96 protein-coding genes and 2 tRNA genes (1 of these 98 running past the window's edge) are annotated in these 115,343 nt (G+C 32.9%); 34 read left to right on the forward strand and 64 right to left on the reverse strand.

What is annotated here, in order from left to right:
- Nucleotides 1-198: 198 nt before the first annotated feature.
- From BLT46_RS00005 to recO, 4 genes are all read right to left on the reverse strand, one after another.
- On the reverse strand, nt 199-792 hold the full coding sequence (locus tag BLT46_RS00005; RefSeq protein WP_090404267.1) for a lipoprotein signal peptidase: 594 nt from the start codon (nt 790-792) through the stop codon (nt 199-201).
- Between the two features lie 89 nt (nt 793-881).
- A complete protein-coding gene (locus BLT46_RS00010; protein WP_090404270.1) occupies nt 882-1,268 on the reverse strand; it encodes a TraR/DksA family transcriptional regulator in 387 nt (128 codons plus the stop codon).
- Nucleotides 1,269-1,276: 8 nt separating this feature from the next.
- Complete coding sequence (gene ileS / locus BLT46_RS00015) at nt 1,277-4,678, reverse strand: isoleucine--tRNA ligase (RefSeq protein ID WP_090404272.1); 3,402 nt, start codon at nt 4,676-4,678, stop codon at nt 1,277-1,279.
- A 98-nt stretch (nt 4,679-4,776) separates the two neighbouring features.
- The gene (recO, locus tag BLT46_RS00020) at nt 4,777-5,493 is read right to left on the reverse strand and encodes a DNA repair protein RecO (RefSeq protein WP_090404275.1); all 717 of its coding nucleotides are present in this window, start codon (nt 5,491-5,493) and stop codon (nt 4,777-4,779) included.
- Nucleotides 5,494-5,709: 216 nt separating this feature from the next.
- Between recO and BLT46_RS00025 the strand changes: the two genes are divergently transcribed.
- The 3 genes from BLT46_RS00025 (at nt 5,710) to BLT46_RS00035 (ending at nt 8,185) form a co-directional block, all read left to right on the forward strand.
- Nucleotides 5,710-6,489 (forward strand): PdaC/SigV domain-containing protein, encoded by a 780-nt coding sequence (locus tag BLT46_RS00025; RefSeq protein ID WP_176770705.1) that lies wholly within the window; start codon nt 5,710-5,712, stop codon nt 6,487-6,489.
- Between the two features lie 43 nt (nt 6,490-6,532).
- Nucleotides 6,533-7,990, forward strand: coding sequence for an oligosaccharide flippase family protein (locus BLT46_RS00030; RefSeq protein WP_090404278.1), 1,458 nt, complete (start codon nt 6,533-6,535; stop codon nt 7,988-7,990).
- A gap of 121 nt (nt 7,991-8,111) precedes the next feature.
- Nucleotides 8,112-8,185: transfer RNA gene (locus BLT46_RS00035), tRNA-Asn, on the forward strand.
- A gap of 319 nt (nt 8,186-8,504) precedes the next feature.
- Here BLT46_RS00035 and BLT46_RS00040 read toward each other — a convergent pair.
- The 5 genes from BLT46_RS00040 to BLT46_RS00060 form a co-directional block, all read right to left on the reverse strand.
- Nucleotides 8,505-8,786 (reverse strand): F0F1 ATP synthase subunit delta/epsilon, encoded by a 282-nt coding sequence (locus BLT46_RS00040; RefSeq protein ID WP_090404279.1) that lies wholly within the window; start codon nt 8,784-8,786, stop codon nt 8,505-8,507.
- 26 nt (nt 8,787-8,812) lie between these two features.
- Nucleotides 8,813-10,324 carry a F0F1 ATP synthase subunit beta gene (gene atpD, locus BLT46_RS00045; RefSeq protein ID WP_090404280.1) on the reverse strand — a complete coding sequence of 504 codons (1,512 nt, stop codon included), beginning with the start codon at nt 10,322-10,324 and terminating at the stop codon, nt 8,813-8,815.
- 154 nt (nt 10,325-10,478) lie between these two features.
- Nucleotides 10,479-12,323, reverse strand: coding sequence for a glutamine--fructose-6-phosphate transaminase (isomerizing) (gene glmS / locus BLT46_RS00050; RefSeq protein WP_090404281.1), 1,845 nt, complete (start codon nt 12,321-12,323; stop codon nt 10,479-10,481).
- A gap of 6 nt (nt 12,324-12,329) precedes the next feature.
- Nucleotides 12,330-13,967, reverse strand: a complete 1,638-nt coding sequence (locus tag BLT46_RS00055) for a BamH family beta-barrel-assembly machinery protein (protein ID WP_090404294.1) — start codon at nt 13,965-13,967, stop codon at nt 12,330-12,332.
- A gap of 48 nt (nt 13,968-14,015) precedes the next feature.
- Nucleotides 14,016-14,819, reverse strand: coding sequence for a glycogen/starch synthase (locus BLT46_RS00060; RefSeq protein WP_090404297.1), 804 nt, complete (start codon nt 14,817-14,819; stop codon nt 14,016-14,018).
- A gap of 110 nt (nt 14,820-14,929) precedes the next feature.
- Between BLT46_RS00060 and panC the strand changes: the two genes are divergently transcribed.
- From panC to radA, 4 genes are all read left to right on the forward strand, one after another.
- Nucleotides 14,930-15,778 (forward strand): pantoate--beta-alanine ligase, encoded by an 849-nt coding sequence (panC, locus tag BLT46_RS00065; protein WP_090404300.1) that lies wholly within the window; start codon nt 14,930-14,932, stop codon nt 15,776-15,778.
- Between the two features lie 12 nt (nt 15,779-15,790).
- A complete protein-coding gene (gene panD / locus BLT46_RS00070; RefSeq protein ID WP_090404303.1) occupies nt 15,791-16,141 on the forward strand; it encodes an aspartate 1-decarboxylase in 351 nt (116 codons plus the stop codon).
- Nucleotides 16,142-16,145: 4 nt separating this feature from the next.
- Nucleotides 16,146-17,108 (forward strand): lysylphosphatidylglycerol synthase transmembrane domain-containing protein, encoded by a 963-nt coding sequence (locus BLT46_RS00075; protein WP_090404306.1) that lies wholly within the window; start codon nt 16,146-16,148, stop codon nt 17,106-17,108.
- Between the two features lie 132 nt (nt 17,109-17,240).
- Nucleotides 17,241-18,611, forward strand: coding sequence for a DNA repair protein RadA (gene radA / locus BLT46_RS00080; protein ID WP_090404309.1), 1,371 nt, complete (start codon nt 17,241-17,243; stop codon nt 18,609-18,611).
- 596 nt (nt 18,612-19,207) lie between these two features.
- Here radA and BLT46_RS00085 read toward each other — a convergent pair.
- From BLT46_RS00085 to BLT46_RS00095, 3 genes are all read right to left on the reverse strand, one after another.
- Nucleotides 19,208-19,281, reverse strand: a tRNA-Asn gene (locus BLT46_RS00085).
- Between the two features lie 85 nt (nt 19,282-19,366).
- Nucleotides 19,367-20,008, reverse strand: coding sequence for a trimeric intracellular cation channel family protein (locus BLT46_RS00090; protein WP_090404312.1), 642 nt, complete (start codon nt 20,006-20,008; stop codon nt 19,367-19,369).
- Between the two features lie 29 nt (nt 20,009-20,037).
- Nucleotides 20,038-21,324 (reverse strand): aldehyde dehydrogenase family protein, encoded by a 1,287-nt coding sequence (locus tag BLT46_RS00095; protein ID WP_090404315.1) that lies wholly within the window; start codon nt 21,322-21,324, stop codon nt 20,038-20,040.
- 125 nt (nt 21,325-21,449) lie between these two features.
- Between BLT46_RS00095 and BLT46_RS13135 the strand changes: the two genes are divergently transcribed.
- Complete coding sequence (locus tag BLT46_RS13135; RefSeq protein ID WP_176770706.1) at nt 21,450-21,620, forward strand: hypothetical protein; 171 nt, start codon at nt 21,450-21,452, stop codon at nt 21,618-21,620.
- Nucleotides 21,621-21,873: 253 nt separating this feature from the next.
- Here the strand turns inward: BLT46_RS13135 and BLT46_RS00100 are convergent, their stop codons facing one another.
- Nucleotides 21,874-22,827 (reverse strand): L-threonine 3-dehydrogenase, encoded by a 954-nt coding sequence (locus BLT46_RS00100; RefSeq protein WP_090404318.1) that lies wholly within the window; start codon nt 22,825-22,827, stop codon nt 21,874-21,876.
- A 163-nt stretch (nt 22,828-22,990) separates the two neighbouring features.
- On the opposite strand from BLT46_RS00100, the gene BLT46_RS00105 reads away from it, so the two are divergent.
- Both BLT46_RS00105 and mfd read left to right on the forward strand, forming a co-directional pair.
- Complete coding sequence (locus BLT46_RS00105) at nt 22,991-23,587, forward strand: hypothetical protein (RefSeq protein ID WP_090404321.1); 597 nt, start codon at nt 22,991-22,993, stop codon at nt 23,585-23,587.
- Between the two features lie 12 nt (nt 23,588-23,599).
- Nucleotides 23,600-26,959: a transcription-repair coupling factor gene (mfd, locus tag BLT46_RS00110; RefSeq protein WP_090404323.1), complete on the forward strand. Its 3,360-nt coding sequence runs from the start codon at nt 23,600-23,602 to the stop codon at nt 26,957-26,959.
- A gap of 466 nt (nt 26,960-27,425) precedes the next feature.
- Here mfd and BLT46_RS00115 read toward each other — a convergent pair whose 3' ends face one another.
- Both BLT46_RS00115 and pafA read right to left on the reverse strand, forming a co-directional pair.
- Nucleotides 27,426-30,350, reverse strand: coding sequence for a M16 family metallopeptidase (locus BLT46_RS00115; RefSeq protein ID WP_090404326.1), 2,925 nt, complete (start codon nt 30,348-30,350; stop codon nt 27,426-27,428).
- 134 nt (nt 30,351-30,484) lie between these two features.
- Nucleotides 30,485-32,137 carry an alkaline phosphatase PafA gene (gene pafA, locus BLT46_RS00120; RefSeq protein ID WP_090404330.1) on the reverse strand — a complete coding sequence of 551 codons (1,653 nt, stop codon included), beginning with the start codon at nt 32,135-32,137 and terminating at the stop codon, nt 30,485-30,487.
- A gap of 290 nt (nt 32,138-32,427) precedes the next feature.
- Here pafA and BLT46_RS00125 point away from each other — a divergent pair, with 290 nt between their 5' ends.
- A complete protein-coding gene (locus tag BLT46_RS00125; RefSeq protein ID WP_090404333.1) occupies nt 32,428-33,117 on the forward strand; it encodes an HAD family hydrolase in 690 nt (229 codons plus the stop codon).
- A 58-nt stretch (nt 33,118-33,175) separates the two neighbouring features.
- On the opposite strand, the gene BLT46_RS00130 is transcribed toward BLT46_RS00125, so the two are convergent.
- The 9 genes from BLT46_RS00130 to BLT46_RS00170 form a co-directional block, all read right to left on the reverse strand.
- Nucleotides 33,176-33,880 carry an outer membrane beta-barrel protein gene (locus BLT46_RS00130; protein WP_090404336.1) on the reverse strand — a complete coding sequence of 235 codons (705 nt, stop codon included), beginning with the start codon at nt 33,878-33,880 and terminating at the stop codon, nt 33,176-33,178.
- Nucleotides 33,881-33,892: 12 nt separating this feature from the next.
- Nucleotides 33,893-35,188, reverse strand: coding sequence for a TolC family protein (locus tag BLT46_RS00135; RefSeq protein ID WP_090404339.1), 1,296 nt, complete (start codon nt 35,186-35,188; stop codon nt 33,893-33,895).
- A gap of 8 nt (nt 35,189-35,196) precedes the next feature.
- Nucleotides 35,197-38,307, reverse strand: a complete 3,111-nt coding sequence (locus BLT46_RS00140) for an efflux RND transporter permease subunit (protein WP_090404342.1) — start codon at nt 38,305-38,307, stop codon at nt 35,197-35,199.
- Between the two features lie 19 nt (nt 38,308-38,326).
- Nucleotides 38,327-39,445 carry an efflux RND transporter periplasmic adaptor subunit gene (locus BLT46_RS00145; RefSeq protein WP_090404345.1) on the reverse strand — a complete coding sequence of 373 codons (1,119 nt, stop codon included), beginning with the start codon at nt 39,443-39,445 and terminating at the stop codon, nt 38,327-38,329.
- 202 nt (nt 39,446-39,647) lie between these two features.
- Nucleotides 39,648-41,045, reverse strand: coding sequence for a magnesium transporter (gene mgtE, locus BLT46_RS00150; protein WP_090404348.1), 1,398 nt, complete (start codon nt 41,043-41,045; stop codon nt 39,648-39,650).
- A gap of 18 nt (nt 41,046-41,063) precedes the next feature.
- The gene (locus BLT46_RS00155; RefSeq protein WP_090404351.1) at nt 41,064-41,759 is read right to left on the reverse strand and encodes an MgtC/SapB family protein; all 696 of its coding nucleotides are present in this window, start codon (nt 41,757-41,759) and stop codon (nt 41,064-41,066) included.
- Nucleotides 41,760-42,011: 252 nt separating this feature from the next.
- Nucleotides 42,012-43,370: a HAMP domain-containing sensor histidine kinase gene (locus tag BLT46_RS00160; protein WP_090404354.1), complete on the reverse strand. Its 1,359-nt coding sequence runs from the start codon at nt 43,368-43,370 to the stop codon at nt 42,012-42,014.
- Nucleotides 43,360-44,049, reverse strand: a complete 690-nt coding sequence (locus BLT46_RS00165; RefSeq protein ID WP_090404358.1) for a response regulator transcription factor — start codon at nt 44,047-44,049, stop codon at nt 43,360-43,362. Before BLT46_RS00165 ends, BLT46_RS00160 begins: the two co-directional genes overlap by 11 nt.
- Nucleotides 44,050-44,177: 128 nt before the next feature.
- Nucleotides 44,178-44,516: a single-stranded DNA-binding protein gene (locus BLT46_RS00170; RefSeq protein ID WP_090404362.1), complete on the reverse strand. Its 339-nt coding sequence runs from the start codon at nt 44,514-44,516 to the stop codon at nt 44,178-44,180.
- Between the two features lie 157 nt (nt 44,517-44,673).
- On the opposite strand from BLT46_RS00170, the gene BLT46_RS00175 reads away from it, so the two are divergent.
- The 5 genes from BLT46_RS00175 to BLT46_RS00195 all read left to right on the forward strand — a co-directional run bounded on the left by BLT46_RS00175 (nt 44,674) and on the right by BLT46_RS00195 (nt 50,648).
- Nucleotides 44,674-46,200: a bifunctional GNAT family N-acetyltransferase/carbon-nitrogen hydrolase family protein gene (locus tag BLT46_RS00175; RefSeq protein ID WP_090404364.1), complete on the forward strand. Its 1,527-nt coding sequence runs from the start codon at nt 44,674-44,676 to the stop codon at nt 46,198-46,200.
- Nucleotides 46,201-46,432: 232 nt separating this feature from the next.
- Entirely contained in the window at nt 46,433-47,524 is a 1,092-nt protein-coding gene (locus BLT46_RS00180; protein WP_245722914.1) for a PCMD domain-containing protein, read from the forward strand.
- Between the two features lie 6 nt (nt 47,525-47,530).
- The gene (locus BLT46_RS00185; RefSeq protein WP_090404370.1) at nt 47,531-48,328 is read left to right on the forward strand and encodes a porin family protein; all 798 of its coding nucleotides are present in this window, start codon (nt 47,531-47,533) and stop codon (nt 48,326-48,328) included.
- Between the two features lie 315 nt (nt 48,329-48,643).
- On the forward strand, nt 48,644-49,822 hold the full coding sequence (locus BLT46_RS00190) for a PCMD domain-containing protein (RefSeq protein ID WP_090404373.1): 1,179 nt from the start codon (nt 48,644-48,646) through the stop codon (nt 49,820-49,822).
- A 25-nt stretch (nt 49,823-49,847) separates the two neighbouring features.
- Nucleotides 49,848-50,648: a porin family protein gene (locus BLT46_RS00195; RefSeq protein WP_090404376.1), complete on the forward strand. Its 801-nt coding sequence runs from the start codon at nt 49,848-49,850 to the stop codon at nt 50,646-50,648.
- Between the two features lie 63 nt (nt 50,649-50,711).
- On the opposite strand, the gene BLT46_RS00200 is transcribed toward BLT46_RS00195, so the two are convergent.
- Nucleotides 50,712-51,983: an alkaline phosphatase family protein gene (locus BLT46_RS00200; RefSeq protein WP_090404379.1), complete on the reverse strand. Its 1,272-nt coding sequence runs from the start codon at nt 51,981-51,983 to the stop codon at nt 50,712-50,714.
- Nucleotides 51,984-52,080: 97 nt separating this feature from the next.
- Between BLT46_RS00200 and BLT46_RS00205 the strand changes: the two genes are divergently transcribed.
- Together BLT46_RS00205 and BLT46_RS00210 are read left to right on the forward strand one after the other, a co-directional pair.
- The gene (locus tag BLT46_RS00205) at nt 52,081-52,872 is read left to right on the forward strand and encodes an NAD(P)H-binding protein (protein WP_090404383.1); all 792 of its coding nucleotides are present in this window, start codon (nt 52,081-52,083) and stop codon (nt 52,870-52,872) included.
- A 111-nt stretch (nt 52,873-52,983) separates the two neighbouring features.
- Complete coding sequence (locus BLT46_RS00210) at nt 52,984-53,826, forward strand: universal stress protein (protein ID WP_090404386.1); 843 nt, start codon at nt 52,984-52,986, stop codon at nt 53,824-53,826.
- 52 nt (nt 53,827-53,878) lie between these two features.
- On the opposite strand, the gene BLT46_RS00215 is transcribed toward BLT46_RS00210, so the two are convergent.
- The 5 genes from BLT46_RS00215 to ricT form a co-directional block, all read right to left on the reverse strand.
- Nucleotides 53,879-54,535 (reverse strand): CoA transferase subunit B, encoded by a 657-nt coding sequence (locus tag BLT46_RS00215; protein ID WP_090404389.1) that lies wholly within the window; start codon nt 54,533-54,535, stop codon nt 53,879-53,881.
- Between the two features lie 20 nt (nt 54,536-54,555).
- Nucleotides 54,556-55,257, reverse strand: coding sequence for a CoA transferase subunit A (locus BLT46_RS00220; RefSeq protein ID WP_090404392.1), 702 nt, complete (start codon nt 55,255-55,257; stop codon nt 54,556-54,558).
- Nucleotides 55,258-55,328: 71 nt separating this feature from the next.
- Nucleotides 55,329-57,647 carry a penicillin-binding protein 1A gene (locus BLT46_RS00225; RefSeq protein WP_090404395.1) on the reverse strand — a complete coding sequence of 773 codons (2,319 nt, stop codon included), beginning with the start codon at nt 57,645-57,647 and terminating at the stop codon, nt 55,329-55,331.
- A gap of 24 nt (nt 57,648-57,671) precedes the next feature.
- Nucleotides 57,672-58,169: a gliding motility lipoprotein GldH gene (locus BLT46_RS00230; protein WP_090404398.1), complete on the reverse strand. Its 498-nt coding sequence runs from the start codon at nt 58,167-58,169 to the stop codon at nt 57,672-57,674.
- Nucleotides 58,156-59,601, reverse strand: a complete 1,446-nt coding sequence (ricT, locus tag BLT46_RS00235) for a PSP1 domain-containing protein (RefSeq protein WP_090404403.1) — start codon at nt 59,599-59,601, stop codon at nt 58,156-58,158. Before ricT ends, BLT46_RS00230 begins: the two co-directional genes overlap by 14 nt.
- Nucleotides 59,602-60,490: 889 nt before the next feature.
- Here ricT and BLT46_RS00240 point away from each other — a divergent pair.
- A complete protein-coding gene (locus BLT46_RS00240; protein ID WP_090404406.1) occupies nt 60,491-61,249 on the forward strand; it encodes a 5'-methylthioadenosine/adenosylhomocysteine nucleosidase in 759 nt (252 codons plus the stop codon).
- A 59-nt stretch (nt 61,250-61,308) separates the two neighbouring features.
- Here the strand turns inward: BLT46_RS00240 and BLT46_RS00245 are convergent, their stop codons facing one another.
- Nucleotides 61,309-62,373, reverse strand: coding sequence for an endonuclease/exonuclease/phosphatase family protein (locus BLT46_RS00245; RefSeq protein WP_090404409.1), 1,065 nt, complete (start codon nt 62,371-62,373; stop codon nt 61,309-61,311).
- Nucleotides 62,374-62,509: 136 nt separating this feature from the next.
- Here BLT46_RS00245 and BLT46_RS00250 point away from each other — a divergent pair, with 136 nt between their 5' ends.
- The 4 genes from BLT46_RS00250 (at nt 62,510) to BLT46_RS00265 (ending at nt 72,752) form a co-directional block, all read left to right on the forward strand.
- Nucleotides 62,510-65,344, forward strand: coding sequence for a carboxypeptidase-like regulatory domain-containing protein (locus BLT46_RS00250; protein ID WP_090404412.1), 2,835 nt, complete (start codon nt 62,510-62,512; stop codon nt 65,342-65,344).
- Between the two features lie 12 nt (nt 65,345-65,356).
- Nucleotides 65,357-67,414, forward strand: coding sequence for a DUF5689 domain-containing protein (locus BLT46_RS00255; protein WP_090404414.1), 2,058 nt, complete (start codon nt 65,357-65,359; stop codon nt 67,412-67,414).
- Nucleotides 67,415-67,793: 379 nt separating this feature from the next.
- Nucleotides 67,794-70,631: a carboxypeptidase-like regulatory domain-containing protein gene (locus BLT46_RS00260; protein ID WP_090404417.1), complete on the forward strand. Its 2,838-nt coding sequence runs from the start codon at nt 67,794-67,796 to the stop codon at nt 70,629-70,631.
- A 12-nt stretch (nt 70,632-70,643) separates the two neighbouring features.
- The gene (locus BLT46_RS00265) at nt 70,644-72,752 is read left to right on the forward strand and encodes a DUF5689 domain-containing protein (RefSeq protein WP_090404420.1); all 2,109 of its coding nucleotides are present in this window, start codon (nt 70,644-70,646) and stop codon (nt 72,750-72,752) included.
- 105 nt (nt 72,753-72,857) lie between these two features.
- Here the strand turns inward: BLT46_RS00265 and atpG are convergent, their stop codons facing one another.
- The 12 genes from atpG to BLT46_RS00325 all read right to left on the reverse strand — a co-directional run bounded on the left by atpG (nt 72,858) and on the right by BLT46_RS00325 (nt 84,150).
- On the reverse strand, nt 72,858-73,718 hold the full coding sequence (gene atpG / locus BLT46_RS00270) for an ATP synthase F1 subunit gamma (protein WP_090404423.1): 861 nt from the start codon (nt 73,716-73,718) through the stop codon (nt 72,858-72,860).
- A gap of 65 nt (nt 73,719-73,783) precedes the next feature.
- A complete protein-coding gene (gene atpA / locus BLT46_RS00275; RefSeq protein ID WP_090404426.1) occupies nt 73,784-75,358 on the reverse strand; it encodes a F0F1 ATP synthase subunit alpha in 1,575 nt (524 codons plus the stop codon).
- Nucleotides 75,359-75,399: 41 nt separating this feature from the next.
- Entirely contained in the window at nt 75,400-75,936 is a 537-nt protein-coding gene (gene atpH / locus BLT46_RS00280) for an ATP synthase F1 subunit delta (RefSeq protein ID WP_090404429.1), read from the reverse strand.
- A gap of 12 nt (nt 75,937-75,948) precedes the next feature.
- On the reverse strand, nt 75,949-76,449 hold the full coding sequence (locus tag BLT46_RS00285; protein WP_090404433.1) for a F0F1 ATP synthase subunit B: 501 nt from the start codon (nt 76,447-76,449) through the stop codon (nt 75,949-75,951).
- 94 nt (nt 76,450-76,543) lie between these two features.
- Nucleotides 76,544-76,738, reverse strand: coding sequence for an ATP synthase F0 subunit C (gene atpE, locus BLT46_RS00290; RefSeq protein WP_006257837.1), 195 nt, complete (start codon nt 76,736-76,738; stop codon nt 76,544-76,546).
- 55 nt (nt 76,739-76,793) lie between these two features.
- Nucleotides 76,794-77,957, reverse strand: coding sequence for a F0F1 ATP synthase subunit A (atpB, locus tag BLT46_RS00295; protein WP_090404436.1), 1,164 nt, complete (start codon nt 77,955-77,957; stop codon nt 76,794-76,796).
- 106 nt (nt 77,958-78,063) lie between these two features.
- Nucleotides 78,064-78,462: a hypothetical protein gene (locus BLT46_RS00300; protein ID WP_090404437.1), complete on the reverse strand. Its 399-nt coding sequence runs from the start codon at nt 78,460-78,462 to the stop codon at nt 78,064-78,066.
- Nucleotides 78,462-78,677: an AtpZ/AtpI family protein gene (locus BLT46_RS00305; RefSeq protein WP_090404439.1), complete on the reverse strand. Its 216-nt coding sequence runs from the start codon at nt 78,675-78,677 to the stop codon at nt 78,462-78,464. The genes BLT46_RS00300 and BLT46_RS00305 overlap by 1 nt, the downstream gene beginning before the upstream one ends.
- The gene (locus BLT46_RS00310; protein ID WP_090404442.1) at nt 78,670-79,089 is read right to left on the reverse strand and encodes a bactofilin family protein; all 420 of its coding nucleotides are present in this window, start codon (nt 79,087-79,089) and stop codon (nt 78,670-78,672) included. Before BLT46_RS00310 ends, BLT46_RS00305 begins: the two co-directional genes overlap by 8 nt.
- 29 nt (nt 79,090-79,118) lie before the next feature.
- The gene (gene porW, locus BLT46_RS00315) at nt 79,119-81,758 is read right to left on the reverse strand and encodes a type IX secretion system periplasmic lipoprotein PorW/SprE (protein WP_245722915.1); all 2,640 of its coding nucleotides are present in this window, start codon (nt 81,756-81,758) and stop codon (nt 79,119-79,121) included.
- 217 nt (nt 81,759-81,975) lie between these two features.
- Complete coding sequence (locus BLT46_RS00320) at nt 81,976-82,674, reverse strand: ABC transporter ATP-binding protein (protein ID WP_090404445.1); 699 nt, start codon at nt 82,672-82,674, stop codon at nt 81,976-81,978.
- Nucleotides 82,675-82,677: 3 nt separating this feature from the next.
- Nucleotides 82,678-84,150 carry a DUF5687 family protein gene (locus BLT46_RS00325; protein WP_090404449.1) on the reverse strand — a complete coding sequence of 491 codons (1,473 nt, stop codon included), beginning with the start codon at nt 84,148-84,150 and terminating at the stop codon, nt 82,678-82,680.
- A gap of 234 nt (nt 84,151-84,384) precedes the next feature.
- Here BLT46_RS00325 and BLT46_RS00330 point away from each other — a divergent pair, with 234 nt between their 5' ends.
- The 3 genes from BLT46_RS00330 (at nt 84,385) to BLT46_RS00340 (ending at nt 87,141) form a co-directional block, all read left to right on the forward strand.
- A complete protein-coding gene (locus BLT46_RS00330) occupies nt 84,385-84,792 on the forward strand; it encodes a hypothetical protein (RefSeq protein WP_090404453.1) in 408 nt (135 codons plus the stop codon).
- 102 nt (nt 84,793-84,894) lie between these two features.
- Nucleotides 84,895-85,317, forward strand: coding sequence for a c-type cytochrome (locus tag BLT46_RS00335; RefSeq protein WP_090404455.1), 423 nt, complete (start codon nt 84,895-84,897; stop codon nt 85,315-85,317).
- A 129-nt stretch (nt 85,318-85,446) separates the two neighbouring features.
- Nucleotides 85,447-87,141, forward strand: a complete 1,695-nt coding sequence (locus BLT46_RS00340; RefSeq protein WP_090404458.1) for a glycoside hydrolase family 32 protein — start codon at nt 85,447-85,449, stop codon at nt 87,139-87,141.
- Nucleotides 87,142-87,188: 47 nt separating this feature from the next.
- On the opposite strand, the gene BLT46_RS00345 is transcribed toward BLT46_RS00340, so the two are convergent.
- From BLT46_RS00345 to def, 14 genes are all read right to left on the reverse strand, one after another.
- Complete coding sequence (locus BLT46_RS00345; protein WP_090404461.1) at nt 87,189-88,172, reverse strand: TerC family protein; 984 nt, start codon at nt 88,170-88,172, stop codon at nt 87,189-87,191.
- Between the two features lie 199 nt (nt 88,173-88,371).
- Nucleotides 88,372-89,367 (reverse strand): NAD(P)H-dependent glycerol-3-phosphate dehydrogenase, encoded by a 996-nt coding sequence (locus BLT46_RS00350; protein ID WP_090404464.1) that lies wholly within the window; start codon nt 89,365-89,367, stop codon nt 88,372-88,374.
- A gap of 326 nt (nt 89,368-89,693) precedes the next feature.
- On the reverse strand, nt 89,694-90,854 hold the full coding sequence (locus tag BLT46_RS00355; protein WP_090404467.1) for an iron-containing alcohol dehydrogenase: 1,161 nt from the start codon (nt 90,852-90,854) through the stop codon (nt 89,694-89,696).
- 83 nt (nt 90,855-90,937) lie between these two features.
- Nucleotides 90,938-91,525, reverse strand: a complete 588-nt coding sequence (nadD, locus tag BLT46_RS00360; RefSeq protein WP_090404470.1) for a nicotinate (nicotinamide) nucleotide adenylyltransferase — start codon at nt 91,523-91,525, stop codon at nt 90,938-90,940.
- A gap of 12 nt (nt 91,526-91,537) precedes the next feature.
- Nucleotides 91,538-92,107, reverse strand: a complete 570-nt coding sequence (gmk, locus tag BLT46_RS00365; protein WP_090404473.1) for a guanylate kinase — start codon at nt 92,105-92,107, stop codon at nt 91,538-91,540.
- A gap of 30 nt (nt 92,108-92,137) precedes the next feature.
- Nucleotides 92,138-92,986 carry a YicC/YloC family endoribonuclease gene (locus BLT46_RS00370; RefSeq protein ID WP_090404475.1) on the reverse strand — a complete coding sequence of 283 codons (849 nt, stop codon included), beginning with the start codon at nt 92,984-92,986 and terminating at the stop codon, nt 92,138-92,140.
- Between the two features lie 261 nt (nt 92,987-93,247).
- Nucleotides 93,248-94,153, reverse strand: a complete 906-nt coding sequence (locus BLT46_RS00375) for a hypothetical protein (RefSeq protein ID WP_090404477.1) — start codon at nt 94,151-94,153, stop codon at nt 93,248-93,250.
- A 41-nt stretch (nt 94,154-94,194) separates the two neighbouring features.
- On the reverse strand, nt 94,195-95,316 hold the full coding sequence (locus tag BLT46_RS00380; protein ID WP_143021844.1) for a hypothetical protein: 1,122 nt from the start codon (nt 95,314-95,316) through the stop codon (nt 94,195-94,197).
- Nucleotides 95,317-95,621: 305 nt separating this feature from the next.
- Nucleotides 95,622-95,732, reverse strand: coding sequence for a transposase (locus BLT46_RS13315; RefSeq protein WP_143021846.1), 111 nt, complete (start codon nt 95,730-95,732; stop codon nt 95,622-95,624).
- Between the two features lie 1,109 nt (nt 95,733-96,841).
- Entirely contained in the window at nt 96,842-97,195 is a 354-nt protein-coding gene (locus BLT46_RS00385; protein ID WP_090404481.1) for an arsenate reductase family protein, read from the reverse strand.
- Complete coding sequence (locus BLT46_RS00390) at nt 97,196-97,426, reverse strand: ferredoxin (RefSeq protein WP_090404483.1); 231 nt, start codon at nt 97,424-97,426, stop codon at nt 97,196-97,198.
- Nucleotides 97,426-98,667: a peptidase U32 family protein gene (locus BLT46_RS00395; protein ID WP_090404486.1), complete on the reverse strand. Its 1,242-nt coding sequence runs from the start codon at nt 98,665-98,667 to the stop codon at nt 97,426-97,428. Before BLT46_RS00395 ends, BLT46_RS00390 begins: the two co-directional genes overlap by 1 nt.
- Before the next feature lie 10 nt (nt 98,668-98,677).
- Nucleotides 98,678-100,036: an oxygen-dependent tRNA uridine(34) hydroxylase TrhO gene (trhO, locus tag BLT46_RS00400; protein ID WP_090404489.1), complete on the reverse strand. Its 1,359-nt coding sequence runs from the start codon at nt 100,034-100,036 to the stop codon at nt 98,678-98,680.
- Nucleotides 100,037-100,423: 387 nt separating this feature from the next.
- Nucleotides 100,424-101,002, reverse strand: coding sequence for a peptide deformylase (def, locus tag BLT46_RS00405; protein WP_090404492.1), 579 nt, complete (start codon nt 101,000-101,002; stop codon nt 100,424-100,426).
- 329 nt (nt 101,003-101,331) lie between these two features.
- On the opposite strand from def, the gene recA reads away from it, so the two are divergent.
- Complete coding sequence (gene recA / locus BLT46_RS00410; protein WP_090404494.1) at nt 101,332-102,336, forward strand: recombinase RecA; 1,005 nt, start codon at nt 101,332-101,334, stop codon at nt 102,334-102,336.
- 163 nt (nt 102,337-102,499) lie between these two features.
- On the forward strand, nt 102,500-103,381 hold the full coding sequence (locus tag BLT46_RS00415) for a hypothetical protein (protein ID WP_090404498.1): 882 nt from the start codon (nt 102,500-102,502) through the stop codon (nt 103,379-103,381).
- Nucleotides 103,382-103,440: 59 nt separating this feature from the next.
- On the opposite strand, the gene BLT46_RS00420 is transcribed toward BLT46_RS00415, so the two are convergent.
- The gene (locus BLT46_RS00420; protein WP_090404501.1) at nt 103,441-104,202 is read right to left on the reverse strand and encodes a lysophospholipid acyltransferase family protein; all 762 of its coding nucleotides are present in this window, start codon (nt 104,200-104,202) and stop codon (nt 103,441-103,443) included.
- Between the two features lie 143 nt (nt 104,203-104,345).
- Here BLT46_RS00420 and trpS point away from each other — a divergent pair, with 143 nt between their 5' ends.
- The gene (trpS, locus tag BLT46_RS00425; RefSeq protein WP_090404504.1) at nt 104,346-105,326 is read left to right on the forward strand and encodes a tryptophan--tRNA ligase; all 981 of its coding nucleotides are present in this window, start codon (nt 104,346-104,348) and stop codon (nt 105,324-105,326) included.
- A 34-nt stretch (nt 105,327-105,360) separates the two neighbouring features.
- Here the strand turns inward: trpS and dprA are convergent, their stop codons facing one another.
- Entirely contained in the window at nt 105,361-106,473 is a 1,113-nt protein-coding gene (gene dprA, locus BLT46_RS00430; RefSeq protein ID WP_090404507.1) for a DNA-processing protein DprA, read from the reverse strand.
- 199 nt (nt 106,474-106,672) lie between these two features.
- Between dprA and BLT46_RS00435 the strand changes: the two genes are divergently transcribed.
- The 3 genes from BLT46_RS00435 (at nt 106,673) to BLT46_RS00445 (ending at nt 108,998) form a co-directional block, all read left to right on the forward strand.
- On the forward strand, nt 106,673-107,611 hold the full coding sequence (locus tag BLT46_RS00435; protein WP_090404515.1) for an HU domain-containing protein: 939 nt from the start codon (nt 106,673-106,675) through the stop codon (nt 107,609-107,611).
- Between the two features lie 80 nt (nt 107,612-107,691).
- Nucleotides 107,692-108,204 (forward strand): acyl-CoA thioesterase, encoded by a 513-nt coding sequence (locus BLT46_RS00440; protein ID WP_090404519.1) that lies wholly within the window; start codon nt 107,692-107,694, stop codon nt 108,202-108,204.
- 5 nt (nt 108,205-108,209) lie between these two features.
- A complete protein-coding gene (locus BLT46_RS00445; RefSeq protein ID WP_090404522.1) occupies nt 108,210-108,998 on the forward strand; it encodes a S1/P1 nuclease in 789 nt (262 codons plus the stop codon).
- Between the two features lie 70 nt (nt 108,999-109,068).
- On the opposite strand, the gene BLT46_RS00450 is transcribed toward BLT46_RS00445, so the two are convergent.
- Nucleotides 109,069-110,538, reverse strand: coding sequence for a hypothetical protein (locus BLT46_RS00450; RefSeq protein ID WP_090404525.1), 1,470 nt, complete (start codon nt 110,536-110,538; stop codon nt 109,069-109,071).
- 237 nt (nt 110,539-110,775) lie between these two features.
- On the opposite strand from BLT46_RS00450, the gene hflX reads away from it, so the two are divergent.
- Both hflX and asnA read left to right on the forward strand, forming a co-directional pair.
- A complete protein-coding gene (hflX, locus tag BLT46_RS00455; protein WP_090404528.1) occupies nt 110,776-112,008 on the forward strand; it encodes a GTPase HflX in 1,233 nt (410 codons plus the stop codon).
- 259 nt (nt 112,009-112,267) lie between these two features.
- Nucleotides 112,268-113,272 (forward strand): aspartate--ammonia ligase, encoded by a 1,005-nt coding sequence (gene asnA / locus BLT46_RS00460; protein WP_090404531.1) that lies wholly within the window; start codon nt 112,268-112,270, stop codon nt 113,270-113,272.
- Nucleotides 113,273-113,331: 59 nt separating this feature from the next.
- Here asnA and BLT46_RS00465 read toward each other — a convergent pair whose 3' ends face one another.
- The 4 genes in view from BLT46_RS00465 to BLT46_RS00480 are tightly spaced (at most 53 nt apart) and all read right to left on the reverse strand, a layout consistent with a single transcriptional unit that may run on beyond the window.
- Nucleotides 113,332-114,177: a DUF3078 domain-containing protein gene (locus BLT46_RS00465; protein ID WP_090404533.1), complete on the reverse strand. Its 846-nt coding sequence runs from the start codon at nt 114,175-114,177 to the stop codon at nt 113,332-113,334.
- Between the two features lie 53 nt (nt 114,178-114,230).
- Nucleotides 114,231-114,749: a DUF2480 family protein gene (locus BLT46_RS00470; protein ID WP_090404536.1), complete on the reverse strand. Its 519-nt coding sequence runs from the start codon at nt 114,747-114,749 to the stop codon at nt 114,231-114,233.
- A 2-nt stretch (nt 114,750-114,751) separates the two neighbouring features.
- On the reverse strand, nt 114,752-115,072 hold the full coding sequence (locus BLT46_RS00475; RefSeq protein ID WP_090404540.1) for an iron-sulfur cluster assembly protein: 321 nt from the start codon (nt 115,070-115,072) through the stop codon (nt 114,752-114,754).
- 18 nt (nt 115,073-115,090) lie between these two features.
- Nucleotides 115,091-115,343: the 3' portion of a SufE family protein gene (locus BLT46_RS00480; RefSeq protein ID WP_090404543.1), read on the reverse strand. The gene runs 167 nt beyond the window's last position; the window shows 253 of its 420 coding nt (coding positions 168-420); its start codon lies off the right edge, out of view; it ends in the stop codon at nt 115,091-115,093.

Below are 115,343 nucleotides of genomic sequence, written 5' to 3' on the forward strand. Positions count from 1 at the left end.
TATAGGTATAATCGCCTTTTTCTACTTCTGATACAACTTGTAATTTAAAGCCTAAAGTATAATCTCGTTGACTACGCTTTTCCCTTGTGTTTTCTGTCTCTTTCATAAATAAGTCTATTTTGTGTAAACCTATTTTAGGACGGGACACTACAACAAAAAAGGGCCTCCAAATTGGAAGCCCTTTTTATACTTTATCGTTTATTTCTTAAATACTTTCTTATTAAAAATAATTAAAATACCTACTCCTACTGAAATAGCAACATCAGCTATATTAAAGATTGCATTGAAAAAAGTAAAATCATTACCCCCTACAAATGGCAACCAACTTGGTAAATTACCTCTCCAAATAGGAAAATAAAACATATCTACTACTTTTCCATGAAACCAAGTGCCATAGGGCTTATCCGTAAACATAGTTGCTAATTGATGTGTACTATCATCAAATATTACTCCATAAAAAACTGAATCTATAATATTACCTACTGCACCTGCTAATATTAAAGCAATGGCAACTATTAAGTAATTAGAAGCTTTCTTATCAATAGAATCACTTAACCACCACGCAATACCTCCTACAGCAACAATTCGAAAAGCTGTTAAAGCTAACTTACCATACATCCCTGGTAATTCAACTCCCCACGCCATTCCATCGTTTTCAATAAAGTGTATACGAAACCAATTAAAAACAACATATTCATCATTTAATACAAAAGTAGTTTTGATATAAATTTTCAATACTTGATCTAAAACTAATACAAGTAGAACAAGCAAGTAAGCTCTCTTTAAAGACATTTTTTATTATTTACGCAAGGAACAAATGTAGATTATTTTATTAGATAAAAAAAGCGCTCTTTTTAGAGCGCTTTTAATTTTATTAAAGATTAACGTTGCATATTTTTTGCTTCAATACTCATTGTAGCATGAGGCACCAACTTCAATCTCTCCTTGTCAATCAATTTACCTGTAACTTTACAGATTCCATACGTTTTGTTTTCGATACGAACTAAAGCATTTCTTAAGTCACGAATAAACTTTTCTTGACGAATTGCCAATTGAGCATTTGCTTCTTTAGACATTGTTTCACTTCCTTCTTCGAATGCCTTGAATGTTGGAGAGGTATCATCTGTACCATTATTCAAATCATTCATATAGGCGCTTTTGATCAATTCTAAATCCGCTTGAGCTTTATCAATCTTAGCTGTAATCAACATTTTAAATTCCGCCAAATCCGCATCAGAATAACGTACTAATTCACCTATGTCTTTCATGATTTTAATTATTTTAAAATTAACACTCGTGTCTTTAGCTCATCGAACTCTACATCAACACCTTCTACTAATTCAGCAGTAAATTCTAATGTATGAGTCAACGTTTCAGATTTTATGTAATCTTCATTCGCTAAAACAGCCTCTTTTATTTCTTTTTCTTCTTTTATTACAACTTTAATTTTATCTGTAACTTCAAACCCAGAATCTTTTCTAATATTCTGAATTCTATTTACTAATTCTCTTGCAATTCCTTCGTTTCTTAATTCTGGACTAATTGTTATATCCAATGCCACTGTTAATCCACTATCATTTGCAACTAACCATCCTTCAATATCTTGAGATGTGATTTCTACATCACTCAATGTCAAGATAATGCTTTTATCGAATAAATTAACATTAATCTCTCCATTTCTTTCAATCTCAGAAATATTCTCTTGTGTAAATTTCTGTATTTCCTTAGCTATCAATCCCATATCTTTACCAAAACGTGGTCCTAATGTTTTAAAGTTAGGTTTGATTTGCTTAACTAAAATACCTGAAGCGTCATCTAAAAGCTCTATTTCTTTTACATTCACCTCTGCTTTAACAAGATCCGCAATTAGTTCAATCTCTCCTCTTTGCTTTTGATCCAAAATAGGAATCATAATTCTTTGAAGAGGTTGACGAACTTTTATCATTTCTTTCTTACGTAAAGACAATACTAAAGATGAGATAACTTGTGCTTTCTGCATTCTGCTTTCTAAATCTTTATCTACAACTTCTTCACTAAAGATTGGAAACTCTGCCAAATGTACAGATTCAAATCCTTCTGAAGATGTCGTTAATGTTAAGTCTCTGTAAAGTTTATCCATAAAAAATGGAGCAATTGGAGATCCTAATTTTGCTACAGTAATTAAACAAGTATACAACGTTTGATATGCAGCAATCTTATCTTGTGCATATTCTCCCTTCCAAAATCTTCTTCTACATAAACGAACATACCAGTTACTTAAGTTTTCTGTTACGAAATCGGTAATAGCTCTCGCTGCTTTTGTAGGCTCATATTCAGCATAAAATTCATCTACGCGTTTAACAAGTGTGTTTAATTCAGATAAAATCCAACGGTCTATCTCTGGTCTATCTTTCAATGGAACATCTTGTTCTTCATACTTAAATCCATCAATATTAGCATATAACGCAAAGAACGAATAAGTATTATATAGTGTTCCAAAGAATTTTCTTCTAACTTCTGTAATACCATCTAAATCAAACTTCAAGTTATCCCATGGATTTGCATTTGATATCATATACCAACGTGTTGCATCTGGTCCGTGTTCAGCTAACGTATCAAATGGATCTACAGTATTACCTAAACTCTTAGACATTTTCAATCCATTCTTATCTAATACTAAACCATTAGATACGACATTCTTATATGCTTTTGTATCAAATACAAGTGTAGCAATTGCGTGTAAAGTATAGAACCATCCTCGTGTTTGATCTACTCCTTCTGCAATAAAATCAGCTGGGTATGATAAGTTATTATCTATCAACTCTTTGTTTTCAAAAGGATAATGCCATTGTGCATAAGGCATAGCTCCTGAATCAAACCACACATCAATAAGATCAGCTTCACGATACATTGGTTTACCTGAAGGTGATACTAAAACAATATTATCTACAACATTCTTATGCAAATCAACTTTGTCATAATTCTCTTCAGTCATATCTCCAACTACAAATCCTTCAAATGGATTTCCTTGTTGATATCCTGCTTGTTGTGATTTTTCAATTTCAGCCATCAATTCTTCTACTGAACCAATGATCATTTCTTCAGTCTTATCTTCAGTTCTCCAAATTGGCAATGGAATACCCCAATAACGAGATCTCGATAAGTTCCAATCATTCGCGTTTTTCAACCAATTTCCAAAACGCCCTTCTCCTGTTGCTTTTGGCTTCCAATTTACCTCTTCGTTTAACTCAAACATACGTTCTTTTACTTCCGTAATTTTAATAAACCAAGAATCTAAAGGATAGTATAATACAGGCTTATTAGTTCTCCAACAATGTGGGTAGCTGTGAACGTATTTTTCTACTTTGAATGCCTTATTTTCTTCTTTTAATCGAATTGCAATCTCTACGTCTACAGAACGCTCTGGAGCTTGTCCTTCATCGTAGTATTCATTTTTCACATATTTCCCTGCAAGGTCTCCCATTTCTTTAACAAAACGACCTTGTAAGTCAACTAATGGAACTGCATTACCATCTGCATCTAAAATTAACATCGCTGGCACCTCTGGTGTAGCTTCTTTTGCAACTTTAGCATCATCTGCTCCAAATGTAGGTGCCGTATGAACAATACCTGTACCATCTTCTGTTGTTACAAAATCACCTGAAATTACTCTAAAAGCATTTTCTGGTGTTTGATATGGTAATGTATATGGCAATAATTGCTCATATTTTGTTCCTACTAAATCAGCTCCTTTAAAATCTTTAACTACTAAGAATGGTATTTTTTTATCTCCTTCTTTGTATGCTTTTAATTCTTCTTCTGTTGAAACTTCAACAAACTTCCCAGCAAATTGCTTTCCTACTAATGGTTTCCCTAAAACAACATTTATAGCCTCCCCTGTATATTGATTAAATGATTTTACCAACACATAATCAATTTTCGGACCTACTGTTAATGCTGTATTTGAAGGTAATGTCCACGGTGTAGTTGTCCAAGCTAAGAAGTGAATTGTTCCAAATCCTTGTAAGAACTCTGGCAATGTTGCATCTATCGCTTTAAACTGAGCTACAATTGTAGTATCTGTAATGTCTTTATAACATCCAGGTTGATTAATCTCGTGAGAAGACAATCCTGTTCCTGCTTTTGGTGAATATGGCTGAATAGTGTATCCTTTATAAATCAAATCTTTTTTATAGATTTCTTTTAAAAGCCACCATACTGTTTCCATATATTTCGGTTTATATGTAACATATGGATCATTCATATCAACCCAATACCCCATTTTCTCAGTAAGATCATTCCACAAGTCAGTATAGCGCATCACTGTGCGTTTACAAGCTTGATTGTATTCCTCTACTGTGATTTTTGTACCAATATCTTCTTTTGTTATTCCTAACTCTTTCTCTGTTCCTAACTCAACTGGTAATCCGTGAGTATCCCATCCGGCCTTACGTTTTACTTGATATCCTTTTTGAGTTTTATATCGACAAAAAATATCTTTAATTGCACGAGCCATTACGTGGTGAATCCCTGGCTTACCATTAGCTGAAGGTGGTCCTTCAAAAAATACAAAAGGCTTATTATCATCTCTTGTACTAATACTTTTTTCGAATATTGATTGTTCTTTCCAAAACTCCAGCATCTCAGATGCTACCCCTGACAAATCAAGACCCTTATATTCTGTAAATTTAGTGCTCATCGTTGTTAACTATAATATTTTTTTATCAATTGCGCGAATTTAAACAAATTACTTCAATTCTATCCTAATTAATTGGCAGAAAAACCATTAAAAAACAATTAGAGAGAAAAAACTTCCTGTAAAACCTCTAAAGATTTTGGTTTTCTAAAATCACTGACATGTTGTTCGTAGTAACTTATCAATAACTTTAGAAGCTTTTTCCTATCTAATCCTGTAAAAACTTTTTGTTCTTTAGTAAACCCAAGATTTATTAACCTTTTTAAAAGTATAGTCTCTTCTTCATCTACACAAACGGGCGTAAAATGATTAGTAAAAACGCCTTCTTCTAAATCAAAATAAAAACTATCTATGTCTTTTACTGCTGGATAAAAACCATAAAACTTACTAACCTCTAATAATAATATTAAATGAAAGTTATAGGTTTCTTCATGGGTGTCAAACCACAATAAGGCTGTTTCTAAAAAAGTGAAAAAGCTAACATCTTTTACTCGATCTTTTATTAAATTGTGTAAGACTTCTCCTACGAAAATAGCAATGCAATTCTTAGCATAATCGTAATAGATTGTTTGGTATACGTGCCCTAACTTCACTTCTTTAAAATATTCTAATCCTCCTTTATTTTTAAAAGTAAAATCAATCTCTAACATTGTTAAAGGTTGGAAATAGGCTATTTTCTGTGCACTTTTCCCTTTTGAAAAAGCATTGCGTACAAAAAAAGACAATACCCCTTCTTCTTCCGTTAGGCATTTCACAATCAAACTTTTATCTTGATATTTTAAAACACTTAATACAATCGCCTTTGTCTTAACCTGCATTTCTTCTTATTTAATTGCAATATACTCAAACTACTTATAAAATAATAGTATAAACGTCTTCCCCAAATATAAGTTTTAAAATATGATTTATTCTAATAATCAAGTCATTGAATAAGATTACTACCTATTTTAATAACCAACTCGAAATCTATCCTTTCCTATCGACTAATCAATATCAAAATTCATAGCTTTGCAATTACTATGAAAAAAATGAAAATGAAAAAATTAATCTACACCTTACTAATTGCTATCGTTTTAGGAAGCTGTACTAAGAACACTAACTTCGCATTTGAAGAAAGAGAGTTTAGCAGAAAATCATCTTTAAATTGTACTACTGAAAATTGCACAGAAATTACAATTAATGCTGCAATTATTGTCTCTCCTGACAATTCTGCTTCCCAATTAATTAATAAAAGTAATATTGCTTTAATTAATGAACTACTGCCTTTTACAGACAGTGGTGCTAATGCTGATCAATACGAAGAAATAACAAATACTTTTATCTATGCTTATGAAGAAATTGCTCAAAAGTTTCCAACAGATGCTTTTCCTTGGAAGGCAACAGTATCAAATAATATAACTTTTTACAATCACGAATTAATAAGCTTTGCTGTTGAATACTATACTTACTCAGGGGGTGCACATGGATTTAAGGGAGAAAAAGCTATACATTACAATCCTAATAATGGTCAGGTATATACTAACGAAGAACTCTTTTCTGACTGGCCAGGTTTTCAACAACTTGTAAAATCACAGCTTCGCTCAAAAATTGGTAGTGATCAATATGAAGTAATAGACCAAGATAGTATACTATTTGATGATGATCAATTTAAAATGCCAGAAGACATCTTTATCTATGAAGATTCAATTATAGCTTATTACAATAGTTTTGATATTTCGGCTTTTTCTGATGAACCTGTTAAAATTGAAATTCCAAAAACTCAAGCTGATACTTTTCTGAAAATAAAATTGGTACCAATAGCTACAAACGAATAATAGTAAACTAAATTTACAAACGAATAAAAAGCCCTTTTAGACTTTGAGTATCTATAAAAAAATATTTAAACAGACTGCCATCTATGGATTAGCTGCAGTGTTTCCTAAGGTTATAGGATTTTTTCTTGTTCCTTTCCACACAGAAGTAATGCAGAATGATGCATATGGACAATATAATGTCGTTTATGCAATCTTAATGTTCTTTAATGTTATCCTTGCATTTGGTATGGAAACTGCTTTCTTTAGATTTTACAATCTAAGAGAAAACAAAAAGGAAGTATTCAATAATGCATTACTTTTCTTATCTGTAACGACATTACTCTTCTTAGGAATTGCTTTGCTAACTGAAGATTTCTGGGCTAACTTTTTAAATATCCCTAAGGAAATTCTACAATATGTAATATGGATATTGGTACTTGATGCATTAGTTATTATTCCTTTTGCTAAACTAAGAGCAAATCAACGACCAATGATTTATAGCGCTATTAGAATTGGAAATGTCTGCATTTATACATTCTTAAATGTATTTTTCCTATATTTCTTACCAAAATTAAGCATTGCTTATCCTGAAACTATTTTTAATAAGATCTATATTGAAAACTATCAAGTATCCTATATTTTTATAGCTAATCTCGTTGCAAGCTTACTTACTTTCATTGTTTTCTATAAAGATTATTTGACAATTAAATGGAAGTTCAATAAAGTATTAGGAAAAGAAATGATGCGTTATGGAGTTCCTATTATGATTGGAGGACTTGCTTTTGCAATCAATGAGAGTTTTGATAAAATTCTTCTTGAACGATTACTTCCGGCAGACATTGCACTATCAGAAGTTGGAAAATATGCTGCTTGTTATAAACTTGGGCTTTTTATGGTCCTTTTTAGACAAGCATATACACTTGGAATTGAACCATTCTTTTTCAACTATGCTAAAAATGATGATGCTCCTACAAAATATGCAACAATAACAAAGTACTTTACTATTTTCGGAAGTGCTATTCTTTTAGGTGTAATTGTCTTCTCAGATGTTTTAAAAGTTTTATTTATAAGAAATGAATCATATTGGGATGCTATGGCTGTAGTGCCTTTAATTTTACTGGCAAACTTCTGCATGGGTATATATACAAATCTATCTGTTTGGTACAAATTAAGAGACAAAACAATGGTAGGTGCTTATATCTCAATATTCGGTGCCATCCTAACGCTTATATTCAACTACCTTCTTATTCCTTTTTGGGGCTATATAGGCTCAGCTATTGCAACATTAATAGCCTATGCTTCAATGATGCTTATTTCATACTTAATGGGACAGAAATACTACCCTATACCTTATGATAAAAAAGCTATAGCAGGATATTTAGGTTTAGCTGTCATACTTTCATTTGGGTACTTTTACTTCTTTAGAGAAAACTATTTTATTGGAATAACAGCATTATTAGTATATGCTTTTATTGTGTTTAAAAGCGAACAAAAAATAATCAAAAGCATCCTCAAAAGATAACAACCTATATTTTAATTGATTATAAAAAAACCTACATAATTTCAACAATAAGCTAAATATTTTTTTTGCAGAAATAAAAAAACATTTTATATTTGCACCGCAATAAAGGTAAAAACAACCTTCCTCCTTAGCTCAGTTGGTTAGAGCATCTGACTGTTAATCAGAGGGTCCTTGGTTCGAGCCCAAGAGGGGGAGCATTTAAAAAGCTAGTCATATGACTAGCTTTTTTTGTTTTTAGCAATACCAAAAACTTCGTTATTAATAAACTAAAAACTACATTTATTACAACTGAGATAATCACTCCTTTTTCATACTTCATCCAACAAAATAAACACTCCCTACTTTTGAGTATTTTGAAGATAAATCACTACAAACACAACAACTATAGTAACTAGTAAAAGTCTCTTAAAAAGCCCTTATTTGCGCGAAAAAGCAGCTTTAATTAGTATAATCAAAAAGCCCCTTACATAAATTATGCAAGGGGCTTTGTATATAATCAATTTAGCAATACATTTTAGTTTGCTAAGATAATAATCTTATTATCGCTCAACTCTAAAGTTCCAAGATTGATAGGTAAATGATAAGTATCTTTACTTACTTGTTGAAATTTCGAGCTAAAAGCTGGTGCAATAGAAATGTTTTGCCCTGTAAACTTTACGTTTCCTTTTGTTAGAATCGAAACAATAGGAGCGTGATTGTTTAACATTTGAAACTCTCCTTTTGCTCCTGGAACAGATACAGAAGTAACTTCTCCAGTAAATAAAGTTGCCTCAGGTGATACAATTTCTAATTTCATAATGATATTTTTAAAATGTGTTTAGACTATAATTCAGCAAGCATTTTCTCTCCAGCCTCAATTGCTTCATCAATTGAACCTTTTAAGTTGAAAGCAGCTTCTGGGAAACGGTCTAATTCACCATTGATAATCATATTAAATCCTCTGATAGTATCTTTAATGTCTACTAAAACTCCAGGGATACCAGTAAATTGCTCTGCTACGTGGAATGGTTGAGACAAGAAACGTTGAACACGACGAGCTCTATGTACAGCTAATTTATCTTCTTCAGATAACTCTTCCATACCTAAGATCGCGATAATATCTTGTAATTGTTTGTATTTTTGAAGGATTTCTTTCACACTTTGCGCACAAGCATAATGCTCTTTTCCTAAGATTTCTGGAGTTAAGATACGAGAAGAAGACTCTAATGGGTCTACTGCAGGGTAAATACCTAACTCAGCAATTTTACGTGACAATACTGTTGTAGCATCCAAGTGAGCGAAAGTTGTCGCTGGTGCCGGGTCAGTTAAGTCATCCGCAGGTACATATACCGCTTGTACTGATGTAATCGATCCTTTTTTAGTTGATGTAATACGCTCTTGCATCGCACCCATTTCTGTTGCTAAAGTTGGTTGGTAACCTACTGCAGAAGGCATACGCCCTAATAATGCAGATACCTCAGAACCAGCTTGAGTAAAACGGAAAATGTTATCTACGAAGAAAAGTACGTCTTTTCCTTGGTCATCTCCAGCTCCATCACGGAAGAATTCAGCGATAGTTAAACCTGACAAAGCAACACGTGCACGTGCTCCTGGTGGCTCATTCATCTGTCCGAATACGAATGTAGCTTTTGAATCTTTCATTCCTGGTCTATCTACTTTAGATAAATCCCATCCTCCATTTTCCATAGAGTGCATGAAATCATCTCCGTATTTAATAATACCAGACTCTAACATCTCACGTAATAAGTCATTCCCTTCACGTGTACGTTCTCCAACACCTGCGAATACAGATAAACCTCCGTGTCCTTTTGCGATGTTGTTAATTAATTCTTGAATCAATACTGTTTTTCCTACTCCAGCACCTCCAAATAATCCAATTTTACCCCCTTTTGAGTAAGGCTCAATTAAATCGATTACTTTAATTCCTGTGAATAATACTTCAGTTGAAGTTGATAATTCTTCAAATTTCGGAGCAGCACGGTGAATAGGTAAACCACTATTTCCTTCTTTAGGAAGGTTTCCAAGACCATCAATAGCGTCTCCTACTACATTAAACAATCTACCGAATACATCTTTTCCAATTGGAACTTGGATTGGTGAACCTGTAGAAACTACTTCATAACCTCTACTTAAACCGTCTGTAGAGTCCATTGAAATTGTTCTTACTGTATCTTCTCCAATGTGTGATTGTACCTCAAGTACTAATTTAGAACCATCTGGTTTTGTGATTTCTAATGAATCATAAATTCTTGGAAGTTCGGCGTTTTCAGAGTTGAATATCACGTCAACTACTGGTCCGATAACTTGCGCAACTTTTCCTGTAACTTTAGACATTGCTTATGTATTTATTTAACAGCTATTTACGTTTAATGAAAAAATCTACTTTTTCAGAGTGCAAAGATAGTTTTTTTCTCTGAATATTAAAAAGTTTGAAATTTTATTTTTATACAAAATAAAAGCGGACTGTTTTTTAGCCCGCTTTTTGTGATTATTCAACCGTAACTGACTTAGCTAAGTTTCTTGGTTGATCGACATTACACTCTCTCAACACAGCAATGTGATACGAAAGTAATTGTAATGGAATTGTCGTCAAAATTGGAGTCAAAGCTTCTGAAATACCTGGAACCTCAATAACGTGGTCAGCTAATTCTCTAACTTGTTTATCTCCTTTTGTTACTACAGCAATAATTTTTCCATTTCTTGCTTTAATCTCTTGAATATTACTCACCACTTTGTCGTAGTGATTTTGATTTGGCGCAATTACAATAACTGGCATATGCTCATCAATTAAGGCAATTGGTCCGTGTTTCATCTCTGCAGCTGGATATCCTTCTGCATGAATATAAGAGATTTCCTTTAGTTTTAAAGCTCCTTCCAAAGCAACTGGGTAGTTATATCCTCTACCTAAATATAAACAGTTTGTAGCATCTTTATAAACTTCAGAAATTTTTAAAATCTCTTCATTTTGTGTTAATGCTTCTTCTACTCTTTCTGGAATGATAGATAACTCGTGTAAATATTTTAAATACTCTGAATTAGCAAGTGTTCCTTTCGCTTTAGCTAATCTTAGAGCAATTAAAGTAAGTACTGTAATTTGAGTTGTAAATGCTTTTGTAGAAGCTACTCCAATCTCTGGCCCTGCATGTGTGTATGCTCCTGCATGTGTCTCTCTTGCAATTGAAGATCCTACCACATTACAAACACCGAATACGAATGCTCCTTTTTCTTTTGCTAATTTAATAGCTGCTAACGTATCTGCAGTTTCTCCTGATTGAGAGATTGCTATTAATACATCTGACGAATCTATAATAGGGTTTCTATATCTAAACTCAGATGCATACTCTACTTCTACTGGTATTCTTGCAAATTCTTCTATTACGTATTCTGCAACTAAGGCAGCGTGCCATGATGTACCACAAGCTGCAATAATAATTCTTTTTGCATTTAAGAACTTATCGATATTGTCTTCAATACCTGCCATTCTAATTAAACCTTGATCTGCTAATAAACGACCTCTAAAAGTATCTTTAATTACTTCTGGCTGCTCGTAAATTTCTTTTAGCATAAAGTGCTCATAACCGTTTTTCTCTATTTGCTCTAAGTTTAATTGTAACTCTTGAACATAATGAGTAACTAATGAATCATCTTTAATTTTACGAATACGCAAAGGTTTATGCAATCTAATAATTGCCATTTCTTCATCTTCTAAATAAATAGCATTATTAGTATACTCTATAAATGGAGAGGCATCTGAAGTAATGAAGTATTCATTTTCACCAATTCCTATTGCTAATGGGCTTCCTAAACGAGCCGCAATAATTTCATTTGGTTTTTTAATATCCATTACTGCAATTGCATATGCACCTACTACTTGGTTTAATGCAATCTGAACAGCTTTTCCTAATTTTACTTTTTGTGTTTTTTGAACGTCCTCAATTAAATTGATTAATACTTCTGTATCTGTTTCTGATTTAAAAGTATAGCCTCTTTTAATTAATTCTTGTTTTAGAGAATCGTAATTCTCTATAATTCCATTGTGGATGATAACTAATTCTCCTGAATTAGAAAAGTGTGGGTGAGAATTCACATCATTTGGAACACCATGTGTAGCCCATCTTGTATGACCTATTCCAACAGTTCCCTTTTTTACTGCATCATCACTCTTTTCCTCTAAGTCAGCAACCTTTCCTTTTGTCTTGCAAAGGTTTATTTTTTCTCCATCAAATGTTGCAAGTCCAGCAGAATCATATCCTCTGTACTCAAGTCTTGTCAACCCTTTAATTATCACAGGGTATGCGTCGCGATGTCCTATGTATCCAACAATTCCACACATAATTGTTTACTTTTTAACTTTAGTATAAAAAATTTCTAATTTCATTTTTTTATCGCTATCAGTTGTTTTTGGTCCGTGCAATACTGTTCCAATTGGACAACTTAATGATAACGAAGGGATAGTTAGTGTTGTTTTAGGTGTATTGTCGATTGGTGTTTCTAATGATTGCATACTATATCCAGCGTTTGCAAAATTATTTGCAACAGTTAATGCTAACTTTGGACTGGCATTAGTTTCATTTCTAATTACGCCTCTTACGTGATCAGTAATTTTAAACTTATAGTAATTACCTTCTTTATTATTCTCCTGATCTTCTTTTACAAATATTCCATTGTACCCAGATTTAATACTCTGAGCAGTAGTCATATTATCACTTGTAAAATCAGATAATGGTATTGCATTATCATAATCATATAAAAATAAACGCTCTGGATTTGGAAGTCCATTCATCTGATTACGATCTACAAATATTGTTAAATACGCTTCATTGATAAGTACTTTCTCTTCTTTCAAACGCTTTAATTCTTCAAAATCATTGCTACGCAACAAATCTATAATAGCAATACTACCTTCTCCTCCTCTTAAATAAAGGAATTCATCTCCTTTTTCTGAATTCGCCGATGCTATTTTAGCTTTATACTCCTCATCATTTGAATTATTGTACAAGTTTACATTAAACTTAGTACTTGTATTTCCATTAGGAGCAAATGTCAAAGTAATTTCTTTACGTTGTTTTTCAACTGCTTCTTTCGTAGTAGTTTCCTTTTTATCATCACGAAGAATTATTACTAATTTCCCTTTAGTAATATCTACTAACCCTGCCATTCCTTTAGAACCATTTCCGTTTGCTTTAAACAAAAGGCCTCTAAATAAATTATTGAAAGAACTTGAATTACCTAATTCAGCTTTATTTTTTTCTATAAAATCCTGAAAATAAGCTTTATCTAAATCTAACCACATACCAGGAGCTAAACGCTCTTTCACAAGTGGTTTTCCACTCGCTTCATCTCTTATAACATCTCCTTTATCATCTGTTTTATAGATAGTTTTTTCTCTCTTACTGAATGTAAATTGTTTATTTTGAGTAGCGTCAGAAGAATTATTCAACGGCTTAGCATTCACTTTTTGAGCATCAAAAAGCCCTGATGTGTTTGAATAAAACTTTAATGATCCCCCAGCTGTAATGTCTTCATTATTCAGATAATACCCATTTTGGTAAACCTCTAAATTGAAACTTCCATCACCATAAGTATTTTTAAGTTTATATTTGTTCTCATCATTCTCAACTTTATCAAATTGAGAAAAATAAGGCAAATAAACATAAACAGAATCGACAATTGGATTGTCATTGACAAATGCAAAAGTATTTCCATTATCAAGTACCTGGACAACAAGATTATTACTTGACTCCCCAAACAAACCATTCTTTAAGTAACCAAATGATGTTTCGTTTAATCGAGATCCATCAACCGCTCCATAAGGTTGGTTGTATGCTTTAATATCTTTTACAGTATAAGAAACGATATCAAATTTTCCATCGCCGACAATATTACTACCTGCTTCTGTAAAATCGCTTTCACAAGCTTGTAATGTTACAATACCTAAAGTAAGGAATAATCCTTTAATGATTTTTTTATGGTTCATATAGCCAATCCTGTATGTTTGGTTATTACTTTCTTCTGAAGATAGTTCTTACAAAAACTTTTGATAAAACTCAGTATATGCCTTTGCAAATTCATCTTTCGGAACGAAAGGTAAAAAAGGTTTTTCAGAAGACTCGATAAAATTTGTTAAATTTGAACTTACTTCCTCTGATGCAATAATCACTCCATCAGAGTTTTTGATAGCATTAATCATAATGTTCTCATAAGTTGGAGTTGAGAAATCTTCCAAAATTTCTTCAGGAAGTTCGTCAAATGCAACTTTTTCTTTCATATTATCACTCAGAACACCACTAAAGCCTTCTTTAAAAATAGACGTAACTACTTTTGTATCAGAAAAGATAGCCTCATCTTTATAATAGTGTTTTAAATACGTTGGCAACAATGAAGCCATCCATCCTTGAACGTGAATTACGTCAGGAACCCAATTTAATTTTTTAATTGTTTCGATAACTCCTTTTGTAAAGAAAATTGCTCTCTCATCATTATCAACGAATAAATTTCCATCTTCGTCTGTGAAAGTTGATTTTCTTTTAAAATATTCATCATTATCTATAAAGTAAACCTGAATTCTTTCTTTCGGAATTGAAGCGACTTTAATTATCAACGGCATGTCCATATCATTAACCACAAGATTCATTCCTGATAATCTAATAACTTCATGCAATTGATGTCTTCTTTCATTTATGCTACCATATCTTGGCATAAAAATTCTTATCTGGCCTCCTTGGTCATTTATCATTTTAGGTGCATCATATGACATAGAAGAAACTTCATTTTCCGCTAAATATGGCACTACCTCTGATGATACATATAATATCCTCTTTTCTTTCATCTTCAATTATAATTTCTGTATTTGAAATAAATAAACAACGCAAATTTACGAAATTTTAGCGAGTTATTTTCTAAATAACTAATTTTGCCATTATTTTAAACTCGAAGCTAATGTTTCTTTTTAGTACTAAAGCTGAATTACAAGCGCATTTAAATACATTTCGCGAAGCTAATAAAGCAATTGGTCTTGTACCAACAATGGGGGCCATTCACAACGGGCACCTTTCATTAATGGAACAATCATTAAATGAAAATGAATGTACGGTTGTTAGTATTTTTGTGAATCCTACTCAATTCAACAATGTTGAGGATTTAGAAAAATATCCACGTACATTAGAAAGAGATGTGGAGAAAGTAAAGTTTCTTTCTAATCAAATTGTAATATTTGCACCGACAGTAGATGAAATGTACGGTGGAAATACTGTAGCCCAATCATTTGACTTTGATGGACTTGAACACGAAATGGAAGGGGCACAAAGACCTGGACATTTTGATGGTGTCGGAACTATCGTAAAGAAATTGTTTGAATTAGTTTTGCCGAATAAAGCTTATTTTGGTGAAAAAGACTTTCAACAATTACAGATTATTCGCAAACTTGTTGAAAAGAACAACATTCCAGTTCAAATCGTTGGCGTGCCTATTTTCAGAGCAACTGACGGATTAGCAATGAGTTCTCGCAACGAAAGAGTTTCTCAAGAAGGATTACAAAAGTCAACTTTTCTCTACAAAGTTTTAAAACAAGCTAATGAACTTTTTAAAACTGAGAGTATAGAAAAAGTTAACCAATTTGTTGATACTGAATTTAAAAATAATTCTAACTTTGAACTCGAATACTTTACAATTGCAGAAGAAGATACTTTAAAAACAGCTGTAAATAAAGAAGCTGGTAAAAATTACAGAGGTTTCTTAGTTGCTCATATTGAAGGTGTTCGATTAATCGACAATTTATCATTTAACTAAAACTCAAGCGAAATGCAAGTTGAAGTAGTAAAATCTAAAATTCACCGTGTAACTGTAACAGGAGCTGATTTACACTATATTGGAAGTATTACAATTGATGAAGCTCTTTTAGAAGCTGCCAATATGATTGAAGGTGAAAAAGTTTCAATTGTAAATATCAACAACGGTGAGCGTTTTGAAACTTATGCAATTCCAGGACCAAGAAACAGTGGAGAAATCTGCTTAAATGGACCTGCGGCACGTAAAGTGCACAAAGGAGATATCGTTATCATTATTTCTTATGGTATTTTAGACTTTGAAGAGGCTAAGAAATTTAAGCCGTCTATTGTTTTCCCTAATGAAGAAACGAACTCTTTAACTTAATTGTTTGAAACAAAAAATAAGTAAAATAATTAATATTCTACTCCCACTTTTGCTGGGAGTTTTTTTGGTTTATTACGCTTATAATAAATTTACACCTGAACAGATTGAAGAGATGATGGTGCACTTTAAAGGTGCTAATTACAATTATATCATTATCGCTTCAGTCTTTTCTTTATTAAGCCTTTGGGCTCGTGCTTATCGTTGGAAATACGCCCTAAACTTTATGGGATACTCTATTTCTACAACCACTAATTTTATGGCTATATCTATTGGCTATTTAATGAATCTAACTGTACCAAGGTCGGGGGAAGTATCGAGAGCTCTTGTTCTTCAGAAATATGAAAAAGTCCCTTTTGACAAAGGTTTTGGAAGTATTGTTTCTGAAAGAGTAATTGACCTTATCTGTCTTCTTATCTGTGTATTTACAGCACTGATCTTACAATATGACGTCTTAAAAGATTTTTTATTGCGTTATGTCCCTATTGAGAAACTGGGAATAATTGGTTTGCTTTTCTTACTTTGTTTTGCCATTAGTATCTATGTTTTTATATATGTTAAATGGAAAGTAATTTTATTTATCAAGAAAAAACTAAAAGGACTCATCGAGGGGGTTAGTAGTATTTTTAAGATGCCTCATCGAACTGGATTTCTTTTCTATACTTTCTTAATTTGGGGAGGGTATATTGCTACTTTTTACTTTGGAATGCACGCTTTAGAAGAAACTACGCCACAATCTTTACCTATGGTAATGTCTGCTTTTGTCGCTGGTAGTTTTGCTGTTTCTTTTACAAATGGAGGCTTTGGGGCTTTCCCGTTAGTCATCTCTGAGCTATTACTTTTATTTAGTGTGTCTGCCGTTGCAGGTACTGCGTTTGGCTGGATACTTTGGACAACACAAACTGCTATTGTTGTTGTTTTTGGGGCACTATCTTTTATTTTACTGCCTATTTATTACAAGAAACAATAATACTAATCGTATCATTTCTCATCAATAATTCTTTCATAGATTACACCTTACTCATTTTTTTTATTCTTGATTGCATAAGTGTCGTCGTTGATATAAAACTTAAATTTGTACTTTAGTTCAAAATCGAAAAGAATGGCAAAGGTAAAAACAGCTTTTTTCTGTCAAAGTTGTGGAGCTCAAACTCCTAAATGGATGGGACAATGTCCTACGTGTAGAGAATGGAATACTCTTGTTGAAGAGGTTATTCAAAAAGAAGAAAAAACAGGATGGAAGGCTGCCACAACATCTGGTTCGACAACAAAAAGAGTGGCAAAACCGTTACGTGTTAAAGAAATTGACAGTACTGAAGAAATTCGAATGAATACTTTAGACTATGAGTTAAATCGCGTTCTAGGAGGTGGTTTAGTTCCTGGCTCAATGGTTTTATTGGGAGGTGAACCTGGTATTGGAAAGAGTACTCTTTTGCTGCAAATATCTCTTCGCTTACCTTTTAAAACACTTTATGTATCCGGAGAAGAAAGTCAAAAACAGATTAAAATGCGTGCAGAACGCATTAATCCTGTGAATGACAATTGTTACATCCTTACAGAAACTAATACGCAAAATATCTTTAGACAAATAGAAGAAATTCAACCTGATGTGTTGATTATAGACTCTATTCAAACGTTGCACACAGATTATATTGAGTCTTCTGCTGGAACCGTTTCACAAATTAAAGAGTGTACGGCTGAATTGACAAAGTTCGCTAAAGAAACGGGAACTCCTGTCTTAATTATTGGTCACATTACAAAAGATGGAAGTATTGCCGGACCTAAAATGCTTGAACATATGGTTGATACAGTATTACAGTTTGAAGGAGATAGAAATCACGTATATCGTATTTTAAGAGCTAACAAAAACCGATTTGGGTCTACTGCTGAATTGGGTATTTATGAAATGCAAGGCAGTGGATTAAGGGAAGTTTCAAATCCTTCTGAAATACTAATCTCTCACAAAGACGAAGAATTGTCTGGAACTGCAATTGCTGCAACATTAGAGGGTATGCGCCCCTTAATGGTGGAAGTACAAGCTTTAGTAAGCACAGCCGTTTATGGAACACCACAACGTAGTGCAACGGGCTACAATCTAAAGCGTTTAAATATGATTTTAGCTGTTTTAGAAAAAAGAGCTGGTTTTAGATTAGGACAAAAAGACGTTTTCTTAAATATAACTGGAGGAATTACTGTTGATGACCCTGCAATTGACTTAGGGGTGGTTGCATCTATTCTTTCTTCTGATCAAGATATTTCTATTGACAAAGGAGTAACTTTTGCTGGTGAAGTTGGTTTATCTGGAGAAATCAGACCTATTAATCGTGTTGATCAGCGTATCCAAGAAGCAGAAAAGCTTGGTTTTACACAGATCTTAGTATCTAAATACAACAAGATAGGTTACAATGGCTCAGGGATAAAAGTTATTTTAGTTACTAAAATAGAAGACGTAGTTGAACATTTATTTGGTTAAGCAATCTATTTAAATAACACTTACATAAAATATTATATAAAAGCTTCAACTGCATAGTTGAGGCTTTTTTTACACACAAAAAATTCGAATCAATAAAAAAATTGGTCTAAAGTGCTTTACTTTTACATTGAAGGGTTTAGTAAAAGCGTTCGTATTTCAATCATTAGAGCAATTATTAACTCAACATAAACCAACTTAAGCCATATACCTTTTTAATATCTTTATGTAAGTTAAATAGTATTATCATTATGGCCTTCTTTGATACTTGTTTCAGACAAGTACCACATAACTACCACACACCTTCGGGAAAAAGGCTTGTTTTCCGAACCTCTGTGGTACTTGAGTGGGAGATGTGTCGAATATGGTACGATTAAAACTACACTTTAATACGTTCTTTATTGCAAGAACAATTCAATGCATTATATTTTAATCTTGGTTTACTTTTTTTCTTATAGAAAAGAAATCTTTATACTAAGTCTCTAAATTTAGCACCTTATCCTAAATTGCGAATTAGATTATAAAAAATAGACTTATAAATAAGAGTACAAAATGGTGTAAAATAAAAAAAGCCAGTCTTACGACTGGCTTTTAGAATGCTCCCCCTCTTGGGCTCGAACCAAGGACCCTCTGATTAACAGTCAGATGCTCTAACCAACTGAGCTAAGGAGGAAGGTTATTTTCTACCTTTATTGCAGTGCAAATATAGTACGATTTTTAGTTTATACAAACAAAAATCACAAAAACCTCTAACTTTTTTACACTTCATTTTTTAGTGTCGGAAGCCCCAGTTTATAACGGGTTGCAAGCAAGCGAATTACAAAAACAGCTACTGCTGTACTCACTTGAACAAAAACTTCATCTAACCCTATAAAAGCTAAAAAATAATATATCATAACACCAAAAATACAAGCTAATGCATACCATTCTTGTCTAAAAATAGCCGGAATTTCATTGATTAAGATATCTCTTACCATCCCTCCGACTATACCTGTTATGGTTGCCATAATAACTACTACCCAAAAAGGATAACCTAAACCGATCGTTTTTTCTGTTCCTACTACGACAAACAAACCTAGTCCAATACTATCAAACCATAAGAATGTATTATTTAAACGCACTAATTGTTTACTAAACAAGATAACCGCACCTAATGCTAAAACTGTACACCAAGCGTACACACTTGATAGCATCCAAAAGGGAGTAACTCCTAATAAAAGATCTCGTAAAGTTCCTCCTCCTGTTGCGGTAACAAAACCAACAACAAAAGCCCCAAACCAATCGACACTTTTAGCTGACGCCATGCGAATTCCTGATATTGCAAATGCACAAGTACCTAAGAATTCAATTATATCTACAAAGCCTATGGAAGACCAAAAATTCAAAAACGTAGTAGTCATATATAACTTATCTTTATGGAATCTATTTTTTATTTTACAATAACTGACTTTTTATTTACAAATGACAATAACCCTTCTGCTGCCATTTCACGACCAATACCAGAGAACTTATTTCCTCCAAATGGCACACGTGGATCTGATATTACCATTTCATTGATAAACACTGCCCCCTCATCAAACTCACTTACTTTCGATTTAAGGAACTCAACATCTTTTCCAAACATCGCAACTCCAAGACCAAAACGAGAATCATTACTTAATTCAACTGCTTCGTCAAATGTATCAAAACCAACAATGGCTGCTAATGGTCCAAAAGTTTCTTCTTTAAACGCAGGCATTTCTTTCGTTACATCTGCTAAAATAGTAGGCTCAAACTTATTTCCTTCCACTTTACCTCCTGCAACTAATGTAGCTCCCATTGCTATAGATTTATTCATTATCTCCGCTAATTCGTCTGCTAAATCAGGACGTGCCATATATCCTAATCCTGTATCATAATCCATTAAATCACCAAAAGACAACTTCTTAACTGCTTCAGCAAATTTTTCTGTAAACTCTTTTCTTTTGCTATTGTGAACTAACATTCGTTTGCCTGCAATACAGCTCTGTCCTGTATTTTGAAAACGCGCATTTACTGCAATTGGAACAATGGTATCTACATCAACGTCTTCACAAACAATAAATGCATTACTTCCTCCTAACTCTAATACCACTGGTTTAATAAACTCCCCTGCTTTCTTACCAACAGCACTACCCGCTGCTTCACTTCCTGTCAACGAAACTCCTTTTACATACGGGCTCTCAATTAACCTTTCAACTTCTCTTCCTGGTATCGTTATATTGAAATAAACTGGGTCTACATCGTCAATTGTAAAGCACTCTTCCAATGCTTTTGCAGACAATGGAACATTACTTGCATGTTTTACAACAACTGTATTTCCTGCTAATAATGTTGGAATTGCAAATCTAAACACTTGCCAAAAAGGAAAATTCCAAGGCATTACACCCAAAATTACTCCTAAGGGATCGTTAACAGTATAGGTTTCTGTCCAATCTGTTTTTATTGTACGCCCTTTTAATATCTCTTTCCCATTGTCAATATAATATTGAATAAGCTTCGAACATTTTTCTACTTCAGCAACAGATTGCTTTATCGGTTTGTACATATCTAAAGTCATACACTTACCGTATTCTTCTTTGTTCTGAAGAAGCTTCTCATTTACCTTCGTTAAATAATCTATTCTTTCATCTATGCTTAACTTTTTCCAAGATAAAAAAGCACTATTCGCTTGTTCTAATACAACATTTTGTTTCATAATTATAGAATATTTTATTTCCAATAAAATTACTAATAGTTTTATAAAATGCGAACTTATGCTTTCTAAAATTTGTGGTAAATATAATATTAACGTAAATTAGACTACACTTTTTGAAATTAGCCATGAAAAAAAACACTTACATTTTATTAGGAGGAATTGCCTTGTTTATACTTGCTTTTACTCTATACTTGTTTGATATTGTAAATGCTCAAACAGCATACTTCATTCTAACAATCTCATTTGTAATGATTATCAGCCCTCTTGTAATCTATTTATTTAATAAATTAAACTAATAGATTACTTTTGTACTTTCAAATAAGAATATAATGAATAAAAATTTACAATTCCTCTTATTAGGAGCTTTTGTTTTTATAGCTGCTTTGTTAATTAGATCACAGCAACTTGTAAGCGATCTAATAACTACTATAATGTTAATTATTGCATTAATTATAGTTATTATACCTCTGTATAGATTAGTATTTAAAAGTCTTAAGAAATAAAAAAGGCTCGTATTTTCATACGAGCCTTTTCATTATATATAGAAAATTACTTCTTTAATACTTTCCCTAAGTTCTCTAACATTACTTCTGTCATAGAAGATAAATCATATTTGTGTTTCCAACCCCAATCTTGTTGTGCTGAAGTATCATCAATGCTTGCAGGCCAGCTATCAGCAATTGCTTGTCTAAAATCTGGATTATATTCAATTGTAAAATCTGGAATGTGTTTCGTGATCTCAGCTGCAATTTGCTCTGGAGTAAACGAAATACCACCTAAGTTATATGAAGAACGAATCTTAACATTCTCTTTCGGTGCTTGCATAATTCCAACCGTTGCATTTAAAGCATCTTCCATATACATCATTGGCAAGGCCGATTGCTCAGATAAGAAGCAGTCATAATGTTTGTTTTCAATTGCTTTGTAAAAAATATCTACTGCATAATCTGTAGTACCACCCCCTGGAGGTGTAGTCCAAGAAATTAATCCTGGGTAACGAATACTTCTAACATCTACTCCATATTTATTGAAGTAATACTCACACCAACGCTCTCCTGTTTGTTTTGAAATACCGTAAACAGTACTTGGTTCCATAACTGTATATTGAGGTGTATTATGACGAGGTGTTGTTGGTCCAAAAACAGCAATAGATGAAGGCCAGAAAATTTTCTTAATCTTTCCGTCTTTTGCAAGATTTAAAACATGGAATAACGAATTCATATTTAATTCCCATGCAAAAGCAGGGTTCTTTTCAGCTGTCGCAGACAACAAAGCTGCCATTAAATAAACTTCGTCAATTTTGTGTTTTTCAACAACGGAGGAAACTGCATCAAAATCCATAGCATTTAATACTTCGAAAGGTCCGGAATTCATAAGTTCACTATTCCCTTCTCTAATATCAGAAGCAATTACATTATTACTTCCATAAACATCTCTTAGTTTGATTGTTAGCTCAGAACCTATCTGTCCACAAGCCCCAATGATAAGAATTTTGGTTCCCATTGTTTCACATATTTTAAAGTCCACAAATATAAACTAACTATAATAACAAATCAATAATTGTTATAAATCTTAAAGTAACTTTATAACTTATATAACAAACTGAGTAGCCCTATGCTACAATTATAATAGAACTTTGTAAATTTGGCATCTAAACTCGTGAAACATGAAAAAATCGCTTCTTGCAATATTCTTAATGCTTTTCTCTATTTCTTTACTAACAACATCTTGTAAAGACGAAGAAAAGTTCGAAAAGGAACAAGAAATAAAAATATCTCAGCACAGAGACAGCGTTTTCGCTTTCTTAAAAAACAATTGGAAATTTTCTCTTCCTAAACCATCTAATGAACTTAAACCTTTATTAGATGATTGGAAGGCTTGGCAAGAATTTAAACAAGAACTTAGTTTAAAACCAGTAACTACAATTGGAGCTTTCCAAAAGAAAGCGGATGTATTGACTCAAAAGCTATCTTCTTTATCTTACCAAAAAATGCCAGAGGAAATTAATCTTCCTGATGTTAAGGCAAGAATTACTCTTTTGCAAACGTCATTAAATAACTTACATCTTTTTATTATTCAAGAACCAATTGAAATTGATCGTTTAGACAACGATTTGAAACAAGTGAATAATAGCATTAAGTTATTATTTGACCAAATGGAAGAAAACCTTATTAAAAATAGAGTTCCTAAAGAAATTGGAGAAGAAGAAATGTTAGAGGCTATTAGCACTGAGCGAAGAGCAAATCCAACAACTACAAATTAATCGACTACAAGAATGGATATTAAACAAAAGTTTCAAGAAGCAACAAATACTAAACAAGTAGTCCAAGAAATACAAAAACTTGGAAGCAAAATACAGCTTAAAGGGTTAGTTGGTTCTGCTATCTCTTTCCAAATTGAAAGTATATTCGCTCAATCAGACTTGCCTTTTTTATTAATTTTTAACGATAAAGAAGAAGCAGCTTACTATTTGAACGACCTTGAAGCTTTAATCAATAAACAAGATGTTTTATTCTACCCTGGTTCATACAAACGTCCGTATCAAATTGAAGAAACGGATAATGCTAATGTATTGCTTAGAGCTGAAGTTCTTAACAGAATAAGCTCTCGTAAGAAACCTGCTATCATAGTTTCTTATGCTGAAGCTATTTTTGAAAAGGTAGTTACTAAAAAAGTCTTGGAGAAAAATACCTTAAAAGTAAACTTAGGAGACAAAATGTCTATCGACTTTGTCAACGAAATACTTTTTGAATATAATTTTAAACGTGTTGACTTTGTTGCTGAACCGGGTGAATTCTCAGTACGTGGAGGAATTATTGATGTTTTCTCGTTCTCAAATGACAATCCTTACCGAATTGAATTCTTTGGGGATGAAATTGACAGTATCCGAACTTTTGATGTGGAAACACAATTGTCTGTAGATAAACAAAAGAAAATTACAATTATTCCGAATGTAGAAAACAAGTTCTCTCAAGAATCAAGAGAGAGTTTCTTAGACTACATACCTGAAAAAACAGTCGTATTTGCTCAAAACACAGCGTTTATAATTGACCAATTAGAACGTTTGTTTGAAAAAGCAACTACTGTTTTTGACAAGTTAAACAAAGATTTAAGCCACCGTGAACCGAAAGATATGTTTATGGATGGGCAAACTTTTGTAAAGAAAATAGAGCTTCTTACTTATCTTGAACTTGACGATACAAAAATCATCAAGCCAACAAAAGTAATTGATTTTCATACTAAACCTCAACCTTCATTCAACAAACAATTTGATTTATTAGCGCAAAATCTAAATGAAAATACAGACAATGGCTATACTAATTTCTTGTATTGTTCGAATGAAAACCAAGCTAAGCGATTTAGAGAAATCTTCGAGTCTTTAAAAAATGACCAAGAAACTGCTGTTGTTAAATCTTTTAAAACTGTGGTTATGCCTCTTTTTGAAGGGTTTATTGACGATGAAAAACAAATTGCTTGCTATACTGACCACCAGATTTTTGAACGATACCACAAGTTTAACCTTAAAAATGGTTATACTAAGAAGCAAACAATTACCATCAAAGAGCTTAATTCTCTTTCTGTAGGTGATTATGTTACTCATATAGACCACGGTATCGGAAAATTCGGAGGATTACAAAAAATACAGGTTGAAGGAAAAACACAAGAAGCAATTAAGTTGGTCTATGCAGATAACGATATTGTTTACGTAAGCATACACTCACTTCACAAAATATCAAAATATAACGGAAAAGATGGCTCTGTACCAAAGATTCATAAATTAGGTTCAAGTGCTTGGAAAACCCTTAAAAACAAAACAAAAGCACGCGTTAAGCACATTGCATTTAATTTAATTCAATTATATGCTAAGCGACGTTTACAAAAAGGATTTCAATGTCTTCCTGATAGTTATTTACAACACGAATTAGAGAGTTCTTTTATCTATGAAGACACTCCTGATCAAGAAAAGGCAACGCAAGAAGTAAAGGCTGATATGGAGCTTGACCGTCCTATGGATAGATTAGTCTGTGGAGATGTTGGTTTCGGAAAAACAGAAGTTGCTATTAGAGCAGCTTTTAAAATGGTGGATAACGGTAAACAAGTTGCCGTATTAGTACCTACGACTATCTTAGCGTTCCAACATTACAAAACTTTTACAGAGCGTTTAAAAGATATGCCTGTACGCGTTTCTTATATCAATAGATTCCGTACAGCAAAACAGAAAACAGAGATTTTACAAGACTTAGCTGATGGGCAAATAGACATCTTAATTGGAACGCATCAATTAGTAAACAAAGGTGTACAATTCAAGGATCTTGGTTTATTAATTATTGATGAGGAACAAAAGTTTGGGGTTGCCGTGAAAGATAAATTGAAAACAATATCTGAGAACGTAGATACACTAACTCTAACAGCTACACCGATACCGAGAACGTTACAGTTCTCTTTAATGGCTGCACGTGACTTATCTATTATCACGACTCCTCCACCTAATAGATATCCGATCGAATCTAATGTAATTGGATTTAATGAAGAGATTATTAGAGATGCTATTGCTTATGAGATTGAAAGAGGGGGACAAGTTTATTTTATCAACAACAGAATTGAAAATATCCGAGAAGTTGCTGGAATGATTCAACGCCTTGTACCAGATGCTAAAGTTGGTATTGGTCACGGACAATTAGAAGGTAAAAAGCTTGAAGAGTTAATGCTTTCATTTATGAATGGGGAATTTGACGTTTTAGTTGCTACAACAATCATTGAAAGTGGTTTAGACGTACCGAATGCCAACACCATTCTAATCAATAATGCCAATAATTTTGGACTTTCTGACTTACACCAGATGAGAGGACGTGTAGGTCGTAGTAATAAAAAGGCGTTCTGTTACTTCATCTGCCCTCCTTATTCTGCAATGACAGAAGAAGCACGTAAGAGAATACAGGCTTTGGAGCAATTTAGTGAGCTTGGCAGTGGATTAAACATTGCGATGAAGGATTTAGAAATTCGTGGTGCAGGAGATATCTTAGGAGGTGAGCAAAGTGGTTTCATCAATGAAATCGGTTTTGAAACCTATCAAAAGATTATGCAAGAGGCAATTGAGGAATTAAAACAAAACGAGTTTAAAGACTTATATGCTGATGAGAATACAGAAGAAAATAAAGTATTTGTAAAAGACACTCAAATTGATACTGATTTCGAAATTCTATTCCCTGATGAATACATTAACAATATTACAGAACGACTAAATCTGTATAATGAGTTAAGTACAATAACTACAGAAAAAGTTCTTCAAGAATACGAACAACGATTGATTGACCGATTCGGACCTCTTCCTAAGCAAGCTATAGCCCTTTTAAACAGCCTTAGAATAAAATGGCATGCTTCTAATATGGGGATTGAAAAAGTAGTCTTAAAACAAGGCAAAATGATTTGTTACTTCTTAGGCGACCAACAATCGGAATACTATCAATCTTCTAAGTTTAGAAAAGCCTTATTATTTGTACAGCAACACGCTAACTTGTGTAAAATGAAAGAAAAACAAACCAAAACAGGTTTGAGGTTATTACTAACTTTTGAGAATATTAAATCTATCAAACAGGCCTTAGAAATGGCTGAATTGTTAGACAAAGATAAGTAGACGTTAATAGTCTATTCATTTATTGCAATTGATTGCTACCTCAATGTTTAAAAAGACATTAATACAATAGGTAACAGTCAGTTGCAATATTTTTTTTGCTATGCTTAATTAAACAGGTTATTCTTACTCTTTCAAATACCAGCTTATACCCTATTAAGACTTCATCAAAGCTATCTTCTCCTCCTTACTACTTCTATTTATAATATACCAGTAATAGAAGTGCCTACATCTATAGAAATTATAAACTTGTCTTGAACAAAATCCTTTAGTACCTATCCAAAGCTTGCTTAAAGCAACAATAACCATAAAAAAAATAATGCTTTGCCGCTTTCTACTTATCTTCAGTCTATTGTACTCATAGTCTTTCTAACTCTTTCTATGTAATATTTGACTTTCACCTATAAACATAAAAAATCCCCTAAAGAGTTTTTAACTCCTTAGGGGATTATATTTATTTAAACGAATCTTAGTATCCGAATAAGTCTTCTAAACTCAACTCTTTTACATTACCCATTTTCTTAACAGCTTCCCAGTCAAGATTTTCTTTCTTACCTAATAAACCAACGTTAAACGATTTACCTTTTACGTATTTATTAAAGAAATCTACTAAATCTGTCATTGACATTTTTTCTACTTGACCAAAGATATCTTTGTTGATATCATAATCAATTCCTTTTTCTTGTAAAGACAACCAATAGTAGAAGATTTGTGCTTTTGTATAACGTTGTGTAGCGATACTTTTCAATACAGAGTTTTTAGCATTTTCAAATTGATTCTCTGCTTGTGGCATATCATTCATCAACTCCATCATTGCATCAACAGCTTGAGGCAATTTGTTTGCTTGTGTACCTACGTAAGCCATTACGTAGTTGTGTTTATCAGCTTTACCTGCATTCATATAATATGCATATGCAGAATAAGCTAATGATTTAGACTCACGAATTTCTTGGAAAACAACAGAAGCCATTCCTCCTCCGAAATAGTTATTAAACACATTACTTGTAGCTAATAAGTTTTTATCAAATTTATGTTCTCTACCTCTATAAGAAATTTCAGCTTGTACCATATCGTAAGGAGCAAAATACAATGTTCCGTCTGTAGCTGGCTCAGCGTATACTTTAGCAGCAGGTACTTTTTTACCTTTTCCTAAGTTATGGTTCTCTACAATAGCCTTTTGTGTGTTTTTCAAATCGTTTCCGTAGTAGAAAACATCTTGATTGTAATCAAAAAATCCTCGTACTAATGAAGCTAACTCTTCTGGTTTGATCTCCTTAAGTTCTTTTTCGCTTAAGATATCTTTAAATCTACTTAACTCACCGTTAGAAACAATATAGCTATTTAACGCTCTTTGAATTCCTCCCTTGCTTGATTTTGCATCAAAACGAGCTTTTAAAATTTGGTCTACCATATTAGCATAAGCGTCTGCATCAGCTTTAGCATCAGTAACCAAATGCTCTAACAATTTAATACCTGCAGGAATGTTTTCTTTAAGTCCTTTTATTGTAATATATGTTTTATCTGTACCTGTATTTAAACTGTACTCAACACCCAATTTATAAAACTCTTTCTTAATATCTGCAGCAGAGTATTTACTTGTTCCCAAATAATCTAAATAGCTAATTGCTAACGATAATTTTTTGTCATTATCTGATCCAATTGGAGTAATATAAGTTACCGTAGCAAGATCATTTGTTGTATTCTTAATAGAATATAATTTTCCTCCTACTTTTCCTATTTTATCCTTTTTAATAGCAGAATCAAAATCTACAAATACAGGTTTAATCTCTTCAACTCCGATAGCTTTAAATTCTGAATAAAATTTAGATTCACTATCTCTATTTAAGTCAATTGGTGTAATACCAGGATTTTCAACACGTACTAAGTCTTTATTCTCGCCTTGACGCTTGTAAATAACAACATAGTTATCTGCGTAATTTTTATTCACAAAGTCAACTACATCTTGCTTCGTCACTTTAGACATTCTTTCTAAATCAGAAACAGCTTCTTCCCAAGTTCTTCCATGAATAAAAGCTTGGTACATTTCAGTTGCCATTGCATCATTACTCTCTAAAGCTTGCATTGAGTTTTTACGGAATTCATTAACTACAGCTTCTAACAACCATTCGTCAAACTCTCCTCTTTTTAATTTCTCAATCTCACCTAACAACAAGTCTTTCACCTCTTCTACAGTCTGTCCTTCATTTGGCATACCTGTTAATTGGTGAACAGAATAGTCCTTCATAACCATTGGAGAACTTCCGGCATATAATGCTTTTTGTTTTTGGTTAATATCTAAGTCAATTAACCCAGCTTGACCGTTGCTTAACAACATATCAATTAAGTTCAAGTAAACAGCATCTTGTGTTTTAACTCCTCCTAAACGGAAACCAATTTCAACACGCTCGCTTTGTGGGCTATAAATATCTTTAACTTGAATCTTAGTTAATGGTTTTTCTTGCGCTACATACTCAGTAGGTTGTACTGCTTTTTTCATAGAACCGAAATAAGCATTTACCAACTTAATTGTAGGTTCAAATTCCAAATCACCTACTAATACTACCGCCATATTATTAGGAACATAGTATTGGTTAAAATAATTGTGGATTGCAACCATTGAAGGGTTTTTCAAGTGCTCAGAAGTACCGATAGTAGTTTGTGTACCGTAGTGAGATTCTGGAAATAATAAAGACATCATAGCCTCGTGTGAAGCCCAATAATCATTATCTTGTCCTCTGTTAAATTCTTCATATACTGCTTCTAATTCCGTATGGAATAAACGCAATACTAATTCAGAAAAACGCTCTCTTTCAACAATTAAGAATTTCTCTAATTCATTAGATGGGATAACATTTTTATATACTGTTTCATCAAACCAAGTATGAGCATTTGTTCCTGATGCTCCAATTGAAGCAACTGCTTTATCATACTCATTTGCAACAGCATATTGAGATGCCGTTTTAGAAATAGCATCTATCTTTTTATAAAGTTCTTTTTTCTTTTCTGGATCTGTTTCTGCTTTGTGTTGCTCATATAGATCAGAAATTTGTTTTAACAACTCTTTTTCTACTTCCCAATTTACAGTTCCTAATTTAGAAGTTCCCTTAAATACCATATGCTCTAAGTAGTGAGCTAAACCAGTACTATCTTCAGGGTCATTATTAGATCCCGTTCTAACAGGTATATAAGTTTGAATACGTGGTTCATCGTGATTTTGAGCTAAATAAACCTTTAGTCCATTACCTAATGTATAAACTCTTGCCTTTGATGGGTCATTTTCAACGTATTCATATGTAAATCCGTTTGCATCTTTCTTTGTAACAGTTTTATATTGAGCTTGTAAAGAAGCACTCATAGAAAATATAAAACCAAAAAGTAAATACCTTTTTTTCATATACCTTGGTGTTTTTTGTAAGTAATTACCAAAGCTAAAAATAAAATTGTATCTGAGATAATTTAAACTCATTTTAATTAAAAAACCCACATATTTTATCAATATGTGGGTTTCAACTATAGTAATAATTATTCTTATTTTACTTCAACAGCTTCGTGAATTGGAGTTCCTATATTTCCATTAGGCACTTCTATTTTCAATATCTCAGCAATTGTAGGTGCAATATCTGTCATATGTGTTTCACGTAAAGTTTTACCTGGTTTAACACCCCAACCCATAAAAACAGCTGGAATATGTGCATCATAAGATCCCCAAGTACCGTGTGTAGTACCTTTTCCATCTTTTTTACCACTAAACCATTGTGGCTCTAAAATATATTGAATTACACCACTTCTCTTAATATTATAACCATTTACAATACGTTCTCTGATCTTCTGTGGAATACTCGCTGTTGCTGCTTTATCCATATCAGTTACAAAAGCAATGCCTTCAATCTTTTTAAACTCTCTTACAATGAATTCTCTTATATCTTCTTCATCAAGACCTTCTTTTTCAATTAAAGCATTGTTTAAGTGTACTTGATAGTTTGTCAAACTTTTGATAATTCCTTCGTGTTTGAATTTAGTTTGTAACTTTTCGTTTAATACTTTCTTTGCTTCTACTGTATTAAAATAACCAGCATTACCTTTTTGATCTGCAAAATATTTAGGGTTATGTGCAGCACCATGATCAGCAGTCAAAAAGAAAGTATAATTACCTTTTCCTACTTTCTCATCAAGGTAAGTTAAGAAAGAAGCAATATCTGCATCAAGTCTTAAATAAGTATCTTCTACTTCAATAGAATTAATTGCAAATTGGTGTCCTACATAATCTGTTGAAGACAAACTAACAGCTAAAAAGTCAGTTGCTCCATCGACATTGGCCCCCATTCTCTCACTTTCAATTGCTGCTTTTGCAAAATCTAAAGTTAAACTATTACCAAAAGGAGTCGCTTTGATTAAATCATAACCATTGTCCTTTTTTAATTGCACTAAATTACGTGGGAATACAGGTTTCTCTTCTCCTTTAAAAGGCTCCTCATATAAATTATCATCAGCCGTACTTAACACATAAGAATCAATCGGATATAACGTATTCCATCCATTCTTAAAGTATTTATCAGCTAACTTTTGTTTGTTGAAAGAATTAACCCATTTAGGCAGGTCTTTCATATAATATGTACTCGTAATCCAATCTCCAGTTGTACCGTCTAACCAATAAGCAGCATTAGCAAAATGTCCTGCAGGAAGAATACCTCCACGGTCTTTAATTGCAATACCTATTACTTTCGATTTAAAATTAGTTGCTAATCTTAATTGGTCAGTCACAGTAGAAACTAATAAGTTCTTAGGTGATTGTTTACCAATCTTTCCTGCTCCACCACCAACTCCTTGTACATTATCATCTTGTGTACAATACATACTTTCACCTGTAGCTTGGATGATAAAGTCATTACCAGCAATACCATGAATAGCAGGCACACTCCCTGTATAGATTGTACTATGTCCGATTGCAGTGTAAGTAGGAACATAGTCTATATAAGTATTTTCACTTGAAAATCCTTCATTCAACAAACGCTTAAATCCATTGTCAGAATAGCGATCATAATAACGGTATAAGTAGTCCCATCTCATTTGGTCAACTACAACACCAACTACTAATTTGGGCTTTGGTAACGTTTCATTTGCTACTGCAGAAAGTGAAAATATGCAACCAATAGCTGCAAATAAAGTTGTTTTTAAATTCATCTGTAAACTCAATTTATATTATTGTGATAAGTGTTTCTTTTCTTGATTATACAAAACTATCAAACTCCAGTCCGTTTCTATCATAATTTCAATAAAAAGTTAGTTTTATCAACTTTTTATTGAAACAACACCAAAGTAATTCTTTACACCATAAGATATATTAATTTAATGTTATCAAGTAAACAATAATGGTAAGTTATATAAATAACACAGCACTAAAAGCATTATAGATAAGTGTAAACGCTATAATATCTGTACCTTTGTGATTAAACATACATAAATATTAATAGATGAAATCAATTAAAGTAGTAGCTTTTGACGCTGACGATACACTATGGGTCAATGAGCCCTATTTTAACGAAGCGGAGAAACAGTTTTGTATCTTAATGGAAGATTTCTTAACTCATCAGAGTATTTCTCAAGTGTTATTTAAAACTCAAATAGACAACCTCCCATTATATGGTTATGGGATTAAGGGATTTACTCTTTCAATGATAGAGTCTGCTTACAAAATATCTAAAGGTACAGTTAACCAAAAGGTCATTGATAGAATAATTATCATTGGAAAAGAGCTTTTAACTAAACCTATCGAGTTAATTGATGAAGTTGAAGACGTTTTAGAGGAGTTAAAGTCTAAATATAAATTAGTTGTTGCTACCAAAGGTGATTTGAAAGACCAACATAGAAAACTACACCATTCTGGTTTAGGTCCATATTTTCATCATATTGAAGTAATGACTGATAAAGAAGAGATTGACTATCAAAAATTATTAGGAAGATTAGATATTCAACCTGAAGAGTTTATTATGATTGGTAACTCATTGCGTTCAGATGTATTACCTGTATTGGAATTAGGAGGACACGCAGTTCACGTGCCATTTCATACAACTTGGTTACACGAACACATTGACCACGAAATAAATCATCCAAACTTCACAACAATTAAAAAGTTGTCTGAAGTTAAAGATATCCTTTTATAATAGAAAAGGGCAACCTCAACGAATTGAGATTGCCCTTTTTTTAATTCTAACAACTTACCTAAAATTTATATCCTACAAAAACACCGAAGTTTTGATTGTAGATTTTCTTGTCATACATTCCAGTATTTTCTTCTACACCAAATGTATTAGCATTATCAAATAAACTTGCAAAACCCCTTGAGAAGTTAGCTCCTACAAGTAGTCCAAACTTGAATTGATATTCTATACCTGCAACAATACCGTAGTCCATTTTTTGCAAATACTTACTATCTTCTTGATCATCGTCAATACCTCCAAAAATAGAATGATCTTTATAAGTATTTCCTTCCTCATCAATAGCTGTAATAGATGAATTTAATAACATATTTACATATGGACCTACATATACTTGTAGTCCTTCTACTTTAAATACAGCACTGATTGGGTTTAAACGCAAACTATGCATTTCTAACTTTGCACTGATTACCTCATCTTCGATCTCTCTATTAAAACCAGTACCGTGATTTTGATAAAACAACTCGTGTTTCAATCCAAAGTATTTACCTACACAATTATCTACACTTACACCCGCAAAAAAATTATTACGAGCATCTACTTTGCCATCGATTGCTAAATAATCAATATCACTACCTTTTAAAGTTGATTGTAACCACCCTGCTTTCACAGCAAATGTGGTACGTCCTTTTACTTCATCATTTATATTTTGAGCACTTACAGTTGTTATTCCTGCTAATACACAAAAACTTAATATTAGATTTCTCATAACTTACTTCTCTTAAAAATCAATGTCCCAAATACCTACTGCTTTCTCTAACTCCACTAACGCTTCTGCATAACCAAATAATGTTTCTGCATACGCCTGTTGTGTTTCGTTATAAGTACGTTGTGCATCTAACACTTCCAATAAACTACTTGCTCCTCGTTGATAGCTGTATTTAATCCCTTCAAAAACTTCCTTAGATTCGCTTAACATACCATTTTCAAATCGGAAGATTTGCTTTTGTTTTGTCAAGTAATTTCTATAAGCCTGCGTTATCTCTTTTTCAAGTTCTAACTCAATAGCATTATATTCTAAATCTGCTTGTCTTTCTTCATATAACGCTGTTTTTAACCCAGCATCTTTTCGATTAGAAAACTTAAGTGGAATAGAAATCCCTGCTTTAACAGCAGTATTACCAGGTGTTGGAGCAACTGCATTTTTAACAAATGAATTGTTTTCTACTCCTACATTTAACCCTAAGTCAATTACACGTTCTGCTCTTGCTAAAGAAACTTGTCTACCAGCCACAACTTTATTTTGACGAGCAACTAAGAAGTCAGCTCTATTGTTTTGTGCAGTAATAATCAATTCATTTAAATCAAACAAACGGTCAAATTTATTAAACTCACCTTTGGGAATGTAAACTGAATCATTTCTACTTGCACTGATAATATTTCTAATTTCAACAAGACTATTCTCCCAAGTATCATCTGCATCTTGTAAATCATTCCACATAGACTTAGCTTCCAATTTACTTTGAATAGCATCTACTTTACTAATTTGTCCTAAAGAATAACGAATACTATCCGATTTAGCCACTTGTAACATTGATTCATAAGAATCCTTTTGAATATCAAAAAGCATCTTGTTTTGCAATGTTTCTAAGAATGCAATTGTAGATTCTGCACGAAGCGTTTGAAAAAATTCTTGTAATTCAAGCTCTGCTAATACCTTTTGGTCTTTTGCTAAGTTCTTTCTCGCTTTTCTCTTTCCTCCTAATTCAAGATCCCAAGACAATTCTGCTTCAAAACCATACCCCATTTGCATACGTTTCTGCTGATTATCTACCCAGCCAAAGCTTAATTCTGGATCAGGAAAGACTTTTGCTGCTTGTACCTCAGCCTCAGCAATATCAATATTATATTTCTCCGCAGCATAACTTAAATTATTTGCTGCCATCTTACTCAAAAACTCTTGGTAAGTTAGCACACTTTTATTTGGATGTTCTTCTGTGTGGAGCTGTGCAAAAGCCGCTCCACTACAAAAAACCATTAATAAACTTGCTTGTATATATTTTTTAAAAACTTTCATATCTGATACTAATTTTCTTCCATTGCCTCTTCTGTAAAATCACTGTCTTTCCCCCATTTACGCTCTACTAAATAATATAGAGCTGGTAAAACAAATAGTGTCAAGATAGTTGCAAACAACAATCCATAAACAATTACTGTTGCCAATGGACGTTGAACGTCAGAACCAATTCCTGTTGCCAAAGAAGCTGGGAATAACCCTAATACAGCTACCGTAGCAGTCATTAATACGGGTCTAAAACGCTGTTCTGCCCCAAGTAAAACTGCTTCTTTCAATGCTGTTCCTTTTCTTCGCAAATCATTGATGTGGGAGATCATAATTACCCCATTTTGAATAGCCACACCAAATAGAGCAATAAACCCTACTGCAGAAGAAACGTTTAAAGACATTCCTCTAACATTCAGAGCTAACATACCACCAAATAAAGCTAATGGTACAACAATCATCAATAATCCTGCTTGTCTAAACTGACCAAAAGCACCGTATAACAATACAAACATCAAACACAAAGTCAATGGGATAATTACAGCTAAACGGCTATAAGCACGGTTTTGGTTTTCAAACTGTCCTCCCCATTCGATATGAAACTTCTCGTGATCATAAGTTACATTCTCTTCAATCTTTTGGTGTGCTTCTTTCAACAATGATGCTAAATCACGATTACGCACGTTTAACTTAACAGTTAAATGACGTCTATTCATCTCTCTTGTAATTGTACTTTCTCCTGTACTTGTTTTAACATCAGCAACTTGTGAAAGTGGAATCTTAGCTCCTGTACTTGATGTCAACATTAAGTTAGCAATCTTCTCAGGGGTGTTTCTACTCTCTTCTGTATATCTCGCGCTAATATCATAAACCTTGTTTCCAATAAAGATTTGAGAAATTGCTTTACCTCCAATTGCTACCTCAATTAACTCTGCTACGTCTGAAACGTTTAATCCATACTGAGCAATTTTATCTCTATTTGCATGAATCTGTAATTGTGGCAATGGCGGCTCTTGGTCGATAGCTAAATCAACTGCTCCATCTACTGTTTTCAATGTTCCTAACACTTCATTAGCAATACGTCTTGTTTCATGGAAATCTTCACCATAAACTTTAACCACTAATTCACTGTGAGCCCCAGATATTTTATCCATTACCCCGTCAATCATTGGTTGTGCAAAACCAACTGTAAACCCAGGTAATGATTCATATTCTGCCGCAAGCTCTTCAATTAAATCTTCTTTTGTTTTTCCGCGAGGCCATTCTTTGTAAGGTTTTATCCCGACAGAACACTCGAAGTGAGAAGGTGTAAATGGATCTGTACCATCATCATTTCTTCCCGCTTGAACCATAATATAAGTAACCTCATCATATTTCATAGTTCTCGCTCGTAATGTATCACTTAGCTCTTTTGATTTTTCTAATGAAATACCTGGAGGAAGTGTTACTTGTAACCATATAGAACCTTCATCTAAAGGTGGTAAGAAGTCTTTTCCTACCTTCATACTTAATCCTACAGTAATTGCAAGGACAACTAATAAAGGGGCGAAAACCTGTTTCGGTTTATCAACAATCTTAATAATTCGATTGTGATATAGAGCTGTTAACTTCTCTAACCATTTATTGTGATATATCTTTCTTGGCTTTCTATAAACAGCATAAGCTAATCCAGGAATTAAAATTAGTGCAACTAATAATGCCCCAATTAAAGCATACCCCACTGTAAATGCCATTGGTGTAAACAATTTCTTTTCAACACGTTCAAAAGCAAATAATGGTAAATAAGCTGTAATAATAATCAACGTAGCAAAGAAAATTGGTTTAGCAACCTCTTTTGTTCGCTCTGCAATTGATTTCTCTTTTAATTCCTCTTTCGGATTATCTTCCCTCTTCTTCAGAATGGACTCCATCATTACAATTGCACCATCGACAATAATACCAAAGTCAATTGCTCCTAAAGACAATAAGTTTGCTGGAATATTAGTGAAATGCATCATAATAAATGCAAACAGCAATGAAATTGGAATAGTAATAGCTACTAATAAAGCTCCTCTCCAACTTCCTAAGAATACAATTAATACAATAACAACTAAACTAATCCCCTCAATCAAAGTTGTTGATACCGTATGTAAAGTTGTATCTACTAAATCTGTTCTATCTAAAAACGTATGTATCTTAACTCCTTCTGGTAATAACCCATTATTCAGTTCATCTACATAAACATGTATTTTTTCTAATACAACAGAAGGGTTCTCTCCTTTCAAAAGCAATACAATTCCCTCAATACTATCTGAGTAATCGCGTTCTCTATCTGTATATCCTAAAACACCTTTTCTTTCAACATTACCATACTTTAAACGACCTAAATCATTTAAAAACACAGGAATACCATTCTCTGCCTTTACAACAATTTTACCAAGATCTTCAAGGTCTTTCACTAATCCTATACCACGAACTACATAACCTAAATCACCTCTTGTTAATACACTTCCTCCTGCATTTACGTTGTTCTCCTCAATTGTCTCAGTTACATCACTTAAAGACAATCCGTATTGTTCTAATTTATGCGGATCTAATTCAATTTGAAATTGTGTTGTAACCCCTCCAAAATTAGTAACCTCAGCTACGCCAGGTACTTGATTTAACTTTGGAATAATTACGAAGTTCTGTATATCTGTTAACTCACGTAAACTATGTCCATCTCCTTCAATAATATAACGATATACCTCACCAATTGGAGACGTTAACGGGTCAAGCTCTGGTGTTGCATCATATGGAAGTTCTACATCATTTAGTCGTTCTTGAATACGTTGTCTTGCAAAATAGTCTTCAATACCATCTTCAAAAACAATGGTAATCATAGATAAACCAAAAGTACTATTACTACGCATTACGTGCATACCTGGCATCCCATTCAAAGCTCGTTCAATTGGAATAGTGATTTGCAATTCTATTTCCTCTGCTGCTAATCCTGGTACTTGCGTTACTACTTGTGATGTTGTATCTGCGATATCTGGATATGCTTCAACAGACAACTGTTTCCAAGAATAATATCCAAAAATACAAAGCAACACAAACAATGCAGCGACAAGCCATCTCTTGTGGATAGCGATGTCAATTATATTCTTCTTCATTACTGCGCTCCTTTATAAATTAATAAGATTGAGGTAAGTAAATTCCTCCTTCACTTACAACTTCATCTCCTTTTTCTAATCCTGATAAAATCACTGTTTTATCTCCAGACACTCCTCCTATTACAATTTTCTTCTTTTTGTATTTATCTGTATCTACTTTTACAAAAACGAAAGAATCATCCTCTCCTTGTAATACAGCTCTTGATGGAATAAGAATTACTTCCTCTGGTTGATCAATAAAACGTACGTTCACATACATTCCTGGTTTAAGAATACGCTTTTCGTTATCTACCTCAATTAATACGTCAATACTTCTTGTTTCTTCATCAACGATTTCATTCACGTGATAAATAATACCTTCCATAGGTTGATTAGGATAAGCAGCCAATTCAACTTGTACCTTGTTTAGCTTTGTTAAATGCTGAATATCCTTCTCTTTTATTTTACCAACAATCCATATTTTACTCAACGAAGCAATTTTCACAACTGGATCTGCATCGTCATTAATATATTGTCCTAATACAATATTGTTTTCAAGAACTTCTCCATTGATTGGAGAACGAACAGTTAATGCCTGTCCTAATACCAGAGAATTTCCATCTACATTATAAATTGCCAATGCAGCTTTAGCATTATCAAATGCAGCTTTAGCAATTGAATATTCCGTTTCAGACTCTTCAAATTCCTGTCTAACTCCTACACCATTCTTCAACAAGTCTTCTTGTCTCTTTAAGTTCAATGCTGCCTGCTTAAACTCTTGTTTTGAATCAAAATAATCTTTTTGAGCTTCAAAATAATCCGGAGAAGAAACCTCAAATAAAGGTGTATTTATACTTACTTTTTGTCCTAACTTGATAAAAGACTTTACTATTCTACCTGAAAAGGGAGATGCTATCTCTGCATAATGGTTTGGAATAGCCTTAACTATTCCTGCAGTAACCAAATCAAAAGTGAATTGCTCTTCTGAAACAAGATCAGTTTTTATTCTACTTCTTAAATTTGAGTTTTCTGTCAAGGAGATAACCTGATTCTCTACGCTGTATTGGGCTGTATCACCTGTTTGTTCTTTCTTATCTGAACAAAAGCTTAGTAATACACTTACTCCTAAAATACCAGCAAGTTTCAATGTCTTAGCCATTATGTTTGTTTTTTATTTGTATTTAATTTTACTTATTTTTTAATATCAATCTTAAAACGACATTAAAATTACTCAAAAACAAGGAGGTATCCTTGAATATCCATCACCTTTTTAAGAATAATTAGCCTTCTGAAGACAAATCACATCTAAATCGTGCTTTTTTCATCCGTTTATATTTTTATTCACAACTACAATAATTATGCTATTTTAAATTAAAGAAGTAGGCTGCTAAACTGAAATAAATTAACAAGCCTGATATATCAACTATTGTTGTAATTGCTGGACTCGCAACAACTGCTGGGTCTCCTCCAAATTTTCTTACTATTAAAGGCAATGTTGCTCCAATAATTGTAGATGAAATTACTTGAAATGAAAGTGCTAAAGCAATTACCCCACCAATACTAACTAAAGAATAGGCTGCTGGTATTTCAGTCTCCCAACTCAAGAAAACAACTTTTGCAAATGCTAATAATCCTAAACAAACTGAAAGCATTAATGCTATTCTTGTTTCTTTCCACAAAACCTTTACCCAAGACTTTAATGTTACTTGTCCTAATGCCAATGCTCTAATGATAACTGTTGCTGATTGACTCCCCGCATTTCCTCCTGTATCGGCAACCATAGGCATATATAAAGCAAGTATCATCATTTGTGCTAATGCCCCTTCATAACTGTGAATAATTAATCCAGAAATTATTCCTACTATTGCTAAAGTAACTAACCACACTACACGTTTCTTGAAGTGCCCAAAGATGGTTGTATCATTATAGTCCACTTCTTCATTACTACTCATAATTCCCATAAAACGCTCCATATCTTCAGTATGTTCTGCTTGAATAACATCTATCGCTTCATCGTGTGTAACTATACCTACTAATTGGTTCTTATCATTGATAATTGGTAAGGCTACAAGCTCATATTTGTCAATTTTCTTTGCTATACTCTCACTTGACTCACTCACGTACCCGAAAATAAAATCACTGTGTAACTCTTCTTCAACCAACACATCTGGCTCTGCAATTATCAAATCTTTTAAAGTTATAAAGCCTACTAAAGTTTGATCTTCATTGACAACGTACACATAGTAAATTGTCTTTTTTGAGGGAGCATCTCTTCTTACTTTTTGAATTGCTTCGAAACAACTCATATTCTTAGAAACTGTAGCAAAATCAGTAATCATAATTCCTCCTGCTGTATCTGCTGGATAAGAACTCAATGCCAATACATCTTCTCTAATCTTCTTATTTAAAAAAGGTAATAAATCGACTTGTTCTTGTTGTGTTAATAACTGAAACAAATCGGCTCTTGCATCAGAAGGCATTTCTTCAAAAATCTTTGAAAACAACTTTTTACTCACTTGTTGAAAAAAAGATAATTGCTTAACCAATGGAAACTCTGCAAATATTTCTCCTTGTTCTTGCTTACTGAACTCATTGAATAAAATCAATAAGTCTTTATTTTCCATTAAACTAATTGCTTCACTAACATCTACTGTTGGCATCTTTTTCAATACAGGCACCATCAGCATCATTTGATCTATTCCTTGAAAATCTTGAGCCATTTTTCTCAATGTTCCTTTTTCATTTTTATATAATCTCATCACATTCAGTTTTAAAGGTTAGTAAGTAGTTAATTCCCAAGTCACTTCAGAAACACCATATTCCAGAGAAACTTTACTGGTTACTTTTTCTAAAATATCGTCTTTTCGTCCTAAGCAATAGATCTCAAATTTGAGATATGAAAAAGCAGGATTACCATTATCAGTACTTTTTAAAGATCTCAACTGCAAATCCTTTTGTTTTTTCAAACTTTCTAAAACCATCACTCGAATGTGATTCTCAACCTCCTCTTTACACCCAACTACGATTTCATAATGAACTTCTGATGAATCTATATCACTTTCAAACGACATCTTGTTCATCAATGTCCCAATTGGTCGTAGCAATAAATGAGCACTTACAATTAAAACAGCCATTACAATTGCCTCTTGCCACAATCCTACTCCACACATAGACCCTACTGAGGCTGAACACCAAATTGTAGCAGCTGTATTGAGTCCTCTTATGCTAAAACCATCTTTCATAATGACTCCAGCGCCTAAAAAACCTATTCCACTCACAACATAAGATGCTACTCTACCTACTGCAGTTCCGCCTATTTGATAAGACATCAATACAAATCCTGCTGCTCCTATACACACTAATGTATTCGTTCTTAAACCTGCACTTTTCTGTCTTACCTGTCTCTCCGCGCCTATCAAAGCCCCTAAAAAAAAGGCTAACGCTAATCTTCCTATAAATACTGAAATCAACATAATAACAACTTTTTATTCTTTCTTAATTATCATTGTACTATGAGAATCAGAAAGAAAGTTTAACTTTCACTCGTCTTAATAAAGGACTCTACCTCCATAATTTCTATTTTTTTTGACTTGGCAAAAGTAGAAGATTAACCCCCTGATGGCTATTAGAAAGCTTTTAGAAAAAAATTAGAATCTTATTAGAATTCTATAAAAACAAAAAAAGACACTCTGTTGAAGAGTGCCTTAATATAGCTTAAAAGTGATTTAAATTGTAATTGTAAACGTTGTTCCTTTGTTTACTTGTGATTGTACATCTATTACCCCTTGATGTAACCCTATAATTTTATGAGTTAAAGAAAGTCCTATTCCATTACCTTCAATGAGTTTGCCATTTTCTCCCCGATAAAAAGGGGTAAAAATATGATCCAAATCTTCCCTACTCATTCCTATGCCATTATCTGAAACTACTATTCTTAACTTATTTTCAATATTTGAAATAGATATTTTACATTGTTGATCTTTAGAAAACTTACACGCATTTTCCAACAAATTCATTATAGCAACCTCTAATAAGTAACTATTCCCATTAATAGAAACCATCTCTTCACTGTCAATATTTTCATCAATGATAAAATTAAACTTATACGTTGGATTACTTTTTTGTAATTTCTGACAAGCATCTAAAACAACCTCATCCATTCGAACTGATTTAAAAACAATCTCTGTTGGATCATAACTGGCCTTTGCAAAATCAAGTAAACTATTCGATAATCGAACAATCTTTTTAGAGTCTGCTAAGGCATTTTCGATTGTTCTTACATAAGCATCTGCCTTCTGTTCTTTTACCAAGGCTAATTCAAGTTCTGCTATTATTGCCGCTAAAGGTGTACGCAACTCGTGAGATATATTAGAAACAAACTGTTTTTGAGCATCAAACGACCTTTCTAAACGATCCAACATTACATTAAAGTTATTCGCTAAAGCTCCTAATTCATCTTTGTTCTTTTCTGTACTTATGCGAAGATCTAAATTCGTAGCTGTTATATTATTAACCTCTTTATTCATTACTTTAATTGGTAATAATACACGATCAGCAAATAATCCTCCACAGATATAAATAACAATTAACGACACAATAGTTAACAAGGTAATGGTCAAAAACAAGTTGTGCATTTTTACATAACCATATTCATCTAAAGCTGTTGCTGTTAGTACATAGTCCTTACCATTATAAGAATAAACCATACCAATAACTTGCCAATCACCTTGAAAATAATGTACTCTCTTCTGAGACACTATTTTGTCTATCATTGACTTCGTTTCTTTTACCCTATCAATCTCTTCTGCATCGTGATATAACAAATTAAAGTCTAAGTCATAAATTGCAACCTCAACTTCATTGATAACTTCACTGTTAAAACGATAAATCTTATGTAAGGTTGAAGGATTAACTTCTGCTTCAAAAAAAAGCTTCGCCTTTGTAATTCCTTCTTTTTCTAAAACTTCGAAAAACTCTACTTCTCTATTTTTGGAAGAAGACCAATAAACAACAGCTACAAAGACTAAAAGTATTGTAGCTACTAACAGAGTAAACCATAAAGTAAGTTTTCCTTTAATTTTCATTGCCTTTTAAGATAAACCCCATACCTGACTTAGTATGAATAATTTTATTAGTCGGATCTGTTTCTATTTTCTTGCGTAAATAGTTAATATAAACATCAATAAAGTTCGTTCCTGTATCAAAATGAGTATCCCAAACTTTCTCTGATATTTCAGTTCTTGACAAAACTCTCTCTGGATTCTCCATCATATATTGGAGTAAATTAAACTCTTTAGGTGTAAGATGAATATCAACACCTCCGCGTTTAAAAGACTTCTCATTTAGATCTAACTCCAAGTCAGCATACTTCAACACATTTGATTCTGCTGTTTGTAAATGCTCAAAACGCTTTAACAAGGCTCTTATTCGAACATATAGCTCTCTTATCTCAAATGGTTTTACTAAATAATCATCTGCTCCAGCATCAAATCCCTCTACTTTATCATCCGTTGTTCCTAAAGCTGTCAACATTATTATTGGTATTTGAGGTAATTCTCTTTTAATGTCCTTACACAAATCTATCCCGTTAATTTTAGGAAGGATTACATCTGTAATAATAAGACAATACTCTTTTTGCAAAGCTAATTTCTTTCCCATATAGCCATCATAGGCTAAGTCAACTTCAAAACTTTGCTCTTCAAGACTGCGACGCAATAATTCTGCAACGCGTAAATCATCTTCTATAACTAATATCTTATTCAAAACCAGAAATTTTTTTCGTGACACAAGTTAACTCTTTTTTTAAAAAACCCTTAAGAATTAACCTTATACCATAAAAAAATCGCTCAAGCTATAATGTAGCTTGAGCGATAACAGAAATAATAAAAACTTTACTTGCTGCCACCTAATAATAAAATCTCGGCAACATCAATTTCGGTAACATAGCGCTTATTACCATCTTTATCTTCAAAACTACGGTTAACTAGCTTACCTTCTACAGCAATCTCCCTCCCTTTATCAACAAACTTTTCAACAATTTCTGCTCGCTTTCCCCAAACAACTATATCATGCCATTGTGTTGTCTCTATTCTATCTCCTTTTTCATTATATGAAACCTCATTAATTGCAATGGAGAAAAAAGCCCTTTTTCTATTTTCGCCATAAACTTTAACTTCAGGTGTTTGTCCAACACGCCCGATTAATTGAACCCGATTTTTTAGTGAACTCATAATTTTTTGGTTTTGTTAATTTTAGAATATCATTTTTATTAATCAACAGAACCTACATCAAAAATAACACCCCTTTTTAACAAATATTTGAATGTTAATATATTTTCTTTAATTATATTGCTTTTGTATAATTTGTACATTACAAAAAAAAGTAAATATGGAAACTACTATCAATAAAGTAGAGTTAAGAACTTTACAAATTGACGATTATCTCGAATTAAAGAAATCTATGTTAGAGTCTTATAAAGGACTGGAAGATTCTTATTGGAATAAAGATGAAATCGAGCAATTATTAAAAGTTTTTCCAGAAGGACAATTAGTTGTATTAGTTGACGGTGTTGTTGTTGGCTCAGCTTTATCACTAATCATTGATGAAAAGCAGGCTATGTCTGCCCATACGTATGATCAGATCACCGGATTCTCAACTTTCAATACTCATAATCCTGAAGGAAGTGTTTTATATGGGATTGACGTATTCATACATCCTAAATATAGAGGTTTAAGACTTGGAAGACGTTTATATGACGCAAGGAAAGAAATGTGTGAACAATTGAACTTAAAGTCAATTATTTTTGCAGGACGTATTCCTACTTACTCTAAATATGCTGCAGAATTAACGCCTAAACAATATTTAGACAAGGTTAGAAAAAAAGAAATACACGACCCTGTAATGTCTTTCCAGTTGGCAAATGATTTCCACATGGTTCGTTTAATGCGTAATTATTTAGAAGGAGATGTCAGTTCTAAAGAATATGCTGTTTTATTAGAATGGAATAATATCTATTACGAGAAAGATGTACAGTTAATTAATGCTAAGAAAAGTGTTATTAGACTGGGGCTTATTCAATGGCAAATGAGACCATTTAATGACCTACAAGAATTCTTTGATCAAGCAGAGTTCTTTATTAATGCTGTTTCTGATTACGAAAGTGATTTTGCTATGTTCCCAGAGCTTTTCACGGCTCCGCTAATGGCAGACTACAATCACTTATCTGAAGCTGATGCTATCCGCGAATTAGCTCGTTATACTGATGACATTAGAAAGAAATTCCAAGAGTTTGCTATTTCTTATAACATCAATATCATCACAGGTAGTATGCCTTATCTAATCGATGGTACTCTATACAATGTAGGGTTCTTATGTAAAAGAGATGGTACATACGAAATGTATGCTAAAATACATATTACTCCAAACGAAGTACACCATTGGGGAATGACAGGTGGTTCTAAAATTCAAACTTTTGATACTGATTGTGGTAAAATTGGTATTATGATTTGTTATGATGTTGAATTCCCTGAACTCTCTCGTTTACTTTCTGATCAAGGAATGGACATCCTTTTCGTTCCTTTCTTAACAGATACACAGAATGGTTATACGCGTGTAAGGAACTGTGCTGCTGCAAGAGCTATTGAAAATGAGTGTTATGTTGCTATTGCAGGTTGTGTTGGTAACTTACCTAAAGTAAACAACATGGACATACAGTTTGCTCAAGCTGCAGTATTAACTCCTTCTGACTTTGCTTTCCCTACAAATGGAGTAAAAGCTGAAGCAACACCTAATACAGAAATGACGTTAATCGTGGATGTGGATGTGGATTTACTTAAAGAATTACATGAGCATGGAAGTGTAAAAATTAAAAAAGACAGACGTTTAGATCTTTACCAAATCAATAAGTTAAAATAACTTCATTATTTTTAAAGTAAAAGAACCGGATTAAGATAATTCCTAATCCGGTTTTTTATGTCCAAACACTTTATTGCATTTACTTTTTAGTAAATATCTTCTATTCTCAAGAATAATCGTGAAAAAACAAAGAGAATACTTCTACCTTTAAACACATAACTATTATATTTACAGCTGTTTAAAATTTGGCAGGAAACTTGTCAACACTAATCCTCACTAAAAATATCACTTCATGAGAAAAATACTTATAATCTCTTCTTTATTTATGGCTGCTCTTGTGATGGGTAGTTGTTATAAAGACGAAGAGTTAGATACGAATGCGGATATTCTTGAAGCTTATATTCCTTCAGAATATTTAAAAACAGATCCTATTATAACGAATACATCGATTGAATTTAAAGTCAAATCCAACACTGACTTGAGAAAACAATCTCCTTTTTTCATTATATCTCCTAATGCAACTATGGATCCTCCTAATGGCACAACAAGGGACTTTAGTAATGCTCAGAAAGTTACAATTACAGCACAAGACCCAACTTGGAAAAAAACATATTTAGTGAGTTTTACTACTGATGAATTAAGTACAAGCTACACATTCAACAATGCAGAACTAACAAATAATAATCGATACTATCGTTTTTTTGAATACGGCTCTAATGGAGAAAAAATATATGATTGGGATAGTGGTAACGCTGGTTATGTAACAATCGCTGGAAATCTTCCTCCTGAAAGTTATCCTACAACTACTGCTCCTGGTAGAAATGGTGGTCTTGCTGTTAACATGCAAACAGTTTATACCTCACCAATAGCAGAGTTTACAAAGAGCCCTATTGCTGCAGGAAACCTTTTCATTGGAAGTTTTCAATTTGCAGGAATATCCAGACCTCTTAAATCGACTCGTTTTGGACTACCTTATGAAGGAGATATGCCAAAATCTTTAAGAGGTTTCTTTAAATATAAAGCTGGAGATGTCGTTACTGATAAATATTTTAACCCTGTAACTGGTAAAAAAGATTACTTTGATATTTATGCTATCTTATTTGAAAGTCGTGATAAAGAAAATTATTTAGATGGTACTCATAAGTTTAAAGATCCAAGAAATGTAGCTATCGCCCGTGTACCGCAAGAACAACGCATAGAAACAGATAAATGGACTGAATTTGAGGTTCCGTTCGAATTTGTAAATGGTAAAAAATTTGATCCTACAAAAAGCTATGTTCTCGCTATTGTTATGACATCCAGCATTGAAGGTGATGAGTTTACTGGTGCAATAGGAAGTACCTTGATTGTTGATGAAATTGAACTTGTTTACGACAATAAATAAAATACAATGAAAAATATTAAACTATATATCGCGTTGCTGGCAAGTTCTATTTTTTTAACAATACAACCTGCTTTAGCTCAAGAAGAACAACAACAGCTTTCAAATTTTAAAGCGTTCTTTGATAAGAATATCACATACCAAGTTCGTGCTCAATTTAGTATCGGAGGAAGTAGTCCGCTGGGAATGCCTGCACAAATTAGAGAAATAAACAGCTATAACCCTACATTACAAATTGGTTTAGAAGCTAATACTACCAAGTGGTTTACAGACCAACAAAAATGGGGAATACGTACTGGAATTCGTTTTGAAGGGAGAGGAATGAAAACCGATGCAAGGGTAAAAAACTATTACACACAAATTGATGAAGATCACGGTAAACAGACAAAAGGTTATTTTACTGGAAATGTAAAAACAAATATGAAAAACTCTTATGTTACTTTTCCAGTACTTGTAGTATTTAATGCCACTGAAAACTGGAACGTGTATGGAGGTTTTTACTTCTCTGGATTGATTGACAAAGATTTTAATGGATATGTTTATGATGGAGTATTAAGAGAAGGAACCCCTATTGGGGATATTGTTCCTTTTGAAGATGAAGACAAAGGGTATTACAACTTCTCTAACAACTTAAATAGGTTTCAGTGGGGAACTCAGTTGGGAGGTGAGTATAAAATGAACAAACATTTTAAACTATTTGCTGATCTAAACTGGGGGCTTAATCCTCTTTTTGAAAATAGCTTTGATGCTATTTCTTTTTCAATGTATAACATTTACCTAAATATGGGCTTCGGTTATACGTTCTAACTCAAATTCATTTAACACAATACCAACAAGGGATTAAGTATTTTGCTTAGTCCCTTGTTCGTTTATTCTTATTTTTTTAGGTATTTAATAATGTTTCTGAACTTGTTTCACAATAAAACCTCAATAAAACCAACACTCATAAGGTTTGAATTATTGATTCCCTACTGATATTTATCAATTCATTAATAATACATATCTTTTTACGAAAACTGCCTATCATTTTAAAAGCCGTACCTTTGCGAACTTTATTTCTCTATACAAATTTGAGTAGAGAATAATTTTTTTATAAAACAAAAACTAACATAATAAAAACCCATGAGAAAAAACTACTTAATTTTTTCCCTATTAACACTAATAGGAATTATGCTAACTTCTTGTATTAAAGAGGAAGCAGCTGATCAAAGAGCTGATATTTTAGCTGCTACTTTTGAAAATCAAAAAGAATTTTTGCTAACTGACCCTATCATTGAAAACGAATCTGTTGTATTCAGATTAAAACAAAACAATGATAATATGACTTTTGCTCCTAAGTTCACACTTACTCCTGGTGCTACTATCGTCCCTGCAAATGGTTCTATACATGATTTTTCTAAAGAAGCCGTAACATACACTGTAACTTCTGAAAGTGGGCAATGGGAAAAAACATATACTGTTTCTTTTATTAGAAGTGATTTCCCTACTTACTTTTCAATGGACAACTATCGTTTAGCAAACAATAAAGATAACTTACCTTATAGTCCTGATGGTGTATTCAAATATGACGTCTACACAGAATTCTTAGAATATTTACCTGGTACTGATGGAAAGCTAAACCCTATTTGGGCAAGCGGTAACTCTGGTTTTTCAATAATGCCTGCAAGTACTTTAAAACTAACTAACCCAAGTGGATACCCTACAACTGTTACTTTGGATGGTTACAAAAAAAGTGGCGTATTATTACAAACTATATTAACTGGTTTAGATCATAGTATGTCTGGGTTCTTAAAAATGCCTGGTATTGCTGCTGGAAATATCTTTGCTGGTAGTTTTAAATTAGAAATATTCTCTCCTGCAAAATCACCAAAATTTGGTATTCCTTATAATACAAAACAAAAACCTGCTGCTATAAAAGGTTATTATAAATACAAAGCAGGTGATTTCTTTGGTAATAAAAACGAATTTGCTTTAAAAGACTTAGATAAAGATACTTGGGATGGTTATGCTATTCTTTTTGAAAAAACAGAAAAAAATAACTTCTTAGCAGGCGATCATAATTTCAAAAGTGATAAAATGGTAATGGTTGCAAGAGTAGATTCAAACTTATACTCTGAAACTGATACTTGGACTGCTTTTGAAGCTCCTTTTAAACTTCTTGAAGGAAAAACCTTCGATTCAACGAAAGAATATATGATTGCCATTGTATTTACGTCAAGCATTCAAGGTGGTGATTTTAGAGGTGCTATTGGTAGTACACTTTATATTGATGAAGTAGAATTAATTCTTGAAGACAACTAATTCTAAATCCTAACAAACTTTTATAATGAAATATATTTATATAGCAATTTTCGCACTTATTTCTTCAGTTGGTTTTGCGCAAACAGCTGAAGAAAAAACAGTTGAATTAACTACTGAAAATACAAATGCTTTTGTCAACTTCTTCAAAGATAATATGGACTACCAAGTTCGTGCTCAATTTAGTATTGGAGGAGCAAGTCCTTTAGGATTACCAAGAGAAATTAGAACACTTGATAGCTACAACCCAACCCTTCAATTAGGTTTAGAAGCTAATGCTACTAAATGGATTACAGAAGACCAAAAATGGGGTGTACGTGTTGGAGTTCGTTTTGAAGGTAAAGGAATGAAAACAAGAGCAAGAGTAAAAGATTACTTAACTCGTATTGAACAAGACAATACCGAATTAACAGGTTACTACAATGGACGTGTTTACACTCACGTTAAAAATACTTATGTTACTTTCCCCGTGTCTGCTGTTTATAAAATAAACCAAAAATGGAATGTTTACGGAGGTATATACTTATCAGGATTAATTGATAAAAACTTTGATGGATATGTTTCTGATGGTCAATTCAGAAAAGACACACCTACCGGTGAAGCAATTAACTTTGAAGGAGATGCAAGAGCTCCTTATGACTTTTCTAAAGAAATAAATAAATTCCAATGGGGAACACAAGTTGGTGGTGAATGGAAAATGAATAATCATTTTAAACTATTTGCCGATATGACTTATGGTTTCAATGGTGTACTTGATAAAGACTTTGAGGCAATCTCTTTCTCAATGCACAACATTTACTTAAACTTAGGTTTTGGATATAAATTCTAACACCAAAATATAACCAATGAAAAAGGCTTGCAATTGCAAGCCTTTTTTATGTTTTACTGTTTCTTATTTCACTAATACTTGATCTGCTACCTTAGTAGTACCATCTATCTCTTCTGTGATTTCTAATCCAAGAATCTTAGCTATTAATGGATATACATCTACATTTTCAAATGTTGCAATCTTCTCTCCTTTTTTAATTTGAGGTCCTGAAGCAATAAAAATAGCATGCATCTCTTTAACTGTATTTGGATCAAAACCATGACTTCCAGCTAACTTTCTATTTGTAAAGTAATAAGGTGGTTCTGCTGTAATAACAATATCTCCTACTCTACCAAAACGATCATTGTCTCCTCCAAAATTAAACTCTTTTGGTAAGTCTGCTTTCTTAAATACTTTCATCAACTTACTATCAGCCGCTTTCTGAATTTTTTTATACCATTTATTGATGTCTTTCTTATTGTTTACAAAAACACTCATATAAGTTCCATTACTAACTAAAGTAAGCTCATCTTTCTCTACTTTCATTGGAAACTGCAATAGCGTTTCTTGATCTAACGCAAGCATTCCGTGATCAGAAACAACAACAAAGTTCACAGGTAAACCTGTTTTACTAACCTCTGCAACTAATTTCTCAATTGATCGATCTGCATATTGTACTGCTTCTTCTGTTTCTTTTGCATCCGGACCGTACGTATGCCCAGCGTGATCTACTTCTGGTAAATAGAAAGTAATGAAGTGTGGTCGTTTTTCTTCTGGTAAACTCAACCATTTTACTACTTCTGCAATACGGGTGTCCATTTCAAACTTCTCCGAATAACCGTAATAATAGGAAGGATATGTATCTTTAATTGGAGCCTCTGAACCTGGCCAATAATAACAAGCACTCATCATCCCTTGTTGTTCTGCTAAAACCCATAATGGAGTACCTCCGTACCAAGCTGGATTGTGAACTGCTTTATAGTTTCTTAGCGAATAACGCTCTTCAATCTTTGGATCAAAAATATTATTCCCTACTAAACCATGGTGCGCTGGATACAAACCAGTAGCAATTGTATAATGATTTGGAAAAGTAACTGACGGATAAGATGGTTGCATTGACTCCGCTCTAACTCCTTCTTCTCCCAATTTCTTTAAAAACTTACTATTAAATTTTTCAATATAATCATATCTAAAGCCATCAATGGAAATTAAGATTACATAAGGCTTATCAAATTGCTTTGGATCATTCTTACGATTTTCTGTAACAATTTGTTTTTCTGTTTCTTGTGCATTTGCTGTTGAGAAAACCCCTCCTACAAATGAAAACAAGACTAAGGATAAAAGTAATTTTTTCATGTTGTTTTGTATTTCGTAATCAAATATCTATAGATAAATTTATCCATACAAAGTAATTGCTTATTTTTATAACTATTTTAAAACAATAGCCTTTATTATGAAACAAATAAGCATTCTTGGATGTGGTTGGTTAGGAACACCATTAGCCGAGCAATTACTTAAAAGAGACTACGTGATTAAAGGGTCTACTACAAGTCTTTCTAAAATGAATATGTTAGAAGACTTAAATATTAAACCATATCATATTGATATTTACCACAATAACTTAGAATATATAGATTACTTTCTTAAAGGGTCTGATTTATTAATCATTACCATACCGCCTATTAGAGAAGAAACGGAACCTTCTTATGCTGATAACTTCAAAAAGTTAGTTCCGTACATTAAAAAACACAACATCAAACAAGTAATTATGATGAGTTCTGTTTCTATTTATGCTCCTTCTAATGAAGTTATTACGGAGTTATATAATTCTTACTCTAATGAGCCTACTGCTAAACAAATTAGAGACGCAGAAAGTGTTTTACTTTGTGATCCAAGTATCAATGCTTGTATCTTAAGATTAGGTGGTTTATTCAGTGCAGACAGAAAACCTGTAAACTACATTGCTAAAAGAGAATTTTTAGACAATCCTGACTTGCCAATTAATATGATTCACCTTGATGATATATTAGCTTTTTCAATGGCAATTATAGAAAAGGGATTTAACTCGAATTGCATTTACAACATCGTATCTCCTAATTACGAAAGCAGAAAAGATTATTACTTAAAAGAAGCTGAAAAACACAATATTACTCTTCCTCCTTTTGGTGAAAATAATTGGGATACTCGCCGTAAAATATCCGGCCAAAAAATAAGTGAGTTTACCAACATAGATTATAAATACTAAATCACATCTCTTCTTTTGATTCTGAAATTAGCAAAGACTCTTTTGTTGTGTTTTACATTAATTTAACGCCTATTTTTCAGTATCTTGTAAGAAGTATGAAAGCTATTCATTATGAAGAAGATATTATTCCCAACTGATTATTCAGAAACAGCAAATAACGCTTTTAAATATGCTTTACAATTAGCGGATTATAGCAATGCTGAATTATATGTATTACACGTTTATGACCCTCCTGTAATTTCAGGTGGTATTAGTCCGCATCTTGTGGATAATGTTATTAAAAAAAATGACTTTGAGAAACTTGAACAACTTCACGCCAATAGTCCTACGTTAATTGCCCTAAGAAAAGAGCTTAATTTAGAACACGTAGAGGTGTTCTTTAAAGTGAAAGAAGGACTGCTAATTCCTGAAATTCAAAATGCTATTCTTGAAAACAATATTGATTTTATTGTAATGGGAACGGATGGAATTAATGCAAGTTTTCACAAAAAAATATTAGGTTCAAATACGGTGAATACAATCTCTAAAGTTGATATTCCTGTGCTGAGTATTCCTAAAGAAGCAGAATTTAAAAACATTGAAAACATTGTTTTTACAACTCGTTTAGAAGAAGAGGAAGAAGAAACATTAGAGGACTTAATTGAAGCAGCAAACAAGCTAAATGCAAAGGTAAAATGTGTTTACGTAAGTACGAAGAAGAAGCCTGCTTGTGATGCGGTTTACAACAAATGGAAAGAAAAGTACAAAAATGAACCTGTTTCCTTCCACCTTTTTAATACAGATAAGATTGAAAAGGTACTATTTGATTTTATTACAAGTGAAAAAGTAGATATGGTAGCTACTGTAAAGCAAAATAAAAGCTTTTTAGAGCGAGTTCTCTCAAAAAGCATAACACAACACCTTGCTAAACATTTAAAGGTGCCTTTCTTTGCTTATAAAGCGAAAAAGAAATAAAAAAGGGAGCTGATGCTCCCTTTTTTATTTTTATCTAATTGTAACTCTTGAATTAGTCCAATACCATCTCAGGCACATCTCCTTCAATAATTAATTTTACTTCTGTTGCTTTAATAATATCTTCAACTGTCACACCTGGAGCGCGTTCTAACAATTTAATCCCTTCTGATGTTACTTCAAGAACGGCTAATTCAGTTACTATTTTCTTCACACATTTTACTCCTGTTAAGGGTAAGCTACATTCTTTAAGAATCTTTGACTCCCCTTTCTTGTTTACGTGCATCATTGCTACGATGATATTCTCTGCTGAAGCAACTAAATCCATTGCTCCTCCCATTCCCTTCACCATTTTACCTGGAATCTTCCAATTGGCAATATCTCCTTGCTCAGAAACCTCCATAGCACCTAATATAGTCAAGTCTACGTGCTTTCCTCTAATCATACCAAAACTTGTAGCTGAGTCAAAAAAAGATGCTCCTGCTAAGCTTGTAATCGTTTGTTTTCCGGCATTGATTAAATCTGCATCTTCTTCTCCTTCAAAAGGAAAAGGTCCCATTCCTAAAATACCATTCTCACTTTGAAACTCAACATTCATTCCTTCTGGAACATAATTAGCTACTAATGTTGGAATACCAATTCCTAAGTTTACATAAAAACCATCTTGTAACTCTTTTGCTATGCGCTTTGCGATACCTACTTTATCTAACATAATACTAATTTAAAGGTGAATTAATTTTTTGTGCGAACTGTACGTTGTTCAATTCTCTTCTCGTATTTCTCTCCTTGAAAAATACGCTTAACAAAAATTCCAGGAACGTGAATCTCATTAGGATCCAACTCTCCAGCTGGCACAAGCTCTTCAACTTCTGCTACTGTAATTTTTCCTGCACCTGCCATACAAGCATTAAAATTTCTTGCTGTCCCTTTAAATATTAAGTTACCTGCTTCATCACCTTTCCACGCTTTTACTATTGCAAAATCTGCCTCAAATGCGTGTTCTAATATATGTGGTTTTCCATTAAAATCACGAACTTCTTTTCCTTCTGCAACCTCCGTTCCAAACCCTGCTGGTGTATAAAATGCTGGAATACCCATTTGTGCTGCTCTACACTTTTCAGCTAATGTTCCTTGTGGAGTTAATTCTACATCTAACTCCCCTGATAGCATTTGTCTTTCAAACTCTGCATTTTCTCCTACATAAGAAGAAATCATTTTCTTAATCTGATGTTTTTGTAACAATAGCCCTAATCCAAAATTATCCACTCCTGCATTGTTAGAAATACACGTTAAACCAGTAACATTTTTTCTGACTAATTCAGCAATAGAATTCTCTGGTATCCCACAAAGTCCAAAACCACCAAGCATGATGGTCATATCATCTTTTATATCTGCTAACGCCTCTTGAACGTTTGCTACTTTTTTATTAATCATAGTTTCTTGGTTTTAGAATAGGCACCTAAAATACAAAAAAAAACGCCTTTAAAAAAAGGCGTTTTTCTATATTAAAAATCAAATTCATCAGTGGATGTTTCTCCTCCTTCAACTTGATCATCAGTCTCTGGTTGAACTACTTTTGTACAATCAACTCGAATTGACAAGTTTTCTGGTACTTTAAATCCTTCTTTCGAAACGTGTAATGTTTTATCAGCATAACACTTATTCATAAAGATACCCCAGATTGGTAAAGCTAATGTAGCTCCTTGTCCGTAGGTCATTGTTCTAAAGTGAGCCGCTCTATCGTCATTTCCAACCCAAACTCCTGTCGCTAAATCAGGAACCATACCGATAAACCATCCATCACTGTTATTCTGACTCGTTCCAGTTTTACCAGCAATAGGGTTCGTAAACTTATATGGGTGACCAGTTACTCGTTTGTATCCTGCTCCTTGCCAAGTTGTACGCAAACGTACACCTGATCCAGATTCTGTTACTCCTTCCAGTAATTTGATAATTGCATAGGCAACATCTTTACTTAAGACATCTCTTGTTTCCGGAATAGCATTAAACAAAATAACACCGTTTTTATCTTCAATACGCGTAATAAATGTAGGCTTAATATAAACACCTTGATTAGCAAAAGTACTATAAGCCGCAACCATATCACTTACTGTAATATCAACGGCTCCTAAAGCAATTGCAGGACTTTGTGGAATATCCGCAGAAACTCCTAAATCTCTTGTCATATCAATAACCGCTTTTGGACCTACTTTATCCATCAACTTAGCTGTAACTGTATTTACAGATCCAGCAAGTGCTTGTTTCAACGTCATAATTCCTCTATACGAACGATTAGAGTTTTGTGGACTCCAATCCTTGCTAATTCCATGACGTCCTTTAGGCATTGTAAAAGGTGAGTCAATAATAGAGTCACAAGGCGAATAGTGCAGTTGTTCTATTGCTGTAGCATATACAAACGGTTTAAATACAGAACCTACTTGTCTTGCTCCTTGACCTACGTGGTCATATTGGAAGTGCTTATAGTTAATACCTCCAACCCAAGCTTTGATATGTCCTGTTTGAGGTTCCATTGCCATCATACCCGCTTGTAAGAAATGCTTGTAATATAAAATTGAATCACGAGGCGTCATAACAGTATCTCTTTCACCCTTCCAAGAGAATACGCGCATTTTTGTTTTTACTTCAAATGAACTTAGTATCTCTTTTTCAGATTTACCCTGTGCCGCCATCTGTCTCCATCTCTCTGAAGACTTCATTGCACGTCTGATGATACCATCGTACTCTGATTGATTAATCTTATAGAATGGAGCCATTTTATTGTTCTTTTGATCAATAAAGAACTCCTCTTGCAAGTTTGAAATATGTGCTTCGACAGCTTGCTCAGCATATTTTTGCATACGTGAGTCAATAGAAACATAAATTTTTAAACCATCTCTATAAATATCATACGTTTTCCCGTCTTTCTTAGGGTTCTCTTTTACCCAACGACGCATATAATCACGAAGATATTCACGGAAATAAGTTGCTAAACCTGCTTTATGACTTTCTGGTGTAAAGTTTAAAGCTAATGGTTTCTCTTGTAAAGTAGCACTCTCTTCTTGTGTAATAAAGCCATTTCTGGCCATTTGATGAAGTACAACATTTCTACGTTTTTGTACTAATTCTGGTCTTCGAACAGGATTGAAATAAGCAGGGTTTTGCAACATCCCTACAAACATAGCTGCTTCATCTATTGATAAATCTTTAGGCTCTTTTCCTAAATAAACACGCGTTGCCGAACGTATTCCAACTGCATTATTAACAAAATCTGCTTTGTTTAAATACATCGTTAAGATCTCCTCTTTCGTATACTGTCTTTCTAATTGGATAGCGATAACCCATTCCTTACCCTTTTGCATAATACGCTTAGGTAGGCTACGAGATCCTTCTCCGTGAAACAATAACTTGGCTAACTGCTGTGTTATTGTACTGGCTCCTCCACTACTTCCTACTGAAGTAACTGCACGTAACGTACCTCTTGCATCAATACCTGAATGCGTTCTAAATCGCTCATCTTCAGTTGAAATCAATGCATTAACTAAATAATCTGGTAAATCTTCATATTTAACTGGTACTCGGTTTTCTAAATAGAACTTACCAATCGTTTTTCCATCAGAAGAAATTACTTCTGTAGCAACATTACTTGCTGGATTTTCTAAGTCATCAAAGGTTGGCATTGGGCCAAAAACCCCCCAAGATGCACATAAGAAAAAGAAAACTACCGCGGCAATACCACCTAAAAATAGTAACCAAAAAGCTTTTACATACCCTTTATAGCTGGTAGCTTGCTTTTTTTCTTTTGTGTTTTGTTGTTTTGTACTCATAAAGTATGACTAACTTCTTCCTTTTTATTCGCTTTTTTCAATTCGGAATCCAACTTCTGAAATCCCGTCTAAGGCATCTACGCCTTCTATTTGACCAAGTTCTCTAACAACTTGCTCTAATGTAAACTTATAATTTCCAGACTCAGGAAATTTATACCCTTCTTTCAACCACAGTTTGCTTTCTTTTATATCCGCAAATCCAGTTCCTAATAACGTGCCATCTGGCTTAGCCATTTGAAACTGAAGTGTATCTACTACAATATCATTATTAGGCTGATATGTTTTTAATATCACAAAAATATTGCTAAATGGATAATCCTTATTAGCGCGAAGATTCATATACAGATCATAGTCTTGAACTGTATCTTTTACTTCATAAACGAATGCTTTTACATCTTCTTTTGTCCAACGACCTTCTGTTCCTTGATATTGATCAAAAACAACATTAGGGTTTTGTTGACAAGATACCATAGTCAGACATAAAACACTCAATAGCAATAAATAATTACTAATTTTCAGCATTTGAATTATTACTTGACGGATTGTTATTTCTTGGTTTTTTATTTCTATTAGGGCGGTTAACTCTTGGCGTTTTCACTTCCTTATTTGCATTATTTGAACCAGTTGATTCTTTTGCAATTGGCTGATTATTACCTTCTTTAACCCTCTCCTTATTTGTATTCGTATTTGGACGTTCTGTTTTGTTTTTTACACGAGGACGTTGCGGTTTTGGACCTCTTCCCTCTTTGTCATTAGTTCTAACAGGTCTTTCCTTTTGCTCAACAGCATTCTCTTTTTTAGGTCCTCTTCCTTCCTCTTGTCCTTTTGGTTTTTTATTACGCGTTGGTCTCTTCTTTCTTTTTGGTTGATCAAAACGAGTTACACTATCGTGTTCTGCTGCAACTTCAAAATCAGTTGTTTCAACCTCAATCTCACTCATATAGCTTTCTAACTCTAACCCTTTTTCATCGCGTTTATTTAAAGCTAAAATTTCCTTTACATGACTTGTATCTAACACATACCAGTTTGCAGAGTTATTGATATAAGCAAACCACATCTGCCCTTTAAAAATATCTATTTTCTGACAAATTGCTAATCCTTTTACAGTCATTAATTTAGTATCTGAATCTGGCATATCTTTCAATGCTTCCAAATACGTATCTAACTCAAAATTCAAACAACATTTTAACTTACCACATTGTCCTGCAAGCTTTTGCGGATTTAATGATAACTGTTGGTAACGAGCTGCAGATGTATTAACACTTCTAAAATCTGTTAACCAAGTTGAACAACACAATTCTCTACCACAAGATCCTACTCCTCCTAAACGAGCTGCTTCTTGTCTGAATCCTACTTGTTTCATCTCGATACGAATACTAAACTCGCGAGCGAAATCCTTAATTAACTGTCTAAAGTCTACACGCTCACTTGCTGTATAGTAAAAAGTTGCTTTTGAAGCATCTCCTTGAAACTCAACATCTGAGATTTTCATCTCTAAGTTTAAAGCAATTGCCATTTCACGAGCGCGCACTTTTACTTTCTCTTCTCTTGCCCTCGCTTCTTGCCAAATATCAATGTCTTTTTGTGTTGCTTTTCTATAAATTTTTAAGATTTCACCATTGGGATCAGCTTTCTTTTTCTTCATTTGAACTTTTACAAGTTCTCCTGCTAATGAAACAATTCCAATATCATGTCCAGGCGAAGACTCTGTCGCTACAATATCTCCAATGCTAACGGTAAGTTCTTTTGGATAGCGATAAAAATCCTTACGTCCGTTTTTAAAACGTACTTCAACTATATCATAAATCTCGGTTCCAGTAGGATAAACCATATTGGATAACCAATCAAATACTGCTAATTTATTACAGCTGTCTGTTCCGCACGTTCCATTATTTTGACATCCTCTCGGGGTCCCATTACTATCTTTTCCTGTTGAACAATTTGTACAAGCCATCTATTTTTTTTTATATATTGATCTCTATAAAGAGAGTTATTTTAAATTTTACTCGCTGTAAAGATACTATTTTTACAAGTTCCTTTTAGAATTTTTTATTCTACTACACGATAACCGCTTTCACCACACTTCCCATTTACTTAACTTTCATTAAAACAAATATTTACTATTTCTTTTAATATCCATTTTTCTATATCCTAATGCAAAAATGATTGCGAAATTAATAGTTTTACCTACTACGTACTTTTTTGCCATTTAATGGTTTTATTCTACTATTTATCAAAAGATAACCTTGCATACAACATCGCACTTCTTTAATTAATTACTCTGTAAACTATGGGGTATAAAACACAGTCTTCACCAGTGATTTTACTCGCCAACAACGTACTGCTAAACGATAAAAAACAAATTTAATTGCTTTGCACTTCCTTGAAATAACTGTACAGTACAAAACAGGATTATCAACTATAACTGTACAGCTATAGTAGGACGAGACAAATATTTTCTTAATCATATCAAGAGTGCTTGTATAGTGTATGTATAGTGTTTGTATAATGCTTGTATACTTTCTATGTAAAATCATACAAGCATTATACATAAATAGTAGATAAAATATACAAACTCCCTTGATATGATTATATAAAAATTGACAAATGGTTTTAAAGGTACTTATTTCCTAATTTGTCATTTCTTCAATTGTTCAATTCCTGACAGTATTCTCGATTATTAAAGTCCGATAATACATTCTTTATTCGCTTTTACTTTGAATTAGTTACCAAACCTGCATCTATTTTTTGTCTATGACATATTCTAATTCCAACTTATATATTAGCTGTTAACTTACTGTACTGCTTTTGTTTTTTGTACATTTGAAAACTAAATTTAGTATATGTCAACGGATACAATTGGAATATTGGGTGCAATACCTCAGGAAGTAAATGGTATTATCAACCAACTTATAGACAGTAAAGTACACACCATTGGTAATCGTACTTATTACGAAGGAAAATTAGGGCAACAAAGAGTCGTTGTTGTTTATTCAAGAATAGGAAAAGTAGCGGCGGCGGCAACAGTTGCAACGTTATTGTTAGAATTTAGGGTTTCAAAAATTGCCTTTATTGGTGTTGCTGGAGGAATTCACCCTGATGTAAAGGTTGGAGATGTTGTTATTGCAACTAATTTAGTTCAATATGATATGGATGCTTCTCCTTTACGCCCTAAGTTTGAAATTCCACTTTTAGGTAAAACTTACTTTGATACAGACGAACAGTGGTCTAAAAACACAGAAAAACAAGTGCAGTCAATTCTGGCAATAGACAATTTACACAAGGTAGTTAATAAAGAAGATCTTGCTCCGTTTAGTATTGAACAACCAAGAGTACATATGGGTACAATTGCGAGTGGAGACCAATTCTTTTCAACGAATGAGCAGAAAGAAAATCTGCAAAAACAATTACCAGAAGTGTTGTGTGTGGAAATGGAAGGGGCTGCAGTAGCACAAGTTTGTTTTGAGTTTGGAGTGCCTTTTATTGTAATCAGAACAATATCTGACAATGCAAACCAAGAAGCAAGCTTTAGTTTTCAATCTTTTGTCGAAAAAATATCACTTGTTTACGGTAGAGAAATCATAAATAAAATGTTTGCATAAAGTAAAAAGGCCAGTACTACAAAAGTAGCACTGGCCTTTTTTATTTATTTAAATGGCTATTACTTAGCCTCTCTAATCAAGTAAATGTAAACTGGGAAGTGATCACTAAATCCAGGAACACCATTAGTGTTTCTTAAAGGATATCCTTTGTACTGTCCCGTAGGCTGAACCATAAATGGTTTTTTATAAATTCTTGCTTTCCAAAAACTCCAAGAATCGTAGTTGTCATTTAAGTAAGGTTCTGTTACGATCATTTGGTCAAAAATATCCCAAGCATCTCTATAAGCTAAAGTACCTAAACCGTCTTTTGCCATTTTCTCCATTGGATTAAATAATCCACCTTTCTTAACGTCTTTCTTATTCGCTTCAGTTTTAAGCACCTTTTTCATACTGTTATTATATGGTCCATCATTCATATCTCCCATTGTAATAACCTTTGCTTGTGGATTAACTTTATATAAAGAATCGATAATCTGTTTATTTAAAGCTGCAGCTGCTTCACGCAACGGGCTACTTCTCTTTTCACCACCTACTCTTGAAGGCCAGTGATTAACGATGAAGTGTACCTCTTCTCCGTCTAATAATCCGCTTACTAATAATTGGTCACGTGTATAAATTCTCGCTCCTAATTCTCCTGTCTCTCTATTGATCTTTTTCATATCATAGATATACAAAGGATGTGCTGTAGAACTTGTTGGTTTAAAGTGTTTTTTAGAATACAATAATCCAACATCAATACCACGTCTATCCGGAGAATCATAATGCTCAATTCCATAATCACCTGGTAGCATTTGTGGATCTCTTACAAGGTCCTCCAATACTGCTCTATTTTCAACTTCGGCAACTCCGATAATTGCAGGCATTTTAGTATTTTCATCAGTTCCTATTTGAGACATAACTCTTGCTAAGTTACTGATTTTCTGCTTGTATTTTTTAGAAGTCCAAGTTTGATCACCTGTTGGAGTCCATTCTTCATCATAGATTTTTGGATCTCTAATAGTGTCAAATAAGTTCTCGCAGTTGTAGAATGCGATTGTTTGAATTTCGTATTTTTTTTCCTGTGCTTGAGCCGCTAACCCCAAGAAAATAAGGAATAAAAATAGGTTGTGAAGTTTGATGTTCATGACCGTGTTAAGTTTAAGTAAAGTACTGCTTATTTCTTGAAACAAAAGTAGTTAATATTATTTTAAAAACATACCTTTGTGAAAGAAATAAGCGACTAGCTTTTTTTTAACATAGCACTTTAATCATTTTTAATTTATGAAGAAACTTTTATTTAGTTTGTTCTTTGTGTTACAAGTAGTTATTACTTACGCACAAGGAGTTCAGGAAATTAAAGGGAAAGTAGTTGACGCCAAATCTAATACACCAATTAACGCGGTGTTAGCAAGAATTGAGGCAACTAACATTTCTACTTTAACAAACAATGAAGGAATCTTTGTCCTGGAAGATGTTAAAACTGGTGATCACCAAATCGTAGTAACGTATGTAGGTTACTTGACGAAAAGATTACCTGTTACAATCGGATCGCAAGATGTCGATTTAGGAACGATCTACCTTGATGAAGATTTAGCTACTACAGCACAAATGGGGTTAATCACTTTGACTGAAAACGACTTAGGTGATGACAACTCAGGATCAGAAACATCTTCTGGTTTATTGCAGGCTACTAAAGACCCTTTCCAACAAGCAGCAGCTTACAATTGGGGAGGAGCATTCTTTAAAGTACGTGGCTTAGACAATGAATATGGAAGAACTCTGATTAATGGAGTTGTAATGAACAAAATTAATGACGGACGTCCTCAGTTCGGAAACTGGGGTGGCTTGAATGATGCTACAAGAAACCAAGTGTTCTCTGCAGGTTCAACTCCTTCTGATCACACTTTTGGTGGTATTTTAGGTACACAATCAATTACTACAAGAGCTTCTCACATTAGAAAAGGAGCTAAAGCAGGATTCTCTGGTTCAAATACAAACTATAATTGGAGACCATTTGCTACTTATTCATCTGGAATGGACAGAAATGGATGGGCTTATGTAGTTTCTGCTACTTATCGTGGAGCTAAAGAAGGTTTTGTAGATGGTACTAACTATGACGCATTATCTTTATTTGCTGCTGTTGAGAAAAAATTCAACGATAACCACAGCTTGAACTTCTCAGCTATCTACGCTAAAAACAAAAGAGGTAAAAACTCTCCTGTAACGGACGAGCAAGTTGCTTTAAAAGACTACAAATATAACTCTTACTGGGGTTACCAAAATGGAGATAAGAGAAACTCGCGCTACAAAGACGTAGAAGAGCCTATCTTTATGTTAACTCACTATTGGACTATTGACGATAAAAATACGTTAACAACTACTGCTGCTTACCAATTTGGTCATATTGCTAATAGTCGTTTAGGTTACCAAAATAACTTAAACCCAGACCCTACTTACTATAAGTTTATGCCAAGTTACTACTACAACCAAATTGATCCGTCATACTGGTCTATGAGTAGCGCAGATTTTGAAAATACAAATATTGAATTCCAAAATACTACTAATGCTTTCTTATACCAAGCTCACGATGCTGAAGAAGCTTTTAGAAATAATGGTCAAATAGATTGGGAAAATATCTATAAAACAAATGGAAACTTTGGAGGTAGAAGTAAAATAGTTCTTTACGAAGATAGACAAGAGGATAAAACTTTCCACTTCAATACTAATTTCAAATCTCAATTAAACGACCACACTACTTTTGATGCTGGTATTAATTATAGAAGATTGAAATCAACTAACTTTAAGAAAATGGTTGACCTTTTAGGAGGATCATACTATGAAGATATTGATACTTATCAACCAATTGACATCCAAGATAGCGACTACAACAATAAAGATAGAAGAGTTTATAATAAAGATAAATTTGGATATAACTACAATGTATTTGCTGATGTAGTAAATGTATTTACACAATTTACTTTTGACTTTGATAAAGTTGACTTCTATTTAGCTCAAAATATTGGATATACACGTTATGAAAGAGAGGGATTATACAGAAACCCTGTATATATGAACAACTCTTATGGTAAAAGTGGGGCTATCGACTTTAATAACTTCGGTTTTAAAGGGGGTGCTACTTACCACATTACTGGACGTCACGCTTTAAATATGAACGTAGCTTATTATAACCAAGCTCCTACTATTAGAAATACTTATTCAAATATTAGAGTTAATAACTTAGTAACTAAAGATCTTACGAATGAAGATGTATTCAGTATTGATGCAAGCTACATCGTTAGAACTCCAAAGTTAAAAGCTAAGGTTTCTGGTTATTTATCTGAAATTAAAAACGGAACACAAATTAACTTCTACTACGCAGACGGTGTTGGAATTGTAGATGCTAATGGAGATTACCTTTCTTCAACTGGTGGTGCTTTCGTTTCTGAAATCTTGACTGGTGTAAACAAACGTAACTTAGGGGTAGAGCTTGGTGCTGAATACCAATTGACTCAAACTTTAAAAGCTACTGCTGCTGCTGCTATAGGTCAATCTTTCTATACTAATAATCCAAATATTAAACTAAACTCAGATAACGTTGCTCAAACTTTTGATTACGGTCAATCGTATATGAAAAATGTAAAATACGGTAATGGTCCACAAACAGCATTATCATTAGGTTTAGAATATAGAGACCCAAGTTTCTGGTGGGTTGGAGCAAATATCAACTACTTTGACAATGCCTTTACTAACGTATCTGCATTAAGAAGAACGGATAACTTTGTTAAAGATCCTGCTAATCCTGGACACCCGTTTGCTGATTTAACAGAAGAGAAATTACACTCTATCTTAAAGCAAGAGAAATTAAATGATTTTACATTAGTTAATATTACTGGAGGAAAATCTTGGAGATTACCTAATAGAAATATCATTGGACTTAATGCAAGTATCAACAACGTATTTAACAAACATTACAAAACTGGAGGTTTCGAACAAGCTAGAAACGCTAACTACGAAAGAGAAATTAAAAACACAAGTAGTGGAGTAAATACTTTCGGAAATAAATACTTCTACGGATTTGGACGTAACTTCTTTGTAAGTGTGTATTACAACTTCTAATTAGAAAACATTATGAAAACAATATTTAAATCATTATTATATTTTTCGTTTGCTGGGCTTGTCCTAACAGGATGTGCTAAAAACGATGACTTTTCAGTACCAAATATTTCTTGTACTGACCCAGTTGCTACTGCGAATGCATCAATTGCTGATATCTACTCAAAAGCGACTAAAGATGTAGTTCAACTTAAAGAAGAGGGACTAATCATTAGTGGTGTTGTAATATCAAGTGATAAAGGTGGAAACTTTCACCAAAAACTACATATCGTAGATGAATCTACTCAATTACCAGCTATTATTTCAATTGGAATTAGCGGAAGTAATGCTCAATTCCCAGTAGGTACAAAAATCAACTTAAAAATGGATGGTTTATACATCCACGATAACTTTGGTCTTTTAAATATTGGAGGTGGTATCTATACTTCTTCAAGTGGTAAAAACAAATATACTGCTGCAATTCCTGGAACTGCAGTTAAAAAATATATTTCTACATACTGTCAACCAGTTAAAGATTTTGAAACAACATATAACAATGTTTTAACTTTAAAAGGTCTTACCAAAACTGATTATGCTGGAAAATTAGTAACATTTACAGATGTTCAATTTGACAGAGCATTAGTTGGTAAAAAACTTTATGACGCAGCAGATGTTGATGCACAAGGATATACTTTAAGAAAGGTAGTTGATAGTGAAGGTAATTCATTTGATATTAGAACTGGAAAATATTCTGAAGACTTTAAAGATTGGGTTATTACTTCAGAAAGTGGTAGCATTACAGGTATCTTTGATGTATTCCAAGATAAAATTCAATTCTACCCAAGAACGATTGCTGATATCAACTTAACAAAAGATCCTTTTGAAGGTTCTACTCCTACTGATCCTGAAACTCCAGGAGATATGGAAGGTAAAGACAAAGATGGTGTTGATCAAAATACTCCAACTTATGTAGCTAACTTCTCTAACTGGACTAAATTTGTAGCTTCAACTAACAAATTTGGTATCCAATCTTATGCTAAAGAAGCTCCTGGTCAAGGTAAAGATGGTAAAGGAGCAATGGAGATAAAAGGAACTCCTAAAGAAAATGACTATGTATTTACTATACAAAATCAATCTGTAGTGAAAGGGGCGAAAGCTATAACAATGTGGATTAAAGGTACGTCTTCAAAAACATTATCTTTCAATGTAAATAGAAACAATGGTAGTTATGCTGTATTTAACTTAGCTACTGATGCTCAAATTGAAGATAAAGAAAAGCCAGTATTCTCTAAAGATATTACTTTAACAGCAACAAAAAGAACACAATCTGGAAAACCAGAGAATGGTCAAAACGATTACGTTACTGGATCTATTAACGCTCCAAATTGGATTAAAGTTACTTTAGATTTAACTGGTGTTGACTATAATACTACTGGAAAAGGAGATATTTTCTCTTTCAAAGTAGGAAAAAGTGTTGCTTATGACTTAGTTGTTTCTGATATCGTTTTTGAAGGTGGTGAAGCTGGTGGAACTCCAACTGACCCTGAGAAACCGGGAGAAGGTAGTGAAAACCCTGGAGAAGGAGCTTTTTTCCCAAAAAACGCAACTTATGTAGCGAATTTTGATAGTCCTGATATAGATAAGATCCTTTTAGGAGGAAAACTAACAACAGGAAAATTTGAAAAAGGAGCTGGGCCTAATAATACAACTGCAATATTCCTTGACACTAATCTCTCAAAAAACGGCTATGTTTATACGGTTAATGCTTCAAAAACTCCTGCTGGAAAATCAAAAATTTCCTTCTATATAAAAGGAGAAGCAGTTGCAACATTATCTATGAATGTTATGAACACAGATGGAAAGGAATTTTTCTTTAACCCTGGAAACATTGACAAAAATGTAATTGTTACGGAAACAAGTGCACAAAATAATTATATTGGTTTAGTTAATGCTAAAGATTGGGTAAAAGTCACTATTGATTTAACCAAAATTGAGGGCGATTACCAAACTAAGGATGGAGAAAAATTCTTCTCTGTGAAATTTGGAAAATCAGGTAACTGGAATGCTTATATTTCAAGTGCATTCTTCGAATAATCACTTCGATTAACATATAACAAAAAAGCTCGGCATATGCCGGGCTTTTTTTATATACATACCTCTCATTTAATCAATCATAGCACATAACACTTTAACTACTATTTAGTAGGCTTAAAAAATCTGATATAGCCTTATTGAATGCTATTTAAAACTTAAGCTACTACTAAACAATACTCTTGCAACATTGATAAAGAGTCAAAAACAAACATTTTCATCTTCAAATGTTTAATAATAAAATAAAAACGTTCCTAAAGCCACTAAAAAACCACAATATCATAATATAAAATAAGATTATAGAACTAATAAATAGAAAGAAATTGTATAACGTAAATACGCTTATTTATGACATTTAGATTAATCTTTCATCTTTTTATTTATGAATACACTTATACGTTATTTGCTCCTTGCCTTCGCAACGACAACAAGTTTTGCTCAAGACAAAATAACTATCTCTGGACGAATTATTGACTCAAAAAACAATAATGCCTTCCTTGGAGCTACTGTAAGAATTGACGACTCAAACTCCTATGTGCTCACTGATGATAATGGATACTTTAACTTAGAAGGTGCTATTAATAAAACTCATATTGTTTTAATCTCTTCAGCGGGTTATCACACAAAAAGATACCCTATTGCTCCAACAGAAACTGATATTGATTTGGGGATTATATACTTTGAAGAAGATTATAGCCTTATTGCACAAATGGGGTTAATATCACTCTCTGAAAATGATATAGAAAACGAGTTTAATGGCTATGAAAACACAGCTGGTTTGCTACAAGCGACTAAAGATCCTTTTCAACAAGCTGCTGCTTTTAATTGGGGCTCTGCTTTTTTTAGAGTACGCGGATTAGATAATGAACAAGGAAAGACTATGATCAATGGTATCATAATGAACAAAGTCTACGATGGTCGCCCACAATGGGGAAACTGGGGAGGTTTAAATGATGCTACCCGTAACCAAGACTTTGCTCCGGGCTCTACTCCTTCCGATTTCTCTTTTGGTGGAATATTGGGTACTCAAAACATCACTACACGTGCTTCTCACATTAGAAGTGGAACTAAAGTTGGCGGTTCTGTTGCAAACACAAATTACAATTGGCGACCGTTTGTAATTCACTCCTCTGGGCTAAACAAAAATGGCTGGGCTTACGTAATCTCTGCGTCTTATCGTGGCGCAAAAGAAGGTCATTGGACTGGAACAAATTATGATGCTCTTTCGCTATTTTCTTCTGTCGAAAAAAAGCTAAATGAAAATCACAGCCTAAATTTCACCGCAATCTACGGTCAGAACAAAAGGGGAAAAAACGCTCCTCTTACGGATGAGCAAATCTCTCTAAAAGGAGTTAACTATAACCCTTATTGGGGGTACCAAGGAAACGACAAAAGAAATGCTCGCTATAAAGCTTTAAAGGAACCTATCTTCTTCTTCTCCCATTATTGGAAGGTAAACACAAATACAACACTAACTTCTACCGTTGCTTACCAGTTTGGACACATTGCTAATAGTCGTCTGGGGTATATAGACAATATGAACCCTGACCCTACTAACTATAAAAATATGCCCAGCTATTACCTCAATCGAATTGATTCACAGTATTGGTTAATGTCTCCTGAGGAGTTTACTAATCTTCCTGAGGATAATGACTTTAAAATGGAAACCATTGCATTACTTAACCAAGCTGAGTCTGTCAAACAGCAGTTCATCGAAAATGGACAATTGGATTGGAACTGGATGTACACAATTAATCAAGCAAATAATGGGGTTAGCAAGATTATATTATATGAAGACCGACAAGAGGATAAGCTTCTTTCTTTCAATTCTAATATCAAGTCTTTACTTTCTGATAACTTAACCTTTGATGCGGGTATTAATTATCGAAGACTAAAATCTACAAACTTTAAAAAGGCTATTGATCTACTTGGAGGAGAAGTGTTCAAAGATATTGATTCATACCAATCAAGTAGCAAACAAGATAGCGACTTAAACAATCCTAACCGTTTTATCTCTACAAATGATAAGTTTGGCTATCTCTATACTATTTACGCTGATGTGATTGATGTCTTTACTCAATTTCTCTTTGATTATGATAAATTCAACTTCTATATAGCTCACAAATCAAGCTACAATGCTTATCAAAGAGAAGGCCAATATAAAAATGCTATATACCCAACTAACTCCTTGGGTAAAAGCGATCTTATTGAGTTTACTAATTTTGGTTTTAAAGGAGGTGCTACTTATCACTTCTCTGGCAGACAGGCGATAAATATTAATATTGCTTTTTACAACCAAGCTCCTACTTTAAGGAACACATTTGCAAATGCAAGAGTAAACAACGCAGTAATACCTGATATCAGTAATGAAAACATTTTTAGCATAGATGGTAGTTATATTCTAAGATATACAAGGTTAAAAGCACGCTTGACAGGGTATCTTAATGAAATTAAAAATAGTACTCAAGTTAACTTTTACTATGCTGATGGGATTGGAATCACTGATGCTAATGGAGAGTATCTCACATCAACTGGTGGTGCTTTTGTTACGGAATACTTAACCAATGTAAACAAGAGAAATATAGGTATTGAGTTTGGGGCAGAATATAAACTGACACAAACTATAAAAATAAACTCTGCCTTAGCTATTGGTCAGTCACTTTACACAAATATGCCAAATCTTAAATTAAGCTCTGATAACGCATCAAAAACATTTGACTATGGCAAAACCTATCTAAAGAACTACAAGGTCGCAAATGGCCCACAAACAGCCATATCGGTCGGTTTTGAATATAGGTCACCAACTTATTGGTGGATTAGTACAAATATGAACTACCTAAATAACACTTTTACTAATATATCAGCTTTAAGGAGAACGCGCAACTTCATTAATGATCCAACGTTAAACCAACCTTTCGAAAATTTAACTGATGTACAAGTACGAGAAAGATTAAGACAAGAGAGACTCCCCGCCTTTACAGTCTTCAATCTGATTGGAGGAAAGTCGTGGAGAATGCCCAACAGAACCTTTCTTGGTTTCTTTGCTAGTGTTAATAACATACTCGATAACCAATATAAAACAGGGGGCTTTGAACAAGCGAGAAATGCAAATTATGAACGTGAACTTCTAAACACTTCAAGTGGTCAAAACACATTTGCTAACAAGTATTGGCACGCTTACGGTCGCACATACTTCATCAATCTATACTACAATTTTTAACTTCTCAATACTATGAAAACAATCTTAAAGATTACTGCCTTCTTGTTGGTATATGCATATATACTAACAGCGTGTGCAAAAAATGACGACTTTATTACTCCCACTACTGAATGTACAGAACCAAGTGTCGTTGCTAATAAAACAATTGATGCGCTTTACAGCAAAATAAGTGAAGGAAAAGAAGTACAGTTCTACAAAGCTGATGAAATTACTTCTGGAATAATTATCTCCAGTGATCAAGGGGGAAACTTCTACCAACAGCTAATTATAGTTGATGAAAAAACACAAACTCCCTTGACAATCAAAGTTGATGTTAAAGGGGGATATGCTTTATACCCTGTTGGATCAAAAGTATTTATAGATTTAAATGGTTTATATGTACAGAACAATTATGGTATGATGACTTTTGGTGGGGGAATATACACTGCTGCAAGTGGTAATAAATACCCTGATATAATTACCTCTGGTAAACTAAAGACAACTATTTATAAATCTTGTACTACATTGACTGAAAAAGACTTTGATGTGTTTATTAATGAGGTCACTATTCCACAAATACTTGAGGATAAAAAGTTAATTGGTAAACTAATTCGTATTAATAATATACAATTTGATCGATCTATTGTTGGCGAAACCTATTACGATGAAAGTGCGCCTACAAATGATCGCCAAGGATATACACTCCGTATGATGCACGATGCCGAAGGTAATAGTATTCAAGTCAGAACAGGACAATACACTAATGGTTTAAAAGATGAAATAATTGCAAAGGAAAGCGGTAGTGTCACAGGAATAATAAGTGAGTTTCAAGGGGTATTACAATTTTATCCGCGAACCATCAATGATATGAATCTAACTTTAGATCCTTTTGAAAGTGTCATTAAACCACCTACCACAAATCCTACTCCTGGTGGAAAAGAAGGTGTTAATAGTGACGGTGTCAATCAGAATACACCACATTACATTGCAAACTTCAACAATTGGTCTTCTTTTATTAAAACAACAAACAAACTCGGATTACAACGCTATGCAACTGAAGCGCAAGGAAAAGGTAAAGAGGGTAAAACAACTCTCTCTATTAAAGGAACACCGACAGCAAATGATTATGTGTTTATAGTAGAAAATCAAACAGTAAACACGAAAGCTAAAAACATTTCTATGTATGTAAAAGGTAACACAGAGAAATCGTTGTCTTTTAATGTTTATAGAGAAGATGGCACCTATGCCGTGTTCAATCTTGCAAGTGACGAGGTTATAAAAAGTAAAGAAAAACCCTTTTATAACCGCAGTTTAAAATTACAACCTACTTCAAGAACAAACTCTGCTAATAAGAGCAATGGCTATAACGACTACGTATCTGCAATGATTGCTGCACCCGAATGGATTAAAATCACCTTAGATCTGACTAATGTTGATTACAACAAAAGCGGAAAAGGTAATCTATTTGCTTTGAAAGTTGGCTCTAAAGCGGCATACGATCTTTTAATAAGTGAAATAGTGTTAGACGAGGAAGAACACGAAGAAGAAATAATTAATGAACCTGAAGATCCGATTAATAAAGACAATTATCTACCAACCTTGCCTAACAATGTCCAAGTAACTGAAGAACAAATCTATTTGAATTTAATAAATGAAATAGAAGCAAAAAAGACAATTAATTCAAAGTGGATAAGTAAGTCAATAGCACAATTAGAAACTACTACTGATGCAATCCACATCATTAAAGTAGAGTATGAAAAAAACAATACTATTTTATTCACAACGCAAGGCTCACAAAAATTAAAATACAAGCAACGCCTCTCCTTTTTTATTCGAGGTAAATCAACAACAAGGGCTATAAATATAGATTTAATAATGAAAAATGGTGATAAAAGATTATATAAACTATACTCACCGGAAGATGGAGAAAATATTATTATAATAGAGCAACTAAAGGGTACAAATAACTACAATCACTTTAACATTGACACACAAGGACAATGGTTAAAAGTTTCAATAGACATTTCTGATATAGAAACAACAAAAGATAAAGATGTCTTAACACTGAGATTAGGAGGAACAACTAAGGCTGTACCATTTAATAAATGGGATCTTGAAATAAGTAGTTTCTTTCTGGAATGAAATGCCATATGTCAACTTACTAATTACAGTAGTCATTAGAATACACAGGCACATAAAAAAGGCTTCAATTTTCATTGAAGCCTTTTTAATAAGTATAATATTAGATTAGTTGTTTAATGCCTCTGCACCACCAACAATTTCTAAGATTTCATTTGTAATAGCAGCCTGACGAGCTTTGTTATAAGAAAGTTTAAGAGCATCTCTTAATTCTTGAGCATTATCGGTTGCTTTATGCATTGCTGTCATACGAGCTCCATGTTCAGAAGCTACAGAATCAGCAACAGATTTAAATAATTGAGTCTTTAAAGATAAAGGAATTAAAGTACTTAAAATCTCTTCTTTTGAAGGCTCATAAATATAATCAGACGTTACATTTTCATTTGTTTCAATTGGCAATAATGGCAAGAACTGCTCAGTAACAACGATTTGCGTAGCCGCGTTTTTAAATTGATTATATACGATTTGAATAGAATCATATTTTTCTTGAACAAAAGCATCCATCATTTCTTCAGCAATAACAGAACTGTTCTCGAAATCTAATTGATCATATAAATCACTTCTATTATCAATAACGTTGAACGTTTTACGCAATACATCATGACCCTTTTTACCAATTGTCAGAATATCAACATTAGCATCTTTATAGATAGTACTTTTAAGCGCATTAATCTGCTTAATAACATAAGCATTAAATCCACCACAAAGACCTCTATTTGATGTGATAACTACTATAAGTACGTTTTTAATATCTCTTTCTCGAGAATATACTCCTGAATTATCACCCTCCAAAGTTGCACTAACATTTTGAATCAATTCAGTCAACTTTTCTGAATATGGACGCATTGCCATGATAGTATCAGTTGCCTTTTTTAATTTAGCAGCAGATACCATTTTCATTGCAGAAGTAATCTGCATAGTTGATCCGATTGATGAAATCCTATTACGTATTTCCTTAAGGTTTGCCATTGTAAATTGTATATAAAACTACCAACAAGTAAAACTTTCTTTTACTTGTTGATAGATATAATTTTTTAATATTTTGCAGAAACTTCTTTAGCTACTTTTTCAAGTACTCCTGTAAGTTCATCATTAAACTTACCAGCTTTTAATTGATTTAAAACATCTCTATGACGAGAGTTTAAAGCCTCTAAGTACTCTTTTTCAAATTCTTTCACTTTAGAAACAGGAACGTTTCTTAAAAGGTTTTTAGAACCTGCATAGATAATTGCAACTTGATCTTCAACTGTATATGGATCATTTACAGCTTGTTTTAAGATCTCTACGTTACGTTGTCCTTTAGAGATAACGTTCATAGTAGCAGCATCTAAATCAGAACCAAACTTAGCAAAAGCTTCCAATTCACGGAATTGAGCTTGGTCCAGTTTTAAAGTACCAGCTACTTTTTTCATTGATTTAATTTGAGCAGAACCTCCAACACGAGATACAGAAATACCAACGTTAATAGCAGGACGAACACCAGAGTTGAATAAATCAGATTCTAAGAAAATCTGTCCATCAGTAATAGAAATTACGTTAGTTGGAATATATGCAGAAACGTCACCAGCTTGAGTTTCGATAATAGGTAAAGCAGTTAAAGAACCACCCCCTTTAACGAAAGGTTTAATAGATTCTGGTAAATCGTTCATGTTCTTAGCGATTTCATCATCACCAATAACACGTGCAGCACGCTCTAATAATCTTGAGTGTAAATAGAAAACGTCACCAGGGTACGCCTCACGTCCTGGTGGACGACGTAAAATTAATGACATCTCACGGTAAGCAACAGCTTGCTTAGATAAATCATCATAAATGATTAATGCAGGACGTCCTGTGTCACGGAAATACTCACCAATCGCAGCACCAGCCATTGCAGCGTAAACTTGCATTGGAGCAGGATCAGAAGCATTTGCAGCAACGATAATTGAATAATCCATTGCACCTTTATCTTCTAAAGTTTTTGCAATTCCTGCAACAGTAGAAGCTTTTTGTCCAATAGCTACATAAATACAGTATACTGGTTGCCCAGCATCATAAAATTCTTTTTGATTCAAAATGGTATCAATACATACAGTAGTTTTACCAGTTTGACGGTCACCAATAACTAACTCACGTTGTCCACGTCCAATTGGAATCATGGCATCAACAGATTTAATACCTGTTTGTAATGGTTCAGTAACTGGTTGACGATAAATAACCCCAGGAGCTTTTCTCTCAAGTGGCATTTCATATAAATCACCTTCGATAGCACCTTTACCATCAATTGGTAATCCTAAAGTATTAACAACACGACCTACCATTTTCTCTCCAACTTTCAATGAAGCGATACGACCTGTTCTTTTTACAGTAGAACCTTCTTTAATACCAACAGCAGCTCCTAATAATACAATACCAACATTGTCTTGTTCAAGGTTTTGTACCATAGCTTCTAGTCCATTGTCAAATACAACAAGCTCCCCGTATTCTGCATTTGTTAACCCGTAAACACGAGCAACACCATCTCCTACTTCTAATACAGTTCCAACTTCCTCTAAAGAAGCTGCAGAGCTAAATCCAGATAACTGTTTCTTTAAAATCGCTGATATTTCAGCTGGTTTAATTTCCGCCATTTTTATCTATGTTTATACACGAACATTCGTGCGGTGATTTTTTAATTAATTAATTCTCTTTTTAAAACTTGTAATTGATTCGCAACTGAAGCATTATATTGCTTATCTCCAATTCTAAGGATGAATCCTCCTAAAATAGCAGAATCAACTTCATTAGTTAAAATAATTTCTTTTGCTGGAGTTAAGCTTTGAACTTTAGATAAAACTTTTTTCTCTAATACTTCGTCCATAGGAACAGCAGTTGTAACAACCACTTTTATTATTCCTTTCAAAACATCGTATTGTTTTTGGAACTCAACAGTAATAGCTTCTAAAATTTCGAATCTACTATTTGTTTTAAGTAACTTAAACAATTCTTTCGTTACCTCAGATACTGAAGCAAACACTTCGTTTAAAGCGTTGAATTTAATCTCATCATTTACAATTGGATTGTTTAGAAAAACTTTCAATTCTTCACTTTGAGATATAGAATTAGAGATTAAGATCATATCACTATTAATAGCTTCTGAATTTCCCTTTTCACAAGAAATCTCTAGCATTGCTTTTGCATATCTTGCAGCTGCTCTAGTGCCTACCATAATGATCTTTTATTAGTTTAATTTAACATCGTCTAACATTTTCTCAACCAATGCAGTTTGAGCTTCTTTGTTAGCTAATTGTTCTTTCAATAATTTTTCAGCGATTTCAATTGAAATTGAAGCAAATTGGTTTTTCAAGTCTACTACTGCTGCAGCTTTTTCACTTGCAATTACAGCTTTAGCTTGAGAAATCATTTTCTCTCCTTGTGCTTCACCTTCAGCTTTAGCATCAGCAAGCATCTTTTCTTTTATCTCGCGAGCTTCTTTAATTAAAGAATCACGTTCTACACGTGCTTCAGCTAATAACTTTTCGTTATCTGCTTTTAAATTAGCCATTTCTCTTTTAGCGTTTTCTGCAGCTGCTAATGCATCAGCGATACCCTCTTCACGAGCCTCTAAAGCATTTACAATTGGTTTCCACGCGAATTTTCCTAAGACTACAATTAACACAACTAAGATGATTAATTGCCAGAAAAATAATCCAAAACTGAAATCGTTAATTAACTTATCCATTATCTAAAATTATACTTTTTAATACCTATTTTGTTTAATTAAGAAGTTTATCTGCAACCAACCGTCGCAGATAAACTCTTTTAATTGTCTTGGACTATTTACCTAAGATTAAAGCACCGAATGCTAAACCTTCTAATAAAGCTCCAATAATGATCATTGCAGTTTGGATTTTTCCAGCAGCTTCTGGTTGACGAGCGATAGCGTCCATTGCAGAAGAACCGATTTTTCCTAATCCGTAACCAGCTCCGATTACGATTAAACCTGCACCAATAATGTTTGGTAATGTCATAGTGATTGATTTATATAATTAAACAAATTTATTTTTATTCTACTTTTTCTATTGATTAATGTGCTTCATCATGCTCGTGCTCTTGCACTGCCATTCCAATGAATAAAGATGATAACATTGTAAAGATGAAAGCTTGTAAGAAAGCTACTAAGATCTCTAATACAACTAAGAAAGTTGATAAAAAGAATCCGATTGAAGTTGCTCCTACTGTTCCTAAAGCTTCTTTCATCACAAAAATAATAGCAATTAATCCAAATACTACTGAGTGACCAGCCGTAATGTTTGCAAATAAACGAACCATTAATGAGAAAGGTTTAATCAATGCTCCTAATACTTCGATTGGTGCTAACATAATTTTCATTGGAACTGGTACTCCTGGCATCCAGAACATATGTTTCCAATAATCTTTGTTTGCTGAGAACTGCGTAATAATAAATGTTACGATTGCTAAACATGCTGTAACTGAAATACTACCAGTAACGTTAAAACCAAGTGGTGTTAACCCTAATAAGTTCAAGATAAAAATCAAAAAGAATACTGTTAACAAGAACGGCATAAACTTTTTGTATTTAGCTTTTCCAATATTAGGCATAGCCATTTCGTCACGAACATAAATTACTAATGGTTCAAGTACTCTTGAGAATCCTTTAGGTAAGTTATTTGGACCTTTTTTGTACGTTTTAGCCAATCCTAAAAACATTACAAAAATTAATATTGTAGTAAAAAATAATGATGCTACGTTTTTAGTGATAGAAAAATCCCAAGGCTTCTCATTTACAGGATGATGTGTTTCATCGTAAGTGATTGTTCCTTCAGCATCAGTTTTGTAGATTTTCCCGTGATAAAGCTTATAAAACTCTCCGTCTTTTTCAACTACTTTGTTTCCGTAATCAAATTCAGAAGACATAAAGATTTTAAGTCCATTATCAAATAAAATTACTGGTAGTGAAAAACCGTAATTTTTTCCTGTTTCTTCATCAGAGAAGAAAATAAACGAATAATCATCTGCTAAGTGATGTTGAATATGCTCATTCACTTTCTCTTGTTGAGTTTTTTCAACAGCATGCTCTTCGCTGCTTAAAGTGTCTTCAACAGATTGCTCAGTTTGTTGGATAGATTCTCCAAGTTCTTGAGTAGTCGTTTGTGCGTGTGAAAATACCGACGTTGCTGTAAAAATAACAGCTGCTAATAAATTCAGTGATGTCTTCAGAGTCACCATACCTTAACTTCTTGAATATTTGTGGTTCTTAAAATTTTGTGCAAAAGTACAATAAATCTTAGATAATCATACCTTCTTGCGAAACTTTTTTTTATTAACTTTTTGGTTAGCTAACCTTCTTGTTTAAAATACTATACCCTATGAATGCGTCTCCAGCCAAGTAAATCAACACTATTAAGAGAAAATTATACTTAAAAATCTCATCAACTTGTTCACTATCTAATCCAGTTCTTGCAAACAGATAACTTGCGAACAAACGCAGTGTAATCAAGCCTAGGAATACATAACCTAAATTATTTGGCATACTATTTTTGATTCCTACTAAGGCAAATAAACTCGCTATTGAGAAAATATATTCGAAGCCATAAAAACTCACTAAAGAGTATCCTAAACTTTGAAAAGATTCTCCAAAATTTGTAAAAGAGAAAATCGCAAAGTGCAATCCAAAACAGATTAAAAGCACAATACTTAGCTTGACACCAGTACTTAGTATTCCTTTGTCCATTAATTTTTATTTATTTTATTTACTTGTTTTATTACTTGGTACAAAGCTACTCCTACTCCTAATAAAGTACAAATTTTATTTGCCACCCCATCTGGAAAAGAATATTTTTCATCTAACCAGGTGCCAAATATATGAAACAAATAAATAGTAATTCCCATTTGAAATGGCATTGTAATCAAACTTAACCATTTATTTGGTCCTAAATTCTTACTCACCTTTACTTACTTTCTTCTTTGATTCGTCTTTTTCATCTTTTTTACCCAGCGTTCCAACGGCATTACTCATATCACATTTTGCTTCCACAACTGCCCCTGGGGTAACAGATAATCGACCCACAAACAAATCTCCTTTTATAGTAGCTGACTCTGTAATATGAAGTAAATCATTCACGAGCATCTTGCCCTCAACAAACCCTTCAATATCAGCATTATCACACTCTATATTGCCATAAACCTGAGCTTTAGGTCCTACAACAACCCTTCCTTTTACTTTTAAATTACCATATAAAACCCCATCTAAACGAAGATCAGTTATAGATTCTATATCTCCCTTAATAATAGTTTCTTCTATAATTCTATTTGTTCTACCTAATTGATCTATAGAACCATTTTTTGTTTTTTGAAACATAATACTACTCTTTTTAAATTCCTGTTGGTCTATTTTTCAAAACTCAAATATTCCTGCCAATTCTTTTTAATTTGCACTAATCCATAGTTTTCTGAATTAATTGGTTTACTGTCAGAGCCAAACATAGATGCAATACTAATTGCCTCTTCTTTCGTTTTAAAACCATGCAATACAAAAAACTCATGTCTGCTATTATATAAATCTTCCGAGTATTTTATACCTCTACTGCTATTCTGATTTGCATATTGAATAAGCTTACGACTCATTAATTGATTAGCCGGACTATTTTTATCCTCTACTAAAAGCACAACTTTCCAACTTTTAGATGGCTTATCAGAAAACTTTTTGCTCTCTAATACAGGAATGATTGTCTCTAATATTTTATTTGCTTCCCTCCCTTCAAGAGAAGAACTATACGTCAATGCTACATAATTCAACGCTTCTTTATAAGCTTCTAAACCATTAATATTACCTATCACATTTGCTTTTAGTAATTCTAACTTACCCACATAACCTTCATCGTCATACCTCTCCAACGCATTTTCTATAGCACGATAAGTTCCTTTATAATCGCCCTCATTATACAATTTATAAACTGTTGCATATACTTGCTCTGGCGATAAATCGTCTATTTTATCACTTGACAAATTCTGTAACAACTTAGCATATCTTGAATTAGGATATCCCGTAACAATACGATCTTTAATCATCGTTGCTTTATTACTATCTATCTCACTATAAATCTTAAACAACTTATATAAACTTGGCAATATTAGTCTTTCAGCGGGATCAAAAGTCAATAAAGACTCTAACTTTTCACTTGCTATTTGATGCTTTTTAAAACGATCAAAATACATAGAACCTAATTGAAAATAGGCAAAATCACGATCTTTCTTCAATAGAGCAATCTCCTTAGCGTCAGTAGGTATTTTTTCCACATATGAGTTTATTTCATAACGTGTATCAACAAAGTCTGTGTGAATATCAATATTTTTATTCTTCTCCTCAATCACTTCTTTTTGACTTGAAGCTAAGTCTTCACTAAAATCAGTACTACTCCATCTCCAATTATCTCTCAAAGGCCTATTACCCCATTTCTTTTTGAATTCTATTTTTCCATACGAAGTTGCTTGTGTAGAATAAAAGTAATAAGACGATTTCCCTCCTCCAAAACCAGTATTCTTTAAATCATATGCTTCACTTACAGCCTCTCCAAAATTAGCCATATTGAAATAATCCTGATTTTTCTTTCCTTTCAAGTTCGCTTGTAATTTTCTAAAATCACTCTTTCTCAGCTCTTCTATATAATTTTTAAAATAACTAATACGTTGATCTTCATTCATAGCTACTAATCGCAGAATACTATCATTAGTACTTGCAACTTTTTCATAAGCAACAACATCTCTTAAGGCATCTCTTCGTTTTGTTATTCTAAAACGTTCTTTTGCTTTTTCAGGCAAAATTGATAAAGCACTATCATAATATTGTCCTGATAAAGCATAACCAGCATTATTAAAATAAATCTCTGCTATATTAATATAGTTTTTACCTTTTAATTGCTCATCTCCTTTACTACTTTTAACTGCCTCCTTTAAGTACTCTAAAGCTTTTGAACTATTTTCTATTTGATCATAGAATAACCCTACTTGCCTATTCAAAACATCTAAAAAAGGTCTATTTTCACGATCACTGAGTAGTTTTTTATACTTCTTTAAGAAGCTTAAAGTATCTATAATATTAATAGTCCCCATCTCAAATTGTTGGGCGTGAGAATGAATAACATAAGAACGTGGACTCTTGCGATTTAAGTCTATTACTTCTTGAAATACTTTTCCTGCTTCAGCTTTTCGCCCTAATTTGCCGTATAGCTGTCCCAGAATAAACTTATAGCGTGAATATTCTTCTTTATCCTTCGTTAAATCAATTGCATTAATTAACGGTGCTATTGCACTTGCATAATCTTCTATATTAATATATGCTTGTGCTAAAGTGGCATTAGCATCAGCCACTACTTGTTTCTTTAATTTATCCTTCTTACTTCGCAACAACTCTTTTAAATTCTTAATTGCAATATCATCATAAGTAAGACGTACATTGGTTTTCTCTCTCCACACTGTTGCTTGATCAATTTTATCACTATCTGGGTACTTATACAAAATATAATTAAATGCCTCTAAAGCAGGAATAAACCTCCCATCATAATACCTTGCTTTTCCTAATAAAAGATAAGCCTCATCCATTTGACTATTGCGTTCTCTACCCTTGATATACATAGAATGCTTTTGAATAGCTTTAGCAGCCTTATCCTCTGCTCTTTCAAATCCAGTTCCACTATCCTCTACTTCTACACTTTTACCATCAATTTGCAAGTTTTCTAAAAGAGAGCCTTGCTTAGAATCAAGTGAACGGCCTGTTTTAAACTCTTTATCAGGATCAACTTTAATGTCAATTCGCTCTATAGGTAAAATGTTCCAAAAATCGTCAAAATACCCTTCTTTTAAACTGATTAGAGCGTCTTCATAAGCTAACTCTCCATTATATAAGATATTATAACGCGTAGTCATTGCGTGGTACCCTCTATTGATTAATTTATCCTTTTTTACAGAGCAAGCCATTCCTACTAAGAGCAATACAACTACCGATAAATATTTAATAAAATTGACTTTCAAAATTTCAGCTTTTACTTTAAAACTTGCTTCTCTTCGTTTTAGTATTCAACGAAATGTAAAAATACATTACTTTTCACAATAAAATTAATTCTTTTTAAAAGAAAGAAGCATAAATCTTCTATTATCACTTAAATCAAATTTAATGGTTTAAAGACATAAAAAAAGCTCCTACAAACAATGTTTGCAGAAGCTTTAACTAACTAATTCAAAATTCAATCTAACTATTTTGGAAAAAGGCCTCCAACTCTTGTAAAGACAATTCGGAAGTCAATACATCTTTTTTAACACGACCTTTTTCTAACGCGATGATGCGATCAGATACTTCAAACGTATGTTGTAAATCGTGGCTTGAAATAATTATCGTAACATTCCCTTCTTCTATTTTTTGTTTTACTAACTCTTTTAATCTAATTTGTGTAGTAGGATCTAAATTCGCAAAAGGCTCATCAAGAATCACCAATTCTGGACTTCCTAAAAAAGCCGCCACAATTCCTATTTTCTTCTGATTCCCTTTAGAAAAATCACGAACATATTTGCGCTGATTTAATACTTCTTCATTAAAAAAGAAAGTATACTGCCCTACTTGCTCTACAATCTGTTCTTTTGACAATCCTTTTAATTCTCCTACAAAAGAGAAATACTCTTCCGCTGTTAAATAACCAATTAAAAATGACTCATCTAAAAAAGCTGAAGTATATGATTTCCAAGTTTCAGAATCACTAACATTTACTTCCTTTGACAAGATATTCCCTGTTGACGGCTGAATTAAATCTAATAACAAACTAAACAGAGTTGTCTTTCCTGCGCCATTATTTCCAACTAATCCAATACTTTGTCCCGCTGGAATTTTTAAGTGGTCTATGTTTAAGACCTCTTTTCCGTTGTAACTTTTACTTATATTATTTACAGTAATCATAACCTAATTTTTTTTATACGCTTGAATAGCACTATACTTTTCCTTTTTATATAATTTGATAATTTGGTTAAAAAGATGTTTTCTAAAAATAATTCCTAAAACACCAAACAATACCAATATTCCAATTCCTCCATTAAAACCAAAACTCAAATTACCAATCCAAAATAAAACGATTGGCAACACTAATTGTGGTATTGAAACTGCAATAACGCGAAGATTAAAGGCATTCTTATCTCCAAAAACATTCTTGTTTGCAGTTAAATCTACTGGTGATTTCATAAAAGCTCCTCCAATCATAACAATGAAACTTGAAATACCTATATTAAAAACACCTACCGCTAAAATCATATAAAACAAATTCATACTCTTGATGATGTACATCGTACCACATAGAGTAGAAATTGCAGTACCTAACACAATCATTAACCACTTTGATTTTATATAATCTATATACTTCACATTTTGTGTCATCAGTAGTGGATAATATGCCGAGTCCCAACTTGGTACATATTGGCCATACATCATTAAAAAACCTCCAGTTACAAAATAAGCTAGGAAAACATACATTGTTAAGGGTTCTTTTCCTTCTTGTCCTGACATTAATAAAATAAAACCATAGAACAAGAATAACGCACTCATTAAAACAGTTGTCTTAGCACGCTTATTTCTCAAGATCAACTTAACATCATTCTTTAAGAATATTGCTTGTTGTCCAAAGCGATTTAGCCAATTTAATTCTTGTGTTTCGCCCTTTACTACTTTCTCCTTAATTAAACTATCTAAGTATATATTCTTACGATAATACATATAGGCTGCATAAACAGTTCCAACAAACAATAAGATATACCCTACAATTGTTAGTGGATATTTGTAGGCACTATAAAATATAGGTTGGGTAAATACTGTTATATCAAATAAAGAATAATATTGCGCAATACCTAATGAAACAACAACCGTCAAAACAACATAAAATACCTTCTTATATGACTCCATTAAAATGATAAGAAAATGCATTGTTCCGATTAAACAATACATCGCTATTCCCCACACTAAAGAGGGCAATATTCCATAACCTCTAATACAACAAATAATGACAAAGGGAAGTAAAAAGAAAAGTTGCATAAAATTAAATGCACTTATAAAGCTTCTACCTAAGAAAAATTTAATGATTTTGTCTCTTGCAATGGAAACAATGAGTAAAGGCTTTAGGTTTGCAACAGGCAATTTTTGAAGAAAAAATCGCATAGTAAACTCAGTCATAAAATAATAAATCATAAATTGACTTGCTACCTCAATTGGATTTACACTTGGTAACTCTTTCTCTATAAATTTTACTAATGCAATTCCTAAAGTCAGGAAAATAAAACCAAAGTACACTATTCCCAACCATTTCAAAATTGTGGTAACAGTATCAATGGAACTTGTACTTCCTCTCTTTTTCCTCTTCTTCTCTAAAGCAATAAACATCTTTATCATACTTAGTCATTTCTTACATAAGTACACAACTTGTTAAAAATGTTACAGAAAAAATAAAAAAAAGTGAAAAAATAAAGTCATCTTATTCATAAAGATGACTTTAAATAAAATCTAAAAACCTAAAACTACATAATGATATATTATATTGGTATCCAAAAATAATGCCAACAGTACAATTCTTATTCTATATTTATAAATCACAAATAATTTTATCTTTGCACCAAAATCAGAATAATGAAAAAAGACATAGAAATTCCGGTCGTTAAAGACATTGAAATAGCAGTAATTAAAGAGTATAATGAAGATTATTTACAAGACTCTTGGTATGCTTATTTATTTAATAACTCTGCTTTACCAATAGAAGCAATTATGGTTGTTTCTAAAGCAGAAGGAACAATTGAAGGAGAAAAAAGAAACTCAAGCTTATTTAGACACGCATTTAAAAGCTTAGCTCCTAATGAATCACAAAAAGTTGAACTACTTGACGAAGCTATCTTTCAATTAGACAATACATTTATGCTTACATTTTTTCAAGAAGGCAAGTTATTTGACAAAAATTATCTTTTCCCAGCACATAGTATTGGAGAAGATAAATTGACTGAATTACCTTTTACTTCGAAAAAAGGAATATCTGCTAAATAAGATTAAACTCTATTTCACAGGCTATAACTCTTATTTAAATTCAATCCAAAGCTTTCTTTGACTATTTTGGACACTTAGTATAACATCCAAAATAATTCAATTATGAAAACAAGAAATCTATTTACACTTTCTTTTTTTCTAATTCTGTCAGTAGCTCTTTTAGCCTTTACAAATGATACAGAAATAAAGGAAAGCAATGTAACTAAATCAGAATGGAAAAATCTAAAGGTATTACCTCAAGATATTTCTAACGATAGTTTAAAAAGTTTAATGCGTGGATACAACGATGCTTTAGGAGTAAAATGTAGTCACTGCCATATCACAATTGAAGGCACAGATAAGTTAGACTTTGCAGATGATAGTAAAAAAGAAAAAGAAATTGCGAGAAAAATGATATTAATGACGCGCAAAATCAATGCTGATAACTTTAATTGGGAAAATCATCCTAATCCAGAATTGATAAATGTTGTTAATTGTACTATGTGTCATAGAGGTCATACCAAAGCAACAAAAATGATTAACTAAATATCTCTTTGTTTAAAAACACAATGCGTTATAATTAATTATAACGCATTTTTTATGCATATAAAAAACAAAAACATATTTATTTCACTATTTTTATAACATTAATTTTAATCAAATATAAAATAAACTATGAAACAGACTATCGAAATCCCAATTGAAATTATAGACAACTTTCTTTTAATTCCAATTGATGAGAATACAACAGAAAATAGAATCGAAATCATAAACTCTAATAAGAAAACCCTCATTTCTTTCAAAGCAAAACTCTCTTTTAAAAACAGACAATATTATATTGCAGTGAATGTAAAAAAGTACATAGGACAAGAAATTATTTTTACAATATACAATACAACCCTTGATCAAAACTTTGACGACTATATACTTCAGCGACCCTACCATATTTACAATTACAACGAAAAATATCGCCCTCGTTATCACTTTACTGCTCCTTTTGGCTGGATTAATGACCCAAATGGACTATACTATAAAAATGGATCTTATCATTTGTATTATCAATATAATCCTTATGGGATTAAATGGGGTAATATGAGTTGGGGACACGCAACTTCTCAAGATTTAATTCATTGGACCAATCACCCTCCTGCTATACTTCCAAATGACTTAGGAGATGTATTTTCTGGTAGCATAATCATTGACAAGAAAAATGATGCTTGCTTTGGAAAAAAAACAATTTGTGCTTTCTATACTTCAGCAGGTGACAAACAAGTTCAAAGCTTAGCTTTTAGCACTGACAATGGTATGACTTTTAAAAATTATGCCAATAATCCTATTCTAATAGATGAAAATGAAAAAGACTTTAGAGACCCCAAACTTTTCTGGCATGAACCAACAGATAAATGGATAATGTCTTTAGCAACAGGACAAACTATAACTTTTTATGGTTCTGAAAACTTGATAGACTGGAATAAGCTAAGTGTTTTTGGAAAAGGCATAGGCTGTCATAAAGGAGTTTGGGAATGTCCAGACCTTTTCAAAATATCAAATGACAAGGTTACTAAATGGGTTCTTTTTGTTAGCATAAATCCAGGAGGACCTAATGGAGGTAATGCAACACAATACTTCATTGGAGAATTCGATGGTAATAAATTTACTCCTGATAACATAGATTATCCTTTATGGTTAGATTATGGTCGTGATAATTATGCTGGAGTAACTTGGCACAACAATCCAAATAAAAAACCAACATACATCGGTTGGATGAGCAATTGGGATTATGCTAATGAAATTCCTACTAATTACTTTACAAATGCGATGACTTTACCAAGAACAATTGAATTAGCAAAAAATGGTAATTCTTACTGCTTAAAAACACAACCTATAAAAGAATTAAAGTATCTACGAACAGAAAAGTCTCATATTGAAAGTAAATTGCTACAAAAAAGTATACTTGTTCCCTACTTCTTTGATGATAACTTAGGGGCTTATGAAATACTATTAGACTTTGTAATTATAGATCAATCTACATCAAATGTAAACTTAACTTTAAGCAACTCTGTAGATGAAAACTTATTATTCTCCTTTGATATTAAAAATGAAAAACTGACTATAGACCGTAGTAAAAGTGGACTAATAAATTTTTCCAAAAATTTCGCAAAAGATAAAATCATAGCGCCTTTCCCCTCACAAATAAAACATCAGCTAAAACTATTTATTGATAAAGCTTCTTCAGAATTATTTATCAATAAGGGTAGAATAGCTGTTACAAACTTAATATTCCCTACTGAACCATATTCTTCCATCAATCTTGAAGTAAAAAATGGATCAATTGATATAACAAAATTCACTATTTATAAACTCAAATAAAAAATGTTACCTCTTTGAGGTAACATTTTTCTTTATATAATTCTAACTTACGCTACTTTCTTTGGAGGGAATAAAAACGAAGCTACTACTGATAAAATCAATACTCCTGCAATTACTGATAACGACACTAATGAATCAATATGGATGAAAGGAGAAATAATCATCTTCACCCCAATAAATGATAATATAATTGCTAATCCATATTTCAATTTAGAGAACTTATCCATAAAATTAGCCAATAGGAAATAAAGTGATCTTAAACCTAAAATAGCAAATATATTAGATGTATATAAGATAAATGGATCGTCTGGTGCAATCGCAAAAATAGCAGGAATACTATCTACAGCAAATATTAAATCTGTAAATTCAATAACCATTAATGCTACAAACAATGGGGTTACCATTTTTACGCCATTTTGAATAGTAAAGAACTTCTCTCCATCATAATCCTTACTTACTTTAAAAAACTTGTGTACCATGCGTACAGCAAAGTTTTTAGACAAGTCTTCATCTTCGTGATGATCTTCTTTAGCAAACCATGATTTAATACCTGAAACAAGTAAAAACACCCCAAAAATGGTTAATACAACATTTATTTCTACACTCTTGCCAAAAATTTCAATCGCTGGTAAGTAAGTATGATTAATTATTTCTACTCCTGCGAAAATAAATATAGCTCTAAAAACTAAAGCCCCTATAATTCCCCAGAAAAGAACGCGATGATGTAATTCCTTTGGAACTTTAAAAAAGGTAAAAACAAGTATGAATACAAATAGATTATCTACGGACAATGCCTTTTCAATCCAATAAGCAGATTGAAAACGTGCAAAGTTTTCAAAATCCATATAATAGTAGATAACACCACTAAAACACATTGCTAGACCTACCCATACAACAGTCCATATCAATGCTTCTTTAGTTGAAACAGTATGACTATGGCGGTTAAATACACCTAAGTCTAATAATAACATTACAAAAACTACAACACCGAAAACAGCTAAAAGCCCTGGGTGATTAATTAAATGATCCATTTTTTTACGTTTATGTGGGCAAAACTAAAACATATATTTTTCCCCAAGAGAATTACATTTAATAGACTAATTATCAATCAGTTAAAATAAAATAACAAGATAGTAAAAACTACCCTATAAAAAAACAACCTCTTGAAATTCAAGAGGTTGAGTATATCTATTTTGTTAATCATAAAAAGACGACAAAAAATAAAAATTTTTAATCTAACTTCTCTGTTAACTTTCTAAATGTCTTTTTAGGATCTTTTCCATTGTATAAAATATCATACACAGCATTGATAATAGGTGTTTTAGCACCAAAATTCTTATTTAACTCATAAGCACTTTTCGTTGCATAATATCCTTCAGCAATCATATTCATCTCCATTTGCGCTGACTTTACAGTATATCCTTTACCAATCATGTTACCAAACATTCTGTTTCTAGAAAACAGAGAGTAACCAGTAACCAGTAAATCGCCTAAATAAGCAGAGTTATTTATATTTCGCTTCATGCGGTGTACTTTCTTAATGAACTTCTTCATCTCACGGATAGCGTTACTCATTAATAGAGCTTGGAAGTTATCTCCATACCCTAAACCGTGTGCCATACCACAAGCAATAGCATAAATATTTTTCAACACTGCTGCATATTCCGTTCCTACAATATCATCTGTTACTTTAACTTTGATGTAGTGGCTACTTAAACAATCTTCAATCACTTTTGCGTGTACTTCATTTCTACAAGCAATAGTCAAGTAAGATAAACGTTCTAAAGCAACTTCCTCAGCGTGACAAGGCCCTGTAATTACAGCAATATTATCATAAGGAATATCATATGTTTTATTAAAATGCTCACCAACTATCATACTCGTTTCAGGTATAATACCTTTTATTGCAGATATGATAACTTTCCCCTCTAAACTAACGTATAAGCTTTCCATTTCTGGTGTCAAAAACGCAGATGGAATGGCAAAAATGACGTAGTCCGCATAAGAAACAGCTTTATTGATATCGTTAGTCAACAACAATTGATCAACGTCAAATTCTACTGAACTTAAATAATTAGGATTATGATAATTTACTTTTATTTCTTCAATAGCAGTTTCATTACGCATGTACCAAGCAATTTCATTTAGATTCTCACTCAGCATTTTTACAATAGCAGTAGCCCAGCTTCCACCTCCTATAACCGCAAATTTCGGATAATCACTCATATTCTAAGATTATTTCTTTGTCAAAAGTAAGTAAAAAAGATATTGCAAACAATTGAAAACAAAATCCCTTTTAAGCTAATAAATCTAATTTTATTCAACCTAAAACCCGATTATACTGAAACAAAATTAACAAAAACTACCTAAATCATAATTTTAATGCTCGTATACATCTAATCCATAAATTTAAAACAACAGCATTTATTCCCTTGAAATGGTACTTTTAGAAGATATTAACAGCTAAAAGCAAGTTGCAACAATAGAAAAAGCCTTTCTATAATAGATGATCAATAAATCGAGTAACTATTTTAGAAAGGCTAAAAATATCTTTAGAAACTTAATTCTACTATTTCTTTTACTTTATCTACAGTAATATTGTGCTTTTCTCCCATCGCTACCCAACCTCTTTCAGCAAATCTATCAGCGATAAAAGCACTCGCTTTTTCAAAATCTTCTGTATAATCTGAAATTTTAGTTTGAATACCTAAAGAATGGAAGAATTCAACCATCGCTTCAATTGCTTCTTTAGCCACTACATCATCATTATCTCCTTGTATATTAAATACACGTCGACCTAATTGAGCTAATTTCTCTTTTTTCGTTTCAAACATTACACGGTATAAGTTTGGCCCTATAATCGCAAGTGTACGCCCGTGATCAATACCATATAAAGCAGTTAATTCATGTCCAATAGCATGAGTTACCCAATCCACTTTAACCCCCTTGCTAATTAACCCATTTAAAGCCATTGTACAGCACCACATATAATTGTTAGCTGCATCATAATTTGTTGGGTCCTCTAAGATTGGTTTTGATACTTCGATCACTGTACTTAAAATACCTTCAGCAAAGCGATCTTGTAATGGCGCATTCTGAGGAAAAGTCAAGTACTGCTCTAAAACGTGTACAAATGAATCTGCTAACCCATTTGCTATCTGTCTTTCTGGTAAAGATGCAATTACTTTGGGATCACATACTGAAAACACAGGATATAATGACTCTCCTTCAAATGACAACTTCTCTTTTGTCTTTTCAATTGTAACTACTGCACCACAATTCATCTCACTTCCTGTAGCTGGTAAAGTCAAAATAGCCCCGTAAGGCATCGCTTTCCAATCTACTCTCATTTTCTTTTGAACTATTGCAATAGGATCTCCTTCAAAATATACAGCAGCTGAAATAAACTTAACACCATCAATTACACTTCCTCCACCTACTCCAAGAATGAAATCAACTCCTTCTGCTTTGATGATATCTACAGCTTTTACAACTGTTTCAAAACGAGGATTAGGTTCTATACCTCCAAATTCCACAACATCAAAACCTTGTAAAGCTTCTTTTACTTGATCGTAAACTCCATTCTTAAAAATACTTCCTCCTCCATAAGCTATTAATACCTTAGCATTAGCAGGAATATAATTTTTAATTTCTCCTATTTGTCCCTCACCATATAACAATCTGGTTGGGTTATATAACTCAAAATTCAACATATCTTCTTTACTTTTTTATTTACTATAAAAATAAAAAAAGGAATGCATAAGCATTCCCTTTTCTTCGTTATAATTATTATAATTTATTTTTTATAAAATAGATTATGATCAATGTATTTCCACACCTCTTTATCTAACAGAGGTTGCACGTTTTTACCTTCTTTAATTGAATCTCTGATAAATGTAGCTGAAATCTCCATAATAGGAGCATTTTCAATTAAGTGTACACTTGGATGACTCAAAAGTGGATTGTCTTCTTGTTTATCACTAAATACGCGCGGATACACGTAAAGAGAATAACGATCTAACAATACTTCATAATTTTTCCATTTCGGTAAAGAATCCAAATTATCTTGCCCCATAATTAAAGCAAACTCATACTTTGGAAAACGTTCGTGCAAATATGCCATTGTATTTACCGTATAATTCGGTTGTGGCAAATTAAATTCTATATCCGAAGGTCTGATGTGGTCATAATCAGCTGTTGCTAAATTAACCATGTGCATACGATGAAAATCTTCTAACAATCCCTTCTTTTTTTTCAACGGACTATGTGGTGTTACCACCATCCAAACCTCATCAAGATCAGTAAACTGAACTAAGTGATTGGCAATAACTAAATGTCCAATGTGAATAGGGTTAAAAGTTCCAAAATACAATCCAACCTTCATAAACTAAAATCCTTATTTAATAAATTCTTTCACTAATTGATAAGCCTCTTCTTTAGCTGTATCTAAATCATAGTTTTTGATAATCATATCAAATTGCGGTGCTGTTGCTAACTCTACAGATGCTTTTGCAATACGCATATTGATTTTATCTTCACTTTCAGTAGAACGTTTCTTTAAGCGAATTTTAAGCTCATCAATACTTGGTGGCTTAACAAAAACTGCTAAAGTTTCGTCTGGAAACTTACGTTTAATACGCAACCCTCCTGCTACATCAATATCAAAAATAACATTTTTCCCTAAGGCCCAAATTCTCTCTACTTCTGATTTTAAAGTTCCATAGAAATTATCTCTATAAACCTCTTCCCATTCTAAGAAATCTTCTCCTTTAATATGCGTTTTAAAATCATCTAAAGATAAAAAGTAATAGTCCTCTCCGTGTACTTCTTCACCTCTCGGCGCACGAGATGTACAAGAAATAGAGAATGCCAAATTCAAATCTTGTTGCTCTAATAAATATCTAACTATGGTAGTCTTTCCAGACCCTGATGGAGCTGAAAATACTATAAGCTTACCTTTTTTCATAAATATTGCGTCGTCTTGTTTTATATTCTATTAAAGAACGTTTAATACTTGTTCTTTAATTTTTTCTAACTCGTCTTTCATTCTTACTACAAACTTCTGCATTTCAGCATGATTTGATTTTGAACCCATCGTATTAATCTCACGTCCCATTTCCTGAGCAATGAATCCTAATTTACGACCATTCGCTTCAGCTCCTTCTAATGTTTCAATAAAGTAATCTAAATGTTTAGACAAACGCACCTTCTCTTCTGTAATATCCATTTTCTCAAGATAGTAAATCACCTCTTGCTCAAAACGATTCTCATCAATTGTCAATTGCAATTCAGCTAAGTTAGAACGTAAACGTTCTTTAACAGTTAAGATACGCTCACTATCAAGAACAGCTACTTCATTCATATACTCACGAATATTAGCAACTCTTTTTCTAAAGTCAGCTTCTAATGACCCTCCTTCACTAATACGAAATTCTTTCATATTACTAATGGCTTCTTTTATTACTTTTTCAATCTCTGTCCACTCATTCTCATCTAATTCCACACGTTCTACTTTCAATGCATCTGGCATACGAACAGCCATTTTCATCAATTCTGTTGCATCTCCATTTGGAATAATTTCTTTCATTTGATTGATATATGAAAGTACAATCGGGCCATTAATCTTGTTTGAAGTTTCTTCTGCTGTGATCTCGCAAAACAATGAAAAGTCAACCTTCCCTCTTTCTAACTCTTGTGCAATTATGTTGCGTAGAGGAAGTTCTTTCTCTCTATAAGTTTGAGGTAAACGTACATTTAAGTCTAAACTTTTACTGTTAAGTGATTTTACTTCAACTGTGATTTTTTTTGTTGGTAACTGCAAACTCGCTTTACCAAACCCTGTCATCGAATGTATCATATTCTAAAAAATAATAGGTGCAAAGGTAAGAAAAACAACACTAACTAACTTATAAATAGGACAAAATACTACTGTTTTAAACCTAATTAAACACAACTTAAAGTAATTATCATAAAATAATCTACCTTTTTTTAATGAGTAATCTTAATACTATATTCCTCAAACTAAAAATACGCAAACAAAAAAAGGAGAGTTTAAGCTCTCCTTTTTTAATAAGTACCAAAATCATGATATTCAAAAAATAAATATCTACCAGATTCCAAAAACATCTTTATTATCTGTATAAGTAAATTTAAGCTCTGACTTTTTAGTCTGATCAACTAATACTCCAAAGATCATATACGTACCATCTTTATTATCTTTAATTTCAATTCTCGTGTTTTTAGTATCATCAGCTACAAAATAAGCCTCTTTCCCTTTGTCATCAATATCAACCCAAGCTGTTCCTTCAAAATTTGCCTCTCCATTAGCATCTTTTTTGTGCTTTCCTATATAATACATCATATCTGTTAATCCTGTACCATTCGTAAAAAAGGGTGTCACAACTCCAAAAGGTACTTTAAATCTATTTTTATCTTTTGCTTTACCTAAAGGATAACTTGTATAAACCCAAAGTAAAATATCAATTTGTCCTTTACTTCCATTTTCTTTCATCGCATCACTTGATAAAATTATATTAGTTCTATAATAACCTGATGCATCATCTAATTCATCATACTTTAAAAAACCATCTTTTAACACTAAGACATCGTCTACAACTTTTTCTAAAGTCTTAAATGTTACTTTCTTTAAAACTACAGCTTTACTTTTAACCAGTCCTACAACAGCAATTTCATACTCTGTATTTGCCTCTAAATCTCCAAGAATAACTTCTTGTTTTTCTTGTACTGGCAATTCTTTTCCTTCTTTTAAAACTTCTGCCTCTCCCAAAGATCCTTTTTCTTTAGGAGCATATAGGTACATTATCTTTTCAATGTTTTTTGCAACCACTGTAACACTTGCCTGAACTTCTTCAGTTTTTGTCACTTCTAACTCTACTAAAGCAGTAGCATTTCCTGTATCTACTATAACCTCTTTATTATTATCGTCACTTGAACAACTTACAAAAGCACTTGTAATTATTGCCAAGAACATTACCATCATTTTATTTTTCATTATTCTATATTTGGTTTTAATTTGTATTTTAAACTAGCTAATTAGTATGGAGTTACAGAAACATTTCCTTTGTAAACTCCTTTAAACTCCTCATCATTATCGCGAAAAATATCTATAGTGATTGTATAATTATTCTTTTCTTTTTCAACAACAATAGTTCCCAATTCTAAATCTGTGATTTCTTTCCCTGTCTTTAAATTTTTAATTGAATAATGTCCTACTGTTCCATCTGTTGCTTCATCACTATCCCAAGCAGCATAAAAATATTTTCCTATTGGTAATGTTCTTAAATCTTCTGACAGTGAACCTATTTCGAAATTTGCTTCCCACTCACTATTTTTTAAAGTCATAACATAAATAGAAATCCATCCTGCATTTTCAGACATAACCTCAATAGTTTGAAAATTAATCCTTCCATCAGCAGATACTTCTGCAACTTTCGTTTTAATTTCAGATTCAACTATTTTATTTACTCCTAACTCAGACTCAACAACAGCATATATTTTATAATCGGTATTAGATGAAAGTTTTTCGAATTTAAATGTAGATTCTCCTTTTAAATTATCAATCTTCTTGCCTTTACTTTTTATCTGTTCTGCAGTTGGTTTTTCGCTTGAGGGAACAACAATACAACTTCCTCCTATCCCATTTTCTGTTACAATTTTAAAACTTACTGATTCAGAAGTACTCATTATATCAGAAATTACAAGTGACACTTCTTTCTTAATTTCTTCTAAAGTTGAAATTAAAACAGGTTCCTTCAAAGCAACATAATTTCCTTCTTTTGTTTTAGCAGCAGCAGCTATAACATATTCTGTTGCACTGTGTAATTCTTTTAAAACAACAATTTCAGAGGCAGTTTTATATACACTACCTTCTTTAAATATTTTCTCAGCTGTAATAATTGGTAATACTCCTTTAGTTTGATTAACATCGACGAAATAAGCCATTTCAACGGCCCCCTTTGATTCAAGAGAAAATTGAATCTCATTCACAGAAACATCTTTGACTTCAATAGACACAGAAGATTCAACTCCTACCTCAGGCTTTTCAATAATTGAAGGAGCTACGATACTATTATCATCGCTTGAACAACCAACTACTACAGACATAGAAGTTAAAACTGTCATAGCTGCAAAAACATTACGAATACTTTTTTTCATATTTTATATTTGTTTTGATTAACCTATCTATCACCTCTCTTGTTTTATAAATATTTTAACAAAAATAGGCGCCGCCAAAAAAACACATATCAATGTTTATTTTACAAATAAATACTAAAAACAAACAATAGTTCATTTTTAACACATACAAATATGATTATTATTATTTAAATAGAAAAGAACGAAATTTAAATTTATTAATTTTATCTTAAAATAAACAATTTAAAATTAACAAAATCTGAGAATTAAGCACGAATATTGGTTACCTAAAAAAGAAAAGACCTCATCTCTGCACCCTCTATGTATCATCTAAAATGCTTTATTTTCTCGTGGAAGGATTCAGCAAAAGCGTTCGTACTTCTATCATTTAAGTAATTAATAGTTTCTAAATAATGTATTTCGAAAGTCTTTAAAATGGTATTAGAGAAGTATGATTAACATAATTAAACCAATGAGCTATTTTAGAAATAGATACTTGTTCTTTCTTTTTGATCTTCAGTCCAATTATATTGACTTTTGTATAGTAGATGACTAGACCTAGCTAGTAATTGTTTCTTAGTATCTCGATTAACTAAAAGAATAGACTTTAAAATACTGTTATTACTAGCTTCTTTTATACTTGTTTTGGACAAGTACCACACAACTACCACACAACTACCACACAACTACCAGACACCTTCGGTAAAAAGGCTTTTTTCCGAGCCTATGTGGTACTTGACTGGTAAATGCCTCGAACATGGTCTGTTTAAAACTATGCTTTGATATGTTCTGTATTACAAGTACAATCCAATGCATTATATTTTAAATCTTCGTTTATTTTGTTTCATATAAAAAAGTGATGTTTATGCTTAGTCCCCAACTTTTTCGTCTGATCCTTTAAATCTTAAGAAAAAACAATGGATAAATACATATTAAACAAAAAAAGGAGAGCTAAGCTCTCCTTTTTTATTTCATTCCTACTCTATTTTCAGTTTCATTACGTTCATAGGAACTAACCAAAACAACCATAACTGAGAATATAACTTCCTTTGTCCTTATTAGACCACCACAATCTACAAAGTCAGTATTGTATTCAATATTGTAATGAAACCTACAGAATTAAATTTTTCAAACCTTAAAAAACAAAAAACAAACCACTTTAATCTCTCCTCATTTAATTTAATTCACAATACACTCAAAAAACACTTGTATTTTCTTTTCTTTTTAAAAAGGATTCATAGCAATTCTTCCCTTTTCGTATACTTAAGACACATAGTAACGTAAAAAGTCACACCTTATTTAAACATTTCTTTATTTTTTTTCACAAACACCTAATATTAAGAACATTATATATAAAAAAATATTTCATTTAAAGCAGTTAGTACTCTAAATAACACTTTTACTCCTTACATTATTCCATTTTATTTCTTTCAAAAAGTATTTTCATAAGAGATTAGATAACTAAACCTCTTTTTATTCCAATAAAAAAAGTCGACAATACAAATAATGCAATGTCGACTTTGATATTATATACTTAAAAGGTTGCTTATAACGCAGCTTTCTTCTTTGCTTTTTCAATTACTTTAGCACTGTTTCCAACAAAAATTTCATCTCCAATGAAAATAACAGGTCTACTTAAAAAAGTATAGTGCTCTAATAGTAAATCTTTATAGTCTTCCTCTTGTAGATTTTTACTTTTCAACTCTCTATTCTTGTACAATTGTGAACGTTTATTAAAAAGCAATTCATAACTTCCTACTTTTACATACATTTCCTCTAACTGTTCAGCTGTAATTGGATCCTTTTTAATCTCTTGTAATTCAAAAGTATCAATCGCTGGCATTTCGCTCAAAATGCGTTTACAAGTACTACATGTACTTAAATAATATATTTTTTTCATCTAAATATCTTTAACTTTAATTATGTGTACAGGACATACTTTCTCAGCCTGTTCACAGCTATCTAAGATAGTATAATCTGGCGATTTTAAAGTATGAAACCCCTTATTGTTTACAGACTTCAACAAAACTGTTTTCCCGTCCTTTTTAGACATCTGAAATTGCTTTGGTGCTACCTCAACACAATAATTACAACCGATACATTTATCTCTTTGTAAAGTAACAACAATCATTATGCCTCTACTATTTTGTATAACTTATCTGACAAGCGAATACGGAACGGCAATTTAAACGTACAATCATCTCCTTTAGTCGCTTTATCTGTTGGTTGCTCATTCACATACATCTCGTCAATAACTAACTCCTGCGCTCCCGTGCTTGGACCTGTAATCAAGATTCTATCACCTATTTTAATATCATATGCCTCAATCTTAAACTCACCAATAGACGCTTTCTGGAAGTAGTGCATTGCTTTACCTACATACACTTTCTTTTGAGTAGCGTTACTTCCTGGATTATCACTCCACTCTCCTAACTTTTGTCCTAAGTAATATCCACTCCAGAATCCGCGGTTATAAACCGTTTCTAAAGCTTTCATCCACTCAGCAACTTTCTCTTGTGAGTATGTTCCTTCAGCAACTGCATCAATAGCCTCTCTATACGTACGAACAACTGTTGCAACGTACTCTGGAGCCCTACCTCTACCTTCTATCTTCAACACTTTCGTTCCTGCATCAATCACTTGATCTAAGAAATCTAATGTACACAAGTCTTTTGGAGACATCATATACTCATTGTCAATCTCTATTTCAAATCCAGTTTCTTGATCAATTACAGTATATTTCTTTCGGCAATTTTGCTTACATGCACCTCTATTTGCTGATGAGTTATGTGAGTGTAAACTCAAATAACACTTTCCTGAAACAGCCATACACAAAGCACCGTGACCAAAAATCTCAATCTCAACCAAGTTTCCAGACGGACCTTTTATTTGTTCGCGCTCAATTCCTTCTGTAATCATTTTTACTTGACGTAAACTCAACTCACGAGAAAGAACTACCGTATCGGCAAATAAACTATAAAACTTAACAGTTTCAATATTCGTAACGTTTAATTGCGTAGAAATATGAACTTCTAAACCTATTGCTCTTGCAGAAGCAATTACCGCTTGATCAGAAGCAATTACCGCAGTTAATCCTGCTTCTTTTGCTCTGTTCAACAACGTTTTTACAACCGACAAATCGTGATCGTAAATAATGGTATTTAAAGTCAAATAAGTACGAATGTTTTTCTCGTTACAACGTCTTGCAATTTCTTCCAAGTCGTCAATCGAGAAATTAACTGTTGAACGTGCACGCATATTCAATTGGTCAACCCCAAAGTATACTGAATCTGCTCCGTTATCAATTGCTGCTTGCAATGATTCGAAGTTTCCAGCTGGAGCCATTAACTCAATTCTTCCTGAAACTGTCATATCTATTTTATTAGTCTATTATTTTAAATAATTGATCGTTTTTACGAACTCTGAAGCTAAGCTCCATTGTCATTCTATCACCCTCTTTTGCTACAGTAGCTTCTTGTCCATTAACCATAATCTTAACAACAGTTAAACGCTCATCTCCTGTAGTAGGTCCAACGATAGCAATCTTATCGCCAACTTGAATTTCTTTACTCATTTCAAATTGACCAACTCCTGCTTTAGTAAAGTAATGTTGAACTACTCCTACTAAAACTTTGCGTTCTACTTGCTTCTTGCGAATCTGAGTAACAGTACTTACTTTAACAGCTTTTATCTCATCAAACACATTTCGTTCCTTTTGGAACTTTAATGATTCTGAACGTCCCTTTTTGAAAATCAAGTTACCTTTCTGAACTCCTTGACGTAAACGTTTTTGTTCGTCTTCTGGTAATTGAATAATATCTAAACATTCGTCAGAACAACAACCATGCATTTTTTCAGCACACTCATCACATTGAATAAACAATAAATGGCATGCCTCATTCGCACAGTTTACGTGTGTATCACATGGTTTACCACATTGGTGACAGTTAGCAATTACATCATCTGTAATACGTTCTCCTAAACGGTGATCGAATACAAAGTTTTTTCCGATGAATTTACTATCTAAACCTTCTGCTTTTACCTGACGTGTATATTCAATAATACCACCTTCTAATTGGTAAACATTTTTAAAACCGTGGTGTTTAAAATAAGCAGACGCTTTCTCACAACGAATACCACCTGTACAATACATCAATAAGTTTTTCTCTTCTTTGATGTCGTTTAATTCGTCTTTAATTTTTGGCAATGACTCACGGAAAGTATCAACATCCGGAGTTATTGCACCAACAAAGTGGCCAACTTCACTCTCATAATGATTTCTGAAATCAACAACTACCGTATTTGGATCAGCAAGCATTTCATTAAACTCTTTTGCTTTTAAATGAATTCCCTTATTAGTAACATCGAATGTGTCATCATTTAATCCGTCTGCAACAATCTTGTTTCTAACCTTTACAGTTAACTTTAAGAAAGACAAATCATCTTGCTCTACGGCAACATTCAAACGAATTCCTTTCATAAAATCGTATTGTTCTAATGTATCTCTAAAAGCGTCAAATTTAGAAGCAGGGACAGACATTTGAGCGTTGATTCCTTCGTGTGCAACGTAAGTACGTCCTAAAGCATCAAGGGCATTCCAAGCAAGGAATAAATCGTCTCTAAATTGTTGTGGGTCTTGTATTTTTGCGTACGCATAGAAAGATAAAGTCAAACGGTTTTCTCCCGCTTGCTCAATAAGTTCAGCTCTTTCTTCTGCGCTTAATGTGTTATACAGTTGCATGCTATATAATTTAAGTGTAGAATTATTACTATGTTTTTGAAATCCTAAATGGAAGAATTTCCGTGCAAAGATAATACTTTGATTTAAAAGTATTAACCTATTTTTCGTCTTAGTGTGTAGTAAGGATTATTTATTCAAATTACTACTTATCAACAACATATATAATACTTCCTACCTATTATACCTCCTACTTCTAAAATGATTCGACCTATCTAAGCCATTGTACAGCAATAATAGGATTATACAGGTTTCAATACTATCATAAACAATATGCATCATAGTGAACCCAATATGTACACATACTCTTTCCATACTTTTTATGAGAGCGCTATGGGAACATCCTGCATATGAGCAACAAAAAAGCCGAGTTTTACTCGGCTTTGAACACTATAATTTCATCTTGTAATCTGTAAATACTTTACCTTTTACAATCTTGTCTAATTTCTTACTAATCAATTTCTTTGTTAAAGAACTTAATCGATCAACAAAAAGAACTCCTCTTGTATGATCATACTCGTGTTGAATGATACGAGCAGTAGTTCCGTAAAACGTTTTAGTTTGTGGTTTAAACTCACGATCAAAATATTCGATAGTAATAGACCACGGACGATTAACTCGTTTAAAGACGTCAGGAATACTTAAACAACCTTCAATATCATCCCAAGTTTCATCAGACTTACCAATAATACGCGCGTTGATAAATGTCTCCTTTATCCCTGTATCTCCATTTACAAAATTTATCTTGCGCTCTTGATCATCAGCATTTTCAAACATAACCACACTATCCACAACAAACAACTGAATTGTCTTGTCAATTTGCGGAGCTGCTAAACCACAACCATCTGCATTTTGCATTGTCTCCCACATATTATCAACTAATTGATTCAATTCTGGATAATCTGCCGTTACTTCAGTACAATCTTCTTTCAGTGCTTTATTTCCGTATGCTACTATAGATAATTTCATTGTTACTTATTTTAATACAAAGGTCTTACAAATTATAATTCAAACAAGATTATATCCCTTAGATTTTTTAGTTTTTCTACTCTTAAGTGTGTTCATAGATATAAAAAAAATATTTTTTTAGAATATTTTTTTTATATCTATATATCTAATAATCAAACTATAAAACCCAATCAATAAGATATAATATTAAAAAACAAACAAAATAAGAAATTGCGATAGCAAATAGCAAGGCTTCTATTGCTATAATTTATAGCATAATACTATAAAGCTCTTGGTGAGTTAATAAATTATATTACTTTTACATCAGTAAGAACGTATTTTTTTAAAAAATGAGCGCAGATAAAGAAGCCAAATTAAAAGCGTTACAATTAACGCTTGATAAGTTAGACAAGACTTACGGAAAAGGAACAGTAATGAAATTGGGAGATACAGCAGTTGAAGAAGTAGAGGTAATCTCTTCTGGTTCACTGGGAATTGACCTTGCATTGGGTGTTAATGGATATCCTAAAGGACGAATTATCGAAATTTACGGACCTGAGTCTTCAGGTAAAACAACGTTGACTTTACACGCAATTGCAGAAGCTCAAAAAGCTGGTGGAATTGCTGCATTTATCGATGCTGAGCACGCATTTGACCGTTTTTATGCTCAAAAATTAGGCGTTGATATTGACAACTTAATCATATCTCAGCCAGATAATGGGGAACAAGCTTTAGAAATTGCTGAAAACTTAATCCGTTCTGGTGCTATTGACTTAGTTGTAGTCGATTCTGTTGCAGCATTAACACCGAAAAGTGAAATTGAAGGCGAAATGGGAGATTCTAAAATGGGATTACACGCTCGTTTAATGTCTCAAGCTTTAAGAAAGCTAACTTCTACAATTAGCAAAACAAACTGTACTGTATTTTTTATTAACCAATTACGTGAGAAAATCGGTGTTATGTTTGGTAACCCTGAAACTACAACTGGAGGTAATGCACTTAAATTCTACGCTTCTGTACGTTTAGACATCCGCAGATCTACTCAAATTAAAGACGGTGAAAATGTTATTGGTAACAGAACAAAAGTGAAGATAGTTAAGAACAAAGTTGCTCCTCCTTTCCGTACTGCAGAGTTTGATATTATGTATGGTGAAGGGGTTTCTAAAGTAGGCGAAATATTAGACTTAGCTGTTGATTATGAAATAGTTAAAAAAAGTGGTTCTTGGTTTAGCTACGGAGATACTAAATTAGGTCAAGGTCGTGATGCTGTAAAATCATTAATCAAGGATAATCCTGAATTAATGGAAGAACTTGAAATAAAAATCAAAGAAGAAATTAAGAGTAGAGAAGCTTAATTGACTTGATATAATTACAAGGCCGATTCTTTTGAGAGTCGGCCTTTTTTTATGCTCTTTTTCTAAAAAATACAGACATAATAAATTGCTTTTACTCTCCTTGTTAAAGAATAAAAAAACAATTGTAGTAAGTTTGTATTCTTCAAATAACAAAACAAACTAAATGAAACTAAAACTATTCGCATTGCTATTAACTATTGTCTCTTTGACAAGCTGTAGTAACATGCTAAAAAATCAAGATTTCTACCTTTCTAATCCTACAGAAAAGGAAATAACTGTTACTATAGATGAGCAAACTTATGCTTTAGCAGCAAACTCTTTTGAAGTCGTGAAAGTAAAGCCGGGTATTCATACACTGAATTATGAAGGAAAGACATCAGAGTTCAACGTATTTACAGATAATACAGGTGGGATAATAAACCCTACTCTTGCTCCACATTATATATTCTCAATGATCTATGCCAAAGAAGGTAGCTTTGACCGTTTTAAAAGTACTGAGCGTAAAGTAGTCATTGATGGTATCTTATATGAGGACAATATCAAGTCGACAAATGCACTGTATATCGACAATAATCTATACAGATGTAAATATATGTTAGGTGAAGCTTATCCTAAAGAAATGGTCACTAACAACAAAAATAATGAGGGTAACTTTTTCAATAAATTCTTTACAAAAGGTGAATTTATTAGCTTCCTTAGTGAAGAGGCTTCTGAAGAACACAAAGACTTCCATGAAAAGAATAAACAAGTAAATGGAGAAAACACCATAACAGAAGTAAGTGAAAGAACATTGAATATTCCCAACTTCACAGATAAAAACCTGCAAGACTTATTTCAAAAACAGTATGATTTAGTACTTGAATATAGAAAAAGTGAAGATCCTAAACGTCAAAAAGAGATTCTAAAAGAATTGTTTGACTTGTCAATGTCTAAAGCTAAAATGAATATCAACTATAGCGCTTTAGGAGTGGAACAAAATGAACGTATGAACGAATTCACAACGCAAAGTAGTAATATCTACGGAGCAGGAATAATCGAGTTATAAGTTACTAAGAAGAATAAAAAGAAGCGGCTATGTGTTGTTTACACATAGCCGCTTCTTTTTTATAGTTTTGCTTTTACTTCTCTTTCCCAGTTTTCAACTGGTCCTAAAATCATTTGAAAAGCGTGTTCCTTAACTTCATTACGACTTTCTAATGTTAATCCGGTCGTATTGATAACTTCCAACATTTTTACTGGCACTTTCCCAGGATATCCAATCCCCCATACAAATGGAAAAAAGTGTCTTAATTTACCTAATGCAAATGATGCAATTGGTATTTGATGTTCAATAGCCAAACGGAAAGCACCATCTTTAAAACGATCTAAAATAATAGAGCGGTCATCTGTAACTCCTCCCTCTGGAAAAATACAAATACTCAACCCCTTACTCAATTTCTCTTGTGCGCTCTGAAACACTTGAAAGCGACTCTTAGCATCTGCTCTATCAACTAAAATACACGTCTTGCGATAGAAGTATCCGAAAATGGGAATATTAGCTAATTCTTTCTTTCCTACAAATACAAACGGATTATCCTTAACCAGAATATACATCATCATAATATCCAACATTGAGGTATGATTAGCTATAAACATATAACTATTTCCCTTTTCTAAAGGTTGATATTCTTCCACATTATAACGCATTCCAATACCATAAAAAGTAAGCTTAGCCCAAATGCGAGCAACCTTATAAAAAGAAGAATAACTATTCTCAAAATGAATAGTTACCAATAATAATGGCGATAAAATTATAATTACTAAGGTCATCCAGATATAAAACCACACACGCCATAGTACACTAAAAAAACTTTTAATTACTTTCATAACTAATTCCAGAACTCTATATCTCTTACTTCTCCCAAAAATAAGGATTTATCAATGTCAATGACACTTAAACACTAAAAAACAAATCATATAAGTCTTAAATGCTTTATCTTTGCTACTTATACAAAATATAATATCACGCAATGGCTAAAATTCTTACAGGAGTTCAAAGCACAGGAACTCCACACTTAGGGAACCTTTTAGGAGCTATTTTACCAGCAGTAGAAATGGCGAATAACAAGGAGAATGATTCTTTTCTTTTTATTGCGAATTTACATTCGGCAACTCAAATTAAAGATGCAAAAACATTACAAGAAAATACCTATAGTGTTGCGGCTACTTGGCTTGCTTGTGGTTTAGATGTTAATCATGTAACTTTTTACCGCCAGTCAGATGTACCGCAAACGACTGAGCTTACTTGGTACTTAAGTTGTTTCTTTCCATATCAACGATTAACATTAGCGCATTCGTTTAAAGATAAAGCATCTGTTTTATCTGATGTTAATGCTGGGTTATTTTACTATCCTATGTTAATGGCTGCAGATATCTTATTATATGATGCAGAATTTGTACCTGTAGGGAAAGACCAGTTACAACACTTAGAAATTACAAGAGATGTAGCTTCAAGATTTAATAACCAAATGGGAGAAACTTTTGTTTTACCAGAGGCTAAAATATCTGAAACAGTTATGATTGTTCCGGGTACTGATGGTCAAAAAATGAGTAAATCAAGAAACAATACAATTAATCTTTTCCAAACTGATAAAGCTTTGAGAAAACAAGTTATGGGTATTGAAACAGATAGTACTCCACTTGAAGATCCTAAGAATCCCGATACTTGTAACGTATTTACTATCTACAAATTATTAGCTACACCTGAGCAAATCGATGCAATGAGAGCTAATTATGAAGGAGGAAATTACGGGTACGGACACGCAAAACAAGCGTTATACGAATTAATTGTTGAGAAGTTTAAAGATGTTCGTGAGAAGTACGAATATTATATGAACAACTTAGAAGAAGTTGATGCATTACTTTTTAAAGGAGCAGAAAAAGCTTCTGTAATCGCTACAAAAACTTTAAATAAAGTACGCGAAAAATTAGGTTATAACACACCAAGATAAAACGTAAAGAGCTACTAAATCAGTAGCTCTTTTTTTATTGTATTAATTCAAAGTATTTACCTGGCAAAGGACGTACAATCCCCCTTAATTCTAAGTTTAGCAAAGCTGTACTAACTTTATAAATAGGCATTTCGCAGTTTAAAGCTATCATATCTAACAACTCCCTTTCACAAGTAACCAAATAGTCATAAACCTTTTGTTCATCATCCGACAAGTCTAAAAATAACATCGGCTGAATTACTTTTGGCTTCTTTGTAATCTGGTCCCAATTCAAAGTTTCTACTATATCATTCGCACTGCTAAGCAATTGTGCTCTATTATTGCGTATTACCAAATTACATCCTTGGCTCATCACATCTGTAATACGTCCAGGGACAGCAAAAACATCCCGATTATAATCATTTGCAAAAGTTACAGTACTCATAGAACCTCCCTTAATAGCACTTTCTATAACAATTACAGCTTGAGACATCCCTGCCACAATGCGATTGCGCTGTATAAAATTTTCACGCTCAACACGACTATTCATCCAAAACTCACTAATCAAACTCCCTCCTTTCTCTTCTATTTGTCTGGCTATACTGTAATGTCTTTCTGGGTAAATACGATTCAACCCATGTCCCAAAACAGCATAAGTATCTAACCCCTCTTCTAAAGCTGCTGTATGGGCACAAACATCGATCCCATAAGCCAATCCACTAATGATTACCGGATTATAATCTTTTAAATCACTAATCAATTGTTCGCAAAACTCAACTCCCCTCTTACTCGGGTTTCTCGTCCCTATAATACTTATTACTCGTCTATTATTAAATTCAAAATTAGCATTAGAATGAAATAACATAATTGGTGAATCATCGCACTCTCGCAACAAATTAGGGTAATGAGGATCTTTATAATAGCAAATAGACAATCCTTGATTTTGAATAGCCTTTAATTCTAATTCTGCTCTTTGAAGCACCAAAGGATCGTGTATTTTATTCCACAATACCGTTCCAACTTGATGTACTTGCATAATTTCTTTTTGACTTGCTTGAAAAATTGCCTTAGGCGATTCGAAGTAATCTATTAATCTCTTTGCAGTAACTGGCCCAATCCCAGCAACGGTTTGCAAAGCTAAAGTGTAAAACAATTTTTCTTCTTCCATAAATACTTTTGATATATATTCGAACTCTTTGTATCTTCACTAAATATCCTCAAAAACCTATCCAAAAACTTCAAAAAGTAAGATGCTATTAGTTTCTTTCTATCTTTGTAAGAATCTAATACTGATAAACTTAAAAGTAATTATAAATATTTATGAATATTTTTTTGTTTCAGCTATTGTTTAATGTAATTTTGTCTTTATGAAGATCGAGAAATACATATCAGCTTTATTATACAGATACCAGTGTGTGATCATACCGGGGTTCGGAGCATTTTTGACAGAGACTAAGTCATCATACTACAATGAAGAGGAACAAGCATTTTTTCCTCCTCAAAAAATGATGTCTTTTAATGCAAATGTTAAGCACAATGATGGGCTATTAGCTAATCATATCGCTATGCAAGAAAAAATCAGTTATGACGAAGCAGTTAAGTACATCACTTTAGCTGTTAAAGGTTGGGATAAAGAATTAAGCAACTTAGGTAGTTTAACTTTGTCAACTATTGGGGCTTTCCAATGTAATAGCGAAGGAAGCTTGGTTTTTGAACCTACTTCAAATAGCAATTACTTAATGACTTCTTTTGGATTGTCTTCTGTAATGGCATCTTCTGTTGATAGAGTTGCAACAATTCCTTTACAAGAAACTGTAGCAGTTCCTCAACTAAGAAAGAAAAGCAAATATGCATTTGTAAAATACGCTGCTGTTATTACACTTTTCTTAGGTGTTGGTAGTGTTATTGCAGATAAAGGTTATGATGCTTATTTAAACGATCAATCATACACAATTGAAAAAAACGTACAATCAAAAGTTCAAGATAAGATACAACAAGCAACGTTTATCATTGAGCCAAGTGCCACAACAATATCAATTCCTGTTAGAGAAGAAGTAATCATTTCTACAGAATTGGCAAAACCATATCATATTGTTGCTTGTGCTTTTAGAAGCAAACAAGCCTCTGAAGAAGAAGCGGTTAAATTGCAAAACAAAGGTTTTGAAGGTGCTACAGCACTAGCTCGTACAAAATATGGAATGTACCCTGTTTCTTATGGAGGTTTTGAAACACAAGGTGATGCTCAAAAAGAATTAAAGAAAATCCACCGTTCTACAAATAAAGATGCTTGGATTTTAGTACAATAAATAGTTAAACATTAGTCCCGTAACTGAAAAGTTGCGGGATTTTTTGTTTAATGTCTCTATATTTGCCGAAAACAATTATAATGGAAGCAAAATTAGTATCAGAATCAGCTACATTGATGACTGACCTTGTTCTACCAGGAGAAACAAACCCTTTAAACAATATGTTTGGTGGTGAGTTATTGGCTCGTATGGATAGAGCTGCAGGAATTGCTGCAAGACGCCACTCTCGTCGCGTTTGTGTTACTGCATCAGTAAATCACGTGGCATTCAATAGACCTATCCCCCTTGGCAGTGTTGTTACTGTAGAAGCAAAAATATCTCGTGCATTTAACTCTTCTATGGAGGTATATTTAGATGTTTGGATTGAAGACCGCGAGTCAGGTATCAAGAAAAAAGCAAATGAAGCAATCTATACTTTTGTTGCTGTTGATGATACAGGACACCCTGTTTCTATTCCGGAGATTATTCCACAAACAGACATTGAAAAAGAGCGTTTTGTTGGGGCATTAAGACGTAAACAATTAAGCCTTGTTATTGCAGGTAAAATGAAACCATCTGAAGCAACTGAATTAAAAGCGTTATTTAACGAATAAAGATTATGAAAAAAATACTTTACTTTTTATTAGCAGCGTTATTCACTTTACAAACTGCTAATGTATTTGCTTGGGGAACTACTGGTCACCGAGTAGTAGCTGAACTTGCAGAGAGAAATCTTACGAAGAAAGCTAAAAAACAATTGAAACAAATTATTGGAAACCAACAACTTGCTTACTGGGCAAACTGGCCTGACTTTTTAAAGTCTGATCCTACTTGGAAATTCTCTGATAGCTGGCATTATATCAATTTACCTGGTCATTTAGACCGCCATGCTTTTGATCAAGAGTTAGCGAATTCTACGGATAAAAACTTATACAAAAGAGCGCTATTGTTGATCGAAGAGTTGAAAGATAAAAACTTACCACTTGCTAAAAAACAAGAGAATTTATACTTCTTAATCCACATTATTGGAGATGCTCATCAACCTTTACACATTGGTAGATTAGACGATTTAGGAGGAAACCGCGTAAAATTAGAATGGTTTAGAAAACCAACTAACTTACACAGTATTTGGGACTCTTCTTTGGTTGACTTTGACAAATATAGCTATACTGAGTATGCTACTGTTTTAGATGTACACGGAAAAGCATACAATCAAAAATTAACTGACGGAGGAATTGAAGATTGGATCTTTGATTCATACACAATGGCTAACAAGATTTATGACAGCGTTGAAGCTGAAGAATCTTTAAGCTATAAATACCATTTTAATCACAAAGATGATGTTGAAAATCAATTATTAAAAGGAGGTTTGCGCTTAGCAAAAGTTCTAAACGAAATTTTCAAGTAATCATTTGACACAATACAAAAGGGCGAAGTAATTAATTACTTCGCCCTTTTTATTTGACTTTATCTTATTGTTATCTGCTATAACTCGACCTTGATGATGATGAGCTTGAACGTGATGACGATGACGGTGCTGAATAAGAAGATCTACTTGATCCTGACGAACTACCGCTATAATTACTTCTTGACGATGAACTGCTACTTCCTGAGTTAGTATTTGATCGTGAATAATAACTGCTATTAAAGCTACTACTTGGCGAACTACTACTTCTGCTATAACTTGACCTAGAACTTGACGAAGTGCTTGGAGATGAGCCGTAATTGCTATTTGAGCCTTGACTATAATTACCTCTACGTGTTGAATTACTATTGAATGAGGAATTACTACTTGAAGAAGATGTACCTCTATCGTAATTTGATCTATTAGCAGATGAACTTGTAGAATAACTTGAACGACTTGAAGAAGAATTTGAGCTTCCTTCAACTTTATTTACTTCTCTATTATTTGAGCCGCTGTAATAATCACTACGACTACTTGATCCACTACCGCTTGTAGCATACTCACTTCTACTATTTCCGCGTTTATAATCAGTACTTCCACTATTTGAGCTACTATTCTCTCTGCTGTAATAATCACTTCTGCTATTTGATCCACTACCACTTGTAGCATATTCACTTCTGCTATTTCCGCGTTTGTAATCTGAGCTTCCGCTACTTGAATTACTATTCCCTCTGCTGTAATAATCGCTTCTGCTATTTGATCCACTGCCACTTGTAGCATACTCACTTCTGCTACTTCTGCTGCTTGTCAAATCAGCACGGTTATAATAATTACTCTCTCCATATCTCGTTTTAAACGAGTTGTTTGGATTTTGACGTTCATAATAATCTTGTCTAACATTAGAGTACATATATTCTGCTCTATTGCTATTTCTATACGGTCTATAGTAGTAATTGTTGTTTTGATTTATATGCACGTGTACGTGTGAAACATAGCGCCCGGTTGAATATGGAGCGTAGGCATAATAATAGTTTGGATAATAGTTCCAATACCAAGATGAATGATAAGGTCTGTAAGAAACACCCCAGAATAAACTAAACATAGGAGGCGTAGTTACATAAATAGGCTCGTAAATGTAGTTTGCTCCGTATAAATATGAATTCCCTACTACTTGCATATAAACTACTTTCTTGCGTTTATCCTTTTCTACTTCAATAGTTGCAACGTCTTGATATAAATCTTTGCCAAGAACAGCCTGAATAACAATTAAGTGCGTTCTACCCTCAACAACTTCTACAACTCGTAGATAATCTACATAACCATCCCCATTTAAGTCAAGGTTATTTATACGAGAATAAGGGTCATTTAACCTAAACTCAAAGTCAGCCAAATCAGAGGATTCTCCAAAAACAGAAGCCACTGCTTGAAGGTCTAAATTATCGCTAATATCATAGTTATTAGCCGTTACCACTGTTCTTTGTCCAAAAGACACAGAAAAACTGAGTGTTAAAAATAACAGTGTGATATAATGTAATGTTTTCATAATCTTCTCTTTTCACTTTACTATCTATTTAAAGCTTTGCAATAAATATACCGTAACAATTTAAAGCAAGGTACTGAAAAACAATATGTAAAAAGCTTAATAATTCCTTAAATACAAGGGAATTGTCCTAAAATGACGAAATCACTTTAATTATTTTAAAGGTTTAAGAAACAGTAAACTAAATAAAACACGATAACTAGTACATTTTTACTAATTTTGTACTATAATATAGTTTATATGATTGATAGAGAAGAAATAAATTTTGAACGTTCTGTAATCGTAGGTATCGTTACAAAAGATCAAGATGAGTCAAAACTTAATGAATATTTAGATGAATTAGAGTTTTTGACATATACGGCTGGAGGAGAAGTATATAAGCGCTTTACACAGAAAATGGAAAAGCCTAACCCTAAGACCTTTGTTGGAACAGGGAAAATGGAAGAAATCCACCACTATATAGTAGAGAACGATATTCATACCGTAATATTTGATGATGAGCTTACACCAGCTCAACAAAAAAACGTTTCAAAAATATTAGATTGTAAGGTATTAGACCGCACCAACCTAATCTTAGATATATTCGCACAAAGAGCACAAACTTCTTATGCGAGAACACAAGTTGAATTAGCACAATTTCAATATTTACTACCTCGTCTTTCTGGAATGTGGACTCACTTAGAGAGACAGCGTGGAGGTATTGGTATGCGTGGTCCTGGGGAAACAGAGATTGAAACAGATAGACGTATCGTTCGTGATCGTATTACGCTATTGCGTGAAAAATTGAAAGTTATTGATAAACAAATGGCTTCACAAAGAGGAAATAGAGGTGCTATGGTACGTGTCGCTTTAGTCGGGTATACGAACGTAGGTAAATCTACTTTGATGAATACAATTGGTAAAAGTGAAGTATTTGTTGAGAACAAGCTCTTTGCTACCCTTGATACTACAGTTCGTAAAATTGTAATAGGTAACTTGCCTTTCTTGCTTTCTGATACCGTTGGTTTTATTAGAAAACTACCTACACAGTTAGTAGAATCGTTCAAGAGTACCTTAGACGAGGTTAGAGAAGCAGATTTACTGTTACACGTAGTTGATATTTCTCACCACGACTTTGAAGACCATATCGAATCTGTAAATACAATTTTAAAGGATATCAAGAGTGATGATAAACCAACGATTATGGTGTTTAATAAAATAGATGCTTATAAGCCGGAAGTTATCGCTGAAGATGATTTAATGACTGAACGTACGTCACGCCACTACACAATTGAAGAGTGGAAAAAAACGTGGATGAACAAAGTTGGGGAGAATAATGCAATCTTTATTTCTGCAACAAATAAAGAAAATATGGAGGAATTTAGAAAGAAATTATATGAAGCTGCACGTGAGATTCATATCACTAGATTTCCTTATAACAACTTTTTATTCCCTGATTATGACCACTTAATAGAGGGGTCTGATAGTGAATAAAATATTTGTTCATAAAAAAAATTATAAAGTAACCTTGTGTAATAATATTTTTTCTATTTTTACACTATTGCTAAAAAGCTGATTATATGTATTTATCATTGAACAATAATTTCTCTAATAATAATTTGAATTGTGTATACGATTTGAAGAGGGAAGCTATTGGCAATGATTAAAGTTAATTATATATTATTTCATTATCCGTTTAAAGGCTCCTCTCTGAGGAGCCTTTTTTTATTTAAAAAATTCAAACCTAAATATCATGAGTAAAAAACAAATTTTACAGACCGAAAAATCAATTGCATTAGTAAAAGACTTCTTTTCTAAAAACTTATGCAATTCTTTGAACTTGTATCCTATTTCATCTCCGATGATTGTAAATGAAGGAACAGGAATCAATGATGACTTAAACGGTGTGGAGCGAGCTGTCTCTTTTCCTGTAAAGTTTCTTAACAATGATCGAGGTGTTGTCGTACATTCACTAGCCAAATGGAAAAGAATTAGACTAGAAGAGTTAGGCCTTGATGTACACGAAGGTATTCTAACAGACATGAGAGCGCTTAGACCTGACGAAGATAGTAGCCCAATACACTCAATTTATGTTGACCAATGGGATTGGGAATTAAAGATTGAAGATAAAGATCGCAACCTTGCATTTCTTAAATCTATCGTTCGCAAATTATATCAAGTGTTGTTAGAAACAGAGGAACAAGTTTGGAAAGAATTAAAAATAGAACGTATTCTACCTGAATCGATCTCTTTTATTCATTCTGAACAATTATTACAGCGTTATCCTACTCTATCTCCAAAAGACAGAGAACACGCCATAGCGAAAGAATATGGCGCTGTTTTCATTCTGGGAATTGGACACAAATTATCAAACGGAGAGCAACACGACAGTAGAGCTTCTGATTATGATGATTGGAGTACAGAAACAGAGGGAGGATACAAAGGATTAAATGGTGATTTATTAGTTTGGGATCCTATTCTAAACAGATCATTAGAACTATCTTCTATGGGAATCAGAGTAAACAAAGAAGTTCTTTTAAAACAATTAGAGATTACACAATCTTTAGAAAAGAAAAACTTACTTTACCACAGTATGTTATTACAAGATAAATTACCATTGTGCATTGGTGGTGGTTTAGGTCAATCAAGAATCTGTATGTTCTTATTGAGAAAAAGACATATTGGAGAGGTACAAGCAAGCTTATGGCCTCAAGACGTAAGAATTGAAGCTGAAAAACAAGGAATCAATTTATTATAATAAAAAAGCTCGGTAGAAAACTACCGAGCTTTTTTATTTTATTACAAATTCTAATCAGATTAGAAATTATAGTTTACTCCTAAACCAACCATTTCTCTAATTTGAAATCCTTGGAATGCAAGGTCATCATATATAGTTTGGAATGTTAAGTTAGTAGAAAGATATTTATTAATCTTCATTACTACGTTTAACTGGTAATCAAGAACAACGTTCTGAGGGTCTTTTAAATAGTTAGAATACAAGTTTAAGATGTTTTCAACTGAAACGTTTTCCATAACATTTAATTTATAGTAAGCGTTTACAGACATACCTAATTGGTATTCCATTGATTTTCCTTCTTTTACACCAAAAGCAGCGCCATTTTCTGTGAAGTGACTGTGAACAAAGATAAATCTTGATGTAGCTGGAGCAATGTTAACTTTTAAGTTATCATCTTTTTTCCATAACATACCAGGACCTATTTGTAAATAAGCAGGAGACATAAAGTGAGAATTTCTAATTCCATTTTTGTCAATACCAGCATCCATCTGTGTTTTGAAATTCAAAAACGCAGAGTAGTACCAGTTATTAGATGCTTGTTTACCTAATAAAGAGTTTAACTCTAAACGGTCATTTGTTTTCTTTTGTTTATCTCCTTTTAACTTAGAGATACCGTAACTTACCATAGCTTTGTTATCCCAAGTCCAATCATCTTTCTTGTAATTCAAATCATAATTTACGTTAACGTTACCAGACAGGTTATTATCCCCACCAGCTTGCCAATTTGAAAAACTTGATTGATTTACTAAGAAATTAAAATTTCCTTTTGATGTCCAATTGCTTGTATTTTCTACAGTTTCAGCTTCTTGAGCCTGAACCGAAAATGAAGCAAAAACAGCTAATAATCCTAAAACAATTTTCTTCATAGTTATTTACTTTTTGTGCAAAACTAATAAGAAAATGCTAAAAAGAAAAACTATCAACCTCTTTTTACCGCTCTCTTGAAAACAGGAACAGCCGAACAAGCCTCTCCAAACATCACAGAACGTGCATGATTCATCATTAATTGAGTAGCTAAAACATAAGCCTCTTCAGGAATCTCTTTTTTTGAACATCCTTTAATAATTACAGGTAAATCAGCATACTGTGTATAGTCTATTGCAAATAACAATTCTTGGAAAATAGAACTTTCTAAATGATGCTTATCTCCTAAATAAACGCGTTTTGCAACTGGTTGTAGATGGCTTGTTAAAACCATATATGCCCAACCTGGTAAGATAGCATCTGTAGAACAATGTAATCCTACATAAGCATCTTGATAGATAGACCAATCAACTTCTTTCAAAGCAGCTCTAAAGTCTTTCTCTCTAAGAACAAAACCTTCATAAAGCCATTGCGCAATATCAATCTCCATTCTCGGATTTGTTGGATAAATATCCTCTAAATCGAAAACAACAAGAGCACTATTGGCTACTTTATTTACAATTTCTCCTTCCATGATTATAACATTCCCAATTCTAACTTAGCTTCTTCACTCATCAAGTCTTTAGTCCAAGATGGGTCAAATGTCAACTCAACCTCTACTCCTTTTACGTTGTCGATTGATTTTACTTTCTCTTCTACTTCCATTGGTAACGTTTCAGCCACTGGACAGTTTGGAGAAGTCAAAGTCATTAAAATCTTTACATCGTGAGTTTCGTTTACAAATACATCGTAAATTAAACCTAACTCGTAAATATCTACTGGAATTTCAGGGTCATAAATAGTTTTTAAAACACGAACTATATTTTCTCCTAATTGTTGTACATCAATTGCTTCCATACCTTAACTTTTCTATTTTTAGTGCTTAGCTTGATAAGCTAAAGCATACATTCTTATTTGTTTAACCATTGATACTAAACCATTTGCACGTGTTGGCGACAAATGTTCTTTCAACCCTATCTCATCAATAAAAGACAGGTCTGCATTTAAAATATCTTCCGTTTTGTGACCTGAAAATACGCGAATTAAAATTGCGATAATCCCTTTCGTTAAAATTGCATCACTATTAGCAGTAAACACAATATTTCCATTTGACTCCTCTGCATGTAAC

The sequence above is a fragment of the Myroides phaeus genome (assembly GCF_900099675.1).
GTDB lineage: Bacteria > Bacteroidota > Bacteroidia > Flavobacteriales > Flavobacteriaceae > Flavobacterium > Flavobacterium phaeum.

What these genes read in the sequence shown, in the direction of transcription:
- BLT46_RS00005 (WP_090404267.1), bottom strand. Translation starts at nt 792, where the DNA reads ATGTCTTTAAAGAGAGCTTACTTGCTTGTTCTACTTGTATTAGTTTTA.
- BLT46_RS00010 (WP_090404270.1), bottom strand. Translation starts at nt 1,268, where the DNA reads ATGAAAGACATAGGTGAATTAGTACGTTATTCTGATGCGGATTTGGCG.
- ileS (WP_090404272.1), bottom strand. Translation starts at nt 4,678, where the DNA reads ATGAGCACTAAATTTACAGAATATAAGGGTCTTGATTTGTCAGGGGTA.
- recO (WP_090404275.1), bottom strand. Translation starts at nt 5,493, where the DNA reads ATGCAGGTTAAGACAAAGGCGATTGTATTAAGTGTTTTAAAATATCAA.
- BLT46_RS00025 (WP_176770705.1), top strand. Translation starts at nt 5,710, where the DNA reads ATGAAAAAATTAATCTACACCTTACTAATTGCTATCGTTTTAGGAAGC.
- BLT46_RS00040 (WP_090404279.1), bottom strand. Translation starts at nt 8,786, where the DNA reads ATGAAATTAGAAATTGTATCACCTGAGGCAACTTTATTTACTGGAGAA.
- atpD (WP_090404280.1), bottom strand. Translation starts at nt 10,324, where the DNA reads ATGTCTAAAGTTACAGGAAAAGTTGCGCAAGTTATCGGACCAGTAGTT.
- glmS (WP_090404281.1), bottom strand. Translation starts at nt 12,323, where the DNA reads ATGTGTGGAATTGTTGGATACATAGGACATCGCGACGCATACCCTGTG.
- BLT46_RS00055 (WP_090404294.1), bottom strand. Translation starts at nt 13,967, where the DNA reads ATGAACCATAAAAAAATCATTAAAGGATTATTCCTTACTTTAGGTATT.
- BLT46_RS00060 (WP_090404297.1), bottom strand. Translation starts at nt 14,819, where the DNA reads ATGAAAGAAAAGAGGATATTATATGTATCATCAGAGGTAGTGCCATAT.
- panC (WP_090404300.1), top strand. Translation starts at nt 14,930, where the DNA reads ATGTTTCTTTTTAGTACTAAAGCTGAATTACAAGCGCATTTAAATACA.
- panD (WP_090404303.1), top strand. Translation starts at nt 15,791, where the DNA reads ATGCAAGTTGAAGTAGTAAAATCTAAAATTCACCGTGTAACTGTAACA.
- radA (WP_090404309.1), top strand. Translation starts at nt 17,241, where the DNA reads ATGGCAAAGGTAAAAACAGCTTTTTTCTGTCAAAGTTGTGGAGCTCAA.
- BLT46_RS00090 (WP_090404312.1), bottom strand. Translation starts at nt 20,008, where the DNA reads ATGACTACTACGTTTTTGAATTTTTGGTCTTCCATAGGCTTTGTAGAT.
- BLT46_RS00095 (WP_090404315.1), bottom strand. Translation starts at nt 21,324, where the DNA reads ATGAAACAAAATGTTGTATTAGAACAAGCGAATAGTGCTTTTTTATCT.
- BLT46_RS13135 (WP_176770706.1), top strand. Translation starts at nt 21,450, where the DNA reads ATGAAAAAAAACACTTACATTTTATTAGGAGGAATTGCCTTGTTTATA.
- BLT46_RS00100 (WP_090404318.1), bottom strand. Translation starts at nt 22,827, where the DNA reads ATGGGAACCAAAATTCTTATCATTGGGGCTTGTGGACAGATAGGTTCT.
- BLT46_RS00105 (WP_090404321.1), top strand. Translation starts at nt 22,991, where the DNA reads ATGAAAAAATCGCTTCTTGCAATATTCTTAATGCTTTTCTCTATTTCT.
- mfd (WP_090404323.1), top strand. Translation starts at nt 23,600, where the DNA reads ATGGATATTAAACAAAAGTTTCAAGAAGCAACAAATACTAAACAAGTA.
- BLT46_RS00115 (WP_090404326.1), bottom strand. Translation starts at nt 30,350, where the DNA reads ATGAAAAAAAGGTATTTACTTTTTGGTTTTATATTTTCTATGAGTGCT.
- pafA (WP_090404330.1), bottom strand. Translation starts at nt 32,137, where the DNA reads ATGAATTTAAAAACAACTTTATTTGCAGCTATTGGTTGCATATTTTCA.
- BLT46_RS00125 (WP_090404333.1), top strand. Translation starts at nt 32,428, where the DNA reads ATGAAATCAATTAAAGTAGTAGCTTTTGACGCTGACGATACACTATGG.
- BLT46_RS00130 (WP_090404336.1), bottom strand. Translation starts at nt 33,880, where the DNA reads ATGAGAAATCTAATATTAAGTTTTTGTGTATTAGCAGGAATAACAACT.
- BLT46_RS00135 (WP_090404339.1), bottom strand. Translation starts at nt 35,188, where the DNA reads ATGAAAGTTTTTAAAAAATATATACAAGCAAGTTTATTAATGGTTTTT.
- BLT46_RS00140 (WP_090404342.1), bottom strand. Translation starts at nt 38,307, where the DNA reads ATGAAGAAGAATATAATTGACATCGCTATCCACAAGAGATGGCTTGTC.
- BLT46_RS00145 (WP_090404345.1), bottom strand. Translation starts at nt 39,445, where the DNA reads ATGGCTAAGACATTGAAACTTGCTGGTATTTTAGGAGTAAGTGTATTA.
- mgtE (WP_090404348.1), bottom strand. Translation starts at nt 41,045, where the DNA reads ATGAGATTATATAAAAATGAAAAAGGAACATTGAGAAAAATGGCTCAA.
- BLT46_RS00155 (WP_090404351.1), bottom strand. Translation starts at nt 41,759, where the DNA reads ATGTTGATTTCAGTATTTATAGGAAGATTAGCGTTAGCCTTTTTTTTA.
- BLT46_RS00160 (WP_090404354.1), bottom strand. Translation starts at nt 43,370, where the DNA reads ATGAAAATTAAAGGAAAACTTACTTTATGGTTTACTCTGTTAGTAGCT.
- BLT46_RS00170 (WP_090404362.1), bottom strand. Translation starts at nt 44,516, where the DNA reads ATGAGTTCACTAAAAAATCGGGTTCAATTAATCGGGCGTGTTGGACAA.
- BLT46_RS00175 (WP_090404364.1), top strand. Translation starts at nt 44,674, where the DNA reads ATGGAAACTACTATCAATAAAGTAGAGTTAAGAACTTTACAAATTGAC.
- BLT46_RS00180 (WP_245722914.1), top strand. Translation starts at nt 46,433, where the DNA reads ATGAGAAAAATACTTATAATCTCTTCTTTATTTATGGCTGCTCTTGTG.
- BLT46_RS00185 (WP_090404370.1), top strand. Translation starts at nt 47,531, where the DNA reads ATGAAAAATATTAAACTATATATCGCGTTGCTGGCAAGTTCTATTTTT.
- BLT46_RS00190 (WP_090404373.1), top strand. Translation starts at nt 48,644, where the DNA reads ATGAGAAAAAACTACTTAATTTTTTCCCTATTAACACTAATAGGAATT.
- BLT46_RS00195 (WP_090404376.1), top strand. Translation starts at nt 49,848, where the DNA reads ATGAAATATATTTATATAGCAATTTTCGCACTTATTTCTTCAGTTGGT.
- BLT46_RS00200 (WP_090404379.1), bottom strand. Translation starts at nt 51,983, where the DNA reads ATGAAAAAATTACTTTTATCCTTAGTCTTGTTTTCATTTGTAGGAGGG.
- BLT46_RS00205 (WP_090404383.1), top strand. Translation starts at nt 52,081, where the DNA reads ATGAAACAAATAAGCATTCTTGGATGTGGTTGGTTAGGAACACCATTA.
- BLT46_RS00210 (WP_090404386.1), top strand. Translation starts at nt 52,984, where the DNA reads ATGAAGAAGATATTATTCCCAACTGATTATTCAGAAACAGCAAATAAC.
- BLT46_RS00215 (WP_090404389.1), bottom strand. Translation starts at nt 54,535, where the DNA reads ATGTTAGATAAAGTAGGTATCGCAAAGCGCATAGCAAAAGAGTTACAA.
- BLT46_RS00220 (WP_090404392.1), bottom strand. Translation starts at nt 55,257, where the DNA reads ATGATTAATAAAAAAGTAGCAAACGTTCAAGAGGCGTTAGCAGATATA.
- BLT46_RS00225 (WP_090404395.1), bottom strand. Translation starts at nt 57,647, where the DNA reads ATGAGTACAAAACAACAAAACACAAAAGAAAAAAAGCAAGCTACCAGC.
- BLT46_RS00230 (WP_090404398.1), bottom strand. Translation starts at nt 58,169, where the DNA reads ATGCTGAAAATTAGTAATTATTTATTGCTATTGAGTGTTTTATGTCTG.
- ricT (WP_090404403.1), bottom strand. Translation starts at nt 59,601, where the DNA reads ATGGCTTGTACAAATTGTTCAACAGGAAAAGATAGTAATGGGACCCCG.
- BLT46_RS00240 (WP_090404406.1), top strand. Translation starts at nt 60,491, where the DNA reads ATGTCAACGGATACAATTGGAATATTGGGTGCAATACCTCAGGAAGTA.
- BLT46_RS00245 (WP_090404409.1), bottom strand. Translation starts at nt 62,373, where the DNA reads ATGAACATCAAACTTCACAACCTATTTTTATTCCTTATTTTCTTGGGG.
- BLT46_RS00250 (WP_090404412.1), top strand. Translation starts at nt 62,510, where the DNA reads ATGAAGAAACTTTTATTTAGTTTGTTCTTTGTGTTACAAGTAGTTATT.
- BLT46_RS00255 (WP_090404414.1), top strand. Translation starts at nt 65,357, where the DNA reads ATGAAAACAATATTTAAATCATTATTATATTTTTCGTTTGCTGGGCTT.
- BLT46_RS00260 (WP_090404417.1), top strand. Translation starts at nt 67,794, where the DNA reads ATGAATACACTTATACGTTATTTGCTCCTTGCCTTCGCAACGACAACA.
- BLT46_RS00265 (WP_090404420.1), top strand. Translation starts at nt 70,644, where the DNA reads ATGAAAACAATCTTAAAGATTACTGCCTTCTTGTTGGTATATGCATAT.
- atpG (WP_090404423.1), bottom strand. Translation starts at nt 73,718, where the DNA reads ATGGCAAACCTTAAGGAAATACGTAATAGGATTTCATCAATCGGATCA.
- atpA (WP_090404426.1), bottom strand. Translation starts at nt 75,358, where the DNA reads ATGGCGGAAATTAAACCAGCTGAAATATCAGCGATTTTAAAGAAACAG.
- atpH (WP_090404429.1), bottom strand. Translation starts at nt 75,936, where the DNA reads ATGGTAGGCACTAGAGCAGCTGCAAGATATGCAAAAGCAATGCTAGAG.
- BLT46_RS00285 (WP_090404433.1), bottom strand. Translation starts at nt 76,449, where the DNA reads ATGGATAAGTTAATTAACGATTTCAGTTTTGGATTATTTTTCTGGCAA.
- atpE (WP_006257837.1), bottom strand. Translation starts at nt 76,738, where the DNA reads ATGACATTACCAAACATTATTGGTGCAGGTTTAATCGTAATCGGAGCT.
- atpB (WP_090404436.1), bottom strand. Translation starts at nt 77,957, where the DNA reads ATGGTGACTCTGAAGACATCACTGAATTTATTAGCAGCTGTTATTTTT.
- BLT46_RS00300 (WP_090404437.1), bottom strand. Translation starts at nt 78,462, where the DNA reads ATGGACAAAGGAATACTAAGTACTGGTGTCAAGCTAAGTATTGTGCTT.
- BLT46_RS00310 (WP_090404442.1), bottom strand. Translation starts at nt 79,089, where the DNA reads ATGTTTCAAAAAACAAAAAATGGTTCTATAGATCAATTAGGTAGAACA.
- BLT46_RS00320 (WP_090404445.1), bottom strand. Translation starts at nt 82,674, where the DNA reads ATGATTACTGTAAATAATATAAGTAAAAGTTACAACGGAAAAGAGGTC.
- BLT46_RS00325 (WP_090404449.1), bottom strand. Translation starts at nt 84,150, where the DNA reads ATGATAAAGATGTTTATTGCTTTAGAGAAGAAGAGGAAAAAGAGAGGA.
- BLT46_RS00330 (WP_090404453.1), top strand. Translation starts at nt 84,385, where the DNA reads ATGAAAAAAGACATAGAAATTCCGGTCGTTAAAGACATTGAAATAGCA.
- BLT46_RS00335 (WP_090404455.1), top strand. Translation starts at nt 84,895, where the DNA reads ATGAAAACAAGAAATCTATTTACACTTTCTTTTTTTCTAATTCTGTCA.
- BLT46_RS00340 (WP_090404458.1), top strand. Translation starts at nt 85,447, where the DNA reads ATGAAACAGACTATCGAAATCCCAATTGAAATTATAGACAACTTTCTT.
- BLT46_RS00345 (WP_090404461.1), bottom strand. Translation starts at nt 88,172, where the DNA reads ATGGATCATTTAATTAATCACCCAGGGCTTTTAGCTGTTTTCGGTGTT.
- BLT46_RS00350 (WP_090404464.1), bottom strand. Translation starts at nt 89,367, where the DNA reads ATGAGTGATTATCCGAAATTTGCGGTTATAGGAGGTGGAAGCTGGGCT.
- BLT46_RS00355 (WP_090404467.1), bottom strand. Translation starts at nt 90,854, where the DNA reads ATGTTGAATTTTGAGTTATATAACCCAACCAGATTGTTATATGGTGAG.
- nadD (WP_090404470.1), bottom strand. Translation starts at nt 91,525, where the DNA reads ATGAAGGTTGGATTGTATTTTGGAACTTTTAACCCTATTCACATTGGA.
- gmk (WP_090404473.1), bottom strand. Translation starts at nt 92,107, where the DNA reads ATGAAAAAAGGTAAGCTTATAGTATTTTCAGCTCCATCAGGGTCTGGA.
- BLT46_RS00370 (WP_090404475.1), bottom strand. Translation starts at nt 92,986, where the DNA reads ATGACAGGGTTTGGTAAAGCGAGTTTGCAGTTACCAACAAAAAAAATC.
- BLT46_RS00375 (WP_090404477.1), bottom strand. Translation starts at nt 94,153, where the DNA reads ATGAAAAATAAAATGATGGTAATGTTCTTGGCAATAATTACAAGTGCT.
- BLT46_RS00380 (WP_143021844.1), bottom strand. Translation starts at nt 95,316, where the DNA reads ATGAAAAAAAGTATTCGTAATGTTTTTGCAGCTATGACAGTTTTAACT.
- BLT46_RS00385 (WP_090404481.1), bottom strand. Translation starts at nt 97,195, where the DNA reads ATGAAAAAAATATATTATTTAAGTACATGTAGTACTTGTAAACGCATT.
- BLT46_RS00390 (WP_090404483.1), bottom strand. Translation starts at nt 97,426, where the DNA reads ATGATTGTTGTTACTTTACAAAGAGATAAATGTATCGGTTGTAATTAT.
- BLT46_RS00395 (WP_090404486.1), bottom strand. Translation starts at nt 98,667, where the DNA reads ATGACAGTTTCAGGAAGAATTGAGTTAATGGCTCCAGCTGGAAACTTC.
- trhO (WP_090404489.1), bottom strand. Translation starts at nt 100,036, where the DNA reads ATGCAACTGTATAACACATTAAGCGCAGAAGAAAGAGCTGAACTTATT.
- def (WP_090404492.1), bottom strand. Translation starts at nt 101,002, where the DNA reads ATGAAATTATCTATAGTAGCATACGGAAATAAAGCACTGAAAGAAGAT.
- recA (WP_090404494.1), top strand. Translation starts at nt 101,332, where the DNA reads ATGAGCGCAGATAAAGAAGCCAAATTAAAAGCGTTACAATTAACGCTT.
- BLT46_RS00415 (WP_090404498.1), top strand. Translation starts at nt 102,500, where the DNA reads ATGAAACTAAAACTATTCGCATTGCTATTAACTATTGTCTCTTTGACA.
- BLT46_RS00420 (WP_090404501.1), bottom strand. Translation starts at nt 104,202, where the DNA reads ATGAAAGTAATTAAAAGTTTTTTTAGTGTACTATGGCGTGTGTGGTTT.
- trpS (WP_090404504.1), top strand. Translation starts at nt 104,346, where the DNA reads ATGGCTAAAATTCTTACAGGAGTTCAAAGCACAGGAACTCCACACTTA.
- dprA (WP_090404507.1), bottom strand. Translation starts at nt 106,473, where the DNA reads ATGGAAGAAGAAAAATTGTTTTACACTTTAGCTTTGCAAACCGTTGCT.
- BLT46_RS00435 (WP_090404515.1), top strand. Translation starts at nt 106,673, where the DNA reads ATGAAGATCGAGAAATACATATCAGCTTTATTATACAGATACCAGTGT.
- BLT46_RS00440 (WP_090404519.1), top strand. Translation starts at nt 107,692, where the DNA reads ATGGAAGCAAAATTAGTATCAGAATCAGCTACATTGATGACTGACCTT.
- BLT46_RS00445 (WP_090404522.1), top strand. Translation starts at nt 108,210, where the DNA reads ATGAAAAAAATACTTTACTTTTTATTAGCAGCGTTATTCACTTTACAA.
- BLT46_RS00450 (WP_090404525.1), bottom strand. Translation starts at nt 110,538, where the DNA reads ATGAAAACATTACATTATATCACACTGTTATTTTTAACACTCAGTTTT.
- hflX (WP_090404528.1), top strand. Translation starts at nt 110,776, where the DNA reads ATGATTGATAGAGAAGAAATAAATTTTGAACGTTCTGTAATCGTAGGT.
- asnA (WP_090404531.1), top strand. Translation starts at nt 112,268, where the DNA reads ATGAGTAAAAAACAAATTTTACAGACCGAAAAATCAATTGCATTAGTA.
- BLT46_RS00465 (WP_090404533.1), bottom strand. Translation starts at nt 114,177, where the DNA reads ATGAAGAAAATTGTTTTAGGATTATTAGCTGTTTTTGCTTCATTTTCG.
- BLT46_RS00470 (WP_090404536.1), bottom strand. Translation starts at nt 114,749, where the DNA reads ATGGAAGGAGAAATTGTAAATAAAGTAGCCAATAGTGCTCTTGTTGTT.
- BLT46_RS00475 (WP_090404540.1), bottom strand. Translation starts at nt 115,072, where the DNA reads ATGGAAGCAATTGATGTACAACAATTAGGAGAAAATATAGTTCGTGTT.